Raw genomic sequence first — 113915 nt, 5'->3', positions numbered from 1 at the left:
GCGCAGCCGCAGCCGCAGCCTGCCGCCCTTCTTGCCCGGCTCGTACGCGATGCCGGCCACCGCCTCCAGCGGCACCCGCACCTCGCCCAGCAGCTGCCGCAGTTTCTTCACGCTCCGGTCGCGGCCGGGGACGATCCGCAGGATCTCGCCGTCGAACGTCCAGGTTCCGTCACGTACCATGACCTCCGCCATACGGTGATCGTATGGCGAGCCGGTCGCGTGGCGCGCACGGCCGGGTGCCGAATCGCCGGGGACGGCGCGGGTCGAATCGCCGGGGACGGCGCGACGCGAACGGCCCGGCTTCCGATCGGGCGGCGTGGTCTTCTATTCTTCGAAGTCGACCAGGCCACCTTCGGAGCCGTTCCACAACCGTCTTCCCAGCCGGACGCCGACCGTCTCCGGAGCCGATCACCAGCAGGCGAAGGAACTCCCGTGACCTCTCCGGCCCTCACCATCGACGAACTGACCGCCCGGCGGGACGACGCCCAGCGTGACTACGACGCGCTCGTCCGGCGCGGTCTGTCCCTCGACCTGACACGGGGCAAGCCGTCGGCGCGGCAGCTCGACCTCTCCGAGGGGCTGCTGGACCTGCCCGGCGGTCACACCGCCGCGGACGGCACCGACTGCCGCAACTACGGCGGGCTCCAGGGGCTCCCCGAGCTCAGGGAGATCTTCAGCGGCCCGCTGCAGGTGCCCGCCGCGCAGCTCGTCGCCGCCGGCAACTCCAGCCTCTCGCTGATGCACGACTCGATCGTCCACGCCCTGCTCGGGACGCTGCCCGGCGCCGAGCGCCGCTGGGCCGACGAGCCGCGGATCGCGTTCCTGTGCCCGGTTCCTGGGTACGACCGCCACTTCGCCCTGTGCGAGCGGTTCGGCATCGAGCTGATCCCGGTGCCGATGAACGCCGAGGGGCCGGACATGGACGTCGTGGAGCGTCTCGTGCTCGACGACCCCCAGGTCAAGGGCATCTGGTGCGTGCCCAAGTACAGCAACCCCGGCGGTGTCTCCTACGGTGACGAGACGGTGCGGCGCCTGGCCGCGATGCCCGCCGCCGCCCCGGACTTCCGGATCTTCTGGGACAACGCCTACGCCGTGCACCACCTGACCGACACGCCCGTGGAGATCGCCGACGTCCTGGCGCTGTGCGCGGAGAACGGCAACCCCGACCGCGCCCTCGTCTTCGGGTCCACCTCGAAGATCACCTTCGCCGGTTCCGGCGTCTCCTTCTTCGGGTCGTCCCCGGCCAACGTGGCCTGGCTGCTCGGGAACACCGCCAAGCGCACCATCGGCCCGGACAAGCTCAACCACCTCCGCCACGTGGAGTTCCTGCGCGACGCGAACGGCCTGGCCGAGCACATGCGCCGCCACCGGGAGCTGCTCCGGCCGAAGTTCGACGCGGTCGAGACGATCCTCACGAAGGAGCTGGGCGGCAGCGGCCTGGCGACCTGGTCCAGCCCAGAGGGCGGTTACTTCATCGGCCTCGACGTGCTGGAGGGCTGCGCGCGCGAGGTGGTACGGCGGGCGGGAGAGGCGGGCATCGCCCTCACCCCCGCGGGCGCCACCCACCCGTACGCGACGGATCCCCGTGACAGCACCATCCGCATCGCCCCCACCTACCCCGAGCTCGACGAGCTGGAGCTCGCCATCTCCGGCCTCGCCACCTGCGTGCGCCTCGTCGCCACCGAGAAGCTCCTGAAGAGCGCCCGCTAGACATCCGCCAGGCGCCCGCCGACCCGTCGGGCGGCCGGTCCTCCGCCGGTCCTCCGCCGGTCCTCCGCGCCGGGGGACGTTCCGCGTTTCCACTCCCACGCTCCGTGTCCGGCCGTCAAGGAGGTGTCAGGGTAGGGCGGAGGAGCGTCAGGGTCTCGTCCCGAACCGTTCGATCCGCCCTTCGCCGACCTAGCGTCCCCTGTGTCCGGCCATCCGGCCGGGCCGCGAAAGCAGGAGGAAGCATGGGCGTCTCGCACGCGAGTGGAACCCCGTTGCCGCTACCCGTCCGCCGGGGTCCCGAGATCCCGGCCCCGGCCCCCGCCACCGGCCTCCCCGGGCGAAAGACCACCGATCCCTCCGGTTCCTCCGAACGACGGACCGCCGATCCCTCCGGTCCATCCGGGCGAAGGGTCACCGATCTCCCCGGGCGAAGGGCGACCGCGCCCGGCGAGACCGCCGGCGCCCCGTGGTCGGCGACCACGCGCGTCACGGCCGAGGGAGACGTCACGATCGGCGGGGTGTCCCTCACCGAGATCGCCCACCGGTTCGGCACCCCCAGCTACGTGATCGACGAGACGGACGTGCGGCTGCGCTGCCGTGCCTACCGGGCCGCGCTCCCGGACGCCGAGATCGCGTACGCGGCCAAGGCGTTCCTCTGCCGCGCGATGGCCGACTGGATGCGGACCGAGGGGATGAGCCTCGACGTCTGCTCGGGAGGCGAGCTGGCGGTCGCCAGGTCCGCCGGGTTCCCCGCGAGGCGGATCATCATGCACGGCAACGCGAAGACACCGGCCGAGCTGCGCAGGGCGGTGGACGAGGGCGTCGGCAGGATCGTGGTGGACAACGTCGGCGAGATCAACCGGCTCGCCGCGCTCGTCCCGATCGACCGTCGCCAGAAGGTGCTGGTCCGGGTGACGCCCGACATCGAGGCGGGTGCCCACCCCAAGATCCGTACCGCGGGAGAGGGCCAGAAGTTCGGCCTGTCCATCCTGAGCGGTGCCGCGGGGGACGCCGTGGCGAGGGTACTGAACCAGCCCCGGCTGGAACTGGCCGGGCTCCACTGCCACCTGGGCTCGCAGATCGACGACGTCGAGCCGTACGAGCGGGCGGCCAGGATCCTGGTCGGCGAGATGGCCCGGATCCGCGACACCCACGGCGTGGTCCTGCCCGAGCTCGACCTGGGCGGCGGGCACGGCATCGCCTACCTTCCGGGTACGGAGGGGCTCGTCCCGGAGCGTTTCGCGGACGCGGTCGTCACCGCGATCACGGAGCGGGCCGCCGGGTTCGGCCTGCCGGTGCCCAGGCTCGTCGTGGAACCCGGCCGGGCGATCGCCGGTACCGCGGGGACCACGCTCTACCGTGTCGTCGCGGTCAAGCGCGGGGGCTCGCGGACGTTCGTCGCCGTCGACGGCGGCATGAGCGACAACCCCCGCCCGGCCCTGTACGGGTCGCGCTACACCGTACGGCTCGCCGGGCGCGTCTCCCGCGAGGGGCCGCGCCCGTTCACGGTCGTCGGCCACCACTGCGAGACGGGCGACACGATCGCGGAGGACGTCCCGCTCCCCGCCGACCTGCGCCCGGGTGACCTCGTCGCGCTGGCGGCCACCGGGGCGTACCACCACTCGATGGCCTCGACCTACAACCTCATGGGCCGGCCCCCGGTCGTCGCCGTGCGCGACGGCCGGGCGAGGCTGCTCGTCCGCAGGGAGATGGAGCAGGACCTGATGCGCCGCGACGTGGGCCTGTAGGAGGGTTCCCGCAGGCCGCGAAAGGTGGGGAACGGCGTAAATGAGCGTAGGGAAAGGGTGAAGAAAACATATCGATATCGGCCCGCGGGCGTTTCCCGGTGTTTCATGGAGGGGCGGAGCTGTGCCCCCTGCGGAAAATGGCTGCTCCGCAACGGATGTCAGCCTTGCGAAAGGGGTGGTCGTGGTGTTCGGCACCGAACCCGTGGGATTCTCGCTCGCCGGAGGGTTCGTCGCCGTCGTCGCCGCGACCGCGGCCGCCTCGCTGCTCCTCGCCCCGGCGGAGGTCACCGGCCGCGTGCTGATCATGGCGGTCGTCGTGTACGCCCACGCCGCCCGCGGGGTCCGCGCCGGGGTCGCGCTGGCCACGGCCGTCATGGCGTGGTTCTTCTGCACCGGATTCCTGGTCAACGGTGCCGGGGAGCTCAGCTTCGGCAGGCCGGACCTGCTCCGCCTCGGCCTGCTCGTCGTCGTCGCGCTGGGTGCGAACGCGTGCGCCGCCGCGTACCGGGCCGTCGCCGCCAGGCGGCACCTCGGTGTCCCGCTGCCCGGGGAGGACCCCGCGCAGCTGGTCCTCGTCAGAAACTGACGCGCCCCCGCCCCTCGCCTCCGCCGGCCGCTCCCGGGCGGGACTAGACCACGGAGTGCGTCACCGTGCCCGTGTAGGTGCCCGCGACGGCGAAGTTGGGGACCGACACGATGAGGGTGGGGTTCCAGCTGGTGGAGGTGCCGAGAACCCCCAGCTGCTTGGTGAACGCGGTGCGCGGCGACGAGAGGCTCTGCGCGGCCGCGGCGGTGGCCTGCCCGGGTGTCCGTACGGCGACGCCCACCGAGGCGGTGACCGGGCCCGACCAGTAGGAGACCCGGGCCTTGTCGATGACCACCGCGGGGGTGCCGACCCTGGCGAAGTCGGTCGCCGACACGGTCGCCACCCAGCTGGCCAGGACCGACCTGCTGTCGGCCACCGTGACCGTGCCGAGCTGGGCGCTGATCGTGCCGTTCATCTGCGCGCCGCCGAGGTTCACCGAGGCGGGGACGGTGATGTCCAGGCCCGCCAGCTTCAGCGCGACCAGGTGGGGCGACGCGGTGAGCGGAGCGGTTGGGACGACGAGCCCGAGGGCCAGGACGGCCGAGGCCGTGAACGGCAGGACCGGCGGCATGGTGCTCCTTTTCCGGAGCGGGAGAAGAGACCATGGCGGGCTGGCCGGCGGACGGCTCTCGGATCACCCGACCCCGTGGACGGTCGGGACCGGTCGCGGACCACGCGCATGGGGACGTCCCCCGACTCCCAGATGCGATCGCCGATATTCTATGCCCGCTCTCATTCATCTTCATCGCAAGAACAAAAGGGCGGCGCGTCGGAGGATCGACGGGCCGGCGGCACTCAATTCGGCCGGAAAACGCGCCGGGGTGTCGCGTGACCGGGTGTGCGACGAAGGCGAAAGGACAAATGCCGCGCCTGGCTTGACGCCGGGCACGGCATTGTGTTTTACCCTGTCATGCTCCAGGAATTCTTAGAGCGGTGGCGTTATGTTGGTGAAGCTGTCGCAGTTCGCGGGATAGGCGGGCGGCCCGAGGGGCGCTCCGGGAGCGAAGAAGCCTCCCACGACCGGAATCGGGAGCCCGAGGAGGCACCGTGTCCGGGCGACCTGACCGATCGAACTCTGAACCGTGACGTTGAGGTACGGAAGCGTGCCGTCCACGACCACCGCCGTGCCAACGTCCACCACGTTGGCGGGATAACCGGTGAGCGTTGAGATGACATGCCAGGGCGGTGTCGTCCGTGGGTCGCGGACCTGTGTCGTCCCGTCGTTCTGAACCGATGTGGTGATCGGGTCGAGAAGCAGATAGTCCGTGGATACGGCGGACGGCGGTGCCAGAGGTCCGGCGGGTCCCGCGGGTCCGGTGGCTCCGGTGGCTCCGGTGGCTCCGGCCGGTCCGGGCGCGCCGGGAAGGCCCGCGGCTCCGGTGGCTCCGGTCGGTCCGGCCGGTCCGGTGGCTCCCGGAGGTCCCTCGGGACCTGTCGGACCTGCGGCTCCCTCCGCTCCGGCGGGTCCCGGAGCTCCGGTGGCTCCGGTCGCCCCGGTGGGGCCGATGGGACCGATGGGACCGATCGCTCCGGCGGGTCCGGGGGGTCCGGCGGGTCCTGCCGGGCCGATGGGTCCCGCGGGTCCGGTGGCTCCGGTGGCTCCGGTCGCTCCGACGGCCCCGGTCGCCCCTATCGGGCCTATCGGGCCGATGGGTCCTGTCGCTCCGGTCGCTCCCGCGGCTCCGGTGGCTCCGATGGGTCCAACGGGTCCGATTGGTCCTGCCGGTCCTGCGGGTCCTGCCGGTCCTGCGGGTCCAGTGCCTCCCGCCGGTCCAGCGGGTCCGGCGGGTCCCGCAGGTCCCGGGGCTCCGACGGCTCCGGTTACCCCGATGGGTCCGATCGGTCCGATCGGTCCCGCCGGTCCGGCGGGACCCGCAGGCCCGGCCGGCCCCGCGCTCCCCGTCGCTCCGGTGGCTCCCGTCGGTCCTGCCGGTCCGGCGGGGCCCGCCGGCCCGGTGTTGCCCACCGGGCCCGGTGAGCCCGCCGCGCCCGTGGCGCCCGTCGCTCCCAGCGCGCCCGCCGGGCCCGGTGCGCCCGCCGCGCCGGGTGCGCCGGTGGCGCCCGTTCCTCCTGTCAATCCCCTCGGTCCGGCCGGGCCGGCCGCTCCTGTGGAACCCGCCGGGCCCGGCGCGCCGGGCGGACCCGCCGGGCCGGGAGGACCCGCCGGGCCGGGAGGGCCAGGAGGACCGGGCTCTTGGAAAGCCGCCAGATCGACAGAGCTCGCGGATTCCTGCAGCCCGGTCCCCTGCGGTCCGACCTCCCGAAGTCCTTTCCCGGTGCCACGGTCACCTTTGCCGAGACGGTCACACTTGCAGTGCTTTCCCTGGCACTTGCAATTTTCCCGTACGGTGGTCCCCATCGCGTAGATCCGCGAGCTGTCGAAAATGCCGGTCGCCAGGTGAGCCGGAGCGGGCTTGATGCCGCTGTCCTGCGTGGTGAGGACAGTGCCCGTCGTGTCGATGGCGGCACTGGCCGGAGTCTGGCAGGAAAGCGCCAGGATGGCACCGATTGCTGTTGTTGCGACGGACCAATTTCGAGCATGTTTGCCGAAATCGGTAACTGGAGCCCGTCTTCTACCGCTAGAAGTCATCGCATTCCATGTCTTTTATGATTCCAGGGAATCAGATTTCCTAAACCGCGACAGTGGCGGCAAGCAGGAGTTACCCGATGATCGACACGGCAAAGCACGACCCTCGTTAACAAGGTTTAAACGGATTCGTCAACGGCGAGAATATGTCCGGCTTGTTAAGCTTGATGTATGTATATAGCTGGCCGGAATTTGGCTTATTGGATTGTATGTCAGAATTATGGGTTCCTGATGACGCGGATGACTTCTGAATAGTTTTCGGATCATGCCCCGTGATGGAGCCGGTACGGTTTCCCCACCGGTTCTCCGTCCCGACGGGTGCCTTTGTCGCTCGCGCGGCGCCGAAAGTCGCTCCGGAGCGGTGCCGTCGGCCGGACCTCCGGCCGGACCGCCCGGCAACGAGCCGGAGCGCGAATGTCACCGGTGTCACCGGCCCGCCGGGAAACCGGCTCGTGCGTCATGGACGAGCAGGTGGCGGAGCCCTCGATGGAGGCGATCTCGATCGATCGCGACACCGTCAAGAGTCCCGCCACCTGCGAACGGCGGCGCGGTTCGAAGGCGCCTGCCGGCGTTCGGACGAACCCCCGCCACGTCCGGGTGCCTCATCGACGTGATTCACATGACTCGATCACGTTCTCGGGAGACTCCTGAACGTGCCGTCGGAGCGCGTACCACCTCAAGAAGCGCCGACGCCTAGGCGGGTCCCACGCATGTGGAGGAGACCGTCACCGTCGGTGTGAGGAGCCCGCTGTTGGCGAAGGTCACACTCCATTGGGTGGGGAGCAGCGCCTGGTTGGCCGTCACGTCGACGCCCACGGTGCTGCCGACCCACTGTCCGCTGACGGCGAGCGTGCCCACCGGGCAGATGCCGCCGAGGATGGATACCGCCGTACTGGGCGGAACGGGTGTCGGTAGTCCTGGAACGGCCGCACTCGTGATCAGGGCGGCGGGGCCCGTCGGTCCCACCGGTCCCACAGCCCCGGTCAGGCCGATGGGCCCGATGGGCCCGATCGGCCCGATGAGTCCTGCCGGTCCTGCCGGTCCTGCCGGTCCCGCCGGTCCCGCGGGGCCGGTGGCTCCGGTGGCTCCCGCCGGTCCGGGGGCACCCGGTGCTCCCGCCGCGCCCGTCGCGCCGTCCACTCCGGCCGGTCCCGCGGGTCCCGGAGGACCGGAGGGTCCGGTCGGTCCCGCCGCTCCCTCCGCTCCCGCGGGTCCCGCCGCGCCCGTGGCACCCGTGGCGCCGATGGCTCCGGCGGGACCGGCGGGTCCCGCCGGTCCCGTGGCGCCGTCGGCCCCCGGGGGTCCTGCCGGTCCCGCGGGGCCGGTGGCTCCGGTGGCTCCGGTGGCTCCCGCCGGTCCGGGGGCGCCCGGTGAGCCCGCCGCGCCCGTCGCCCCGGTCGCTCCAGGCGGTCCCGCGGCTCCCGGTTCGCCGGCGGGGCCGGTCGGCCCCGGGGCCCCTTCGACTCCGGCGGGGCCGGGGGCTCCGGTGGCTCCGGTGGGCCCCGTGGGTCCCGACGGTCCTGCGGCGCCGTCGGCGCCCGCCGGTCCCGCGGGCCCGGCCGGTCCTGTGGTTCCCGCGGCCCCCGGGGGTCCTGCCGGTCCCGCGGGGCCGGTGGCTCCGGTGGCTCCGGTGGCTCCCGCCGGTCCGGGGGCGCCCGGTGAGCCCGCCGCGCCCGTCGCCCCGGTCGCTCCAGGCGGTCCCGCGGCTCCCGGTTCGCCGGCGGGGCCGGCCGGTCCCGGGTCTCCCGCCACTCCGGCGGGGCCGGGGGCTCCGGTGGCGCCCGTGGCTCCGGTTGCTCCGGACGGTCCGGTGGCTCCCGCGGGGCCGGTGGCCCCGGTCGCCCCGGTGGCCCCGGTGGCTCCCGTCGCTCCCGCTGGTCCCGGGGGACCCGCGGGACCGGGAGGACCGGGCGGACCGGGAGGACCACCCGCTGGTCCCGGAGGACCGACCGGTCCGCGGGGGCCGGGCAGCCCGATCCCCGGCAGCCCGTCCTCGCCGTCACGGCCGTCGCGGCCGTCGCGGCACCCGCAGCGGTTCCTGCCGCACTTGCACTTCTGCCGCGCGACGGTTCCCATCACATGGATACGCGAATGGCCGGATCTGCCGGTGACCTTGCGGGCCGGAGCGGTCTGCTTGTCGACGGTTCGCGCGTTGAGAAGAAGGGTTGCCGTGGTGTCGGAGGCGGCACTGGCCGGGGTCTGGCAGGAAAGCGCCAGGATGGCGCCGATTGCTGTTGCTGCGACGGACCAATTTCGAGCACGTTTGCCGGAATTAATACTTGGAGCCCGTCTTCTACTGCTAGAAGTCATCGCATTCCATGTCTTTTATGATCCAAAGGGATCCGATTTCCTAAACCGCGACAGTGGCGGCAAGCAGGAGTTACCCGATGATCGACGTGGCAAAGCGCAATTCCCGTTAACAAGGTTTAAACGGATTCGTCAAGACGGGAATATATCCAAATTACTTACTTTCTCTGCTATGTGCGCTTGGTGGATGATTATTCCACCAGTCGGTATATCCGACTCAAGGGCCATTAGCGTACCGTTGGGGATTTTTGTCATGATTTACGGATCGCGACTCACGGAGGTGGACCGCGCGGCCTCATCGCGGATTCCCGACTCCGGTTCCTGACCCCGATTCCCATCCCGATCCGTCTGCCCCGCCGCTTCGGCGCCGTCGAGGCCGGCCGCACGGCGCACGGCGCACGGGCCCGCCGGCTCCCGGCTAGCTGGACTCCCGCACCACGAGCTGGGTCGGGAGGATCACCGGGGGCGCGGGCTCGCCTCTCAGCAGGCCGAGCAGCAGGCGGGCCGAGGCGGCGGCCTGCTCGCCCATGGGGCTGCGGACCGTGGTGAGCGGGGGGTCGGTGTAGAGGGCGGCCTCGATGTCGTCGTACCCCACCACCGCCACGTCGTCGGGCACCCGCCGGCCCGCCCGGCGCAGTGCCCGCATCGCGCCGATCGCCATCAGGTCGTTGGCGGCGAACACCGCGTCCAGAGCGGGGTCGTCCTCAAGCAGCTGCGCCATGGCCTCGGCCCCGGAGATCCGGGTGAAGTCGCCGATGGCCACGATCGAGCGCCGTCCGGTCTCGCTCAGGACCTCGCGGTAGGCGCCGATCCTGTCCTGGGCGGCGGACATGTCCAGCGGGCCGGAGATCATGGCGATCCGGCGCCGCCCCCGTTCCAGCAGGTGCCGCACCGCCTGGGCGGCCCCGCCGGTGTTGTCGTTGTCGACCCAGGGCACGTCCAGCCGGAAGGCGGGCCTGCCGTGGGAGACGAGGGGGACGCCCGTGGCGGCGAGCGCCGCGGGCAGGGGGTCGGCGCCGTGCATCGACACGAGCATGACCGCGTCCACGTGGCGGGCGGCCACGAACTGCCTGGCCCGCACGCGGGCGTCGTCGGAACCGGCGAGCATGAGCACGACCTGCTTGCCCGCCGCCTCGAACTCGCGGCTGGCCGCGCGTACGACGGTGGAGAACATCGGGTCGTCGGAGACGAGCCCGGACGACGGGTCGGAGACGATCACCGCGATGGAGTCGGTGCGCCGGGTCACCAGGCTGCGCGCCGCGGGGTTGGGGGTGTATCCCAGGTCGTTCACCGCCCGCATGACGAGGTCGCGGATGTCGGAGGCGACCGTCGGCTCACCGTTCACCACCCTGGAGACCGTCGACTTGGACACGCCGGCCCGGGTGGCGACCGCCTCCAGGGTGGGTCGTCTCATGTGGTTCTCCCGCAGTTCGTGCCGCCGCCTGACCGGTGGTGCCTGAACGCGCGGTCCCACCCTTTCCCAAGCTTAGTCGGTGATCATGAAGAGAGCGCTCCCTCACAAAGGGTGACCGGAAGGGAGATTTCTGTCAATGCCCGGAACCGGGCCGGATTTTCCCTCGCGGCGGCCGACGGGAGAAATCCGGGAAAGCGCTCCCCGAAGAGGATCTTCTTAGCCCCAGCTCACAGCTCGTTGTAACGATGCAAACGATTATCCGGGAGCGCTCCCCGAGATGTGCGGATGATTGCCGGATCATGTGTAGCCCGTTTCGTCCTGGTTAAACGGACACTTGACAGCTCCTGTCGGACGAGAGCAATCTCTGGTTGAGAGAGCGCTCCCCGACTCGATACCGGTACGCACCCCCCACTCCCGAGGAGACGCGATGCCCTCGTCCCGAAGTCCCGGCCGCCGGATGGCCCTGCTGATAGCCGCGGCCGTCACACTCGTCACGTCCTGTCTCGCGATCATGCCCGCGACGGCCGCCGACGCCCTCATCTCCCAGGGCAAGACGGCGACCGCCTCGTCCTCGGAGAGCACCGCGGCCTTCCCCGCGTCCGCGGCCGTGGACGGCAACGCGGGCACCCGCTGGTCCAGCGCGTTCAGCGACCCGCAGTGGATCCAGGTCGACCTCGGCGCCAGCGCGACCATCACGCAGGTGACGCTGAACTGGGAGGCCGCCTACGGCAGGGCCTTCCAGATCCAGACCTCGCCCAACGGCACCACCTGGACCCCGATCCACTCCACGACCACCGCCACCGGCGGCAACCAGACGCTGGCCGTCAGCGGCACCGGCCGCTACGTGCGCGTCTACGGCACCCAGCGCGCCACCCAGTACGGCTACTCGCTCTGGGAGTTCCAGGTCTACGGGACCATCGGCGGCACCCCGCCCACCCCGACCCCGACTCCCACCCCCTCTCCCGAGGACCCCGGCGCGCTCAAGCTGCTGTCCTACGGCAGGCCCGGCGCCGCCTCCACCTCGCAGAGTGACGGCAACTGCTGGGAGTGCACCCCGGCCAGGGCGTTCGACCGCGACGCGGCCTCCCGCTGGGCGACCAGCTCCACCACCGGCTGGGTCGACCCGGGCTGGATCTCCGTCGACCTCGGCGCCACCGCGCAGATCAAGCAGGTCGTCCTCCAGTGGGACCCGGCCTACGCCAGGGCGTTCCAGATCCAGGTCTCGGACAACAACACCACCTGGACGCCGATCTACTCCACGACCACCGGCACCGGGTTCAAGCAGACGCTGACCGTCAACGGAACCGGCCGCTACGTGCGCATGTACGGCACCCAGCGCGCCACCCCGTACGGCTACTCGCTGTGGGAGTTCCAGGTCTGGGGCACCGGTGGCGCCCCGATCACGCCGCCGGCGCTCCCGCCGGACCCGGCCAACCCGCCGACGACGCTCGTCTGGAGTGACGAGTTCAACGGCGGCGCGGGTACCAGGCCCGACACGGCCAAGTGGACCCAGGACCCGGGCACCGGCCCGAACAACGAGCTTGAGTACTACAAGCCCGAGAACACCGCGATGGACGGCGCCGGCAACCTCGTCATCACGGCGCGCCAGGAGACCACCGCCGGATCGTCCTGCCCCGGGGGCCCCTGCCGGTACACCTCCGGGCGCATCAACACCGGCGGCAAGTTCACCTTCACCTACGGCAAGGTCGAGGCCCGCGTCAAGGTCCCGAAGGGCAACGGCCTGTGGCCGGCGTTCTGGATGATGGGCGCCGACTTCCTCACCGGCAGGCCCTGGCCGTACAACGGGGAGATCGACATCCTTGAGGTGCTCGGCAAGGACGTCAAGACCTCGTACTCGACCGTCCACGCTCCCGCCTACAACGGCGGTGGCGGCATCGGCACCCCGTACACGCTGCCCAACGGCGCGGACTTCTCCGACGACTTCCACGTCTGGGCCGCCACCTGGGACAGCAAGGGCATCGTCTACACCCTGGACGGGCGGACGGTCTTCACCCTGAGCAAGGCGCAGGTCGAGGCGACGCGCGGGCCGTGGGTCTTCGACCACCCGTTCTACATCATCCTCAACCTCGCGGTGGGCGGCGACTGGCCCGGCCCGCCGGACGCCAGCACCGGCTTCCCCAAGCAGATGCTCGTCGACTACGTGCGCGTCTACAAGTGACCCCCTCCCGCAGGTAACGCCCTTCCTGCGAGTAACCCCCTCGGCTCCGGTACGGCCCACCCGGGCCGTGCCGGAGCCTCCCCGGAACCGGAGCCCTCACGGCCGGAGTCCCCCCAAAAAGGAGTCCATCCATGCACCCGGCACTAGCCCCAGCCCGTCTACGAAGCCGGTTACGCCCGCTGACCCTGGTGACCGCCATACTGGCGCTCCTGGGCACATCTCTCGTCGTCCACACCACCCAGGCGAACGCGACGTCGAAGGCCCAGGCGGGGAGCTCGTCCGCCGCGGTCGTACGGGTGGCGGAGTTCCTCGCCGACTGCCCGTTCAGCCACCGGCTGCCCGACGACCCGATCATCTTCCCCGGCATGCCCGGCGCGTCGCACATGCACAGCTTCTTCGGCAGCACCACCACCAACGCCAACACGACCCTCGCGTCCCTGCAGAGCTCCCCCAGCAACTGCAACCCGCGCACCGACCTGTCGTCGTACTGGGTGCCGACCCTCTACAACGGCAACACCCCGGTGGAGCCGACGATCACCACGTTCTACTACCTGGGTGAGGGTGTGCGCGACGACATCGTCGCCCGGACCCAGCCGCTGCCGCTGGGCCTGCGGATCGTCGCGGGCAACGCCAAGGCGACCACCCCCAACGACCCGACCAGCAACGCCCGCTGGTCGTGCCTGCACGCCGGTCACGTCCCGCCGTCCAAGGACTTCGTGACCTGCCCGGCGGGGACCATGATGGAGTCCTACCTGGACTTCCCGCAGTGCTGGAACGGCAGGGACCTGGACTCGGCCGACCACAAGAGTCACATGGCCTACCCGGTCGGCCAGGCCTGCCCGGCCTCGCACCCGGTGCCTGTGCCGAAGCTGCGCCAGGTGCTGCGCTACCCGGTGAACGGGAACCCGGCCAACTTCCGGTTGGCGTCGGGCCGTGGATACACGATGCACGGCGACTTCTTCAACGCCTGGCCGGTGGCCGAGATGGAGCGTCGCGTGCGTGACTGCATCCGCCCGGTCATCAAGTGCGGCGCGGACGGCACCCCGTCCTGACGCCGGAACGCCGGACTCGCATCCCGTCCTGACAACGGTGTGCCGTCCTGACATCTCGTCCTGACAGCGGTGTGCCGACCCGGCATCTCGTTCGACGGCACCGGTGCGGGAGCCGACCTCCGCGCCGATCCCCCGTGCCGTCCCCGGCGGCGGGACCCCGAGCATCGGGTCCCGCCGCCGGCGGGCGTCGCGGGGAGGTTCGAGTACTCGAAAGGGGAGGGCTCGAAAGGGGCGTGGTGAAGGCTCGAAAAGGGCTCGAAGACGCTCGAAGAGGGCCCTGAAAGGCTCTGAAGGGTTCGAAGGGGAGAGCCGGGAGGGTTCGAAGAAGGGGAGGCCAGGACCCCCTACTGAGTTCCGCCCCCGCCCGTCTGCGCCTGCTCGCCCTGCTCGCCCTGCTCGCCCTGCGCGTCCTGCTCGGCGAGCGTGCCGCACTTGTAGCCGGCCTCCCGCTCGGGCTGGAGCTGGATGCTGCCGAGGTTCGTGGTCTCGATCGGGCGCCGGAAGGTGTCCAGCTTGTCGCAGTCGTAGAAGACGTACGTGCCCTCACTCTCGCCGAGGAGCATCATCCACCGGCCCTCGTAGAGGGGCTTGTCGTCCTCGGCGTTCTTGATGACGGCCCACTGGTCCTGGAACCCGACGAAGGGCAGGAGGTCGTTGGCCTGTCCCGTCTCCTGGACCTCGATCGCTCCCGTGATCATCTGCAGGATCAGCAGGAACCCCAGGCCGATGCCCGTGAGGGCGCCGGTGAGCACCTTCATGCCGGCGCGGCCGACGGGCTTGCGGCGCAGCAGCCGGAACGGCACCAGGAACGTCAGCACGCCCAGCCCCACCGCCACGACGACCATGACGGCGATGTCGAGATCGCCGACGAGGTTCAGCAGGCCCCAGTAGGTCGCGCCGCACCACAGCGCGGCGATCAGGGCGGCGATCCAGGGGCGTCGCCGTACGGCCGTCGTGAACCTTCCGACCGTGCCGCGGGTCACCGTGTTGATCAGCCAGCCGAGCCCGACGACGAGACCGAGAAGCGGCACGACGATCAGCAGGAGCAGGATCAGCGTGCCCATCAACCGGCCGAGCAGGACGGACTGGTCGATGCCCGCCTGCTGCGGGCTGATGTTGAACACCCCGTACATCTGCTCCACGCCGAGGTAGAGGACGGCGTAGAGCGCGACACCGATCGGGACGATGACCGAGCCGATGCGCTCGATCATCGCCAGGACGCCGGTGTTCTCCTCCTCCACGGGAGGTTCGGCCCCTGCGCGAGGTTCGTTCCCTGCGCGAGGTTCGGCGGGGGGTGCCGGGGGAACGTACCTCTGTTGCTCTGAAATATCCTGACTTGTCACGAGGGATGATGTTAAGACATAGCGGTTGACACGATGTTGATTGCGGATAAACGCGTACATTCGGGCCCCCAGCTGGGGAGGAGCCCGACGGCCCGCTCCGTTACTGAAGGACCCTTCAGACCGCCCGGCCTCTCTCCGGGGACCGTGTCCCATCGGCCGGAGTGGTCCCACTAACTTCCCCGATGTCCTCCTGATCTGTGAAAAGTAACTATAAGTTTTTGCTGCGCAACCCAAAGTGATGGGGCTAGCCTGCCTACCGGCACAGGCTGACGACGGCGAGAACGGCGGGGACGCGAGGACATGGTGACGGAAGGCGCGGTGGCCGTGGTCACCGGTGCGGCACAGGGCATCGGCGAGGCGGTGGCGCGAGCCCTGGCCGCGACGGGCACGCGCGTCGCCGCGCTCGACGTGAACGCGGAGCGGGTCGAGCGCGTCGCCGCGGGGCTCGGCGCCGCGGTCGCCTATCCCTGCCAGGTCACCGACAGCGCCGCCGTCGACGCCGTGGTCGCCCGGGTCGAGGCCGATCTCGGCCCGGTCGGGCTGCTCGTCAACGTCGCCGGAGTGCTCTGCTCAGGACCGGCCGTCGCCATCAGCGACGACGACTGGGCCCGCACCTTCGCCGTCAACACCGGCGGGGTCTTCCACCTGTCCCGCGCGGTCGCCCGCAGGATGATCCCCCGCAGATCCGGGGCGATCGTCACCGTGGGCTCCAACGCCGCCGGCGTGCCCCGGACCAACATGTCGGCCTACGCCGCCTCCAAGGCCGCCGCCGCGCAGTTCACCAAGTGTCTCGGCCTGGAGCTGGCACCGTACGGCATCCGCTGCAACGTGGTGTCGCCCGGCTCCACCGACACGCCCATGCAGCGCGCCCTGTGGACCGGCGGCCACGACGCCCGCACGGCCATCGAGGGATCGCCGGCCACCTTCCGGGTGGGCATCCCCCTCGGCAGGCTGGCCGATCCCGCCGACATCGCGGACGCCGTCCTCTTCCTGGCCTCCGACCGTGCCAGGCACATCACCATGCAGGACCTGTACGTCGACGGGGGCGCCACGCTCCGGTCGTAGTACCGCCCCCTCTCCCATTCCTGGATCCCTCTCGACAGGAGACCTCTTCACCATGTCGTCGAACGACGTCCTCACCATGTCTCGAATGCCCGACCTTCTGGGAGATTACGAGCCCGGCACCTTCTTCTTCACCTCGCCGACCCGCACCCTGCTCGCCAGGGGGGTGGTCCAGGAGGTCCCCGATTCCGTGACGACGAGCCTGCAGGGGCGCGTCGCCTCGACCCTGCGCGACGCGCGGGACTCCGGTCACCCCAACCCCGTCGTGGTGGGCGCGATCCCCTTCCGCGACGACCGTCCCGCGCGCCTGCTGGTGCCCGCCGCCGTCTGCTGGACGAGCCCGCCGGCCGGTCCCACCACCGCCCCCGAGCGGATCACCGGGACGTTCACCGGATCCGGCCCGGTCTCCGATCCCGGCGACTACGTGCGCGGCGTGAAGAAGGCGCTGGCCAAGCTGACCGCCGGAGAGCTCCAGAAGATCGTGCTGGCCCGCACCCTGGACATCACCCTGGGCACCCCCGTCGACGTCGGCCGCGTCCTGCGCAACCTCATCCGGCGCGACCCGCAGGCCTACGGCTACGCGGTCGACCTGCCGTCGAGCGGCGACACGGCCCGTACCCTCCTGGGAGCCAGCCCCGAGCTGCTCGTCTCCCGCTCGGGCCGCCGGATCACGACGAACCCGCTCGCGGGGTCCGCGCCCCGCCACCCGGACCCCGTCGTCGACCGCGAACGGGCCCGCGCCCTGCTCGCCTCGGACAAGGACCTCCGCGAGCACGCCCTGGTGATCGAGAGCATCGTGGAGGCGCTGCGCCCGTACTGCAGCAGGCTGTCGGTCCCCGCCGGGCCCTCGCCGCTGTCCACCGCCTCCATGTGGCACCTGTCGACCCGGATCACCGGCGTGCTGGACGACCCGGCGGTCACGTCGCTGGAACTGGCCACGGTGCTGCACCCCACCCCCGCCGTCTGCGGTACGCCCGCGGGCGCCGCGCGCGAGGCCATCGAGGAGATCGAGTCGTTCGACCGAGGCCTGTACGCGGGCCTGGTCGGGTGGGGCGACGCGACGGGCGACGGCGAGTGGGTCGTGACCATCCGCTGCGCCGAGGTCGCCGACCAGACCCTGAGGCTGTTCGCGGGCGCGGGGATCGTCGCGGGGTCGGTGCCGGAGACCGAGCTCGCCGAGACCACCGCCAAGTTCCAGACCATGCTCCGCGCCGTCGGCCTGCACCAGGACCGCTGACCCGCCGTCGCGGGGGACGACGCGCCGGTACGGAAGAGGACGTGTGATCGCGGGCGGTGACCCGCGATCGCGGGGGACGACCCGCGGCCGTAGGCGGCGACCCGCGCCAGCGAGGGCCGGCCCGCCACCGTGAGGAAGCCTCGCCGCCGCGGGAAAGATCCGTCACCGCAGGAAGACATCGGAAAGCCGCAGCAGAACCAACCCGAAATCGCGGGAAAGCCGCAGCAAGACCGCACGAAAGCCGTAGGAAAGGAGACAGTGCCCGTGGCCCTTCCCCAGATCGCCCCCTACCCGTTGCCTGGGGAGGACGATCTTCCCGAGAACCGGGTGAGCTGGCGCCCCGACCCCCGCCGCGTCATCCTGCTGGTCCACGACATGCAGAACTACTTCCTCGCCCCCTTCGCCGCCGGTGTCCCGCCGCTGACCGGGCTCATCGCCAACATCGGTCTCCTGCGCGACGCCTGCGCCGCGATCGGCATCCCCGTCGCCTACTCGGTGCAGCCCGGAGGCCAGAGCGAACGCGAGCGCGGCCTGCTCCAGGACTTCTGGGGTCCGGGGGTCCCCGGCCACCGGGAGAGCGAGATCGTCGCGAGCCTGCTTCCCGCGGAGGGCGACATCCTGCTCACCAAGTGGCGCTACAGCGCCTTCCGCAGGACCGACCTGCGCGCCCGGATGGAGGCCATGGGCCGCGACCAGATCATCGTCTGCGGTGTCTACGCGCACATCGGCTGTCTCATGACCGTCTGCGACGCCTTCATGCAGGACCTCCAGCCGTTCCTCGTCGCCGACGCCGTCGCCGACTTCTCCCTGGAACACCACACCATGGCCCTCACGTACGCCGCGCAGCGCTGCGCGGTCACGGTCGTCACCCAGGGGCTGCTGCGCGGCTGGGAGTCCGCGTCGCCGCCCGCCGAGGTGGCCGGGGGCGTGTAGCGGGGCCCGGTTCGCGGGGCTGCCGCAAATACTGTCGGGGGGTATCCTTCAACAGGGGAGGCCGAGCGGAGGGGGAGAGATGCACGGATACACCGCCAGCAAGCAGGACCATCTGCGGCGACTGCGCCGGATCGAGGGGCAGGTACGAGGGCTGCAACGGATGGTCGAAGAGGACAAATACTGCATCGACATCCTCACCCAGGTGTCGGCGGCCAACCGGGCCCTGCAGTCCTTCGCGCTGTCCCTGCTGGAAGAGCACCTGGCGCACTGCGTGGCCGAGGCCACGGCCAAGGGCGGAGCCGAGGCCGAGGAGAAGGTCAAGGAGGCGTCCGACGCCATCGCCAGGCTCGTCCGTTCCTGAACGCCTCGCGGCGGCCGTCGCCGTCACCGGTCCTGAACGTGTCGCGGTGGGCGTCGTCCGGGCCGTCCGTTTCCGAACGCGTCGCGGTGGGCGTCGCCGTCACTGTTTCCGAACGCGTCGCGACGGGCGTCGGCGTCACCGGGCCCGTCGCGGACGGTTCACGCGTCGACCTTCTCCTCCAGGTTGCGCTGGAAGTGGGCGCAGCCGGTGAAGTCCTCGTGGTCGCAGGCCAGGGCACATTCGATCATGTGGAGCGACGACCGCGCCTGGGCGACGTGTCGCGTCAGGTCCGCGTGCCTGCGGCGCAGGGCGTCGCGTCGCGCCTCCGGATCGCCGGTGGCGATCATTTCCCGGATGTCGGCGAGGGAGAACCCGGCCTCCTTGGCGCGCAGGATCACCGTGACACGACAGAGATCGTCGCGGTCGTAGCGGCGCCGGTCGGCCCTGACCCGGGTGGGGGCCAGCAGCCCCATGGCCTCCCAGTGCCGCAGGACGTGGGTGGGCAGGCCGAACCGCCGGGCGATCTCGCCGATGCTCATCATCGCGTCATCGTCGCTTGACTTCATGTCGGCATTAAGTCGCATCCTCGATCACATGTCCAACGACACCACCACAGACCGGCAGGACCGAGCCGAGCGGGAAACCCGACAGGACCGAACAGACCGGGAAGACCGGGAAGAACCAACGGATTCAACGGATCCGACAGAGCGGGGAGAGCGGGGAGAGCCGGAAAGGGACACCGTCACCGAGCTGGTCCGGCTGCTCGACGCGCTCGACGCCCTCCCCGACTCCGTCCGGCTGCGCGCCCGCTCCTACGACCTGCTCCACCTCACACCGGGGGCACCCGTGGCCGACGTCGGCTGCGGGACCGGCCTGGCCGTCGCCGAGCTGGCCGGGCGCGGCGCGCGGGCGACCGGTGTCGACCTCGGCGAGCGGATGATCGCCGAGGGGCGCCGACGCCGGCCCGGCGCGGATCTCCGCGTCGGCGACGCCCGCGAGCTGCCGTTCCGGGACGGCGAGCTGGCCGGTTACCGCGCCGAGAAGCTCTACCACGAGTTCGACGATCCGGCCGGGGCGCTCGGTGAGGCGCGGCGGGTGCTCGCCCCGGACGGGCGGGTCGTCCTGATCGGGCAGGACTGGGACACCTTCGTCATCGACTCCGACACCCCGGCCCTCACCCGGGCCATCGTGCACGCCCGCGCCGATCTCGTCGCCGCGCCCCGCGCCGCCCGCGCCTATCGCGCCCTCCTGCTGGACGCCGGGTTCGACGACGTAACCGTGGAGGTCCACACCGGTGTCCTCACCGGCCCGCTGATACTGCCGATGCTCACGGGGACCGCCGGTGCCGCCCGTGACGCCGGTGCCGTCACCGAGGACGACGCGGGCAGGTGGATCGCGGAACAGGCCGGACGCGCGCGTACCGGAAGGCTCTTCGTGGCCGTGCCGCTGTTCGTCGCGGCCGCGCGCCGCCCCTGACGACCGGTGAGTACGGCGGGTGCGGCGGGTGCGGCGAACCGGTCCGCGTCCAGGTTCAGCCCCGGGGCCCACCCGACGCCGCGTGACCCGCCGCGTCGGCACAGGCATGACCGCGAACGTTCAGACGGTCCGCCGCCGGCCGATCCCGCAAGGTCACCTCACGCCGTTAAAAAGCACTGAGCAGGCAGTTATGAGGCTGGGGAACCGGGTGATACCGGTATGGAGCTATCCCGCAGGATCCGTCTCGTGCGCGTCCCGGTGGTCGGGATCGACGGCGAGCACGACGTGGAGCAGGTCCTCGATGGCGTGGGCGAGACGCTGGTCGGACAGCTCGTACCGGGTCTGGCGCCCCTCGGGCACCGCGACCACCAGGCCGCAGCCGCGCAGGCACGACAGATGGTTGGACACGTTCTGGCGCGTCAGTCCGAGCTCGTCGGCGAGCCGGGCCGGGTAGGTGGGTCCCTGGAGGAGGGCGATGAGCATCCGGCAGCGGTTGGGGTCGGCCAGCGCCCTTCCGAGACGGGCCATCGCGTCAAGGCGTGTCGCGGCGGTGAGCATGGTTATCACAATACATCGCTTGCTGTATATACAGTGACTGCTGTATAAACACTGAGGACTGTACCGACGGGGATGGAGCACCATGGGGCACGGACACGGGCACGGGCACACGACGCCGACGGCGGCCGCGGCACACCGCGGGCGCCTGGTCGTCGTGCTCCTGCTGACCATCGGGGTGCTCGTCGTCGAGGTCATCGGCGCGGCGCTGTCGGGCAGCCTGGCGCTGCTCGCCGACGCCGGGCACATGGCCACCGACGCCGCGGGCATCGCGCTGGCGCTGTTCGCCGTCTGGATGGCCGGCAAACCGGCCAGTGCCCGGCGGACCTTCGGCTACCAGCGGGCGGAGATCCTCGCCGCCGCGATCAACGCGGTCGTCCTCCTCGCCCTGAGCCTCTACATCCTGTACGAGGCCGTCCGGCGTTTCGCCGACCCCGCGCCGGTCGGCGGGACGGTGATGCTCGTGGCGGCCGCGGTCGGCCTGGCCGCCAACGCGGTCGGGCTGTGGCTGCTGCGCCCCGGCCAGACGGAGAGCCTCAACCTGAGGGGTGCCTACCTGGAGGTCCTCGGCGACCTGCTGGCCTCGGTCGCGGTGATCGTCGCCGCGGTCGTCATCGCGCTCACCGGCTGGACGACGGTGGACCCGATCGTCTCCGTCATCATCGCCCTGCTGATCGTGCCGCGCAGCTGGAGCCTGCTGCGCGAGGCCGTGGACATCCTGCTCGAAGCGGTTCCCCGGGGCGTCGACCTGGAGGAGGTCCGCAGGCACCTGCTGGAGACACCGGGTGTCATCGACGTCCACGACCTGCACGCCTGGACCATCACCTCGGGCCTTCCCGTCCTGTCCGCCCACGTCGTGATGGCGGACGGCGTCCTGGTCGACGGCTCCTTCGGCCCGGTGCTGGACCGGCTGCACGAGTGCCTGGCCGGTCACTTCGACGTCGAGCACTCCACCCTGCAGCTGGAGCCCGCCGGTCACGCGGACCACGAGGGCGCCCGGCATCCCTGACGGGCGCCCGGCCGTGGGCGCCATGGCAGCTCAGGGGGTCTGGAAACCGGCCTTCGCCAGCACGTCCTTGCCCTGCCGGGAGAGCACGAGGTCGACGAACTGCTTGGCCGCCTCCGGCGCGGGCGCGCCGGACAGGACCGCGATCGGGTAGTCGTTGATCGCCTTCTCGGCCTCGGGGAAGTCGATGCCCTGCACCTTGCCGCCGGAGGCGATGACGTCCGTCTTGTAGACCAGGGCGGCGTCGACCTCACCGAGCTCGACCTTGGTCAGGGTGGCCTTGACGTCCTGTTCCAGGGTGACGGGGGTGACCTTGAGCCCGGCCGCGTCCAGGGCCTTGATCGCGGCGGCGCCGCAGGGCACCTGCTCGGCGCACAGGGCGACCTTGACCTTCGAGTCGGTCAGGTCCTTGAGGTCGTCGACCTTGGCCGGGTTGTCGGCCGGGACGGCGATCTGCAGGCTGTTGCGCACGAACGTGACCGGCGAGGCGGCCAGGGAGGCGTCGGTGACGGTCTTCATCGTGGCCGGGCTCGCGGCGGCGAACACGTCGGCGGGGGCGCCCGCGACGATCTGCTGGGCCAGGGTGGCGCTGGAGCCGAAGCTGAAACGCACCGTCGTGCCCGGGTGCGCGGCCTCGAAGGTCTTGCCCAGCTCGGTGAACGTACCGGTCAGCGACGCGGCGGCGAGCACCGTCAGCGTCGTGGCGCCGCCCCCGGTCGTGGCCTCGCTCCCGGAGGCGGCAGGGGTGGCGGCGGCGCCGGGGGCCGGATCGGCGGTGCCGCAGCCGGACAGGGCGGCGGCCAGTGTGAGGGCGAGGGGGACCGTGAAGGCCCACCGGGAAAGACGCCTGAACAACGAGGGCTCCTTACTGACTCACCGTGCTGATCCGAAACGTCGTCGGGAACAGTCACCATACCTCGCACATTCCCCCACCAAGAAGAGACTTCCTGAGCAAACACGCCATGTATCGCCATATCACCATGGCATCTGCGACATCCCGACGCCTCCCGTCGGAACGGTGGCCCGGCCCGCCTCGGGAGCAGGGACGGTTCCGGGCGTCAGAAGCGGCGCGAACCGGCGTGACCCGGGAGCAGGGACGGTTCCGGCCATCGGGGCCGGCGCGGACCGGCGCGGACCGGCGCGGACCGGGAGCGTGGGTGGTCCCGGCGTCGGCGGCGGTGTGGACGGGGCGCGCGAGATGGGGGCATGCTGTGGCGTGCTTTTGCGCCAGTTGGAGTATCTGGTCGCGCTGGCCCGCGAGCGGCACTTCGCCCGGGCCGCCGCCGCCTGCCACGTCTCCCAGCCGTCCCTGTCAGCGGCGATCCGGAAACTGGAGCGCGAGCTGGACGTCCCCATCGTGCGCCGGGGCCGCCGGTTCGCCGGGCTCACCCCCGAGGGGGAGCACGTGCTGCTGTGGGCGCACCGGATCCTCGCCGAACGCGACGCGCTGCTCGACGATCTCTCGACGATGCGGGGCGACCTGTCGGGCACGCTGCGGATGGGAGCCATCCCCACCGCGCTGACCGTCGCGCCGCTGCTGACCACGCCGTTCTGCGAACGCCACCCCCACGTCCGGGTGTCGCTGGAATCGCTGTCGTCGCACGAGATCACCCGGCGGCTGGCCGAGTTCGATCTCGACATCGCCATGACGTACCTGGACGGCGACCCCCTGGGAAACGTGCGGACGACGCCGCTGTACGAGGAGCGCTACCTGCTGCTCACCCCGGACGACGGCGAGCTGGCCGGGCGTGCCGTGGTGCGCTGGGCCGAGGTGGCCACGCTCGCGCTGTGCCTGCTGGCGCCGCAGATGCGGAACCGGCGCATCCTGGACGAGATCTTCGCCGAGGCCGGCGCGGTCGTCGTACCGGCGATCGAGACCGACACCGTCTCCGCGCTGTACGCCCACGTCGCCACCCACCGCTGGTCCAGCGTGATCGCGCACGCCTGGCTGCACATGTTCGGCGTACCGGACGGGATGCGGGTGGTCCGGCTGGAGAGCCCGTCGCGGGCACCCCGGGTCGGCCTGGTCGTCGCCGACCGTACCCCCGCGCCCGTGCTGGCCGGCGCCCTCCTGGACGCCGCCCGCGGCGTCGACATGCGCGCCGTGCTCGACCGGCTGCTGCACGGTTACCTGTCGAATCCCCCCGGGCAAAGAAACAGCACATAGACAACGTCTATGTGTTCATAGGAATTTTCATTTTGACGTTTTACGGCAATGACGAGGAAGGTGAAAAGCAGCCGCACGAAATCCGCAGGAAAAAAGATGAGGAGCGAATGTCATGGCGAAGGTGCTGTGCGTCCTGTACGACGACCCGGAGAACGGCTACCCGACCTCCTACGCCCGCGACGACCTTCCGAGCATCGCGCACTACCCCGGAGGCCAGTCCCTGCCCACGCCGCAGGGGATCGACTTCACCCCCGGGCACCTGCTCGGCAGCGTCTCCGGCGAGCTGGGCCTGCGGGCCTTCCTGGAGAGCCGCGGTCACACCCTGGTCGTCACCTCCGACAAGGACGGGGAGAACTCCGCGTTCGACCGCGAGCTTCCCGACGCCGACGTGGTCATCTCCCAGCCGTTCTGGCCCGCGTACCTCACCCCCGAGCGGCTCGCCAGGGCGGCCAACCTGAAGCTGGCCATCACCGCGGGCATCGGCTCCGACCACGTCGACCTGGACGCGGCCATCGAGCACGACGTCACCGTGGCCGAGGTCACCTTCTGCAACAGCATCAGCGTCGCCGAGCACGTCGCGATGATGATCCTGTCCCTGGTCCGCAACTACCTGCCCTCCCACCAGCGGGTTCTCGACGGGGGCTGGAACATCGCCGACTGCGTGGCCCGCTCCTACGACCTGGAGGGCATGCACGTCGGGACCGTCGCCGCCGGGCGCATCGGCCTGGCCGTGCTGCGCCGCCTCAAGCCCTTCGACGTGCGCCTGCACTACACCGACCGCCACCGGCTGCCGCGGGAGGTCGAGGAGGAGCTCGGCCTCGTCTTCCACCCCACCACCGCCGACATGGTCCCCAACTGCGACGTGGTGACCGTCAACGCGCCCCTGCACCCCGAGACCGAGGGGCTGTTCGACGACGAGCTGATCGCCACCATGAGGCGCGGCGCGTACCTGATCAACACCGCCCGTGCCAAGATCTGCGACCGCGACGCCGTCGTGCGCGCCCTGGATAGCGGGCAGCTCGCCGGGTACGCCGGTGACGTGTGGTTCCCCCAGCCCGCGGGCCCCGACCACCCCTGGCGGACCATGCCGCACCACGGCATGACCCCGCACATCTCCGGCTCCTCCCTCTCCGCCCAGGCCCGCTACGCCGCGGGAACCCGCGAGATCCTGGAATCCTGGCTGGACGGCACCCCGATACGGCCGGAATACCTCATCGTCCAGGGCGGAAAGCTCGCCGGAACCGGCGCCCATTCCTACTCCGTCACCAAGGACCGTAAGTAGGTTTCCGCCACCGAGGACCGTGAGTGAACGACGCCCTGGCCGCGCCCGTCGGTGGGGGGAGGCGGGGCGGGCCGGCCGGGACCACGCGAAGGGAGGCCTGCGCGACGGCGGCTCGCCGGTGGATGATGTCATGTGGCACTGCCGCGTCCACCGAACGCCGGAACGAATGGATCTGACATGGATCTGCTGCCCTTCGACACGGCACACGCCTCCACGGTCGCGGGCTGGCCCGCCTCGCCGCGGGAGGTCGAGATGTGGTGCGGACGGCACGAGTTCCCCCTGCCCGCGCGGGTCGTCGCCGACTGGCAGCTGGGAGAGGACGTGCGCTCCCACATGCTCTTCGCGGACGGTGACCCGCTCGGCTACGGGGAGCTGTGGGTGGACCCCGAGGAGGGGGAGATCGAGCTCGCCCGGATCATCGTGGCCCCCGGTGCCCGAGGCGCGGGGATCGGGCGCCACCTGGTGCGAGGACTGGCCGCGCTGGCCAGGGACACGGGTTACGCGGACGTCTTCATGCGCGTGCACCCGGACAACGACCGGGCCCTGCGGTGCTACCGGGGAGCCGGTTTCCTGACGGTCGACGCTCACCTGGCGGCGGAGTGGAACGTCCCCCAGCCGGTCGACTACGTCTGGCTGCGGCACGCCGACCCCGGCGATCCTGGCCACTCGCCCCGGGCGAGCTGACCTCCACCGATCCCCTGCCCCGACCCTCAGTCGACGGCTCCGGCGCGAGGTCACGCACGGTAAGCCTCCCGAGCCGGAACGACATCACCCATAAACCGGCCGGATCGATTTCACCGGAGCGGTCAAGTCCTCAATAGGAATGGCTCTCGGGCCCGATAAGCAACCCTTATGACGTATCCGTTGTCCCGATGGTATTGCCACGCATAGCGTTAAACATAAGCCGTGGCCGGACCGAGCGGAGGAGGAAACGTGAAATTCGGAATATATCCTGCCTATATTGGCGGCCGAGATGTCACCGGTGACAACGCCCAGTTCGTTCACACACTCACCGCCCGAGCCCTCATGGAGGACACCTTCCCCAGCCTGCGGCTCAAGCGCGACCTCGATCTGGGAATCGCCGACCCGAACACGGCGGGGGAAAGCGTCGTGGGGGCGTGCGTCGTCGCCGACGAGAGCATGACGGCCATGGCCCTCGAATCGGCCGCCCGCGCCGCCCCCGAATGGCGCCGGGTCCCGCTCACCGAGCGGATCGAGATCGGACGCCGCATCGCGGAACGGATGCTTGAGCACCTAGACACCCTCGTCGAGATCCTCGTCGCCGAGGGCACGCCGCACTCCGCGGCCAGAGGCATGATCGGCGGGCTCCCGTTCACCAGCTGGAGCCGGGAGACGCTCGAATGGTGCGCCGAGCAGATGGAGTTCCGCCGGTGGGACGGCGACCGTGAGATGATCCTGCGCCGCGTTCCCGACGGCGTCGTCTGCATCAACCCGCCCCAGAACGCCGCGGCGGTCAACGCGCTGAACGGCCTCACCGCTCTCCTGGCCGGCAACACCGTGGTGGTGCGGGCACCCCGAGGGGTCGCGCTCAGCTGCATGTACGCGATGCGGGAGATCGCGGCGCCGGTGCTCGAAGAGGCGGGAGCGCCGCCGGGAACGCTCAACGTCCTTTGCGGGCCGCCCATGCTCGACGCCTGGATGGCCAGCGAGCACGTCGACGACGTCCTCTACTTCGGGGGCAGCGAGAAGGGGCTCGAATTCGAGACCGACTGCATCGCCGCCGGCAAGAAGCCGATCCTGGAGCTCGCGGGCAACGACTGCTGCGTGGTGTGGCACGACGCCGACCTGGACGCCACGGTGGAGACCCTCACCGAGTTCTTCATGAACTCCGGCCAGATCTGCAACGTGCCCAACCAGGTGATCGTCCATCCGGAGATCGCGGACGAGCTCATCGAGCGACTGGTCACGGCCACCAGGAGGATCCGGCCCGGGTATCCGGACGAGACCGACGTGGTGCTCACCCCGGTCCTCGGGGTCGACTGGTTCTTCGGCTGCCTGGGGGAGGCGCTCGCCAAGGGCGCGAAACTCGTCCACGGCGGCCGTCGTCTCGAAGTCGACGGCTCACCGTCCGGCACCGGGTTCTTCGTCGAGCCGAGCATCGTCAGGGTCGACGGCCTCCGGGACGCGAGGTCGCTGTCGGTGGTCCGCGACGAGACGTTCTTCCCGCTGCTGCCGATCATCGTCCCCGAGGCCGGCGTTCCGGACGACGCCCTGCTGGAGGAGGTGCTGACCTTCGTGAACGGCAACGCGTACGGCCTGCGCAACTCCTTCTGGTCGACCGGGGACTCGACGATCGAGCGGGTCCTGGAGGGGGTCACCAACGGCGGCAACCTGAAGATCAACGATTCGCACACCGCCTTCCTCCCCTTCCTGCCCAACCAGGGCGGCCCCGGCCTCACCGGCGGCGCCTTCGGCGAGGCGAGCCATCCCATGCTGCGCACCACCCATCTGCAGGGCGTGAGCGTCATCCGCCCGGCGGCCTGACGCGACACGGACCGACACGGACCGACGCGAACCGACGCGAACCGACGGCGCACCAACGGCGGACTGAGAAGGAGCACCCGTCATGACATCTCGTACCCTGAAGGCCACGGTGCCGGCGACGGCCGCCGAGGTGATCGAGCGGCTCGGCGACGAGCCGGCATTCCCCGCGTACGCCCGTGACATCGTCTCCGTCTCCGACACCGGCGACGGGCTCCGCCAGTGGGTGCTGGCCTTTCGCGGCGGCACGGCGAGGTGGACGCAGCGCAGCTGGGGGGCCGGAGGCGGCCCGCAGCCGCACCGCATCGAATTCGAACAGGTCAGCGGGGACTTCCAGCACCTCAAGGGGGCGTGGACGAGCACGGACCTCCCCGACGGCTGCGAGGTCGTGTTCGACGTGAACTACAGCACGAGCGTCCCCCACCTCGCGGGCGCGATCGACTCCGCCGTCGGACGGGTGCTGGTCCGCAGCGCCCACCAGATCATGTTCGCCGTCGGAGGCTCGGTGCACGTCACATCCGGAGACCGGCACCTCCGGGACCTGCCGGAGGGCTTCATCCCGGAGGGAATCACGGGCGACGCGCCTCAATGACGTCCGGATCCGCGGAATTTGAGATGGTTGTGGAATCAGTTGTGTTCCAAATGTGAGGCCGAGGGCGGCTCCATGCCGGCCATGTGCCGGTTGAACCTCACTGTCATCCATACCGACTTGCCGGATCGAGAAACCGCGTCATACGAACCACCGACACAATCTAAGAAGACGATGGGCGTGTCCGAGTGCGCGCGGTGATCGCAGGTCGTATGCTGCTGGCTCAGCGCCTGTGGGTAGGCGTGAGGTGGACAGTTCGCCCGGACGCAAACTGATGACCCCAAAGGTGCGATGCCTAGCCCACTTGTGAATCATTGCAGGGCTCCATGCGGATGCGTCTCGTGCGGCCGTAGTCCGGGATACGTGCCGCAGGGTGAGGAACGCCATGCCGCACGTCAACGACAAGCACGCTTTCAATGATACGGTCAAACTTCTTGGAGGGCCTTGTCCCCTCCACTACTCCGCTCGTGTCAGTGGACGGCGAGTTATTGACACGCCACAGGTCGGCCAGAAACATTTTCAAGGCATCCTGGCTCACTGCCTTTTTAGCGAGCGGCGCACAACGCCGTGGGATGTCATGGCTGGGCGATCGTTCCATGATCTGCGCTCGTACTTCAACTCGATTTCACCCCAGCTTGATAGTCTCATGATCGAGACGAACACCGCGATGCGAGTCGCCAGTTACCTGCTGCCGTACACCCGGAGTTACTCTCGGAGCCTTCACGAGTGTTCCGGGATACCAGGCCTACGCGTCGATGGTTATGGAAAAGGCATGATCCGGCTCAGGCATCTTCCTACGAATGGCATTCTCGAATTGCGTGACTCTCGTTCTTACACCAAACAGCTGGCCGTAAGTGTTTTTCAACGCGAGGTCGCGTGGAACCGTGAGCTTGATGTCTGTTCGAGCCTTCGAGTCCCTGCTTGGGAAAAGGACAGCTTGGACATCGCGGAAGAGGCCTCTCTCAGGGCATGGCCGTCAGTGTCGGAGGTGTCATTGCTTAGTGCGATCCTGGCGCGAGCCGGGGTTCTATGGGGCTATTCCTGGGATAACGGCCTACTCGCTGCCGCCTACCGTCCGAGTGCGGCTTATTGCCTTAGTTGGTATGAAGGACCCACTACGAATAAGCTTGGTCAGTTGCTATCAGAGTCGGCCATTCGGGTCGACGGGATGACATTCAAGCCATCCGAATGTGTTACGGGTCGAGGTCTTCTCCTGCTCGGAGAGGTCGAGCTGGAGCTATCCGGATCGAAGCCTCCTATCTTTGAGTAACCGATCACTCCAGCAGATCGAGTAGCCGTCCCGCTTGGCGCTCCAAAGTGCCCTTTGGGTTACGCGCAGAGAAGGGGCCGTCGGGGCCGAGCATGCACATCCAGGAGAAGGCGAATAGGCGTCGGAAGGCCAGCACTCGCGCCGCTTCGGCAGCGGTGAGATCGATGTGTGCCAGCAGTCCGGCGCCGTTGAAGATGCCGTCGACCTGTGAGATGTGCTCAATGAGCTCCGCGAGTTCGAAGGCACGATCGCTACGTCCAGAGTCCTCCCAGTCGATCAGCCGGATACGCTTGCCGTCCCATAAGTAATTGGCCAGGTTGCTGTCGGAGAGCCCGAAGACGGGGGTCGTTCCCACTATCAACCGATCCAGTTGAGAATCAACAAGCCATTTCGAACCTGCGGTGAAGGCTTCGGCCACCACCGGATCGCTGCCTAGATCGGGAGCTGCTGCTCGGAGTCTCCGGGCCTTGGCGATGGCCGCGGACGGGTTCCACGCAGAGGGCACCAAGTCAGCCAGCACCTGCGTGGGAATCGCTTGGTGCAGGGTTTTGATCGCCTTGGCCATCGCTTCGATCTGCTCCGGCGTGACATCCAGTCCACGCAGCGGAACGCCATCCAGGCGCGACATCACCACCACGGGTGGCTCCGCGTCCAAGTGGGCCGCCAGCGGTAAAGGAGCCAGGTCAGGGGCGTACTCCGCGAGCAAGGTCAGCGCCCGCCACTCCTGCTCGGGCTCACCACGGCCCCATGACTCAAAGGTTTTGATCACCCGGTCAGGATGCATTTCGATGCCGTGAGTGCTTGACTGACCTGTCACCCGTTTCTCCTGCCGTCCTGGCTCCTCCTGAACCCGAGCACAGGATCCTGGCCCAGATGGTTCCCGAGGCTACCTCTATACGGGAGCCACATAAGCAAGATCAATGGTTCACACAGGGCGAACGGAAAAAGACAATCCGCGGGTGGCATAGATGGGCCAACGAGTCCTTTCGTGGAGCTTGCCCGGATGCGCCATTAACACCGGTGTCGGCCGACTCTCCTCATCGCCTTAGTTGGAACTCCTCAAATCAGCGGCGGACGTCCTAGGCGTGTCATTCGCCAGACCGTGCTCCACCGCATCGGGCGGCGATTTCCACACGATGTGGTGCACCCTTCGATGAACCCGCTGCCCCACGCTTGGAGTCCCGCCAAAGGAGGCCTGCGGACGACGGTGATCACAGTCCAGGTGGCGAGGTAGACCGGTACCAGCGCTGCGGGCAGGTGGCGTCTGGCCAGCCAGACGCGGTTGCGGGCGACCATGCGGAAGTACACGGCATGGCGCGTCGGAGAGGTCCGGGGGTGCTGCAGCACCAATTCCGGGCGGTATTCGATGCGCCAGCCCGCGTCCAGCGCCCGCCACGCCACGTCGGTTTCCTCGTGCGCGTAGAAGAACGACTCCGGCCAGATACCGACATCGTCCACTACGGCCATGCGGATGGCGTTGCCGCCGCCGAGGAACGTGGTGACCTCCGAGGCACGCAACGGTTGACCGGTACGCAGTCGGGGAACGTGGCGGCGCTGCGTGTGACCGGTCTCATCCGCGATGCGGAAACTAACGATTCCCAAGTCAGAGCTGCGAGCGAACAGACAGCGAATCGTGTCGGCGGTGTCGGAACGCGGCAGGAGCCCGTCGTCATCCAGATACATGACGACATCGATGTCCTCGTGATCGCGGAGAGCGGCGAGCGCGGCGTTGCGCCCGCCGGAGATCCCTCGGTTCTCGGGCAATTCCAGTCCTTCGACTCCTGCGGGCAGTCGCCCCAGCCGGGTGCCGTTGCCGACGACCACGACGCGCATCGCCGGCCCGGATTGCGCTTCGACGGAGTCCAGGAGCGCGGTGAGTTCGGCCGGTCGGTCGCCCATCGTGAGGATGACCACCCCGATCCTCACATCCGTAGGCGAGGTGAGAGCCCTGCGGTCCTCGTACGGCATGCGTACCTCTCTCATCAGCGGGGCGGGAGGACGGGCACATCGCCGCTGGCCGCCTGAAAGCCTGGAAGGCCATGCCAGCGTGATCGTACAGTTCCTTCTGGGTGGGCCGTTGCTTTGTGGCCATGTGCAGATCGCCTGTCGTTAATGTAGATCTGAATTCATGACCGGTTTCCGTGGTGCTCATCCACGCCTGCCGTGCGCGGCCTCCTCGTACAACCGCTGGTAGCGGTCGGCCACGGCGGCCCAGCTGTAGGAGCGGTGTACGTGCCGCGTCGCGTTGGCCGCCCGCCGGGCTCGCTCCATGGAATTGGCCAAAGCCGCGGAAAGGGTCTCGACCAGATCGGTGACGTTGTCGGGTTTCACGAGCCAACCGTCGGCACGGCTGCCGCGACCGGTGATGATGCCCGCCGGGCCTCCCGTGTTCGTCGCGATCGGCGGCGTGCCGCAGGCTGCGGCCTCGATGTAGACCATGCCGAAGCTCTCGTTGACGGCGGGGGCGACCATGAGGTCGGCGCAGTTGAGACCGTCGGGAAGCTCGTCATGGTCGCGCCAGCCGATGAAGTAGACATGATCGTCGATTCCGAGACGTCGAGCAGCGGTCAGCGGATGCTCGCCTTCCGCTTCGCCCGGGTAACCGCCCCACAACAGCAGGACAGGCGCCGGGTCTGCGGTCTTCAGGATCGCGGTAAACGCTTCAAGCAGGACGTTGAGCCGTTTGACCTGCTGGAACCGGCCGATCCACAGCAGCACGGGACGTAGCGCCCCACTCGCGTCGACCATCCTGCCAAGATCGCTCGCGGTGTAGCGGATGCTGCCGGGTTTCTGACCGGGCGCCCATCCCCGTGGGTCGTCAACCAGCCAGCGGCGTAGCCGCGCCAGGCGCTGGTCGTCATCGAGGTGCTTCGGCACGAAACGCGTGGTGTCCACACCGTTGGGCACCACCGTGATGTCATCCTCCGGAATGTCCAGCAGGCGATCCACCTCGACGCGGTCACTTTCAGAGACCACGACGATCCGCCCGGCACGGCGGGCGTACTGGCGCATCTGCCCGCTCCACAGATCGGCGTACTGCCACAACTTCCAGTCCTTCGTGTGGACGTACGCGAGCTCTTCCCCGGCGAGATCCGCGTCATGCAGGAGTCGTTCCAGAACCATCCGCTTCCGTCCGGGGTCATCGTCATAACAGGCATCGCCTAGGGCGCTGAGTGGTACACCGAGGCGTTCGGCGAACCGGGTGACCTGCTGGGCTTGATCGAGGAGCTTGAGATCGGTGCCATGGAAAGTCGTGATGACCGGGATCCCTGGATAAGCGCGATGGACTGCGACCTGCAGGTGGCTCAGGTGGTGCAGATGAACGACAGCGGGATGGGTGCTGCGGTGAGCGGTCAGGTGCTCATCCCAGGCGCTGATCAGGTGCTGGGTCGTCGCGGGTGCCACGGCGGTGAACATGCGGTCGGGTGCGCTGGGCCCACGATCCTCGTAGGAAGGGTGGAAGGGAGCGGGTTGCTCGTCCATGCCGCTCCCGCCGCGCGTGTAAGCGGCTGCCGCGGCGTTGTAGTCCATCGCGGCCACATTCAGGCCGACGTAGAAGGTGGGTGCGTGGCTGAAGTCGCCACTCGTGCCCAGTGATCCGCACAGGATGCGAGACGTGAGACCACGGCCGGTGAACTCACGACCGAGGTAGCGGATTACCTGGGCCGATCCGCCACGCGGGAAGAACTGGACGACAGTGTCCACGGTGAGCATGAGATGTCCTGACGATCAAGATGGAGAGACGGTCACTTCACTGGCGGATGAAGTCGTGATCAATGAGGGACACGCCGGTGCCGGTACGGGCCGCGGTGAGGATCGCTTCGGTGGCCGCGACGGCGGCAGCGCCCTGGCGCAGTGTGACGATGTCGTTCGGCAGGCCGAGCAGCGCGTCACGGAAGGCTTCGTGCTGGGTGCGGAACGGCTCCGCACCCGGGACCTCGTAGGTCGTGATTTTTCTCATGGGCACTGCGGTGCCCGGAGTATCGCCGTTGTCGTAGTGAGTGATCGTGCGGGTCAGGGCGTCGGCCATCACGCATCCCTTGGCCGTGTGCGCGATGACGATCCGTTCCTTGTACGGCGAGATGCGGCTCACCTGGAGGTCAGCGATCTCGCCACCGCTGAGGCGCAGGACCGCTGCGGCGAGATCTTCGTGCGGGCCGCCGCTTACGCTGCTGACCTGGGCGGTGACGGAGGTGATGTGGCGGCCGGTGAGCCAGGTCGCCAAATCGACGTCATGGATGGCGATGTCGGTGACCACGCCGACATCACGGATCCGGTCCGGGAAGGGACCGTGGCGGCGGGTCGCCACCTGGTAGACGGCACCGAAGTCCCCGTCGCGCAGGCGGACGCCGAGTTCCCTCACGGCTGGATTGCGCCGCTCGGTGTGTCCGACCGCGCCGATCAAACCGGCCTGTTCGAAGGCTTCCACCAGCCGCAAAGCGGCAGGGAGGGAGGAGGCGAGGGGCTTTTCGATGAGGGCGTGCACTCCTGCGGCGGCGAGCGTGACGCCGATGCGCTCGTGCTCGGTGGTCGGTGTCGCGACGACGCAGTAGTCCAGCTCGATGTCCAGCAGTTCATCGACGTCGCCGACTGTCCGAACACCGTTGAACTTGGAACGCCGCTCCGGATCGGTGTCAGCGACCGCGACCAGGGAGACGCCGTCCAGCGAGCTCAGAACCCGGGTGTGGACGCTCCCCGCCCATCCCAGCCCGATGACCGCCGCTCTGAGTGATGTCGTCATTGCTCTACCAGCCAAGTGGGTGAAGGTGGACGTCTTCGGTGCAGGCCAGGACGTGAGGGCAGGTGATCTCAGATGCGCGGGACGGCGCCGGTGTTCCAGCTCGCGACCCGGTCGCCTTCGGTGCGGAGCCAGTCGGGGATGGCCGCAGGTACGGCGCGCAGCCAGTCCACGTAACGGGCGATACCTGCCTCCACACTGATCTGCGGTTCCCAGCCCAGAACCTGGCTCATCCGGTTGATGTCCGCGCACCCGCCGAGCGGATCCTGGGCGGGCCGGGGAGCGTCGCACAACTGCGCGTCGGGAAAATGGGTCTGGATCAGCTCGGCGACCCGCCGTACAGAGGTGGTACGGCCGGTTCCGAGGTTGACGATCTGGCCGCCCGCCTCTTCACCGACCAGGGCCAGGCAGATGCCGGCCGCGGCATCTTCGACGTGGACGAAGTCTCGGACCTGACGGCCGCCGTTGTTCAGAGGCAGCGGATCGCCGATCGCGGCGTACATCGCGAACTGGGCGATCACCCACGAGTAGGCGCCTGGCTTGGGGACTTGGTGCTCGCCGTAGACGCTGAAGGGCCGCACCACGGTGAAGTCGACGCCTGCGGCGTTCAGCAGAAACCGGGTCTGCCACTCTCCCCAGGCTTTCGCCGCCGCGTACACGTTGAGAGGACTGATCGGCTGGTCCTCGGTGAAGGTCTGGACGGCGTCACTCCCAGCGGCTCCGTGCCCGTAGACCTGCGCCGAGGAGATGAACAGGAAGCGGCGCACGTTACCGGCGTCGGCCACGGCTCGCAGCACCGTCTCGACTCCCGCGACGTTGGAGTGGAAAGCGGTCTCGGGGTCGCGGGTGCAACCGGCGACGGTCGAGTGTGCGGCCGCGTGGATGACGTAGTCGCTGTCGCGAACCAGGTCCCTGACGAGGTCCTCATCGCAGATGTCGCCGATCCGCAGACCGGACTCGTGTTCGTCGGCCTTGAGCAGGGTCGGCATCGTCTCGTAGCTGCTGAGGTTGTCCAGGGCCGTGACGTGCGCTCCGGCGGCTTCCAGCATCCGCCCGATCACAGCACCGATCAGTCCCGCACCGCCTGTGATCAGTACGTGCCGGCCGGAGAGGGCGGTGAGCCGGTTGTTCATGTGATCTCCTCGCATCGGTTTTCCGGGAAGCTCGGTCTTCCGGGAAGGAATGAGGGCCGGAACGCGCCGCCGTAGACCTGGCGGCACCGACCGGCAGGGCAGCGGTCAGGAACAGATGAAGGATCCGGTGAACTTGGTGAGCGCGAAGTGGCCGTCACGGTCGATGACGGCCTGGACCCGCGCTCGTGCCCGCACTCGCAGTTCGGCGAAGAAGTCCTCACCGAGGTCACCTGGGTCGGAGGCGGCGCAGCAGTAGTTGTGGGCGGAGTAGAAGGCCATAAAGGCCTCCGCATCGGCGAAGCGCAGCTGGTCCTGCCAGGTGCGGAGCTCGACCTGTGTGAAATGCGGGTTCAGATACTCGCCTCCGTTGACGAGGGAGATCCGGACTTTCGGCGTCGCCTTGAACAGCCGTGCCGGGGCGTTCATCTCCCGCAGGACGGCGAAGTGCGTCTGGTACATCTCCACCATCGAGTCGGGACGGTCGGTCGTGAGCACGAATCTCCCGCCGGGACGCAGCACGCGCCGTACCTCGGCCAGGCACCGGTCTATATCGGGGACGTAGTGCATCATGTACGTCGCGATCACCCGGTCGAAGGAGTCGTCGCTGAACGCGGAGAGGTCGTCCGCGCTGCCTTCGACCCACTCACATGGGGTAGCGACACCGGCCAGCCGTGCCTCAGCGGCTTGGAGCACCCCGGGCGCGATGTCCAGTCCGACGATGCGGCCGTCGGCGAGGTGAGGGCGGAGGTGCTCCAGGACGAAACCGTTGCCGCATCCCACGTCGAGCAGTGTTTCGGTGCCGACGAGCTCCAGTTGCTCGGCCAGGTGGTCGATCAGCGAACGGGGACTGGTGCGGTAACGGTTGTGCGCGAGCTGCTTGCCGTCGAGCATCCGCGTGTCGGCGAAGAACACGTCACGGGCATCCCGGGCAGACAGTTCGAAGAACTCCTCAGGGATGATCTCAGCGGCGAGCCTGTCCACCTCGGGTGTACGAAAGTCCATGACGATCCTTTCAGGTGCGCGAGGGAGACGACGGAGGCGATGGAACGGGGCCGGTTGACCATTTGGTACCGACGTACTTGTGCGGCAGCAGTTCCGCGAGTGGAGCGCACGTGCCGACGCCCTTGATGGAGACCACCACCGACAGGCCGGGTTCATGGTCGAGCAGGAGCTCGCGACACAGCCCACACGGCGGGACGATGCGGGCCGGGCCGTCTTCGCTGGGTTTGGGGAAGCGCACCGCGGCGACCGCGACCAGCGGTGCCCGGGTGGCCATCCGTGCGACACCCAGCGCGACCGCCTCGGCGCAGATCGCAGCGCGGCCGACCATGGCGTCCAGGTGCAGGCCCAGATGAACGGTCCCGTCCGTGTCCAGCAACGCGGCGCCGATCTGGTGACGGGCGAGGACATACCGTTCGGCGATCAGCTCGTGGGCCGCGGCCACCAGACGTCGGCCGACCTCGTCCTGGCAGGCGCCGCTCGGGTCGCCCCTCTCTACGGCGGTCATACGACAACGCCTGCGGGAGCGAGGAAGTCGCGGTGAATCTGCGATTCCTGCGGTCCGCGCGTTCCCTGATACTTGCCCGTGTAGAGGGTGATGTCGCCCTGGGGGATCCAGAACGTCACCTGGCCGATCAGCAGACCCGGGTAGATGCGGACGGGTTGCACCGCATGGAGTTGCAACGTCCACTGATTGATGGAGCCGATGTCGATCAGGTCGGCGGTCACGTGCACGAACAGGCCGAGACGTGCGACTCCGGAGCGAGCCCGGATGATCGGCACGTAGTGGTCGCTGCCCATGATTTCGACCGTGCTGCCGAGATAGATCCGATCCGGTTCCAAGATCAGCCCTACCTCGGGGATGGCCAGTTCCTTCACCGGATTGGGACGGCGTACGTCGAGCACCTCATCGGTGTAGACCTTCAGGGTGGTGCCGAGGCGGAAGTTGTAGCTGTTGGGATTGACCTGCTCGGCGTGGAAGGGCTCGATGGTGATGCGGCCCGCCTCGTGCTGGCGAGTGATCTCCGATCCCGTCAAGATCATCGCTTGGCTCCTCTGCGAGCGGGTCGGCGCCCTGCGGTCAGCAGGTCAGGGTAGGGGGTAACGGCTTCGGAGAAGCGTCCGAAGTGGCCGTCGTAGGGAAGCCGGTCACCGGAGGGAACCCAGAAGGACACCTGACCGACGATCATCCCCGCGTAGACGCGGACGGCCTGGCACACGACGATCTCCAACGTCCACCGGTGAATCGCGCCCAGATTGCCCAGGTCGGCGGAGACCTGCAGGTAGACGCCGAGCCGCCCGAGAGAGGAGCGGCCGATCAGGGACGGCACGTAGTGGTCGCTGCCGATCCGCTCGACGGTGGTACCCAGATACACCCGACCTGGCCGCAGTACGGCTCCCTCGTCGGGAATGGTGATCTCCCTCACCGGATGCTCGCCCAGCGCGTCGATCACTGGACCACGATGTGTTCGCAGTACCGGACCCAGACGGTAGTTGTAGCTGTTGGGGTTGACCTGCTCGGAGTCGAAGGGCTCCAGGGCGATGCGTCCCGCCTTGTGCTGACGAATGATCTCCGGTCCGGTGAGGATCACGCCATGACCTCGTGCACAAGCTCAGCCGCTCGACCTTGCAACTGCTCCAGGCCACCGTCATTGATCACCCGGTGGTGGGGAACGCAGTCCGGCGGAAGCTCGGTGACATGGTCGTCCGCGCCCGACGACAGATCCTCGCGAGTCTGCTTGCGGGGCTGACGCACGCTCTCCGGCGCCCACACCTCCACCAGGAGGAAGCCCAGTTCGGCCAGCACCTCGACGTCAGGAGCCCGCATGTCGTCGCACACCACCACGCCGCCGGGATACTTCTCGGCGGCCTGGACGACCCGACGGGCGAAGGGGTCGGTCAGTGCGGCAGGGTTGATCCGGCGCAGATGGGCGGCTAGGTCGTTGAGCAACAACCCGTCCTGCTGGCCGAGGTCCAGCAGGGGGCGTCCCGCGAACACGTGAATGACGGCTTGGAGTGTGTACAGCGGAGCGGCGAGCTTCAAGGGCACAACCGGCACGCCGACGGCTGTGAACTCCTGGCCGAGAAAGACCCCGAACGTGGACTTACCGGCTCCGGGCTTTCCATAGAGCGCAAGCTTGATCATGATGTTGACCTCCTCGCGGGGGCGGGGCTGATCGGGAACGAATTCGCATGACCGGCGGCCGGCCGGTCCCTGAAGGCTCAGGGCAGGTTTCTCGGGAGGTCCTCACGGCGGATACATCTGGCTCGTCGGGACGATGAACCAGACGGCCTTACCTTCCGATCCGCTTCTGGTGGCGTAGGTGGTGTTGCGCCAACCGCAACGGCCTCCGGACAACTCGAAAACGATGCCCAGGCCACGACCGTGTTCCGATTCGACTCCGGTGGCACGTATGGCCGGGCTGATGGTGCCGCTGTCGACCATCTCGACGCGAAGCTCCCCCTCAAGGGATCGCAGGAGCAGCTCGAAAGGTGGATCGCCGTACATGACGGCGTTTCCCACCAGTTCGCTCACCATGAGTACCGCGTCGTCCACTCGGTCCCGAGGGACATACAGTCCTGTGAGGACCTCTAGGATCAAATCCCTGGCCTGGGCAGCGGCTTGCGCGTCCTCGCGTAAGGGCCATGCGGCGACGATGGCCGATCGAGGCTGGAGCAGAGTCACCACGACGCCTCCCTCTGCTGCTCTGTTGTTGGACGGTCTCAACGATGTCGCGAACCGATTACCGTCGGTAGCGAGAGAGGTCCGCGTGCAGGTGCGGTGGATTCACACTGAGGGTGCGGCGGATCCACACCTCTGATAGACCACTGCCGCGCGAGCACCTGACTTACGGTCGGGATATGCCTGGTCACGATGTGAATTGCGCCAGGAGGATCCGGGCACGAAGTCCAGGCGGATCCTCTGATGCGCTCGCTGAGGAAATCCGCTCCTGCTGTGGTCATTCCCCTCTCAAGGCGTACCGGCTGGCCAGAGGGTGGACCATCGAGAAAGCCGTCGCGTCCTTCCACGAGATGTGCGTCCGCGAAGGCCTCGGGGCTCGCGGCCTGACCGCTCGATCATGGATCGAGTGGGAGAGGGAACACCTGCCCAGCGCCGACCACCAGGACCTTCTCTGCCGCCTGTTGCTGACCGGGCCGGTGCAACTGGGATTCGCACGCTCGTACGAGCCAGCAGACGGCCCCACTCCGCCACCGTTTCACAAGGAGGCCCTTGTCGCCGGCGCGGCTCGTGAGTCACTCGCGCATGCCGCCGCTGCTCAGCTCACCGACGTGAGCACGGTGACTTTGGAACATGCCGACGATGAGATCCGTCGGCTGGCGGCCGAGTACGTCTACGCCGACCCCATGCCGCTCTTCCACCGGATGCTTCAGCTGCGCGGTGAGATCTTCGCGCTGCTGGACGGACGCGTCCGACCGGCTCAGGCTGTCCAGCTGACACTGATGGCCGGGCAGGTATGCGGATTGCTCGCCAACGCGAGCCTTGACCTGGGTAATCAGGCCGCGGCGACCGCACAGGCCAGGGCGGCGTGGACCTACGCCTCGATCATCGACCACCACGCACTGCGTGCCTGGGTACGCGGCCTTCAGGCCATGATCGCTTATTGGACGGGGTCCTCTGATATGGCGGTCGATCTCGCGCGCGACGGGAAGCGGTACGCACCTGGGACCACGGCGTTCGCGCGCCTCGCCGGTATAGAGGCGCTCGCGTCGGCGGCGATGGGAGTGAGGACCGACGCCTTGCGCGCGCTCGGCGGCGCCTGGGATCGTCCGGCCTCTCATGACGACCTCCACGACGACGTCGGCGGTGAGTTCGGATTCGACCTGGCCAAGTACTCCTATCTCGCCGCCGGCACGCACATCCACCTGCGGTGTCCCGAAAACGCGATCGTTCTTGCCGAACAGGCCATCTCGCTTTATCAGTCAGGCCCGCCGCATCTGCGGGCCTATGGAAACGAAGCGATCGCCTACTCCGATCTCGCTGTGGGACACCTTCTCAACGGTGACCTGGAGGCGACCGCCGCTGTGATCACCAGAGTCCTGTCGCTCCCCGAACACCAGCGCATCGACGGTCTGGCCCAGCGTCTCAACGGTGTACGCCTCAAGGTGGCCGGCGAGTCACGGTTTCACGGCTGCCCACAGGCGCGAGCGCTCGTCGAGCGCCTTGAGGAGTTCTCCTTCCCGTCGTCTCCACGGGAGCTCTGCCGGTGAGTGCCGTCCTGTCGAAGAGCTCCACCTTGCTCCAGCTGTGCCGCGCGGCAGGCATCGATGGCCGAGACGCCCGGCTGATCCGTGTGTGCGTCAACGTGGTCTTCCATCTCCCACGTGCCAACGCCGTGGCGCGGATCGCCTCGGCGGAGACCACCCCACGCGCGCGTGGGGTGGTCCGTCTAGCGCACTGGCTCGAAGCCATCGGGTTTCCCGCCGTACGCATTCACCGTGACGTTCCCGACGCGATCCTCATGGACGGCCAGGTCGCCACCTTCTGGGAACATCTTCCCCAGAAGGTCGGCTCCCCTCCTGTCGTACGGCTCGCGCCACTGCTGCGACGGCTACACGCACAGACACCACCCTCTCCGCTGCCGTCCTGGGATCCCGTGACGGAAGCTCGAAGCAACCTGCAGCTGGCTCGCGGAGTTGTTCATGATCGTGATCGTGGTCTTCTGCTGGACTGGTGCGGCCGACTGGAGGCGGAGCTGCCCACACTCCGGCACAGCCTGCCGCATGGGCTGATACATGGTGATGCGTGGGCAGGAAATCTGCTCTGGCGTGGGGAAGGAGTGGTTCTGTGTGACCTCGATCAGATGTGCTACGGGCCTCGGGCGTGGGATCTGGTACCCACCGCAGTGAACGCGTTGCGCTTCGGCCACCCGCCCGCGGACGAGCTTCTGGCGGCGTACGGCTTCGACGTGACCGCCTCGGCGGTGTTTCCTCTACTGAGGCAGATTCGCGAACTGACCATGCTGACCGGAGTGCTGCCGGCCCTGCCTGACCGCCCCTCCATCGCCGAAGAGTTCAGACGAAGAGTCGCCAGTCTCAGGGTAAACGGTCCAGATCGGTGGACACCCTATGGATAGCTGCGAGCTCACCTGCTGTGACGTAGCGTTGTAGCCGACGACGTTTGGGAGGCCCTCACGATGGCCAAGCCTGGACATGACGCCGATTGCGCCCAGCGCATCCGCATACGCCGGCTCGCCCAGGAGGCGGATCCTCCGCCGATCGGCGTGTTGCACGCGATCGCGGCGGAGATAGGCGGGTGCTGCGAGCACCATCCTCTGAAGTGCCTCCGGCTCGCTCTGGGCTGGAGCAGCGCGGACAAAGCCGTCCAGGCTATGCACCGCATGTGCCAGACCCACGGTCTCGGTGCTCGCGGACTGACCAAGAGGTCCTGGCTGGACTGGGAGAACGGACATCGTCCCGGTGCGGACTATCTCGACCTGCTGTGTCGCCTCTTCCAGACCGGCCCGGTGGAACTCGGGTTCGCCACCGACTACTCCCCAGGCGTGAAGACCCCGGTCCCCGCACCCGAACGGGAGATGATCATGAGTGCCGCCAACGAGTCCAGCGACCACGCCGCCGAAGCCGAGGCGGCCGTCGTCGGCCCCAACGCCCTGGAGCAGTTGAGCGACGACATCACCCGCCTCGCCCGCGCCTACGTACACGCGGCGCCTCTTCCTCTTTTCGGCGAACTGACGCGCATCCGCAACCGTACATATCGCCTTATCGAACGCACTCGTCACCCTGGCCAGCAGCGTGACCTCTATCTGGTCGCCGGACAGGTCTGCGGGCTGTTAGGGAGCGCGAGCTTCGATCTCGGCTACCCGCACGCGGCGGCGGAGCAGGCCAGGGCGGCCCGTGTCTACGGTGAGGTCATCGGACACGACGAGCTGACCGCGTGGGCCGACGGTCTGCTGGCCTGCGTGGAGTTCTGGGCGGATCGTCCGGCACAGGCACTGCGGCTGGTGGAACGGGGCCTCGCTCTCGCCCCCACCGGCACCGCCCGGGTCCGCCTGCTCAGCATCGCGGCGCGAGCGTCCGCCCTGCTCGGTGACGTGGAGGGGGTTCGCGAAGCGGTTCGCGGTGCCCAGGAGGCCCGCGGCCCTCAGGGGGAACTGCATGACGGCGTGGGTGGCGAGTTCGGCTTCGACGAGGCGCGACAGGCCTTCTGCGCTGGATCTGCTTATCTGAGGGCCGGGTTGGCGCCGGATGCGGAAACCGAATGTGCCCGCGCGCTTGCCCTGTACCGTCGCGCGCCTGCCGAAGAGCGGTGGTACGCCGCCGAAGCGAGCGCCGCCGTCGATCTCGCGGCGGCCCGTATGCTCTCCGATGACGTCAGCGGAGCAACGGACGCGCTGTCCCCCGTGTTCGCGCTTCCAGCGGACAAGCGGGTCGATGGTCTGGTGAAGCGGCTCCGTCAGGTCCGAACGTCACTCATCACGGTCCCGTCTCGCGAAACAACCACCTTGGTGGGAAAGATCGAGGAATTCACCGCCGAGACCGTCACACGAGCGCCCATCTCTTTTTAGCGGCGATCCCAGACCTCAAGGAGTTCTCGTTCCTTCTGCTGAGACAACCCGTGGTGAGCTTGACGGTCATAGGCGGCAGGATCTCCGCTCTTGGAGAGCCAACCGTAGGTGTCTCGCACCGTGTCCTCGATCGGGCGGCAGGCCAGCCCGGCGTGTGCCGCCCTTGTCGTGTCCACGGACCAAGTACCCGGAGGAGTCCGCCACAGCGGAATCTCGGTCCACTGCCTGACCTGGTGATCGATCAGGAAGTCGTCGTCGACCCAGGTCAACTCGGCACCTGCCCCGGTCTCGGCGACGCACGATTCGAGCATTCGCCCGAAGGTGGCCTGCCCCTGAGGCGCCACCACGTTGAAGGTCCCTATCGTCTTCCTCTCCAGGCACTTGAGGGTGAACGCGGCCAAGTCCCGGATGTCGACGGGCTGGATCGGCTTCGTGGCATCCCCCGGTGCGAGCACCCGTCCACCGCGCTCGATTCGCCGTAGCCACCAGGTCAGGCGGCCGACGTTCTCCTGTGGCCCGAGGATCACCCCGGGGCGAAGGACGGTGACCCGGCCGTCGAAGGCGTCCGCCACCGCGCGCTCACAACCGGCCTTGTAAGCCCCGTATTGCGCGGCCGTCCACGTCGCCTCGTCTTCGGCCGTGCCTGACGTATCCGGCGCGCATTCGTAGACAGGACTTTCCTCACTGACGGGCTCAGCCGGCCAGGCCGGATAGACCGAGACAGTGGAGAAGAAGACATAGGCGTCCGCCCGATCCGACAGGAGGCGGACGGCATCCCCGACGACTTTGGGCACGTACCCGCTGGTGTCGACAACCCAGTCCCACTCGCGACCGGTGACCAGCTCGCGGAGATGAGTCACGTTCTCCCGGTCTCCTCGGACAACCTCCGCGCCGGGCACGTCCTGGCCCGTCCGGCCGCGGTTGAACGTCGTCACCTGATGGCCGAGGGCAAGGGCGTGCTCCACGAACACCCTGCCCACAAAGCGTGTCCCACCCAGCACCAAGACCTTCATGGGAACGATCATCGCTCGGGGAGGACGGTGTGGTCGACCGTTCCGGAGGAACCATGTCTGCCGAGATTTCCGCAACGCCATCAAAGTAGCGAAAGGCGTGGATCCGAGGGGGCGGCTTGAGGAGGTCTTCCAACTCGTTAGGCACAGCATTACAGCCGCGACCGAAACCTTCTACCGTGAGCAAATTCGCCCAGCCCTGCAGGGAAGAGCCGTGGCAATGGATCGGATCGCTAAGTACGACTAGCCCATAACGGAATAGCTTGCCTTAATTAGTGGGCGTAATATTTCGTGACTGAGATTGCCTCCTGGATCTACGGTGCAAGCTTGCTTTGGTGCGAGCATGGTTTCTCATGTCGGGGCATTCTTTAGGGCAGTTTCAATTGCTGTCGAATTGCTGTAACCACTTCGATTATGTGGCTTTGGGCTGGATCCTGGAGATGAGCTTCTGAGCGTAGCGCTTCTTCTAGCCATCCAGCCCCCTTTCTGCTCTCAACGTATGGCGCTAGCCGCTCAAGCTCTCCTTCGCGGACGGGAACGATCCCGACTGAATTAAGTTTCTCAAGGAGTTTGGCGGCGGCTACGCTGGCTTGCCCCCTAAAAGCCCTCATTCCGTAGTCCTTGAGATCTTGCCATGGGCTGCGCTCGGTGCGCATAGCAGTTTTAATAAGCTTATCTACATCTTTATCAAACCGGCGCTTGGGGTCGGAAGACAGCACGGGGCGAATAAGTTCTAGAATTTCCCCACATGTCACGCTGGCTCTAGCTTGCCTAAAAGGCTCAGTGGCGATCCGATAGTCGGGCAAGCATGCGTCCCAATCGCCGTTTACGCATTCTACGAGCCTCTTGATTTTTCCTTCATCGTTAAGTACATCTAAGTCGGGAACTATGACGAGAGGAACCGAGACGCTCTGTAGGGCCGCAATCATTCTTGGAAGGCCATCCTTTCCGCCAGCCGGAACAAAAAGAACATCACTCGGTGAAAACGATAGGCTAGCTCTTTCGTCAAGCCCGTCTAGGGACGCTCTGTAGAATCGGCAGTCACGATCCCCCTCTGTCAGAACCACCACCCTATGGAATAGGCCATCCAGGACGTTGGTGTATCGGAGCACTGGGTCATCCCATAGCTCTCGTACTTTGTCAGAGTCAAGCTGATGTGCCAGCGTCCGAGACCCCTGGCGGTCGAGGTGTACAACTGAAATAGGGGCTTCGGATTCGAGTAGACCCACCAGAAAGTTACGATCATGGGTTGCTAAAATGATTTGTACATTCCGCTTTTGTGCCAGCTCTCCCAGGATCCTTCCAAGGACATTGGCTTGTGGTGGATGAAGGAAAGCCTCTGGCTCATCGACGATCATAATGGGGTATTGGCCGGTTATGATCGGCATAAGGAGCCCTGTAAGACTCTTCATGCCATCGCCTTGTGTATGTAGAGGCGGCAGTGCAATCAGCGCACTGCGGTACTCACCCGTTACAGCATCAATGGTGGGAGCCTGGACGCTGGTCTCCCCGATTCTCAATTGAACTTTGCCACTCAATCTGTCGAGAGTGAGACTCTCGCGAAATATTCGCTTGTGCAAAGCGCGCTTTTCTTCCAAGAGAAGATGGTCATCTTGCAGCTTGTGTAGGGGGTGGGTAGCTGCTTTTTCTACGTCTTCCCGCTGAGGTGTTGGCTGTATCCATTGAATTCGCTGATGAGCATCGCCTTTATGTACAAGCAAGGGGGCAATGTGTAGCAGGCTTCCTGGAATGTTGTTACTGCCAAGCCAATTATTCTCGACAGCGCTTCGATTGACTATGCTGCCATCATTGGCAATAAATCCGACAGCCCCATGGTGCTCGTCAGACCATGGCGTATGATCTTTAAGCCATGATGCGAAGTCTTGTGGCGTTCCTGATTTGAACAAGCTCGCTTGTGAAATTATATAGTTGGGTTTAGGAAGCTCACCTCTCCGATGTAGCAGATTCGCTATCTCTTCAAGAAAGGTGGTTTTCCCAACGTTGTTTCCGCCTACGACGACCGTAACGCCAGCCCGAGGTAACTTTATGTTCGTATGGTCAGTGGTGGTAAGGTAATCGACCGAAACCTTGAAAGCGGCTGGATCGCCACCGCTGATTAAATCTTCTGGAACTGAAGCCATATGGGAACATCAACCTTTCGTTATTCTGTTCGATTCATATAGCTCGTTGCTGTCGATTGGATACAAAGAGTTATCTGCGGGCTCATGGTACGCCAACCGAGCGCCAACGAACTGTGCGGCGGATTTGGCCATACAGGGGGGCGCAATAAGGAATCTCCCCTCCCGTCACCCTATGGCTCGGTTGTTCGCCTAGAGGGGCTTATGGGGAGCTAGGGGTTGATGCACCTGCATGAGGCTTGGATTAGTCAGTCACTCAGCTAACGCAGAAGGCCAGCTCCGATCTCTCGGAACTGGCCTTCTGCCTCGGGACTTCACTTCGACGTCGGGGTGACAGGATTTGAACCTGCGGCCTCTTCGTCCCGAACGAAGCGCGCTACCAAGCTGCGCCACACCCCGGTCACACGCCCGGTCTTGCTCGTGCTTGGAAAAGTCTAGCGGACTTCGTGGGTGCTTGCGTCGCCGCGGCGGCGGGGCATCAGGGTCAGGAGGCTGGCCTCGGGGTAGCAGGCGAAGCGGACCGGAGCGTAGGGGCTGGTGCCGAGGCCGGCGGAGACGTGGAGGTAGGCGGAGTCGTGGCGGCTCATGCCCTTGACGCGGGCCCTGTCGATGCCGCAGTTGGTGACCAGGGCGCCGTAGAAGGGGACGCAGAGCTGGCCGCCGTGGGTGTGCCCGGCGAGCAGCAGCTGGTAGCCGTCGGCGGCGAAGCGGGTCAGGTTGCGGGGCTCCGGCGAGTGCATCACGCCCAGGCGCAGGTCGGCCGCCGCCGGGGCGGGACCGGCGATCAGGTCGTAACGATCGAGGTTGATGTGGGAGTCGTGGATGCCGCCCACGGCCACGTCGAGATCGCCGACCTTGAGGCGGGCGGTGGTGTTGTTCATGTCCAGCCAGCCCTCGGCGGCCATGGCGGCGCCCAGCTCCTCCCAGGGGAGGGTGGGGATCTTCTGGCCGTAGTCGGCCTTGGACGTGCGCCAGAGGTAACGTGCCGGATTCTTCGGCCGCGGCTCGTACATGTCGTTGGAGCCGTAGACGAACAGGCCGGGGCGGGACAGCAGGGGCTCCAGGGCGTGCATGAGGGGCGCGATCGCGTCGGGGTGCGAGATGGAGTCGCCGGTGTTGACCACCAGGTCGGGGTTGAGGGCCCCCAGCGAGCGCACCCAGTCGATCAGCCTCCGCCTGCCGGGGGTGAGGTGCAGGTCGGACAGGTGGAGGATGCGTACGGGCCGCTGCCCGGGCTCCAGCACGGGCACGTCGAAGCGGCGCAGCCGGAACGCGTTGCGCTCGACGACCGAGGCGTACGCGAGGCCGGCCAGGCCGACGCCGAACAGGGACAGGGGCACCGCGGCTGCTTTCCTCACCTTCTCATCATGCCCGAGATCGGGCCTTCGAACGGAAACTCGGGATACAGCCGGGCTGGTGAGGCGGCAAGATGGACGGCATGAGCGCATTGAAGGACAAGCTGAAGGCCGATCTCACGGCCTCCATGAAGAGCAGGGACGAGATCCGCACCCGCACGATCCGCATGGCCCTCGCGGCCGTGAACGTCGAGGAGGTCTCGGGTAGGACCGCACGCCAGCTCAGTGACGACGAGGTCGTCAAGGTGCTGGCCAAGGAGGCCAAGAAGCGCCGGGAGGCGGCCGAGGCGTTCAGCGGTGCCGGCCGGGTGGAGCAGGCTCAGGCGGAGGTCGACGAGCAGGCCGTGCTGGAGGCCTACCTGCCCGCGCAGCTGTCCGACGAGGAGCTCGCCGGGCTCGTGGATGAGGCCGTCGCCGAGAGCGGCGCCACCGGGCCGCAGGCGATGGGCCAGGTCATGAAGCTCGTGAACCCGAAGGTCGCCGGACGCGCCGAGGGCGGCCGCGTCGCGCAGGCCGTACGGGCCCGCCTGGCGTCCTCCTGAGGCGAGAGCCCTCTTCGCCGGACCTTCGAAGGTCCGGCGAAGAGGGCTCCGGTGTCCCGGGGGGACCCGGTGTTCCGGGTGTTCCCGGGGCTCCGGTGGCGTTACGGGACGGGCGGGGCGATCGGGGCCTCGCCGTTCGGGCCGATCGGGAAGCCGTTGTTGACCTCCCGGTTGTCGCCGCCGTCCGGCGGGCCGAACGGGCCGTCGCCGTTGTCGCCGCGGTCGTCACCCCGGCCGTCTCCGGGGCCGTCGCCGTTGTCGCGCTTCGGCGGGGGCTTGGGCGCGCACCGGCCGGCGGAGCAGCCGCCGAAGCGGTCCATGTTCACCGGGGTGAAGGGGGTCGCCTCGACGCCCTTGAGCGCACCGAGCATGGAGTCCTTCCAGATCCGCCCGGAGATCGAGGCACCGTACACGTAGCTGTAGTAGCGCCCGCCGATGGTCACGCCGGTCAGGTCGTACTTGAAGGCGCCGCGCGGGTCGCCGAGGCTCACCGCGGAGGCGAGGTCGGGGGTGAACCCGGCGAACCAGGCGGCGGTGTAGGCGTCGGTGGTGCCGGTCTTGCCCGCCGCCGGACGGCCGATGCCGCCGACCTCGGTCATCGTGCCCTTGGTGAAGACCCCGGACATGATGTGGGTGGCCGCGTCGGCGACCTCCTCGTCCAGGACCTGCTTGCACTTCGGCTTGTAGGAGGTCTTCTTGCCGTCGCGGTCGGTGCTCTCGGTGATCACCATCGGGCTGCAGTAGGTGCCGCGGGCCGCGATCGTCGCGTAGGCGGCGGAGACCGTCACCGGGTCCATCTCGTTGATGCCGAGCGTGAAGGTCTCGAACTCCTTCAGGCCCCTGCCGTCGGCGCGCTTGATGCCCAGGTTCTTGGCCATCTTGACCGTCTCGCAGAGGCCGACCTCCTGCTCCAGGCGCATGAAGAAGGTGTTCACCGACCCCAGGGTGCCGGTGGTCAGGGTCTTGAAGCCGCCGCCGCCCTCGCTGGAGTTCTTGACCTCGTGGTCGGGCTCGCCGACCGCCTTGCCCTTGCAGTTGCGGAACGCGCTGTGGCTGGGGGACCGGTAGCCGGAGCCGGTGCCGAAACCGTCGTTCAGCTTCATGCCCTGGTCCAGGGCGGTCAGCAGGGTGAAGGGCTTGAACGTGGACCCCGCCTGGAAGCCCGCTCCGCCGCCGTGCTCCCGGTCGCCGACGAGGTTGTAGCTGATCTCGTTCTTCTTCTTGTTCCTGCCGAAGTTGCGGCTGGCGGCCATCGCCTTCACGGCGCCGGTGCCGGGGACGACCATCGCCTGCGCGGCGACCGGCTTGTCGCTGGTCTTGACGTAACCCTTGATCGCCTTCTCCGCGGCCTTCTGGGCCTTCGGGGTGAGCGTCGTCTTGATGACCAGGCCGCCCCGCTGCAGCAGCCTCTCGCGCTGCTTGCGGGTCTTGCCGAAGTCCTCGTTCGTCGCGATCTCCTGCCGCACGTAGAGGCAGAAGTACGGGTAGGCGCTCTCCTCGCAGCCGCCGGGGGCCTCGATGTTCTTGAAGCCGAGCTTCTTCTTCCTGGCCTCCTCGGCCTCCTGCGGCGTGATCTTGCCGAGCTCGGCCATCCGGCCCAGCACGATGTTGCGCCGGGTCAGGAGCCGGTCGCGGGAGGCCTTGCCGGCGCTGGGGTCGGTCACGCTCGGGTTCTGTACGGCCCCGGCGAGGGTGGCCGCCTCCCACACGTTCAGCTTCGAGGCGGGCTTGTTGAAGAAGCGCCGGGACGCGGCCTGGATGCCGTAGGCGCCCGCGCCGTAGTAGGAGATGTTCAGATAGCGCTCAAGGATCTCCGACTTGGTGTACTTCTCCTCGATGGCCAGCGCGTAGCGCAGCTCGTTGAGCTTCCTGGGGAGCGTGGGCGCGATCGCGGCGTCCTGCTCCTCCTTGGTCTCCGCGGCGTTGACGAGCACGAGCTTGACGTACTGCTGCGTGATGGAGGAGCCGCCCTGGACGACCCCGCCGCCCGAGACGTTCTTCACGGCCGCGCGGAAGGTGCCCTCAAGGTCGATCGCCCCGTGCTCGTAGAACCGGTAGTCCTCGATCGCCACGATCGCCGTCTTCATGACGTCGGCGACCTCGTCCAGCCTCACCGACTCGCGGTTCTCGAAGTAGAACTGGGCGAACTGCTTGCCGTCGGCGTCGAGCAGGGTGGTCTTCTCGGCGAGAGGGGGCTCCTTGAGCTCCTCGGGGAGAAGCCGCAGCTCGTCGGCCGCCGCGTTCACCGTCATTCCCGCGCCGCCCACGACCGGAAGTGCCACCGCGGCGGCGAGCACACCCGTGACAGCGGCCGCGCTGATCAGCTTCAGCACATTACCGATTGCGCCGATCACAGACACCTGGTCTTTGCCTTGAGCTTGCACGAGACCCAGGGTACGTCGGACGGATGCCGCAAACGGTAACGGAACGCCATCTTAGCCTGGCTTTGTCCCGTTATCTCAGGCAGGTGACTAGTCATTCCCGGCCAGATGGCCGTGGATGACCATGTGAGAATTTGGTCCCGCCGGGGTCTGTCGGCCCGAACGTCTGGTTGCGTACGTTCTCTTTCTGCAGCAATTGAATACCGAGGCCCGACGCCCGCGCCCGTCGGCCCAAGTCACGACTGACCACCTAAAGGGGAGTGGGGTCGAATGTGGATCACGGATTGGACCTCCCGTGCGGCCTGTAAGGGTGCGGATCCTGACGCTTTGTTCGTTCAGGGTGCTGCCCAGAACCGAGCGAAGCTGATCTGCCGAGGATGCCCGGTCCGGACCGAGTGCCTCGCCGATGCGCTGGACAACCGCATCGAGTTCGGGGTTTGGGGCGGGATGACCGAGCGCGAACGCCGAGCGCTGTTGCGTCGGCGACCGGATGTCGACTCCTGGCGGGACCTGCTGGAGTTGGCCAAAGAGGAATACGAGCGGACTAATGAGCTGATCGCCGGCTGAGTTCGCGCCCATCCCGTACGGCTGGCGCCGAGCGCCAGCCGTACACGCATGTCACGGACCGGAGAGCGCGCGTCGCCACGCGTGTTCTCCGGGTTCGTTCGAGGACACTCCGTCCGGTGCGTGGGACCAGACGGCCACGCCGTCACTTCGTACGGCTAGCGGGTGGCCAGGAGGTCGCCCACCTCGCGCAGCCCCTCCAGGTCGTGCACGTCCTGCGCCATGGCGGGGACCCGTGCCACCGGCACCGTGGGGTGAGCGGAGATGAAGTGCTCCTCCTCGCGTCGCTCGCGGGCGGCCAGCTGCATCCGGCCGGCGTGCAACCGCAGCACGGCGGAGGTGAGCTCGTGCTCGCCGCGTGACTCCAGGTCCTCTGCGGCGGCGGTGCTCCGCGCCCCTGACAGCATGGACGCGGGCGAGCGGTGCACCCGGTTGACCACGAGGCCCGCCAGGGGCATGCGCTCCTCGGCCAGCCTCTCCACGAAGTAGGACGCCTCGCGCATCGCGTCGCGCTCGGGCGAGGCCACGACGACGAACGCCGTCCCCGGAGCCTGCAGGAGCCGGTAGGTCTGGTCCGCCCGCGCCCTGAAGCCGCCGAAGACGGCGTCCAGCGCGGACACGAACGTCTGCAGGTCCTTGAGCACCTGCGCGCCCAGCAGCTTGGTCAGCGCCCCGGCGACGATGCCGAAACCCGCGTTGAACAGCTTGAACGCGCTGCGTCCCCCGGCCTTGGCGGGAAGCATGAGCACCCGGATCAGCTTGCCGTCGAGGAAGCGGCCGAGCCGCTCGGGGGCGTCGAGGAAGTCGAGCGCGGAGCGGGACGGCGGGGTGTCGACGATGATCAGATCCCACTCGTCCGACCGCCTGAGCTGGCCCAGCTTCTCCATCGCCATGTACTCCTGCGTGCCGGAGAAGCTGGACGACAGGGACTGGTAGAAGGGGTTCGTCAGGATCTGGCGGGCTCGCTCGGGGTCGGCGTGCGCCTCGATGATCTCGTCGAAGGTCCGCTTCATGTCGAGCATCATGGCGTGCAGCCGGCCCTCGCCCTCGACGCCCATGACGGGCCTGGGGGTGTTGTCGAGCTCGGTGAGCCCCATCGACTGCGCCAGCCGCCGCGCGGGGTCGACGGTGAGCACCACGGCGGAACGGCCGCGCTCGGCCGCGCGCAGCCCCAGTGCCGCGGCGGTGGTGGTCTTCCCGACGCCGCCGGAGCCGCAGCAGACGACGATCCGGGTGTTCGGATCGTCGATGATCGCGTCGAGGTCGAGGAACGGGGGTTTCTTCACGCTGCTCCCTGGGTGCGGATCGATTCCGCCAGCTCGTACAGCCCCGACAGATCCACCCCGTCGGCCAGCAGCGGCAGGTCGTAGCGGGGGCGGGCGGCCTTGTCCAGCGACCGCCTCTCGTACCGTTCCAGGTCGGTGCGGCGGGCGTGCTCGGCGATCTCCTCGGTCAGGGCCTCGGCCACCGCGACCGCGCCGGGGCCGCCGTCGGTGAGCCCCGCGGCCTTGAGACCGAGCACCAGCTCGGCCGGGTCGAACCTGTCCTCGGCGGCGGCCTCCAGGACGGAGGCGGGCAGCAGCGACTCGCGGATCATGTTGACGAAGATCCCACCGGGCGGGAGCCCCGCGGCGCGGAGCTCGCGCAGTCCGTCCAGGGTCTCCTGGACCGGCATCTCCTCCAGGAGCGTGACGAAGTGCACGGCGGTCTCGGGTGAGGAGACGACGCCGTTCACCAGGTCGGCGTGGTTCTTGATCGGGCCGACCCTGGCCAGCCCTGCGACCTCGTTGGTGACGTTGAGGAAGCGCGCGATCCTGCCGGTCGGCGGCGCGTCCAGCACGACCGCGTCGTAGACCCTCTTGCCGTCCTTGCCCTTGCGCCGGACGGCCTCGCTCGTCTTGCCGGTGACCAGGACGTCACGGAAGCCGGGGGCGATGGTGGTGGCGAAGTCGACAATGCCGATCTTGCTGAGCGCCCTGCCCGCCCTGCGCATGCCGTAGAACATCTCAAGATATTCGAGCATGGCCTCCTCGGCGTCGACGGCGAGCGCGTAGACGTCCCCGCCGCCGGGCGCGACGGCGATCTTGCGCTCCTCGTACGGCAGCGGCGGCAGGTCGAAGACGCGGGAGATCCCCTGGCGGCCCTCGGTCTCGACCAGCAGGACCTTTCTGCCACCCGCCGCGAGGGCGAGCGCGAGTGCGGCGGCCACCGTGGTCTTGCCGGTGCCGCCCTTGCCGGTGACGACGTGAAGGCGTACGCCGTCCCAATCGGTGTCGCGAGCTCTCACCCTTCGAAGGCTACCCAACGGCTACTTGACAACTCCTCGGCGCCTTCCCCGGAGAGCGCGCACCGATACGGCCCCTTGGTGGGCCGCGCCCCTTTATTGGCATCCGTCCGCAGGGCGGATGAGATGCCTCCTCCGGGCGGTTTCACTGCCGATCGCCCTGTTCAGCACGGTCGCGTGGGCCGTACGTGCCGGGAGCGGGCAGGGAGGGGATCCGGCGCACGGCCCGGAAGACCGTGGGCGTTCGTTTCGCTAAACGATCCGGCTCGGAAAGTAAATATGCAGATTCTCACAGCGGGCCGTCCTGATCATCCGCCTGATCGCTGGCTCATCTCCCGGAGGCGGCGCCGGTTCTCCCGGAGGTGGCGCCGGTCGGAGGGCCGGGGACGCACGCCGGTACACCTCCTCGCTCCGGCTTTCCCGGCCGCCTCCGGATCGGTCTGGGTGTTTGCCGAGGGTCGCTCCGGGGGCGGGACCGGTGTCCGGCGGTTCGGGGTGGGCCGCTCCCCGGTAGTGGTCTCGCTAATGTGTCCCGCATGACGAAATGGGAGTACTCGACGGTGCCGCTGCTGGTCCACGCGACGAAGCAGATTCTTGACAACTGGGGCCAGGACGGCTGGGAGCTCGTCCAGGTCGTGCCGGGTCCCAACCCCGAGCAGCTGGTCGCCTACCTGAAGCGGCCGCGGCAGTGACGGCCGAGGAGAGACTGGCCGAGCTGGGCCTGACCCTGCCCGAGGTGGTGCCGCCGCTGGCGGCGTACGTCCCCGCGGTGCGTTCCGGCGATCATGTCTACACCTCGGGGCAGCTCCCGATCGTGGACGGCAAGCTGGTGACCGCCGGCAAGGTCGGCGCGGAGGTGGACGTCGAGGACGCCTACGAGCTCGCGAGGGTGTGCGCGCTCAACGCCCTCGCCGCCATCGCGTCGGCGGCCGGAGGGCTGTCGAACATCGTCCGCATCGTCAAGGTCGTCGGCTTCGTGGCCAGCGCCCCGGCCTTCACCGGCCAGCCGCAGGTCGTCAACGGCGCCAGCGACCTGCTCGCCGCCGTGCTCGGTGACGCGGGCAAACATGCCCGCAGCGCGGTCGGTGTCGCCGTCCTCCCGCTGGACGCGCCGGTCGAGGTCGAGGTGATCGCCGAGGTCCGCTGAGGCCGCCGGGACCTCGGGGACTTGGAGCCTCGGGGTTTTGGAACCGCGGGACCTCGGGGTCTTGGGAGCCCGGGGTTTCGGGAACTCGGGGCCTCGGGAACTTCGGAGCCTTAGAGCTCGGGGCCTCGGGAGCTTGGGGTTTCTGGAGCTCGGTGGAGCGGTGGGCCCTGACGGACCCGAGGGGCACCGGAGGTGAAGCCCTGACGGGCTCGCGGCCATCGGAGGTGGGGCCTTGGCGAGCCCCGCTGTCACCGGAGGCGGAAGGTCCCTGGTGGCCGTTGAGGCCCGCCGACGGTGACCGAGGTCCTGGGCAGGTGGCCCGGGACCCCGGGGCCGTACGGGTGCCGTGAGGGCTCGCCAGGGGCCGTACGGAGGCGTTGTGCCCCACGTCACGCTTCGCGGCGCCGGGACGGCCCCGTGATTGTCCGGGACGGTGCCGTGCCACATGATGGACCTGAAACCGAGCAGTGTTCTGGTGGAGGGTCTCAATGGGCGGTATCCCGCTTCCCGGTGAGCTGGGCGAGCGAGCGCGCGACATCCTGGCCGGGCGGGTCGCCCCGGTCCCGGCCCGGGACGCCGCCACCGTGGTCGTCCTCCGTGAGGAGGCCGGCGGGCTGGAGGTCTACCTGCTGCGGCGCAAGGCGAGCATGGCCTTCGCCGCGGGGGCCTATGTCTTTCCCGGCGGGTCGGTCGACCCGCGCGACACCGACCAGGTGATCGACTGGGCGGGTCCTCCGCCCGCCGCCTGGGGCGAGATCTTCCGCGCGGACGAGCAGACCGCCCGGGGCCTGGTGTGCGCCGCCGTACGGGAGACGTTCGAGGAGTCGGGGGTGTTGCTGGCCGGTCCGTCCGCGGAGTCCGTGGTGTCCGACACCACCGGTGACGACTGGGAGGCCGACCGGCTCGCCCTGATCGGCAAGACCCTGTCCTTCGCCGGCTTCCTCGGCCGGCGCGGCCTGGTCCTCCGCTCCGACCTGCTCCGTCCCTGGGCGCACTGGATCACCCCCGAGGTCGAGACCAGGCGCTTCGACACCCGGTTCTTCGTCGCGGCGCTCCCGGCCGGCCAGCTCACCCGCGACGTCGGCGGCGAGGCCGACCAGGTCGTCTGGATCAGGCCCGCCGACGCGCTCGACCAGGGCGGGACGGGCCAGATCTTCCTGATGCCCCCGACGCACCGCACGCTCACCGAGCTGAGCGCCTACGGGAAGGTGCCCGAGGCGCTCGCGGCCGAGCGTGAGATCGTGACCTTCATGCCGAAGATCGCGGAGGTGGACGGGGAGATGCGCATCGTGCTCGACGACGACTACCGGTTCGGCGCGCGGTGAGCGGGCTGCGGATCCCCCTGGAGGGACCTGACGGGGCCGGTACGGACCACGCGCTCAACCTTCTCGCCCCGAACCCCTCCGAGATGACCCTGGACGGCACCAACACGTGGGTGATCGGCCTCAGGGCGGCCGGTGGGCCCGCCGGGGCCGGGTCCGGCGAGTCCGGGTCGCTCGGGGAGGCCGGGGAGGCCGGGGAGTTCGGGGAGGACGTGCTGGTCGTCGACCCGGGGCCGGACGACGACGAGCACCTCGCGCGGGTCGCCAAGCGGCTGGAGGGCCGCCGGGTCGTCGCGATCCTGCTCACCCACGGTCACCACGACCACAGCGGCGGCGCCGCGAAGTTCGCCGGACTGGTCGGCGCGCCCGTCAGGGCCCTGGATCCCGCGCACCGGCTGGGCGAGGAGGGGCTCGGCGACGGCGACGTGATCACGGCCGGGGAACTGGAGCTGCACGTCGTGGGCACGCCCGGCCATTCGTTCGACTCGCTCTGCTTCTGGCTGCCGCGGGACCGGGCGATCCTCACCGGCGACACGGTGCTCGGCCGCGGTACCACCGTGATCGCCCCGGACGGCGACCTGGCCGACTATCTGCGCTCTCTCGACCTGCTGCGGGCGAGGGCCGAGCGGGTCGGGGCCGAGGCGCTGCTGCCCGGCCACGGCCCGGTGCTGCCCGACCCGATCGGCGCCCTCGACGGCTACATCGCGCACCGGCGGCGGAGGCTCGACCAGATCCGGGAGGCCCGGCGGCGGGGGGCGGCGACACCCAGGGAGATCGTCGAGATCGTCTACGCGGACGTGGACAGGTCGCTCTGGCCCGCCGCCGAGATGTCGGTCCGCGCGCAGCTCGCCTATCTCGACGGTTAGACCCGGCTCCGGGGGCCCGCTCTCTCGGCGGGGCCGCCCTCGGAACCGGAGGGACCGCCCCCGGAACTGAGGGACCGCCCCCGGAACTGGAAGGACCGCTCTCGGAACGGTCCTTTTCCGGGTGATTCGTCCCCCTGAGGTTCCGGGCCGTCCCGGGCTAGCGCGAGCGGTTGTGCAGCCGCTCCAGGTCCATGATGACCACGGCCTTGGCCTCGATGCGCAGCCAGCCCCGCTGGGCGAAGTCGGCCAGCGCCTTGTTCACCGTCTCCCGCGAGGCGCCGACCAGCTGGGCCAGCTCCTCCTGGGTGAGGTCGTGGTGGACCCGTACGCCGTCGTCGATCCGCTGGCCGAAGCGCTCGGCCAGGTCGAGCAGGGCCTTCGCCACCCGGCCGGGCACGTCGGTGAAGACCAGGTCGGCCAGCACGTCGTTCGTCCGGCGGAGGCGCTGGGCCAGGGCCCGCAGCAGGTGGAGGGCGACCTCGGGCCGGCCGGTCAGCCAGGGCCGCAGGTCGTCGTGCCCGAGCCCGGCCAGGAGGACGTCGGTCAGCGCGGTGGCGGACGCCGTACGGGGACGGGGGTCGAACAGGGACAGTTCGCCGAACATCTCGCTCGGGCCGAGCACGCTGAGCAGGTTCTCCCGGCCGTCTGGCGAGGTCCGGGAGAGTTTGATCTTGCCTTCGAGCACCACGTAGAGGCGGTCTCCGGTCTCGTTCTCGCTGAAGAGGGTCTGTCCCTTGGACAGTTCCACCTCGGAGATGCTCGTGCGCAGCGCGGCGGCGCTCTCACGGTCGAGCGCGGCGAACAGAGGGGCCTTGCCCAGCACGTCGTCGGAGTTCACAGTGCCTCCTGTTTCACGGCTCACGCAGTCATTGTGACCCATCCCACCGTGCCGCTCTTCAGGGGGCCTTGAGCGTAGGCTGTCGGAGTGCCTCGCAACGTCAGCCCCGGTGGTGAATCCCAGCTTGCCCTGGTTCGTCGAGCTCGTCGAATGGACCGGATTCTGGTGGAAACCTATCCTGACGCCCACTGTGAGCTCGACTTCCGCGATCCCCTCGAACTACTGGTCGCGACGATCCTGTCCGCCCAATGCACAGACAAAAGGGTTAATACGGTCACTCCTACCCTTTTTGCAAAATATCCCACAGCGGAAGACTATGCCGGTGCCGACCGGGCCGAGATGGAGGGGATCATCCGGCCCACCGGTTTCTTCCGCGCCAAGACCAACAGCATCATCGGCATGGCCCAGGCCCTGTGCGAGCGCCACGGCGGCGAGGTGCCGGGGAAGCTCAAGGACCTGGTCGCGCTGCCCGGAGTCGGCCGCAAGACGGCCAACGTCGTGCTCGGGAACGCCTTCGGGGTGCCCGGCATCACCGTCGACACCCACTTCCAGCGGCTCACCCACCGTTTCGGCTGGACCTCGGAGACCGATCCGGTGAAGATCGAGCACGTCGTCGCCGGGCTCATCCCGAAGCGCGACTGGACGATGATGTCCCACCGCCTGATCTGGCACGGCCGCCGCGTCTGCCACGCCCGCAAGCCGGCCTGCGGCGTCTGCCCGCTCGCCGCGCTCTGCCCCTCGTACGGCATCGGCCCCGTCGATCCGGCCCAGGCCGCCAAGCTGGTGCGTCCCGGCCCCTTCTCGTGATTTTTCCCTGATCGTCGCAGGGTGGCCGTCCGGCCGGCGTCTCCGCGTCCCGCGAATCCATCGGCACCGGGAAGCGCGGGGCGGGACACCGTGTTGCAGAGAACCGGAGGTGTGCCCGTGGAAGAGGTCCCTGGGTGGTTGGAAACGCTGGCGGAGCGGGTCACGGGCATGCCGGTGTCACCGATTTTCCGCCCCCCGGTGTCCGGGGGGCGGAAGGCCGCGGTGCTCCTGCTCTTCGGCGAGGGACCGCTCGGCCCCGACGTGCTGCTCATCCAGCGGAGCTCGCGCGGGCGCACGCACCCGGGACAGCCCGCGTTCCCCGGTGGCGGGGTCGACCCCGAGGACGACGGCCCGATCGCCGCGGCGCTGCGCGAGGCGGGTGAGGAGACCGGTCTCGACCCGGCGGGCGTCCGGGTGCTCGGGACCATGCCCGAGCTGTACCTGAGCCACAGCGACAACCGGGTGACCCCGGTGCTGGGCTGGTGGCACACGCCCTGCGTGGTGCACGCGGCCTCGCCCGACGAGGTGGAGTCGGTGGAGCGGGTCCCGGTCCGCGAGCTCGTCGACCCGGCCAACCGGATCAGGCTGCGCCACCCGGGCGGTCACACCGGACCGGCGTTCCGGGTACGCGGGCTGCTGGTGTGGGGGTTCACCGCGGGGGTGCTCGACGGGGTGCTGGGCGGTTCGGGTTTCGAGCTTCCCTGGGACCGGTCACGGGTCGAGGACATCCCGCCCGACGTCCTCAACCTCGCGTCCCGCTGAGACGTCCTCGGTCCTGCGTCCTCGTTCTCACGTCTTCGGTCCTGCGGTTTCCGGTCCGGCATTTTCGATTCCGCGTCTTCGTTCTCGCGTCCCGTTCAGGCGTCCTCGACCTTGCGGCCCGTCGACAGGGCGAGGCCGAGGCGGGCCCAGTCGGCCACGTCGTCGTCGGGGTCGAGGGTGAGCCGCCGCAGCGCGGCCAGGCCGGTCGGGTCGGGCGGGCTGCCCATGATGTTCGGCAGCGCGTAGGCGGCCCCGTACCTGATCCGGGGGTCGTCGTGCTCGGCGAGGGCGATCACCGACGGCAGCGCGCGGCGGTCCCTGAGGTGGCCGAAGGCGATCAGCACCGAGTAGAGCACCAGGCAGTCGTCCTCCTGGACCGACAGGGTGCGGAGCACCGGCAGCGTCCGGTCGACGAATCCGAGCCGCCCCAGGATGTCGACCCCGAGCATCCGTTCGGCGGTGGTCCTCCCCGAGCACAGCCTCCGTGCCGCGGTGAAGGTCTCCAGATCGCCGCGTTCCTGCAGCTGGGTGATCGCGCGCCAGCGGGCCGCGCCCTCCTGATCCCGTTCTCGCAGTGCGGTCTCGATGAGAGACTCCACGGCCGCCGCCCCTCCGATCATCGCCATCCGGCCACGATAACCGCAGAGACCTCACAGAAGGTGTGCACGCGCGGGGCGGCGGCTGGATACCGTAAGGGAGTGAGCGGTGATCTCCTCGATCTCATCCTGATCGCCCTGATGGTGGCCTTCGCGGTGTCGGGATACCGCCAGGGGTTCATCATCGGTGCCCTGAGCTTTGTCGGTTTTGTCGGTGGCGGATTGCTGGGCATGTTCATCGCTCCGCCCATCGCCGGAGCCGTGGTCGACGGCGAGACCGAGCGCGCCCTGCTCGCGATCGTCATCGTCTTCCTCTCCGCCACGGTCGGGCAGTTCGCGTCGTCCACGATCGGCGCGGTGGTCCGCAGCCATGTCACCTGGGAGCCCGCCAAGGTCGTCGACGCGGTCGGCGGCACCTTCGCGAGTGCCTTCTCCGTGCTGATCATCGCGTGGCTGATCGGCTCGCTGCTCGCGTCGTCGCAGTTCACCCTGATCAGCGAGCAGGTCAACAAGTCCCTGCTGCTGAGCACGGTCGACCAGACGCTGCCCAGCGCGGCCAAGGACCTGCAGAAACCGTTCAAGAACTTCATCGACACCTCCGGCTTCCCGAAGGTGTTCGACGCCATCGGGGGCGGCCAGCTCGTCGACGTCTCGCCGCCCGACCAGAGCGTGGCTAAGGGCAACAGGCAGCTCACCCGGGCGCGCCGGGGCATCGTCAAGGTCCAGGGCGTGGCCACGAGCTGCCGCAAGCACATCGAGGGCACCGGGTTCGTCTACGCCCAGAACAAGATTATGACGAACGCGCACGTGGTCGCCGGGGTCAACCAGGGGCTCCAGGTCACCGACTACCTCAACAAGACCCACCCGGCGAAGGTCGTGCTCTACAACCCCGACCGCGACATCGCCATCCTGCACGTCGCCGGGCTCAACATGCCGATCCTGCGTTTCGACGGCACCGCGGAGAAGGGCGACGACGCGATCGTCGCCGGATTCCCGCACGGTCACGGCTACACCATGAACGTGGCCCGCATCCGGGTGCAGCAGAAGGCCAAGGGGTTCAACATCTACGAGCGCAAGACCGTCGTCCGCGACGTGTACGCCATCCGCGGCCTGGTCCGCCAGGGCAACTCCGGCGGCCCGCTGCTCACCCCCGAGGGCAAGGTCTACGGCGTCGTCTTCGCCGCCGCCCTCGACCAGCAGGAGACCGGCTACGTGCTCACCGCCGCCGAGGTCGCGCCGGACGCCGAGGACGGTTCCAGGCTCTTCAACCAGGTCGACACCCAGGAGTGCGACCAGAACTAGCGCGTCGCCCTTTTCGTCCGCGGTGCTCCGTACCTTGCCTTGTACGCCTTCGTGGTGTCCGGTCCGGTCGCCCGGCGCTCCCGTCCCGCGAACCGCGCGAGCGACGCCCGAACATCGTGCGAGCGACGTCCGGGCGCGGTCCGGGCGACGTCCGCGTACGTCGTCGGGACTTCGCCGTCGCGTCCGGACGGCGGGGGCAAGGATCAGAGGATCAGAGAAGGGCCTCGATCCTGGCGATCGCCGCCCCGGCCTCCAGGTCGTCGAGCTCGTGGGCGGTCCTGGCGATCTGTTCGTACGGCATGCCGTAGCCGCCGATCCGGTCGGCGCCCCGCGCGAAGAGCGTCGCGGCCCCGCGGCGGTTGCCCCGTTGCAGGTGGGTGAGGCCGACACAGATCTGCGCCAGCCCCTGCCACAGCTCGCGTTCCTCCTCGGGGGAGTTCTTCCAGCGGCCCTCCAGCACCTCGTGGGCGTGGAACGGCCGTCCCTCGCCGAGCAGGCGGCGCGCTTCGGAGAGGGCCTCCTCGGCGCTCGGCGCGTAGTCGTCCGGGATGCGTTCCACGCCCTCGGCGCCGGGCGGCAGCGGGCGCCCGAACGCGTCGCGGGGCCGCTGGTTGCGCGGCCTCCCGTCGGGATCCCGGTCGCGCCCGTTCACCGGTCGGGCTCCGGGTCGGACAGCCAGGCGACGAGCTCGGCGTCGAACTCCTCGGGGCGCTCCTCGTGCGGGAAGTGCCCGACGCCCTCGATCAGCCGCCATCGGTAGGGGGCGGCGACGTAGCGGCCGGAGCCCTGGGCGGTGTGCGGCAGGATGTGCCCGTCGAGCGTGCCGTGCAGCTGCAGGGTCGGCACGTTGATCTGGGTACGCATCGTCCTCGCGTAGCGCCATCCGTCCGGACGGAGCTGGGAGCGGCCGAACCAGCGGTGGTACTCCAGCGCGCAGTGCGAGACGTTGCGGATGCGGAACGCGTCGCGGTAGGTCCTCGACACGTCCTCCTCGGGCCAGCCGGGACCCGACCACTGGTCGAGCAGCCGCCCCACCCTGGCGCCGGAGTTGGCGGTCAGGCGCCGCTCGGGAAGCAGCGGCGCCTGGAAGCCCAGCGCGTAGCGGGCCGCCCTGAACTGGCCGAAGGGCTCGGTGAACAGCGTGGTGCGGAGACGCCGGGGGTGCGGCGCCGAGACCGGGACCAGCCGCAGGACCGCCTTGGGATCCGTCACGGCCATCGTCCAGGCGAGCAGCCCGCCCCAGTCGTGGCCTACGACGATCGCGCCGGTCTCGCCCAGCGCCCGGATCAGCCCGGCCGCGTCGGCGGCCAGGGTGTGCAGGTCGTAGCCGCGCGGGGGCTTGTCACTGGCTCCGTAGCCCCGCAGGTCGACGGCGACGGCGCGGTAGCCCGCCGCCGGAAGCGAGACGAGCTGGTTGCGCCAGCTCCACCAGAACTGCGGGAATCCGTGGAGCAGCAGCACGAGGGGGCCCGTACCGGCCTCCACGACGTGGAAGCGGGTGCCGCCGGCGTGGACGGAGCGGTGGGTCCACGGCCCCTCGACCATGACCAGGGACTCGTCGGGTCCGCTCACTGGCCGGGTCTCGCCGGGTCGCGACGGCCGTCCGCCTGACCGGTGGTGACCGGAGCCGTACCGGGAACGGTCTCCGGCTCGCCGCTCCTGATGGTCTTGAGCGAGCGTAGTGTCCGCTTCATCCCGGTCAGGCCCTTGAACCGCCGCATGCCGATGAAGACCAGCAGCCCGGCTGTGAGCAGGTAGAGGACGGTGACGATCAGGAAGGCGGCCCAGGGCCACAGGCCCGCGCCGATCAGGGCGTAGGCGATCGTGAACGAGGCGAGGATCAGGCACAGGTGGGCCATGAACGCCGCCGCGCCGAAGAGTCCCACCGCCGTGCCGATCCGTTTGGCGTCGAACCTGAACTCGGCCTTGGCCAGTTCGATCTCGGCGCGGACCAGGGTGGATATGTGGTCGCTGGCGGCGGCGACCAGCGTGCCCAGTGACTCCTCCTGTGGTTCCGCGGGCGGGATATGTGTCATGGACGATCTCCTATCGAGGGCCTTTGTCGAACATCATGCTGCGCGCTGAGGCGGTCGCGCACGCACACCCGCAGCGGAATCGTCGCCGGAACCGGCGTCACGAGCACGCCGGTGGTCATCGCGTACGTGTCATCAAATACCTGCGTCGTCAAGACTTCAGACTTTAGTCCCGGGGAGGAGGGGAGGCGGGGGACTGCACCGGTTTGGTGAGGTCTCGGCTGTCCGGTGGTGAGAACCTGCACCACGGGCCCACCACCGGGCGGGTGGGATGTGGAGCCCGCGCGGGACCGCCGGATCCTTGGCCGGGACTGTCGAGTCTTCGGGTGGGGCTGTCGGGCTCTTGGTCGGGGTTGTCGGGGTCTTGACCAGGGCTGTCGGCTCCCTGGCCGGGACGGTGAGCGCCGGGGCGACTCCAGGCCCGTGCGGGCGGGAGTCTCCCGTTTCCTGCGGCCTTCGGCCCCGAAGAAGATGTCAACGGGCCGAGGGCTACCCAGGCGGCGGCCCGGTGAACGTCATCGGGTGAACATCACCGGACCGGTGGGACCGGATCGCGAGAGGACGGGGAGAAGGGCCCCGTTCCCCTTAGGGGAAGCCGGCTCATCGGAGACACAGGCTCATCGAAGACACAGGCTCGTCTGAGACGTCGGCGAAGGTGTCGGCGGAGACTTCGATCGAAGACGTTCACGGAGAGGTCGCCGGAAAGCCGCGGAAGGCCGCCCGCCGGAGGTACCGCCTCCGGGGGGACCGGTCGAAGGCCCTCCGTGACCTCACGCGAGCCCACGAACCTCACGGACCTTACGAGCCCGTGGAATTTCACGGGGCCCGTGAGGAGTCCGTGGAGTTCGTGGAGTCCCTGGGGAACTCGCGGCGAGGTTTTCGTGGAGGGCCTTCAACCGGGCCTCAGGGGGATCAAGAGGTCCGGTCTCTTCGGATGGGCCGTGTCTGCGGTGTCCGCCGTGTCCGCCGTGTTTCTCCGGTGTCTCCGGTTTCTCCGGCGTTTCCGGCCCACCCGGGTGTCCCGGCTCGCTCAGTCCTCGCTCTTGGCGCTGGGCAGCTTCTCCGAGATGAGGTTCATCACCGTGCTGTCGGCCAGGGTGGTGACGTCGCCGACGCTGCGGTTCTCCGCCACGTCGCGCAGGAGACGCCGCATGATCTTGCCGGAGCGGGTCTTGGGCAGCTCGGGGACCACCAGGATCTGGCGCGGCTTCGCGATCGGGCCCAGCGCCTTGGACACGTGGGCGCGCAACTCGGCCGCGATGTCCGCGCCCTCCTCGGCGTTGCCGCGCAGGATCACGAACGACACGATGGCCTGCCCGGTCACCGGGTCGGTCGCGCCGACCACGGCCGCCTCGGCGACCTTCGGGTGGGAGACCAGCGCCGACTCGACCTCGGTGGTGGAGATGTTGTGCCCGGAGACGAGCATTACGTCGTCCACCCGGCCGAGCAGCCAGATGTCACCGTCCTGGTCCCTCTTGGCGCCGTCGCCCGCGAAGTACATGCCCTCGAAGCGGGACCAGTAGGTGTCGATGTAGCGCTGGTCGTCGCCCCAGATCGTGCGGAGCATCGACGGCCACGGGTCGCGGATCGCGAGGTAGCCGCCACCGCCGTTGCCCACGCTCCGGCCCTGGTCGTCGACCACGTCGGCGGTGATGCCCGGCAGCGGGCGCATGGCCGCGCCGGGCTTGCCCTCGGTGACGCCGGGCAGCGGGCTGATCATGACGGCACCCGTCTCGGTCTGCCACCAGGTGTCGACGACCGGGGTACGGTTGCCGCCGATGTGCTCGCGGTACCAGACGTACGCCTCGGGATTGATCGGCTCACCGACGCTGCCCAGGATCCGCAGGGACGACAGGTCGTACTTGGCGGGGATGTCGTCACCCCACTTCATGAACGTACGGATGGCCGTCGGGGCCGTGTAGAGCAGCGTGACCCCGTACTTCTGCACGATCTCCCAGAACCGGCCGCGGTGCGGGGTGTCGGGGGTGCCCTCGTAGATGACGCTGGTCGCGCCGTTGGCCAGCGGGCCGTACACGATGTAGGAGTGGCCGGTCACCCAGCCGATGTCGGCGGTGCACCAGTAGACGTCGGTGTCGGGCTTGAGGTCGAACACCGCGTTGTGGGTGTACGCCGCCTGGGTGAGGTAGCCGCCGGTGGTGTGCAGGATGCCCTTGGGCCTGCCGGTCGTCCCGCTGGTGTAGAGGATGTAGAGCGGGTCCTCGGCGCCGTTCGGCAGCGCCTCGTGGACGTCGGACTGCCGGTCCACGATGTCGTGCCACCAGACGTCCTTGCCGGTCTGCTCGACGTCCTGGCCGGTCCGCCTCACGACGAGGACGTGCTCGATGCCGGGGCACTCCGCGACCGCCTCGTCCACGGTCGGCTTGAGCGCGCTGGGCGCGCCGCGACGGTAGCCGCCGTCGGCGGTGACCACGAGCTTGGCGTCCGCGTCCTTGATCCGGCCGCTGAGCGCGCTCGCGGAGAAACCGCCGAAGACCACCGAGTGGATCGCTCCGATGCGGGCGCAGGCCAGCATCGTGATCGGCAGCTCGGGGATCATCGGCATGTAGATCGCGACCCGGTCGCCCTTGCCGACCCCCAGCTCCTGGAGCGCGTTGGCGGCCTTGGAGACCTCGCGCAGCAGGTCGGAGTAGGTGAGCGTACGGGTGTCGCCCTCCGGCTCGCCCTCCCAGTGGTAGGCGACCTTGTCACCGCGGCCCGCCTCGACGTGGCGGTCGACGCAGTTGTAGGCGATGTTGAGTTCGCCGCCGACGAACCACTTGGCGAAGGGCGGGTTCCACTCAAGGGTGGTGTCCCAGCGCTTCGACCAGGCCAGGCGGTCGGCCTGCCGCTCCCAGAAGGCGAGGCGGTCCCGCTCGGCCTCGACGTAGGCGTCGGCGGTCACGTTCGCGGCCGCGGCCAGGTCGGCAGGAGGTGCGAACCGCCGGGTCTCGCTCAGCAGGTTCGACAGCGTCTCCTGGGTCTCACGCGACTCGGAACCAGGGGTCTCCGGGGCCACTACGCACTCCTCACGTACTGCTATCGACTGGTCGTGTCCCACTTCACCAGGCCACCCGTGTCCGCCACAAGAGGTCTAGACAGGTCTGTACCAATCGGTGATGGGGCATCATATGCATTCAAAACGCCGTAATTCTGGGGATAATCACCTTCGAACCGTTGCGTTTTCGACACCGTAGGAATGTAGACGGCGTTATTCAACGCGCAGTGGCGGCGCGGTGCGCCGGGCGGTGTCATGTGCTCGGTGAACGGTTCGCCCGCCGTTCACCGCCGTTCCCCGGGGGTGACTTCCGGGAGGGCCGCCGGAAGCCGGATCTCCGTGGTCGATCTTCCGGCCGGTTCCCCGATGTCCCGGAGAGAAGCCTTCCCGGACGCCTCCAGCCTGGTCGGGGCCTCGCCGAGCGGTCCCGATAGGGTCAGGCAGCGTGAACGACCCATTGGCTGTCATCGCGGGAATGCCCGGAGTGTCCGAGGCGGTCGCCGACGCGCGCAAGGCCGTCGACCGGCTCTACGGGCACCGCGTGCTGCGGCGCAAGAGCCCGGAGGTGTCGGCCAGATCCGCGCTGCGCGGGGCCCGCGCGTCCGCCGCCCTGGAGGGCGTGGACGTGCCCCTTGAGGTCATCCCCGAGGTCACCGACCCCACGGTGCAGGGCGCGCTGCGCGTCTCGGCCGAACTGGGACGGCTCGGCACCACCTGGCGCGCGGCGCCCCGCCAGGTGCTGGCCAGGCTGCACACGCTCGCCGCCTCGGGGCTCGTCGGAGACGGCGAGGGTCTTGCCGGTGGAGGTCCCACTGGAAGTGGTCTTACCGGCGTAGGTCTCGCCAATGACGGTCTCACCAGTGGCGGTGGCGGTGCGGGGGGCCTCGGCCGCCCGAGGGCCACCGCGACGGCCCCCGACCCGCTCGGCCTGGGGGCCGCCCCCGGGCCGCGGGAGGCGGTGGCGCGGGTGGACGGGCTGGTCCAGTTGGTGACGGCCTCCTCGAAGGCCCCCGCGCTGGTGCTCGCCGCCGTCGTACACGCGGAACTGGCCGTGCTGCGCCCGTTCGGGACGGCGGACGGGGTGGTCGCGCGGGCGGCGGAACGGTTGACGCTGGTGGAGTTCGGCCTGGACCCGAAGTCGCTGGTGGCCGTCGAGGTGGGCCACCTCGAACTCGGCCCGGCCTACGCGGAGGGACTGCGGTCGTATCTGAGCGGCACCCCCGACGGTGTCGCCGCGTGGGTGCGGCACTGCGCGTCGGCGGTCGTGCTGGGTGTGCGCGAGGCCACCGCGATCTGCGAGGCCATGCAGCGCGGCTGACCTCGGGCGGGTCGCCGCTCGTCCTGGTGGAGGAGGGTGTGGCGAATGAGATCTTGGCGAGCGAGGACTTGGCGGGTGACGGCGAGAACACCTGCGCTCATTTCCGCCGCCGCGCGCCTGACCAGCTTGCGCGCTTGACCGGCTGCGTGCCAGCCCAGTTGCGTGCCTGCTCAGTTACGTGCCAGCCCGTTTGCCCGCTCGGCGCTCGCGTTCTTGAAGCCCTGGCGTGGACAGGTGTCCGTACGCCTGCACGCCTGTATGCCCGCTTGTCGCGACCCCGGCCCGCCCGCGTATCCGCGTGCTCGGGCCCTGGGCGGCGGACGGCTTTACTCGGCTTGACTCGGCCCCTGGAGCTCGGCCGGCTCCGTTCGTGCCTCTGAGTGACGGCTGACGGCATGTCTGATCACGGAAAGCTACCGATTACGGACATCCAGAGAGGCCACCCTCACAAACCGACGGCGCCCCTGGTGCGGGGCGCCGTCGCCGACACGTTCCTACCGGGTTACCAAGCGTGCACCTGATAATCGCTGGAGCGGGACAAGCCCACTCCAGCGCGCCTCCCGCGGCTGACGGCGCGTGGGTACTCGGCGGCCGTGCCCGGACAAGTGGTCCGTGAAACCTTTGTACGTCCGATCCGCGCTGATGGGAACCCCTAGAAGCAAGACCTTTACGGATCGAGGGACATTACTGGACGAACCCTCTCTTATGCCGTTTTATGCACCGAGAGCCGTGGCCGGTACGACGTCCGGCGGCCGGTTCGGCGTCCCGGCGATGATCACTGAGTGTCACCGTCGCCGGCCTGCTTGCGGGGCACATCTCGGTGGGGTCGTATCCAGAGACTGGACCGTTACATTAAAAAAAGTAGTGGAAATCAAGGATTACTCCTCGACGAAACTTGAGTTGATCGGGCAGCATGAGGTGCTATCTCCCCAAACCGGAGTGACTGCGCATGGGTTGCATCGCAATCCTCTTGTCATGCTCTGGCAGCTGTTGAAAGCTTTCTTCTGAAACGGGACCGGCTCTACCCCCCCAGAGCCGGACCGGTTGGCGACCCCCGCTCTCCCCCCCCCGGCGGGGGTCGCCCCTTTTTCCGGCCGCCCTCCACCCGGACGGCACGCCTTCCCTGTCTCGTGCCCCGCCGTGTTCGCGCCCCATCCCGTTCACGGCACGGCGACCCCCTCGGTGCCCCTCCGCCTTCCGGGTACGGCCTTCCCGTACCGATGCACCACCCCGGCCAAGGACCGCACGCGCCGCACCCCCGTCGGCCGGGTACGGTCACCTCCCGTACCGGCGCACCCCTATGTACCGGCTCACGCACAGGTATGTACGAGCTCGCGCACGAGCAACAGCCGCTGGTTTTCCACAGGGCGGGCCGCGGGCGGCCGGTTGTCCACAGTACGGCGTTCGGTGTCCCGAGGAGGGGAGGCCGTCACGGAGAGTGGGGCTCCCGCACTTCAGGGAGGCATCCGTGGACCGCCCACTGGTCATCACCGAAGACCACGATCTGCTCGACGACCTGCTCCGCGTCGCCGCCGCGGCCGGAGCCGAGCTCGATGTCGCCCACGTGCCCGCGCACGCCCGGCCCTACTGGAACCGTGCCCCGCTGGTCGTCGTCGGTGGCGACGTGGCCGACGCCCTGGCCGCGACCGGTCCACCACCTCGTTCCCGTGTCTTCCTGGCCACCCACACCTCCGAGGATCCCGACACATGGCGCAAGTGCGTCGCGGTCGGCGCCCAGGGCGTGCTGGAGTTGCCCGCCGCGGAGCGGCAGCTGGCCGACGAGTTCGCCGACGCCGTCGAGCCGTCCGCGAGATCCGGATCCGTGGTGTGTGTCACGGGCGGCCGGGGAGGAGCGGGAGCCAGCGTCCTGGCGGGTTCGCTGGCACTGGCCGCGTCCCGGCAGCGCGTCCGCACCCTCCTCGTCGACGCCGACCCGCTCGGCGGAGGCCTGGATCTCCTGCTCGGGCAGGAGGAGTCCGACGGAGCGCGCTGGTCCGAGCTGGTCGCCCGCGAGGGCAGGGTCAGCTACACCGCGCTCCAGGCGGCCCTGCCGACCTTCGCCGGGCTGACACTGCTCTCCTTCGACCGGGGCGAGGTCGACCCGATCCCGGCCGAGGCGATGCGCTCGGTCCTCGAAGCGGGCCGCAGGGGCTTCGACCTGGTGGTCGTCGACCTGCCGCGCCACCTCGACCAGGCCGCGGTGGAGGCGCTCGGACGAGCCGCCACGACCCTCCTGGTCGTCACCGCCGACGTGCGCGGCGTGCTCGCCGCCGCCCAGGTGCTCACCGGGCTGCGCGGGCACACGGGTGAGGTACGGGCCGTCGTGCGCAGCGGGGTCCTGAACGACGACGTGGTGGCGACCTCGCTCGGCATCCCGCACGGCGGCAGCCTCCCCGACCAGCCCCGCCTCGCCGCCGCGCTCGATCGGGGAGACGTTCCGCCACTCGGCCGCCGCACCTCACTCGGCCGGTTCTGCGCCGCGTTCCTGCACGAGCTGTTCGGGCCGGACGCGTGAAGCGGGCCGAGAGCGCCGTGACGGTCTCGCCGGAGCTGGTGGAGGCGGTCCGCGTACGGCTGGCCAGGACAGGCGTCGAGCCCAGCGCCGCGCACGTCACGGTCGCCCTGCGGGCCGAGCGGGCGATGCTCGGCGACGCCGAGATCCTGGCGGTGGCCAGGGTCCTGTGCGCGGATCTCATCGGGGCGGGTCCGCTGGAGCCGTTGCTGGCCGAGGCCGAGGTCACCGACGTTCTGGTGAACGGCCCGCGCGAGGTGTGGGTCGACGACGGCAGCGGGCTGCGCCTGACCTCGGTCGTCTTCCCGGGCGAAGACGCGCTCCGGCGGCTCGCGCAGCGTCTCGCCTCCGCGGCGGGCAGGCGCCTCGACGACGCGTGCCCGTATGTCGACGCCCGCCTCGCCGGAGGCGTCCGGCTCCACGCCGTCCTTCCGCCCGTGGCGCCCAACGGCACCTGCCTCTCCCTGCGGCTCCCGCCTCGGCGCACCTTCACCCTTCCCGACCTGGTCGAAGCGGGCGCGATCAGGGCCGACAGCGTCGCCGTCCTGACCGCGGTCATCGAGTCGAGGCTCGCCTTCCTGGTCACGGGCGGCACGGGTACGGGCAAGACGACCATGCTCTCCGCCCTGCTCTCCCTGGCCGACCCCGGGGAGAGGCTGCTGCTGGTCGAGGACTCCGCGGAGCTGAGACCCCTTCATCCCCACGTCGTCCGCCTGGAGTCGCGCCCGGCCAACCTTGAGGGCGCCGGTGGTGTCCGCCTGCGCGACCTAGTCCGCCAGGCCCTGCGGATGCGTCCCGACCGGCTTGTCGTCGGAGAGGTGCGCGGGGCCGAGGTCGTTGACCTCCTCAATGCTCTGAACACCGGGCACGAGGGGGGTTGTGGCACCCTGCACGCCAACACCGCGACCGACGTGCCGCCCCGCCTGGAAGCGCTGGGATGCGCGGCGGGCCTCAGCAGGGAGGCGGTTCACAGCCAGATCGCCGCCGCCCTGGACGTCGTCGTCCACCTGGTCCGCGACCACGCCGACGGCCGCCGCCGGGTCGCCGAGATCTGCATGATGGTCCGCCGCCCCTCCGGGCTGGTCGAGGCCGAACCGGCTCTCACCTTCACCTCGGACGGCCAGGTGATCCCCGGCCCCGGCCTGCCCGCCCTCGCGGCCCGGGCACCCGGCGTCCACGCCTCGTCGACCTCCCGGCGCGAGCCCTGCGTCTCACCTCACCTATCGAGGTCCTACGAGTCACCTCATCCATCCGGGTCCTACGAGCCATCTGCTCTGTCGGGGTCCTACGAGCCACCCGTGGCATCCCGAGCCGAGGCTCCTTCGCAGGTCGATCCCTCCAGGGGCACCTCTTACGGAGGCGCCGCCGGTTCACCGTCTCCCAATGTCCCGTTCGCGGATGCTCAAGATCCTTTGCGTCGTCCCGCACGCCCGTATCCCGCACATTCACGAGAGCCTTCTCATGGCGTCGCGGATCCAAGGCCGCCGATGTCCGTGCCCGATCACCACCGAGAGTCCCGGCCGGCTGCCCCCGGCCGCCCGAACCTCGACGAGCCGATGTCGTGGCCGCTGTCACGCTCGGTGTCACAGCCGGTGTCACAGCAGGTGTCGGAGTCGGCGGCACGGCCAGTGTCACGGCTGGTGCCACGGCCGGCGTCATGATGGCGACCGCCCTGGTTCTCGCCGCTCTGGCGGCCTGGTTGTGGGCGGGAGCGGATCCCGGCACCGCCCGCCTGCGCCGGATGAGACGTCGGAGCCTGGTCGCCTCGGGTTCTCTCCGTGAGAGGTTCGCCGCCCGGTCCCGGCCTTCGAAGCGTGCGGACGCCTGGCGGGCCGCGTCGATCGAGCTGTGCCAGGGCCTCTCCGCGGAGCTCGCGGCGGGCCGTACGGCGGGTGAGGCGCTGGCACGGGCCGTGGGGGCGGCGGGGTTTCCCGATCCCGTCGCCCTGCGTCCGCTGATCGCGGCCGCGAGAGACGGAGGTGACGTCCCCGCCGCTCTGCTGGCGGTGGCACCCGAACACGGAGGTGAGGCGTTCCGGGGGCTGGCCGCCTGCTGGAAGGTGAGCGTGACCGCCGGGGCGGGCCTGGCCGTTCTCGTCGATCGTGTCGCCGACTCCCTGCGAGAGGCCCAGGTTCACCGTCACAACGTCGCCGCCCAGCTCGCCGGTCCCCGGGCCACGGCCCGGCTGCTCGCGGGTCTTCCTGTCATAGGTCTGCTGATGGCGGCCGGTCTCGGCATGCGCCCGCTGCACTTCCTGTTCGGCGGCCTGGCGGGCGTCGGCTGCCTGGTCGTCGGCCTCGCGCTCGACGCCTGCGGGTTGTGGTGGACCCACCGTCTGGTCACCCGTGCCCAGCAGGCCTGATGACCGCGCGGCCAGGTCCGCGCGGTCGGACCTGAGTGGTTGGGGCCAAGTGGTCGGGGTCTGAGTGTCAGGTTCGCGCGGCCAGGCCCGAGGGAGTGGGTCTGAGGGCCAGGTTCGAGGGGCCAGGTCCGAGGAGTCAGGCCTGAGTGGTCGCGTCCGAGGGGTCGGGGCCGAGGGGTCGGATTCGTGCGGCAGGTCTGAGCGGACAGATCCAAGAGGACAGATCCAAGGGGACAGGGCTGAGAAGGACAGGGCTGAGAAGGACAGCTTCGAGAGGATGAGAGACAGTGATCATTTTGCTGGCCGTGGTGCTCGCCGGGATCGCCGCTCGGCTGTGGAGCATCCGGAGAGAACCCGCCGACCGGCTCCGCCGCGTGCGGCGCTCACTTCATCCGGCCGGGTTCCCGGAGATGTCGCAGGAGGTCGAAACATCCGCGTTCTCCCTGTCCGCGGACGCGGTCCGTGATCCCTCCGCGCACATGATTCGCGGCGCGCCACCGCGCATGGTTCGCGACACGTCCGAGAGCGCGACCCGCGGCACAGCCGGGAGGAAGTTCCGCGGCGCGTCAGAAAGGAATGCCCGCGGCGCGTTCGGAGGGAAGGCCCGTGGTGCGTCGGAGGGGAGCGCCCGCAGCGGGTTCGGGGGGAAGTTCCGTGGTGCGTCGGAGGGGAAGGCTCATGGCGCGTTCGAGGGGAAGGCCTGTGAGCTGAGGGGGAGGCGGCGGCCGGGCCGGAGTGAGATCGCGGTCGCCCTCGCTCCCGGGCTGGCGGCGTTCCTGGCCGTGGGCGGCCTGCCGGGGGCGGTCGCGGGCGTCGCCGGTTTCGGGATCGCGCTGGTGGTCCTGTGGAGGCGGGAGCCCCCCGAGCTGCGCGGGGAACGCCGAAGGGTGACGGCGGATCTGCCGCTGGCGGCCGATCTCATGGTCGCCTGCCTGCGTGCCGGCCAGCCGATCACCGGAGCCATCGATGTGACGGTGGAGGCGGTCGGCGGGCCGTTGGGCGAGAGGCTGGCCTGGGTGAGCGGCCAGCTGAGGCTGGGAGCCGCGCCGGAGAGCGCCTGGCAGGCCCTCGAATCCGAGCGCTCGCTCGCCCCTCTGGCGCGGGCCATGAGCCGGGCCGCGCTGAGCGGCGCACCGGTGGCCGATGTCCTCATCAGGCTGTCCGACGACTCCCGCCGTGCCGCTCGCGCCGCGTCGTCGGCAGCCGCCCAGCGGGTGGGGGTCCAGGTCGTCGCTCCCCTGGGGCTGTGTTTCCTGCCCGCCTTCGTCTTTTTGGGAATCATCCCCATCGTGGCCGGTCTCGCCGGCGAGGTGCTGCTGCCCTGAGTTATCCACAGGGTTTTCCCTGGCAGGGCAGGGTTATCCACAGGAAAACGGTGATTCCTGTGGATAGGGCGCCGGAAATATCCACACCTGACTTCTGAAACGGCTCCCCTCGTTCGAAGGGAGCCGTTTCATGCTTTCCGGCGACATTCTCTGCTTCCTGGCTGTGGACAAACCGAGGTTTTCCCCAGAACGCGGTTCGGGCCAACGGGGCCATGGGCGTGTGGAGAACCCTGGCAGGACCGATGCCGGACGGCGGGTCCGGTGGAGATCTCCAGGAGGAGCAGATGGCCCGAATCAGTGTTGTCCGCGTGCGGCCCGGTGCTGTCCACGGGCGGCGCGACTGGTCGCGGTGGGCTGCCCGGTGGGCGCGTGCCCGGTGGGCACTGCTGACCACCGGCGCGCACCGTGACCGAGGCATGTCCACCGCCGAGTACGCGGTCGGAACGATCGCCGCCTGTGCTTTCGCCGCCCTTCTCTTCAAGGTGGTGACGAGTTCCGAGGTCCAGCAGATGATCACGGCTTTGATCAACCGAGCGCTCACCGTGGCCGGATGACCTTCCCGGCGTCGGTGATCTCCCTTCGCCGGTCGAGGGGTTCGGTGACCGCGGAGACGGCTGCCGTGCTACCTGCCCTCATGGTCGTGCTGGGAGCGGGGCTGTGGGCCGTGGCGGCGGTCGAGGCGCGACTGGAGTGTGTGGACGCCGCGCGGGCCGGGGCTCGGGCCGCCTCGCGCGGAGAGTCGCTTGAGCGGGTCCGAGGTGGCGTTCTGTCGGCGGCTCCGGCGGGCGCCGTGGTCGCGGTGACCCGGAGTGCGGAGACGGTGCGGGTTGAGGTGTCCGTGAACGTCAGGCCTCGCTGGGGCGCCTCGCTCCCGAGCGTGACCGTTCACGCGACCGCCGTGTCCATCACCGAGCCGGGACTGGAGCGGTAGGTCGCGGTAGGTCGCGGGCGCGTGGAGAACGCGCGGCGAAGTCGGCGACGCTGCGGAGAGGCGACGTGACTGTGACAAGGCGAGAGGTCGGCATAGGCACAAGTGGAGAGAACGCGCGGCGAGAGGCAGTGACGAGGAGGAGAGGGGACATGTCCGCGGCACGGCGAGAGGTCGGAGTCAGCGCGAGGGGAGAGGTGGGCGTGCGTGGAGTCAGCGCGAGGGGAGAGGCGGGCGTGCGTGGAGTCAGCGCGAGGGAAGCGGCGGGCGTGCGTGGAGAGAGCGCGAGGGAAGCGGCGGGCGCGGGTGGAGAGAGCGCGCAGCGAGGGTCGGCGACGATCTGGACGGTCGGGCTCATGGCGCTGGTCTTCGCGGTCGCGGCGGCGGTCGTGTTCGCGGGCATGGCCAGGGTCGCGCGTCACCGGGCACAGGGCGCCGCCGACCTGAGCGCGCTCGCCGCCGCCCGGCTGGCCTTCGCGGATCCCGGCCGAAGCTGCGCGAGGGCCTCCTCGCTCGCCACGGACAACGAGGCCAGGGTCACTCGCTGTTCTCTCGGCGACGGCGGCATCGCGGACATCGAGGTGACCATGGAGGTGTCGCTGCCCCTGAGGGGACCGGTGGCGATCACCGCCAGGGCACGTGCGGGTCCCGTGCACATCACTGATCCCGGCCCTTGACCACGGTCTGCCGAAAGACGGGCTATCTGCCGAAAGACGGGTCATATGAAATCTGTCACGCCTGTGGCTTTCCCCTACGGGCTCTTCCAGCTGTCACGTTCGCGGTTCGTCCTGGGAGAGCAGGACGGCGAGAAGCCGAAGGGCTCCGGCCTTGTCGAGGGGTTCGTTGCCGTTGCCGCACTTGGGAGACTGGATGCACGAGGGGCAGCCGCGTTCGCACTCGCAGGAGGCGATGGCCTCGCGGGTGGCCGTGAGCCAGTCGTGCGCGCGGGCGTAACCACGTTCGGCGAAACCGGCGCCGCCCTCGTGGCCGTCGTAGACGAAGACGGTGAGCAGCCCGGTGTCGGGATGGAGCTCCGTGGAGACACCCCCGATGTCCCAGCGGTCGCAGGTCGCGAAGAGCGGCAGCAGGCCGATGGAGGCGTGTTCGGCGGCGTGCGCGGCGCCGCCGAGGTCCACGCCCTCCTCGGCCAGGGGGACGATCGCCGAGATGGGCAGCGTCCACCAGACGGCGCGGGTCCGCAGCGTGCGCGGGGGCAGGTCGAGGGGTTCGTCCCCCATGAGCTCGCCGCTCTGGGCCCGGCGCTTGAGATAGGCCACCACCTGGCTCGTCACCTCGACCGCGCCGAAATGGAGCTCTCCCTGCCCGAGAGGGTGCGAGCGAAGGGATTCGATGACCGAGATGTCGGTGACGTCCCTGGCGAAGGTCGTGTAGTCGGGAGTCCCGGCCTCGACCAGCGCGACCCCCGCCTCCAGGTCGAGTTCGGCCACCAGGAACGTCTCTCCCTGGTGCACGTAGACGGCGCCGGTGTGCACGGCCGAGTGGGCCGAGGGCTCGTCCACGGTGCCGAGCAGCCGCCCGGTGGACATCTCGACGACCTGGACGGGCGCGGCGCCCGCGCCCCGGATGTCGGCGAGGTCGGTGGCGCGTCTCCGGCTGGTCCAGAACCAGCCCGCGGCGCGTTCCCTGAGCAGGCCGTCTACGACCAGGCCCGCGAGCACCTCCTTGGTGGTCGGGCCGAAGATGTCCAGCTCGTCATGGGTCAGCGGGATCTCGGCCGCCGCCGCGCACAGGTGGGGCCCCAGCACGTACGGGTTGCCGGGGTCGAGCACGATCGTCTCCACGGGGCGGCCGAACAGGGCTTCCGGGTGGTGGACGAGATAGGTGTCCAGGGGGTCGTCCCTCGCGATCAGCACCGCCAGCGCGTCCTGTCCGTCCCGCCCGGCCCTCCCCGCCTGCTGCCAGAGGGAGGCGCGGGTTCCCGGCCACCCCGCGATGAGCACGGCGTCCAGCCCGGAGACGTCGACGCCGAGTTCCAGCGCGTTGGTCGTCGCCAGGCCGAGCAGTTCGCCGGAGCGCAGCGCCTTCTCCAAACCCCTGCGATCTTCGGCCAGGTATCCCGCCCGGTAGGCGGCCACCTTGCCGGGCAGGTCCGCGGACGCCTCCCCGTCGATGACGAGGTCCTGGAGCTTGGCCCGCGTGGTGAGGGCCACGGTCTCGGCGGCCCGGCGGGAGCGTACGAAGGCCAGGGTCCGCACGTCGGCGGCGACGAGGTCGGCCAGGAGGTCCGCGCTCTCGGCGGTCGCCGGGCGGCGGACAGGGGCCCCGCCCTCGCCACGCAGATCGGTCAGGGGTGGTTCCCACAGCGCGAAGGTGGTCGCGCCCCGGGGAGAGGCGTCGGTGGTCACCTCGGCCATCTGGAGGCCTGTCAGGCGCCTCGCGAAGATCCCGGGCTCGCTGGCCGTCGCCGAGGAGAGCAGAAACGTCGGGCTGGAGCCGTAGCGGGCGCAGATCCGGCGCAGGCGGCGCAGGATCTGCGCGACATGGGAGCCGAACACGCCCCGATAGCCGTGGCACTCGTCCACGACGACCATCCTGAGCCGTCGCCAGAAGAGCGCCCACTGGGCGTGCCGGGGCAGCAGCCCGCGATGGAGCATGTCCGGGTTGGTGAGGACGTAGTTGGCGTGCTTGCGCACCCAGACCCTCTCCTCGAAGGAGGTGTCGCCGTCGTAGGTGGCGGCCCGGAGCCCGGGAGGATCGAGCTCGCGCAGCGCGCGGAGCTGGTCGGCGGCCAGCGCCTTGCTGGGCGACAGATAGAGGACCGTGCCGCCGTCGAGCGTCGAGGAGAGCGCCGGGACCAGGTAGGAAAGGGATTTGCCCGACGCGGTCCCTGTGGAAATGATCACGTTTTGGCCACGGTGGACCAGGTCCGCGGCCTCGGCCTGATGCGGCCACAGGCCGGAAATACCGTGGTTCGCCCAGCGCGTAACCAGCCGCTGGTCGACCCAGTCCGGCCATCGGGTCTCACCGGCCTGACGTGCGGGAACGCGCTCAACATGGGTGACACGCCCATGACGTGCGGGAACGTCGAGGAGGCGGCTGAGGGCGGTGCCCACTCTGAGGGGCGAGGATGAGGGCGGGGTCACTGGTTTCCAGTCTCACATCTGTGGGCAGAGTCGCCGGGAATCGTGATTTCGTATAGACACTGAGCGTACGCATGGTTGAATGCCGCGCGTCGGGGCTTGTCGTCCGGGGGCCACCCGGTCCCAGGAAGGCACGCCCGAATCGGTACTTTCGCAGGCAAGGCGCTGGAGGATCTGTGGATCTGAAGTTGGACCACCATTCCGAGGACCGTCTCACCATCGTTGAGGTCGAGGGTGAGATCGATGTCTACACCGCGCCCAGATTGCGTGAGCTCCTGATCGACCTGGTCAACAAGGGGAATTTCCACCTGCTCGTCAACATGGAGAAGGTCGACTTCCTTGACTCCACGGGCCTTGGTGTCCTGGTCGGCGGGCTCAAGCGAGTTAGGGCGCACGATGGCTCACTGGAGCTTGTCTGCACCCAGGAGCGCATCCTGAAGATTTTCCGGATCACCGGACTGACAAAGGTCTTCGGGATCTACGCCTCGGTCGACGAGGCCAAGGAAGCTCACGGTCGAGACAAGTAGTCGTGGCTACCGTCGAGCTGACGTTCAGCGCTCTCCCCGCGCATGTGCGGACGGCACGCCTGGTCGCCACGGCTATCGCCAGGCGCACCGGTGTGCAGGAGTCGTTGCTGGACGAGGTAAGGCTCGCTGTCGGTGAGGCGTGCTCGCGGGCCGTGGAGGCACATCGCCTCCACTGTCCGGGGGAGCCGATCCGGATCGAGCTACGTGATGACTTGGGGCGTTTCGAGGTGACGGTCACCGACTCCGCCCCCAGTGACAGCGACGAGCTGGAGCATGATCGAGCCCTTCTGGGGTTCGACGATCCGTTCGGGCAGCTTCCCGATGACCTGATGGCCGGTTTCGGCATCGCGGTCATCGCGGGGCTGGCCGACGACGTTCAGGTCTACCCGAGCCAGAAGGGCATGTGTATTCGCATGAGCTGGCCGGCGGCGACGAACGGGATGTCTCCGGTCTGACAGAGAAGACTTCGGCGGCCGGGTGTGTCCATGTGGATACGCCCGGTTGTTCGTCGAGAGGGGTACGCGGATTGTTCGTCGAGAGGGGTACGCGGACCCAAGGCCGGAAGGGACGTGCGGTCCCGAAGGCTGGAAGAGCGTGTGGTGGTTCCGAAGGGTGTGGTCCGGGGTGAGGATTCGCCCGTGACGTTCGGGCGAACACGTCCGGCCTGTTCGCAAGATCGGGTGACCCCGAAAAGTGCGATCCGGGCAGAGGGCCCGCTGTGACGTCCACGCGTACGCCGCCCGGATTGTCCGTGGGGAAAGAACCTGGATTGTCCGTGGGGAAAGAAGTGGTGACGCTCGCCGGTGACGTCCACTCGCACACGTCCGGCCGTTCAGGGGGCCGACCGCCCGGAAGGTCCAGCCGTCCGGAGGGTCCCGCGAGAAGGCGGGGGCCGGTAGCGGGAGCCCGGTGGCAGGTCCGCTGGAGGATCTTCCCCGGCGGCCACGCGGGGCCACGCGGCCACGTGAACGCACCTGGCCGCCCAATGCCGATGATCTCAATTTCGGTCCAAACTTAATTTGGCTGTTTCTTGCCTGAAACTGGGTCGAAACAGGGGCGGGCGGGACAGGTGTGACAGGTGAAATGACCTCATAAGCAGGTCGGTCGTCAGGAGACACTGTTCGAGTCGCCAATTGGGCGTGGGCAGAGGCTTCATATCCGCGTCGTCGCTGCGTAGACTCCCGGAACCGGCCAAGGTTTATCCTTCGGAGCGGCCCGCACGCGAGCCGCCCTCCGTGGGGGTCTGCAACTGGAAGCGGCACTGCCAACCATCCCGGATGTGCGCCGCTTCAGCCGCCTAATCTCATCGCAGCGCACTCCGGGCAGGACGTGTTCCCGTCTTGCCAAGGAGAGTCGGATGTCTGTGCTCCATCTCGCCGCTGCAGAGCCAGCGGTATCCCTGAGTGGTCACCACTTCACCATCATCATCGTGGTCGCCGTCGTCGCCCTGCTCGCACTCGCCGTCGCCGGCACCCTGGTGCGTGAGGTGCTGGCCGCCGACCAAGGCACCGAACGTATGCAGAACATCGCGCGAGCCGTCCAGGAAGGAGCTTCCGCGTACCTTACGCGGCAGTTCCGGACGCTCGCGTTGTTCGTCATCCTGATTCCGTTCCTGCTGTATCTCCTTCCCGCCGAGACGACCAGCGTGAGGATCGGCAGATCGGCTTTCTTCGTCGTCGGCGCGCTGTTCTCCGCGCTGACCGGATTCATCGGCATGTGGCTGGCGGTGCGCGGCAACGTCCGCGTCGCCGCCGCGGCCCGCGCGTCCGGTGAGAAGGTCGCCATGCGGATCGCCTTCCGCACCGGCGGCGTGGCCGGAATGATCACCGTTGGCCTCGGCCTCCTCGGTGCGGCCGTGGTGGTGATCACCTACGGGGGCGACGCCCCGGCCGTGCTGGAGGGCTTCGGCTTCGGCGCCGCGCTGCTCGCCATGTTCATGCGAGTCGGCGGAGGCATCTTCACCAAGGCCGCCGACGTCGGCGCCGACCTGGTCGGCAAGGTCGAGCAGGGCATTCCCGAGGACGATCCGCGCAACGCCGCCACCATCGCCGACAACGTCGGCGACAACGTGGGCGACTGCGCGGGCATGGCCGCCGACCTGTTCGAGTCCTACGCGGTCATGCTCGTCGCCAGCCTGATCCTGGGCAAGGTGGCCTTCGGCGTCGAGGGACTGGTGTTCCCGCTGATCGTGCCCATGATCGGTGTGATCACGGCGATCATCGGCATCTTCGTCACCGCCCCGCGCGCCGGCGACCGCAACGCGATGGCCGCGATCAACCGGGGCTTCTTCATCTCGGCGGCCATCTCGGCGATCCTCGTCGCCGTCGCGGCCTACCTCTACCTGCCGGCCACCTTCTCCGGGCTGACCGGTGTGAGCCCGGAGATCGCCGCGGTCACCTCGGACCCGCGCCTGATCGCGGTCGGGGCGGTGCTCATCGGCCTGGTGCTGGCGAGCGCCATCCAGATCCTCACCGGCTACTTCACCGAGACGAACCGCCGTCCGGTGCGGGACATCGGCGAGAGCTCCCGTACGGGTCCCGCCACGGTCATCCTGTCCGGCATCAGCGTCGGCCTGGAGTCGGCGGTCTACTCCGCGCTGATCATCGGTGCCGCCGTCTACGGGGCCTTCCTGCTGGGCTTCGGCAACGTCACCATCGCCCTGTTCGCGGTGGCGCTGGCGGGCACCGGCCTGCTGACCACGGTCGGCGTGATCGTGTCGATGGACACCTTCGGCCCGGTCTCCGACAACGCCCAGGGCATCGCCGAGATGTCCGGCGACGTCGAGGGCGAGGGCGCCCAGGTCCTCACCTCGCTGGACGCCGTCGGCAACACCACCAAGGCGATCACCAAGGGCATCGCGATCGCCACGGCCGTGCTCGCCGCGACCGCGCTGTTCGGCGCGTTCCGTACGGCGGTCGAGACCCAGTTGGCGAGCGCGACGACGGAGGTGAAGCAGGCGCTGGGCTCGTTCAGCTCGTTCAGCCTGAGCGTCGACTCCCCGAACGTGCTGGTCGGTCTGATCATCGGCGCCGCGGTGGTGTTCATGTTCTCCGGTCTGGCGATCATGGCGGTCGGCCGCGCGGCCGGGCGGGTGGTCTTCGAGGTGCGCGAGCAGTTCCGTACCAAGCCGGGGATCATGGCGGGGACGGAGCTGCCCGACTACGGCAGGGTCGTCGACATCTGCACCCGCGACTCGCTGCGGGAGCTGGCGACGCCCGGCCTGCTGGCCGTGCTCACCCCGATCGCCGTCGGTTTCGCCCTCGGGTACGCCCCGCTCGGCGCGTTCCTGGCCGGTGCCATCGCGTGCGGCACGCTCATGGCGGTGTTCCTGGCCAACTCCGGTGGCGCCTGGGACAACGCGAAGAAGCTGGTCGAGGACGGTCACCACGGCGGCAAGGGCTCGCCGGCCCACGAGGCCACCATTATCGGTGACACCGTCGGCGACCCGTTCAAGGACACCGCCGGACCGGCGATCAACCCGCTCCTCAAGGTGATGAACCTCGTGGCGCTGCTGATCGCCCCGGCCGTGGTGACCTACGCCGACAGCCCGGTGCTGCGCATCGGCATCACGGTGCTGGCGGTGGGCATCGTCGTCGCCGCGGTCGTCATCTCCAAGCGTCGTTCGGCGAGCATCGCCCCGACGGAGGAGAGCAACTCCGACCGCGAGGCGGAGCCGGTCTCCAGCTGAGCAATGTTTGACGAAGGGGTGCACGGGCCGCGTGCACCCCTTCGGCGTGTGCGGGGCACCCCAGTGGGAAACTGGCCGGTATGGAACAGCAGCCCTCCGGAGGCAAGACACTCGTCCTCATCCTGCTGGCGATGGTCGCGGTGTTCGCGGTGATCGTGGGCCTGGCCATGTGGGCGTCGCGATGACGGCGCGCACGCTCGTCGTCCTGCGCCACGCCAAGGCGGTCCACACCTCCGGCCTCGCCGACCGCGAGCGGCCCCTCACCGAGGTCGGCGAGCGCGACGCCCTCAAGGTCGGCGCGGCCCTCGCCGGTATGGACCTCACTCCCGACCTGGTGCTCTGCTCGCCGTCGGTACGGACCCGGCGGACCGCGGACCTGGCGCTCCCCGGCGCGGAGATCCTGATCGAACCGGCCATATACGAGGCCTACCCCGACGAGCTGCTCACGCTGATCCGGCGGAGCGACCCGGAGGTCGGCACGCTGGTCCTGGTCGGGCACAACCCCGGGGTCCAGGAGCTGGTCACGCAGCTCACCTCCGCCGACGGCGACGCCGGGTTCCCGCCCGGCGCGTTCGCCGTCATCGAGGTCGACGGCGAGTGGTCCGGGCTTGACGCCGGGCGCGGTATCGCCCGCTGGAGCCCCAAGAAGCACTGAGACGAGCCCTCGGAGGCACCGTGAAACAAGCCCCCGGCGAGCCCACGAAAACACTGAGACGAGCCCCCCCGGCGAGATCCCCGGACGTACCGGGGATCCAGCGCGGTTCCGAGAAGGCGCGGTTCCGAGAAGGCGTGGTTTCGGGAGGGCGCGGTTTCGGGAGGGCGCGGTTTCGGGAGGGGCGGCGCGAGAGGCGTGATCGGGGGTGGCATGCGAGGGCTCACCGGTGCGCTGCGCGCCGACTTCCGGCTCTCCGGTCGTCCGGCCTGGGGCTACGGCCTGCTGTGCGCGGTGGTCATCTGCCTCCCCCTGATGCTCGGTGTCCTCCTCGGTCACCTCCAGATGGGCGCCTCGGTGGCCCTGGGCGGCTATCTCACGCTCTTCGGCGATGCCCCGGGCCGGCCGTACGGTGATCGCGTTCGCGGGCTGCTCGTCACCACGACCGCGGTCACGCTCGGTGTCGGCCTCGGAGCGCTCATCCAGGCCGGTCCCCCGCCGGTCGCCGTCGTGGTGGTCGGCCTGGTCGCGGCGGCGGGCGTCTACTGGCCGGCGCTGGGCACCCCCGCGGTGCTCTCCGTGACCCTGGCGTACTTCGCGCTCCCCGGCATGGGCGTGCCGCTCCACATGGGGGTCACGGCCGCGGGCGGCCTGCTGGCCGTGCTGGTGGTGGTGGCGGTCTGGCCGGTACGGCGTCTCCGGCCGCTCCGCAGGGCGGTGGAGGAGGCCGGTACGGCGCTGGCCGACCTCCTGGCGGCCGGGGGAAGGGCGCCGCTCGCGGACGAGAGCTGGGAGCCGCTGCGCCAGCGGGCCGTCACCGCGCTGAAGGACCTGGACAGGGCACTGTCCCTCCACCGGATCTCCGTGGAGGACGACCGGTCGCCGGAGCGGCTCCCGGCCACGCTGACCCGCGTCTTCCAGCAGACGATCGCGCTGCGCGTCCTGCGCGCGGCGGCCGTGGAGGCGGGCATCGGGACGGAGTGGGTCCGGGAGCTGGACGAGGCGGTCGGGGCGCTGGCCCGCGCGCTGCGGGAGGCGGCGCTGCTCGGCGGTTCGTCGGAGATCCCGGAGGCGCTGGCCGCCATCGGGCGGTTCGCCGACCGGGTGGACGAGATCCGCGCGACCGCCCGCGCGGGCGGCGCGCCGCTGCCCGCGGCCGTGCTGGTGGGGCAGGTCCGCCAGGGGGTGGACCGGATCGCGATGGCGGTGCGCTCGGTGGCGCGGCAGGCCACAGAGGGCGTCGAGGTGGGCCCCCGCCTGCCGAGGTTCGTACGGCCCCGCAGGCCGGCGGTCTCGGAGGGGCACCACCCGGTCCGGGTGGGACTGGCGGTGATCACGGCCATGACGCTGATGGCGCTGGTCCACGAGCACTACGCGAAGTGGTTCGTGGTGACCGTGGCGGTCAGCCTCCGGCCCGCATACCGCGACACGGTGGAGCGGGTGCTGCTGAGGGTGCTGGGCACGGCCGTGGGCGCGGTGGCCGCCGCGGTGGTGCTGGCGGTCGCGCCAGGTCACCTGTACCTGACGCTTTTCATCTCCGTCTGCGCGGCGCTGGGCTTCGCGCTGCGCGGGTCCGGCTACGGATACTGGGCGATCTTCTCCACGCCGCTCTCGCTGATGCTGTCCGACTTCTCCCTGCCGCTCGACTGGGGCGCGGCGGCGGCCAGGGTGGGGCTCACGGTCGCGGGCGGCGCGGTGGCGCTGGTCTTCGCCCGGCTGCTGTGGCCCAGGGGGCACCGGGCCCGGCTGACCACCAGGATCGCGGAGATGCTCGACAGCCACGCCGTCCTGGTGCGGTCGCTGATCGACCGGGACCCCGCCCAGATGGACGCCCGGAGCTTCGCCGCGGCCGACGCCGCGGGGCGGCTCGCCGACTCCCTGGACCTGCTGGACAAGGAACCGGGCGGCAGCGCGCCGCGGCGGCTCAGGGAGTCGCTGACGGCGGCCGGGCGGCTGCGGGACAACGCGCTCGCGCTGCTGGCGGTGCCGCCGCCCGAGGAGGGGGCGGGGCCCACGGTGACGGTCCTCGACCTCGTCGCCGACCGGCTGGAGAAGGTCGCCGAGGCGGTCAGGACGGAGGAGGCCGGGGTGCCGCCCGACGATCTCGACGCCGTGCTCGACGAGCTCGGCGCGTACGTGGACGCGCTGGCCGCCCGCCGCCTGGACGAGCTGGCCGAACTCGCCGAGCTGGCCGAGCCGGCCGAGCCGGCCGATCCGGCCGATCCGGCCGATCCGCGGGAGGACGTGGCCGACAGGATGACCGGCCTGCGCCGGCGCGTCAGGCACGCCGCCGCCGCACAGCCCGCCCTGCGTGGCCTCGGCGCCGAAGCCATCCGGCTGGCCGCCCTCACCACGCCGAGAAGCCGGTAGCCCGACAAGCCGGTAGCCCAACGCCGAGAAGCCGGTAGCCACCACTTCCGAGGCGCGGGGCTCACAGGCCACAGGCCCGGGACGGTCAGCGTTCGGCGGTGGTGACACCGTCCTCGGCGTCGGCGTCCTCCACCTCGGCGCGGGGGATGCCGAGCAGGTAGAGGATCGAGTCGAGGTAGGGGACGTTGACCGCGGTGTCGGCGGCGCGGCGGACCACCGGCTTGGCGTTGAACGCGATGCCCAGCCCGGCCGCCGCGATCATGTCCAGGTCGTTGGCGCCGTCGCCGATGGCCACGGTCTGGCTGATCGGGATCCCCGCCTCGCGGGCGAAGCGCTCCAGCGCCCGCGCCTTGCCCGGCCGGTCGACGATCTCGCCGACCACCCGCCCGGTCAGCACGCCGTCGACGACCTCCAGGGTGTTGGCCGCGGAGTAGTCGATCCCGAGATCGTCCACGAGGGCGTCGGTGAGCTGCGTGAACCCGCCGCTGACGATCGCGAACCGGTAGTCGAGCCGCTTGAGCGTCCGGACCAGCGTCCGGGCGCCGGGGGTCAGCACGAGCTCCTTGCGTACCTTCTCGAAGACCTCCGCCGAGAGGCCCTTGAGCAGCGCGACCCGGCGGCGCAGCGACTCGGCGAAGTCGAGCTCGCCGCGCATCGCCTCCTCGGTGACCCTGGCGACCTCCTCCAGGCAGCCGGCGTGCGCCGCCAGCAGCTCGATCACCTCGGCCTGGATGAGCGTCGAGTCGACGTCCATCACGATCAGCCGCTTGGCCCTGCGGTGCAGGCCGGTCCGCTGGACGGCCACGTCGACCTGCTGGGCGTGCGCCTCGACGGCGAGCTCGGCCCTGAGGGTGTCGGGGTCGGCGCCGGAGAGGGAGAGCTCGATGCAGGTCACCGGGTAACTGGACAGGCGCTCGATCCGGTCGATGTTGGCACCGGCCGCGGCGATCCGCCCCGCGATGCCCGCCATCGCGGCGGGCTGCAGCGGCGAGCCGAGGACGGTGACGTTGAGCCGCCCCCTGCGCCGCTTCTCCTTCGGGTCGGAGCCGGTGGACAGCTCCACCTGCAGCCCGAGATCCTCCGCGGTCCGCTCGACGGCGGTCCAGAGGGCGCCGAGGGTGCCGCCGGTGCCGGTCGGCGTGTCACCCGCGTACGAGACGAGGACGCCGAGGGTGAGCCGGCCGCGGATGACGACCTGCTCCACGTCGGCGACGATGACGGGGAAGCCGGCCAGGACCGAGAAGAGGCGTGAGGTCACGCCCGGTCGGTCGGGGCCGTTCAACGTGATCAGAAGCGTGCGCTGGTTCATCGGTTCCTACGGTACTTGGCTCGGGATCGGACCGTGAATGCGGTTCATCATCCGGACGCCTGGAGTTCGCGGGGCACTCCGGTCCCGCGTCACCTGCGGCTGTCTTCATGAACTCATGACGACCCTTCCCATGGAGCCGCGCCTCGCCCGCTACAGCGTCGGGCTGGCCGCCACCGCCGTCGAGATGCGCGAGGCCCAGCGCCTGCGCCACCGGGTCTTCGCCGAGGAGATGGGCGCCAGGCTGGACAGTCCCATCACCGGCCTGGACGTCGATCCGCTCGACGCCTACTGCGATCACCTCCTGGTGAGGTGCGACGACACGGACGAGGTCGTCGGCACCTACCGGCTGCTCGCTCCCCGCCGGGCCGACCGCCTCTACTCCGACTCCGAGTTCGACCTCGGCGCGCTGGCGGGCATCCGGGGGGACATGGTGGAGGCCGGCAGGGCCTGCGTGCACCCGGGCCACCGGGGTGGCGCGGTGCTCGGGCTGATGTGGGCGGGAATCGCCCGCTACATGGAGGCCGGGGGGTACGGCTGGCTGGCCGGGTGCTGCTCGGTGCCGGTGGCCGACGCCGCCGGGATCATGGAGCGGGTGCCGCTCTCCCCGCCGGGCTACCGCGTCACGCCGCGCCGCCCCTGGCGGGCGGACCCGGTCTCCGCCGTGCCCTCGCAGCGGGAGGACGCCTCCGCGGCCGCCACGGGGCCGGGCGGGGCGCTGCCGCCGCTGCTGCGCGGCTACATGCGGCTGGGCGCCTGGGTCTGCGGCCCGCCCGCCCACGACCCCGGCTTCGGCACGGCCGACTTCTTCGTCCTGCTCTCGATGACCGAGGCCGACCCCCGCTATCTGCGCCACTTCCTGGGAGCCACCTCGTGAACCCGTGGATGCCGGTGGCGCCGTGCGGGCCCGCCAGCTGTCTCCTCCCGCCGGGATCGAGGGCCGCCTGGCCGCGCAGGGCGCTGCGGCTGGCGGCGATCGCGCTGGCCCTCCTGGCGGGGACGGTGTTCGCGCTCGCGGGCCGCGGGCTCGGCACGACGGGCAGGCTCCGGCTGACGAGCGCCTGGTCCCGGCTGATGCTGCGGGCCGTCGGCGTACGGGTCGAGGTGCGGCAGGGCTTCGCGTTCATGGCCGGCTCCGTCTCGGGGCTCCGCCCGGTCGGCGACGGGCCCGCCGGGGCCGCTCCGCTGGTCGTGGCCAACCACGTGTCGTGGCTGGATCCGCTCGTCATGGCGGCGGTCCTGCCGTGCCGCCTGCTCGCGAAGCGGGAGGTGCGGGTGTGGCCGGTGATCGGCCTGCTGGCGGCGGGCGCGGGGGCGCTGTTCATCGACAGGGACCGGCTCTTCGCGCTGCCCGAGGCCGTCGGCGGTGTGGCCACCGCGCTCGCCGACGGCCACCCGGTGGCGGCCTTCCCGGAGGGGACGACCTGGTGCGGGCGCGGGATGGGCTCCTTCAGGCCCGCCGTGTTCCAGGCGGCCCTGGACGCCGGGGCCCCGGTCAGGCCGGTGGCGATCAGGTATCTGGAGGGGGAGGACCTCCCGGCCACCGGGCCCGCCTTCGTCGGCGACGACCCCCTCTGGGCCTCGCTCCGCCGCGTGGTGGCCGTCCGGAGACTGACGGTGGAGGTGACGATGCTGCCCGCGGTGTGGGGACGTGACCGCAGGGAGCTGGCCTGGGCCGCCGAGTCGTCCGTCGCCTCTGTGGTGGTCTCCGGGGCCGCGCACGGTCTCCCCGTGGCCGCCTGACGTCCCGGATCCCTTCGAACCTGACGTTCCGGGTCCCTCCGGAAGGACCGTACGCCGCTTCGTGCGAGGCCTGGGGGTCGTTCCGGGATCGGGAGGAACGGGAGTTCAGGCCGAGTTCGTGCGGTGCTTGAGTGCCGTCCCGGGGATCGGGAGGAACAGGGGCTCAGGCCGAGCCCAGATAGGTGATGACGGCCGCCACCCGGCGGTGGGTGTCGGGGCTGTTCTCCAGGGCCAGCTTCATGAAGATCGAGTTGACGTGCTTCTCGATGGCCGAGACCGACAGGTGCAGGGCGCGGGCGATGCCTCCGTTGGACAGGCCGTGCGCCATCTCCCTGAGCACGTCCAGCTCCCTGGGCGTCAGTTCCGCGGGCGGGGGACCGCCGCGTACCCCGCGCTTGGCGAGCAGGCCCTCCACCACCTTGGGGTCGATCACCGAGCCGCCCACGGCCACCGACCTGATCGCGCCGAGCAGCTCGTCGATGTCACCGACCCGGTCCTTGAGCAGGTACGCACGGCCCTCGGTGCCGTCCCTGAACAGGTCCAGGGCGAACATCGCGTCGGAGAACTGGGAGAGCACCACGACCCCGATGTCCCGTGAGGCGGCGCGGATGCGGTGCGCCGCGTCGATGCCCTCCATCCCCGGGCGGACGAGATCGGCCGAGCCCGGCATCCGGATGTCGGTGACCACCACGTCGGGGCGCAGCCGCCCGGCGGCGTCGAGCAGCTCGTCCGCGGTGCCCACGGCGGCGACCACCTCGATCTCACCGGAGGTCTCCAGGAGCCTGCGGGTGCCCTCGCGCACCAGGTAGTGGTCCTCGGCCAGGACGACTCTCAGTTCGGCTCTCGGTTCAGTCATGCATCCCGCCACGCATCTCAGCCATGGGTCGCGCACCGCCCGGGACTCGTCATGGGGAGATACTGCCCGGTGCGCGGGTGCCGTGCATATGAGGTTGCCCGCACCCCGTGGTCCCGCGACGCGGTTCCGGACGCGGTTCCATGACATGCCTCCGCGACATGATTCCGGGGCGTGGCTCCGGAGCATGGTTCCGGGGCGTGGAAAGTGGAAAAGAGCGGGCCCCCGCCCGCTCGTCCGGCGCGTGCCGCACCGCGCCGCCGGCCAGGGCGTTCCCCGGCGTCGTGATCTCCATCGCCTTCGGTGATCACTTCGGGTCGAAGGCGTTTCCGGTAATGCTCCCCCGGCCGGAGGCGGTGCGTGAAAAGTGTGGCTAGCGGAGAACCCGGGTCTTCACCCGCACGTACTTGACGTCGGTGCCGACGTCGATGCCGTAGATGTCGAGGGTGCCCAGCCCGCCCGCGGGGACGTCGATCGAGACCGAGCCGAAATCGGCGGTCGCGGTGCCCCTGGCGCTGTTCCTCAGCCAGACCCTGACCTTGAGGGTGGCCGTCCTGCCGGGGTTCAGGGTGTCGAGCAGGCAGCCCACCTCGCGCCCCGAGACCTCGCAGTACGAGCCGGAGGGCTTGCCGATGACGCGGACCTTGGAGACCTGTGAGGGAAGGTGACCGCCGACGTAGGCGATGTCGGTGTACCACTTGCCGACGTTCTTGATCCTGAGCGTGTAGACGTACGAGTCGCCCGCCCGGGCCCTGCGCGGGTAGGAGACGGTCGTCTTCAGCGGCGCGAGCGGCTTGTCCGCGATTCCCTGCGGCGCGGTGGTCAGGGGAGCCGTGGCGTTCGCGGTTCCGGGGGTGAGCAGCATGCCTCCCGCCAGGGCGATGGCGGCGAAGGCGGTCAGGTGCCGGCGCATTTCTTTACTCCAGTCGGAATTCGGTGATTCCCATCGATTACCGCGCCCAGCATGCGGGGCCCGACTTGGAAAACCCTTGTGACTGACTGGCCGGCTAACCGGTGATCAGATGGACGTCGCCGAATTCGTGCCAGAGATAGCCCTCTCCCAGCGCCTCCGCGTACGACCGCGAGAGCAGGTCGCGGCCGGCGATCGCCGAGAGCATCAGCAGGTGGCTGGAGCGCGGCTCGTGCAGCCCGGTGAGCAGGCCGCTCACCGCCCGCACCCCGACCTCGGGGGTGACGATGTGCGAGGTCCAGCCGTTCGCGGCCCGGACCCGGCCGGTGGCCAGCGCGGCCGTCTCCAGCGCCCGGACCACGGTCGTGCCGACCGCGATCACCCGGCCGCCGGACTCGCGTGCGAGCTCCACCTGCCGCGCGGTGGCCTCGGGCACCTCGAACCGCTCCGGGTACGGCGGCTCGTCCTTCTCGGGGGACGCCACCCCCGTGTGCAGGGTGATCGGCGCGATCCCGACCCCGCGCGACACGAGGGAGGTCACCAGCCCGGTGGTGAACGGCCGTCCCGCGCTGGGCATCTCCGCGCTGCCGGGCCGGACCCCGAACACGGTCTGGTAGTCGGCCAGCGGCCAGTCCCTGTCCACGTACGAGTAGCGGATCGGCACGCCGTACCGGCGGAGGTAGCCGGTGACCTCGCGGTCCAGGCTCGCCCGCCACAGGCGCGGCGTCTCACGCCCCAGCAGCCGCAGCGTCGCCCCGCCCGGCAGCGGCAGCCACTCCCCGTCCGCGCCGCCCCGGTAGGGCTCGCCGGCCGGCTCCACGTTCTCGGAGCCTCCGGGAGCGCCGGGGACTCCGGGAGCACGGCGCCGCCGGAGTTCGACCAGCCACGTCCCGTCCTCCCGCTCGGTGGAGAAGTGCACCGCGAGCCGGTCGAGCCGGACGGCGGCGGGGAGCGTGCCGGAGTTGTTGACCACCAGCAGGTCGCCGGGGCCGAGCAGGCCGGGGAGCTCGGCGAACGCGTGGTGGCCGACCTCCCCGGTGCCCCGGTCCGAGACCAGCAGGCGCACCCCGTCACGGGTCAGCCCCCGGGCCTCCGGCGGCTCGTGCGCCTCCAGCTCGCGCGGGAGCACGAAGTCCGCGGCCATGGCGTCCGCCACGGGCAGGCTCGCGACCCCGCCCCAGCCCTTCGTACGGCCCTCTCGCCCGCTCATTCGTGCCTCACCCGGCCGCTGTCCGGGCGGTCGGCGATCAGCCGCCGCAGGGTGGGGACGACGGTCTCCGGGCCCGGGGCCTCCGCCGCCTCCCCCGCGCCGACCGCGTCGGCGAGCATGGTGGTGGACATCTCGCCCGGATCGACCCACCAGACCGCGACGTCCGGCTCCTCGACGGCCAGCACGTGGGAGATCTGCTCCAGGGCCGCCTTGGTCGCGCCGTACCCGCCCCAGCCCTCGTACGCCTCCACCGCCGCGTCGGAGGAGATGTTCACGATCGCGCCGCGCCGCTCCCTGAGCCCGCGCAGGTTCGCCTGGATCAGCGCCAGCGGGGCCAGGACGTTGGTACGGAACAGCTCCTCAAGCGTGTCGGCCGGGTATCCGGCCAGCGGCGGCAGCGGGACCGCGCCCAGCCCCGACGCGTTGTTGACCAGCAGGTCCAGGCCGCCGTGTTCCCGTACGGCCAGCGTCAGCCGGTCCCGGTGGGCGGGGTCGGCGACGTCTCCGGCCAGGGCGAGGGCGCCGAGTTCGGTGGCGGCGGCTCGCAGCGCGTCCTCGCCCCGCGCGGTGAGGATGAGCCGCCAGCCGTCGGCGGCGAGGGAGCGGGCCAGTGCCAGGCCGAGGCCGCGGGAGGCGCCGGTGATGAGTGCGGTCTTCGTCATGCCTCGACGCTAGAAGTGGCGCGCCCGCCGCACATCGGCCGCCGGACCAGGGCCGGGGTGGGCTGATGGGCCTAGGACCGATGGCGTACGCGGCGGGTGCCCGACGCCGCCTAGAGTCGGTTCGTGAGCCCAGGAAGCCAGGAGAGCGAGGCCGGCAAGGACGGCGAGGACGGCGAGGACGGCGAGGACAGGGACGCCGTGCTCCACGCGGTGAGCTCGGCCGTCCTCGCGGTGACCAGGCACCTGTCGGTCCGGGAGGTGCTCCAGGTCATCGTGCGGTCGGCGCGGCGGCTGCTGGACGCCCGCTACGCCGCGCTGGGCGTGCCCGACGACCAGGGGGCGTTCGCCGAGTTCGTCGCCGAGGGCATCTCCGACGAGCAGTGGGACGCGATCGGGCCGATGCCCCGCCAGCACGGCATGCTCGGCGCGATGCTGCGCGAGGGCGCGCCGGTCCGGCTGCCCGACATCCGCAAGGACTCCAGGTTCGAGTACTGGCCGCGCGCCCATCCGGTGCTCAAGGACTTCCTCGGGGTGCCGATCCTCGACGGGGACGAGGTGCTCGGCATCATCTTCCTGTCCAACAAGCGGGCCCCCGGCGGCTTCACCGAGGCCGACCAGCGGCTGCTCACCATGTTCGCCGCGCACGCCGCGATCGCCCTCACCAACGCCCGCCTGTACGAGCGGAGCCGGGAGCTCACGCTGGCCGAGGAGCGCACCCGGATGGCGAGGGAGCTGCACGACGCGGTGACCCAGAAGCTGTTCTCGCTGCGCCTCACCGCGCAGGCCGCGGCGTCGCTGGTCGTCGGCGATCCCGTACGGGCGCTGCGGGAGCTCGACCGGGTGGAGCGGCTGGCGGGAGAGGCGCTGGCCGAGCTGCGCGCGGTGATCGTGGAGCTCCGCCCGGCCGAACTCGACCGGCACGGCCTGGCCGAGACGCTCCGCAAGCACGTCCGCCTGCTCGACCGGCTGCACCCGGCCGCGTTCTCGTTCGAGGAGTCACCGGTGTGCGAGCTCGAACCGGCGGCCGAGGTGGCCGTCCTCCGGGTGGCCCAGGAGGCGCTGCACAACGCCTCCAGGCACGCGGCGGCGCGCGTCGTCGAGGTCCGGCTGGGCTGCGAGGGCGGGCGCGTGTTCCTTGAGGTGAGTGACGACGGGGCCGGGTTCGACATGACCGCAGCGGCGGGCCGGGGGCTGGGCATCGCCTCGATGGGCGACAGGGCGGAGTCCGTCGGCGGGATCGTACGGGTGAGATCGGAGCCCGGACGGGGCACGCTCGTCCGGATGGAGGTGCCCGGATGATCCGTGGTACGGGGAGGGGGATCGCGTGACCCGTGAGCCGGAGGGGTGGCCGTGCGACCTGCCATCGATGGTCCGGACGAAGGTGATCTGGACGAAGGTGATCTGGACGAAGGCGGTCTGGACGAAGGCGGTCCGGACGGAGGCGATCCGGTGATCCGCGTCCTGATCGCCGACGACCACCCGGTCGTCCGGCAGGGCCTTCGCACCTTCCTGGACCTGCAGGAGGACCTGGACGTGGTCGGCGAGGCCGCCGACGGGGCCGAGGCGGTCGCCCTGGTCGGCTCCCTCGCCCCCGACGTGCTGCTGCTCGACCTGAGGATGCCGGTCCTCGACGGGCTCGGCGCGCTGCTCCTGCTGGGGGAACGAGGGCTGTCGCCGAGGGTGCTCGTGCTGACCTCGGTCAGCGACAGGGGCGACGTGGCCCCGGCGATGCGGGCGGGCGCGGCGGGTTTCCTCTACAAGGACGTCGAACCGGCCGCGCTCGTGCGGGCGATCCGGGCGGTGCACGGCGGCCAGGTGCTGCTCGCCCCTGAGGCCGCCGAGGCGATGCTGTCGGGTCCCGGGCCCGTTCCGGCCGCGGGGGAGGGCGGTCGTGAGGGCAGGCACGTGGCGCCGCTGACCGACCGGGAGCGCGAGGTGCTCGCGCTGATCGCGTCGGGCCGCTCCAACCGGGAGATCGCCAGGCAGCTCGCGGTGGCGGAGAAGACGGTGAAGACCCACGTCTCCAACGTGCTGATGAAGCTGGGCGTGCAGGACAGGACCCAGGCCGCACTCTACGCGGTACGGAACGGCCTGGCCTGAGCGCCCGGCCTCCCGGTGCGGGGAAGGTTCGGCTGGAGGGGCGAGGGCCTGCCCGGTGACCGTACCCTGGCCGTCTCGGCGGGCGGGGGCCGCGCGGTCAGGCTCCGGAAGCCGGCCTCCGCCCGGTGATCCACCCCCGGACCGTCACGACCGTCAGACCAGCTCGGTGATGGCGTGGTGGGCGACCACCCGGGCCCGGCGCACCGCGCGGTCGAGCTCGCGCAGGGCCTCGCCGCGTACGGCGATCTGGCCCGAGGTGAGCCCGCGGTCGTCGGCGACCCGGAGCACCGCGGCGAGGCGGGCGGCCAGGGCGGCGACCCGGTGCGCCCTGGCGGGGTAGCCGGGGGCCAGGCCGTCGTCCACGATCTCCAGCCGCCGGTGACCCTGGGCCGGGCCCTCCACGCCGAGCAGGGCGTCGGTGGCCACGCGCATGGCGCGGGTCAGCTCGTGCTCGGCCTCGGCGAGTGAGGGCAGGTCGGGGGCCGCGGTACGGGCCTCCAGCACGGTCCAGCGAACCCCGGCGTACGATGACCCGCGGCGGTCGTTTACCGGGATCAGCCCGAGGCACCTGCTGGGAAGCACGGCTGTCGCCGCCTGCCCGGCCTCGATGGCGGCGGAGTTGAAGGGGGGCGGTCCGGTGAGCCCGAGCGGGTCGCCCGCGATGGGGAGGGCGAGGCGCAGCGACTTCACGCCCTCGATCCGCAGGTCGGCGAGGAACGCCCGGAGGGGGAGGTCGCCGGTCTCACCGGCGACGAGTTGGGGGCCTGCCTGCCGCTCCACGCGGTCGGCGGCCTCGTCGAGGCCTACCTGTCCGGCGAGCCAGGCATTGCCCCAGCAGACCAGGGTGGCCGAGATCGGTGAATCAGGGTGCACCGATCCACGATATGCGCTTGTCCTGCAATAGGTTTTGTTCCAGCGATTCACAAGGAGGCATAAGGGATGGGCGGTCAAGTGCTTCGGCTACAGGACGTCACCGTCCGCAGGGACGGAGCGGCCCTGCTGCGGGAGATCGACTGGACCGTTCACGAGGACGAGCGGTGGGTCGTCATCGGTCCCAACGGCGCGGGAAAGACGACGTTGCTGCAGGTGGTCGGGGCGATGCTGTTCCCCACCGAGGGCATCGTCGAGATCCTGGGCGAGCGGCTCGGCCAGAGTGACGTCTTCGAACTCCGGCCCCGCATCGGCCTCGCGAGCGCCGCGCTGGCGGAGAAGGTCCCGCCGGAGGAGAAGGTCATCGACCTGGTGCTCACGGCCTCGTACGCCATCCTCGGCCGCTGGACGGAGGAGTACGACTCCCACGACGTCACGCGCGCCGTCGAGCTGATCGACCAGCTCGGCTGCGCCCACCTGATCCGGCGCCGGTTCAACACGCTGTCCGAGGGGGAGCGCAAGCGGGTCCAGATCGCCCGCGCGCTCATGCCCAACCCGGAGCTGCTGCTGCTGGACGAGCCCGCCGCGGGCCTGGACCTGGGCGGGCGCGAGGACCTGGTCCGCCGCCTGTCGACGTTCGCGCACGACCCGGCGGCGCCGACCATGGTGCTGGTCACCCACCACGTGGAGGAGGTGCCCAGCGGGTTCACCCACGCGCTGCTGCTGCGGCACGGTTCGGTGGTGGCCCAGGGCCCGATCGACCAGGTGATGACCGCGGAGAACCTGTCGCGTACCTTCAGCGTCCCGCTCACCCTGGACCGGGGGCGCGACGGCCGCTGGTACGCACGGGCACACCAGCTCTGAGGGGTGTCGCCTCCAAGGCGCACCGGCTCCGAGGCGCATCGGCTTTGAAGGGGCGCGGGCTCAAGGCGTCCCGGCTCGTGCCGGCTCTGGGCGCACACCGGCTCCGAGGCGGTTTCGAGATCGTTTCGGTCGTTCAAAGGCCGGTGAGGGGAAAAGCAAATATCCTGCCGGGTCAAGAGTTCCACGTGACTCGACCACCCGGGATGGCTCATGGAATGGCTCGTCGCCGCACTCGTCGTCGTGGCCGTGGCGGGGTTCGCCGCCTACCGGACGGTTCGCGTCGTGCCGCAGGCCACGGCGGGCGTCGTGGAGCGGTTCGGGCGCTATCACCGGACGCTCGCTCCCGGGCCGAACCTCGTGGTGCCGTTCATCGACCGGATCAAGGACACGGTCGACCTTCGCGAGCAGGTCGTCGCCTTCCCGCCGCAGGCGGTCGTCACCTCCGACGACCTCGTCGTCTCCGTCGACACGACCGTCTCCTTCCGGGTGGTCGACGCCCGCGCGGCGACCTACGAGATCGCCAACTTCCTGATCGCCGTCGAGCAGCTCGCCGGGACCACGCTGCGTGACGTGGTGGGCGGGATGAGCGTGGACCGTGTGGTGGCCTCCCGCGAGGAGATCGGAGCCGAGCTGCGCGAGGCGCTCGACGCCGCCACGGGCGCGTGGGGCCTCCGCGTCGGCCGGGTCGAGCTCACGGCGGTCGACCCGCCCGTCTCCGTCCAGGAGGCACTGGAGAGGCAGGCCCGCGCCGACCGCGACAGGCGGGCCGAGGTGCTCGCGGCCGAGGGACGGAAACAGGCGGCCGTCCTCGCCGCCGAGGGCGAGCGGCAGGCCGCCGTGCTGAGGGCGCGTGGCGAGGCGGAGGCCACGGTGCTCAGGGCGCGGGCCGACGCCGAGGCCAGGACGACGCGGGCCAAAGGGGAGGCCGACGCGATCGACATGCTCTTCCGCGCCGTCCACGAGGGCAGGCCGGACTCGGAGCTCCTCGTCCGCGAGTACCTGCGGGCACTCCGCGAGATCGCCAAGGGGGACGACGGCACGCCGGGGAACGCCTCGCCGGACCTGAAGCGGGTCCTCGAAGGCCTGGCGGACCTCCTCCCGGCCAAGGAGGAGGTCCCGGCTGGGGAGAGACCCCTGGACGCGGGGAGGCCCCTGGACGTGGAGAGGTCCTCGGGTGTGGAGAGGTTCCCGGACGTGGAGAGGTCCCCGGGTAAGGACAGGTTCCCGGACGCGGAGCAGTCTCCGGGCGAGGACAGGTTCCCGGACGCGGAGCAGTCTCCGGGCGAGGACAGGTTCCCGGACGCGGAGCAGTCTCCGGGCGAGGGCAGGTTCCCGGACGTGGAGAGATTCCCGGGCGAGGGCAGGTCTCCGGGCGAGGATGAGATCTCGGGCATGGGCGGGTTTTCGGTCCAGGACGAGTTCCCAGGCACGGAAACGCCCCCGGTCCAGGGCAGGCCCCCGGTGCGGGACGAGTCCCCGTTCAGGGACGGGTCCTCGGCCCTGAGCAGGCCTGACAAGACGGAGGGATTCCCGGTCAGAGGAAGATCAGCGGTCAGGGACGCCCCTGTTGAGGACATCCCTTAAGGACGTCCCTTAAGGACACCCCGGCCACCGGATGACCGTCGATCTCCTTTTACCATCCGGTGAGTGCCGTGCACCCGTCATGGGCGCGAGCCTTACCAGTGAGGGGAAGTGCATGACACCGTGGGAGGCGGTCGCGATCTTCGTGGCCGGCATCGGGGCCGGGGGCATCAACGCCGTCGTCGGGTCCGGGTCTCTGATCACGTTCCCGACGATGGTCGCGCTGGGCATGCCGCCGGTCGTCGCCAACGTCTCCAACACCGTCGGCCTGGTCCCCGGGTCGCTGACCGGCGCGCTCGGCTACCGGGAGGAGCTGAGGGGGCAGCGCCAGAGGCTGGTCAGGCTGGCGGTCCCGGCGGTGATCGGCGCGGTGGCCGGCGGGGTGCTCCTGCTCTACCTTCCCGCGGAGACGTTCGACATCGTCGTGCCCGTCCTGATCGGCGTGGCGTGCGTGCTGGTGGTGATCCAGCCCAGGCTCAACGGGTGGCTGAGCGCCCGGCGGGAGCACGCCCGCCCGCACGGCGGCCCCTGGCTCTGGGGAGGCATCCTCGCGTCCGGCGTCTACGGCGGCTACTTCGGCGCGGCCCAGGGTGTGCTGCTCATCGGGTTGATGGGAACCTTCCTCGACGACCGCCTGCAGCGGATCAACGCGGCCAAGAACGTGCTCGCGCTGCTGGTCAACGGGGCCGCCGCGCTGCTGTTCATCGTGATCGCGGAGGTCGACTGGCTCGCGGTCCTGATGGTGGCGCTGGGCGCCGCGATCGGCGGGTTCCTCGGTGCGAAGATCGGCAGGAGGCTGCCCGCCCCGGTGCTGCGCTGGTTCATCGTCTGCATCGGAGTCGTGGCGATAGTCAAACTGGTGTACGGGTGAACCTGCCCCCTACCGGGTACCTATATAGGTATGAAAGGTGACAAAGTCGAGGTTGTCATCGACGCAGGAGACAGTTCCCGTACCTACGAGGTCAGCGCCACCAGAGCGGGCCGCCGCGTTGAGGTGGCCAACGCCCGAGGCGGCGTCGTCGAGGTGAGCGAGGTCACCCGGAGCGGAACGGCCGTGCGCACCGCCCGCTTCATGTCCAGCCGTATTCTCGCCCTGGTCGAACACCCCGCCGACGGCAAGCCGGCCTAGAACAGGTCGGCACAGACCAGTACAGACCGGCCCGGCGGCGGGCCGGTTCTCGTCACGCCCGGGTGGGACGTACCCGATCAACAGACCACTCGTCACGCCCGGGAAAGACGTACCCGATCACGGACACACCGTCACGCCCGGACGGGACGCGCCTGTCAGCGGGCGGACCGTCGTGCCTGGGCGGGGCGCGAAGTCCGCGTCGCGCCCAGGTCACCGGACGGCGCCTCCGCGTGGAAATCTCCATGGAGTCCGGTCACATCCGCGCGGGACGGACGCCTTCCGTCTGAGGGTTCCCGTGGCGTCCGGTCACATCTGCGCGGGGCGGACCTGGAGCACGCCGTCGCGGCGGACCCGGGTCTCGAAGGACGGCTGGGGGGCGGTGGCCGGGCCGTGCACGACGGCTCCGTCGGAGAGCCTGAAGGTGCTCCCGTGCCACGGGCAGACGACGCAGGCGGTCCCCTCCTCCGAGATCAGGCGCCCCTGGTGGAGCGGGCCCGCCAGGTGGGCACACTGGTCGGCGAGGACCGTGACCCCGGTGCCGACGCGCAGCACGAACAGGTCGATGTAGCCGAGCCGCCGCGTCACCGGGCGCCCGTCGGGCAGGTCGCCGAGCTCGCACAGGTCGTGCCAGCCCAGCGGGACCAGATGGGCGACGGACTCGGCGTGGTTGGCCCCGGCCGCCTGCCGGTAGGCCAGGTGGCCGCCGAGGTAGCCGCCCAGGCTCACGGCGCCCAGCCCGGCGAACGACAGCACCCGCCCGGTCCGGTCGCGCCCGGCCATCCGGAACACCAGCGAACCGGCGTAGAGCCCGAAGGCGGTCAGGTTGGCGATCGCGTGCACGAACCCCACCCGCTGCTGCTCGCGGTGGAGCGCGGACCAGTCGGTGACACCCGCCGCCACCGCGGGCATCGCGGTGGCGAGCCCCCCGGCGACCAGCGCCCGCGACGCCCGGGGGTCGTGGCGGGTCACGTCCAGCACCGCCGTCGCGGCCCAGAGCCCCAGGCTGAGGTTGGCGAGCGGTGGATGGAGCGGCTTGCCGGTCGGCACCCCGTGCAGCAGGTCGCGGAGCGGTCCGGGGCCGATCCGCCGGCGTACGGCCTTGGCGAGTATGCGGATCGGCCTGTCGGCCCTGGGTGAGCGCTCGATCCGATCGGTGAACTCGACCCCGGGCACCAGACGTCTGAAGGTCCGGCGCCCTGTTTTTACGGTTTCCTTCACCATCGCCCCTTTCTCAACCCATAGGGACCTACCCGAGAACGACGTTATGCACGCGCCAAATGCCCCCGGCTGACGGAGAGAGCGATGATCTCGGTGGCGTAGGCGCCCAGTGTCGCCGATCCCTCCTCGATGATCTTCACTTTTTCCAGCACCTGCTCGGCCGTCACCTTGTACAGCGACCAGGTGCCGCCCTCGTTGTGATGGTTCGCCATGATGGGCGCGATCCGGTCGAGGGCCTTGGCGAACCTGGCCTCCGGTGTCCTGCGTTCCTCGAACTCGTCCCAGAGCTCGCGCAGCCGGGTGGCCTGGTCGCAGGGGAGCAGTCCGAAGATCCGGTCGGCGGCCTTGCGCTCGATGCCCAGCTGGGCCTCGACGGCCGAGGCGTCGTAGATGAACGTGTCTCCCGCGTCGATCTCGACGATGTCGTGGACGAGCAGCATCGCGACGACCCTGTCGAGGTCGGTGCCCGGTGGTGCGTGCTCGGCCAAGACCATCGCCAGCATGCCCACGTACCAGGAGTGCTCCGCGTCGTTCTCCCGCCGCGACCCGTCCATGAGGGTGTTGCGGCGGACGATGCGTCTGAGCTTGTCGATCTCCATGGCGAAGGTGAGCTGAGCGTGCAGACGGTCCTGTGCTGGAGGGGTGGTCACGCGCGCAAGCCTAATGCGCGTCGATCCCGCTTTTCCGAGCGATCATGGGATCACGCCCGTGCGAGGGTGACCGGAACCCCGTTGAACACGGCGTTTCCCGAGGGCGCGTCCACGACGGAATCGTCCGTGAGCGTGTTCGCGTTCACCCCGGCGTGCTTGGCGGCCACCGGTTGCGAGGTGCCCGCGTGCCCCCATCCGTGGGGCAGGCTCACCACCCCCGGCATGATCGTGTCGGTCGGTTCCAGCGGCACGACCAGCTCGCCCGCGGCCGAGCGCACCACGGCGCGCTCGCCCAGCCCGAGCCTGCTCACGTCGTCCGGGTTGATCTGCAGGGTGCACCGGTTGGTCCCGCCGACCAGCGGTTCCACGTTGTGCAGCCAGCTGTTGTTGGAGCGCAGGTGGCGCCGCCCGATCAGCACGATCTCCGCGGGCGGTACGGCGAGCCGCCCGCGCAGCCGCGCGGCGTCCTCGACCAGCCGGGGCGGGGCCAGCTCCACCCGTCCCGAGGCCGTACGGACGATCTCCGCCAGCCGGGGCTCCAGCGGGCCCAGGTCGATACCGTGCGGGTTCGCCAGCAGGGTGGCCAGGGAGAGCCCGTACGAGCCCAGCCTGAGCATGGCGTCCAGCCGCCGCTCGGCCCCGCTGCCGCCGTCCAGGGAGGCGCGCAGCTCGGCCGGATCGACACCCTCCACCGGGGAGCCCGGCGTCTCGACGGCCCTGCGGAGCATCCGGTCGAGGATCAGCTCGTCGAGCGCGGCCGGGTCGGCGTCCGCGCCCTGTCCCGAGGCGATCATCGTCAGCCGCGCCATGATCTCGGCCTCCGAGGGGCGCCCCGGCTCCAGGGGCAGGACCGGCGGGGAGAACCTCGCGTAGTTGCGGACCGCGAAGGCCAGCAGCGACAGGTCGTAGTGCGGCGACTGCGTCACGCGCGGCGGCGGCAGGATGACGTTCGCGTGCCGGGTGGTCTCGTTCAGGTACGGGTCCACGCAGACCATGAACTCCAGCTCCCGGAAGGCCCGGTCCAGCCGGGGCCCGCCCGGCGCCGACAGCACCGGGTTTCCGGCCACCGTGACCAGCCCCCTGACCTGTCCCTCGCCCGGCGTCTCGATCTCGTCGGCGAGGGTGGCCACCGGGATCTCGCCGTTCGCCTCCGGCAGCCCCCGGACGCGGCTGTGCCAGCGTCCCGTGACGTACGGCTTGCTCCGGCGGCCGTTCTCCACGGCGGGCTTCGCGAACATGACCCCGCCGGGGCGGTCGAAGTTGCCGGTCAGGACGTTGACGACGTCGACCAGCCACTGCGCGACGGTGCCGAACTCCGCGGTGCAGGTGCCGATGCGGGCGTAGACGGCGGCCGTCGGGGCCGCGGCCAGCTCGCGCGCCAGCCGTACGATCTCCCCGGCGGGCACCCCGCACATCGGGGCCACGGCCTCGGGGGCGAAGTCCTCCGCCAGCCGCCTGACCTCGTCCAGGCCGTTGACCCCGACCCCGCCGATGTCGGCACCGGCCGAGGTGAGGTCCTTGGCGAGGTTCTCGGCGAGGAGGGTGTGGACGATGCCGAACAGCAGGTAGGCGTCCGTACCCGGGCGGACGAACAGGTGCTCGTCGGCGAGGGCCGCGGTGCGGGTGCGGCGCGGGTCGACGACCACGAGCCTGCCGCCGCGCCCGCGCAGCGCCTTGAGGCGGCCGGGGAAGTCGGGGGCGGTGCAGAGCGAGCCGTTGGACTCCAGCGGGTTGGCGCCGAGCATCAGCAGGTAGTCGGTGCGGTCCAGGTCGGGCACCGCGATGGCCAGCGGGTCACCGAGCATCAGGCCGCAGGAGACGTGCTTGGGCATCTGGTCGGCGGTGCTCGCGGAGAAGACGTTGCGGGTGCCGAGGGCGCGGATCAGTGCCCCGCCGTACAGGGCTCCGGCCATGGAGTGGGCGTTCGGGTTGCCGAGGTAGACGGCGAGCGACTGGCGGCCGTGAGCGTCGATCACGCCCGCGAGGCCCTCCGCGACCGTGCGGAACGCCTCGTCCCAGGACGCCTCGCGCCACTCGCCGCCCGTCCGGATCATCGGGACGCACAGCCGGTCCGGGTCCTCGTCGAGGTGGCCCAGGGTCGCGCCCTTGGGGCAGATGAACCCCTTGGAGAAGGGGTCGTCCCGGTCGCCTTTGACCGAGGTGACGTGCCCGGTGTCGTCGAGGGTGAGCCGGAGGCCGCAGACGGCCTCGCAGAGGGGGCAGGTCCGGTGCGCTGTTCTCATCGGCACTCCTGAGTTCGGCGAGTGGACTCATCATGGCCGCCGCCCGGTCCGCGGGGAAGCCCCTCGTGGCCGCCGTCCGGCTCGTAGGGAGGCCCCCCGTGGCCGCCACCCGCTTCGTGGAGAAGCCCCTCGTGGCCGCCGCCCGCTTCGTGGAGAGGCCCCGGAGTGCGAACTCCGGGGCCTCTCGCCGCGCGATCCTCCTGACTCACGCGGCCTGTCGTCGCCGACCGGGGAACTCGTCCGGTTCAGGGAACCCGTCCGGTCCGGCGAACCCGTTCGATCCCGGGAACCCGTCCGGCTTGGGCAACTCGTCCGGCCCGGGGCGGGGGACGGCGGTGAAGCGGGTGCCGGGCTTCTCCTCGGCGGCCCGCCCGGCCTGCGGGCTCACCCAGTTCGCCCGCCCGTAGAACCGGTCGAGCCCCACCGCGGGACCGGTGGCCTCACCCCCGCGGACGATCTCGACGGTGAGCAGGTTCGCCCACCTGTCGTGCCGGAGGATCACGGCGTCGCGGGCGTAGCACGCCGCCGCGATCTCGGCGGAGAAGGCGTCGAAGTCCTCGGCGCAGGTTCCGACTCCGCCAGAAGCCGGAGGTGACGAGGACACCGGCGGTGCCGGCCAGAACGAGGAACGGCCACCAGTCGCCCTCCCGGAGCGAGAGGACCACGGTGGCCGTGAGGGACAGGGCGCCGCAGAGCAGGACGGTCTCCGTCCGCCAGCGCCACAACCGGACGAGCAGGCCCGCCCGGCTCGGAGGCCGGCCGTCGTGGCGGCCGTGGCGGCCGTGGCGGCCGTGGCGGGGGTCACGCCGCGACGTCACCGCCCACCCCCTCGTCGCGGACGGGCGCCAGGGCGAGCGCGGGAGCGGCGGTCCGCTCGGCCTTGAGAAGGTCGAACCGGGGCTCGCGGTAGTGCCTGGCCCCGAAACCGGTCCTGGTCACGGTCCAGCCGAGCCGGTACGCCCATTCGTCCTGGTCCATATAGAGCTCTCGATCGGTCACATAGATCAGATCGAGGATGAAGGTCTTGATTCCGTGGGTTCTGTTGGTACGGTGGAAGGACATAGGAGACTCCCTTCGTGGCTTTGACGCGGAGTTCTTGTGCCAACCGGGTCGGTGGCCGCCGGCCCGGTGTTTTTTGGGCCCGATGAGGGCACTTTTCTTAATGCGTGCGACGCTGGGCCGTCGCCGGCCGATTTTCGTGCTCCCCCTGCTGGCCTCCCCGCGTCAGCTCCGTTTCGTCGAAGACGGCGCCGTTGCCGGACAACCGCGCGCCCCTCCCGTACCGCGTGGCTCACGAAGGCTCTCGAAGACGCTCCCCCGGATGATCACCGGTGGCTCCCCCGATCTTTCGAGAAGCTTCCTGTTCTGATAGTCGCTCAGCATAGATTTGGCTGCAAGACTTGCCGTAAGGAAAAAGGCAATAAACTTCCACAGATGCACTGTAAGTGACTGTGTAATTTGCACTATCATTCGTCGGGTTCCTGTTGAGGCCGTGACGCACGCCCGCCCGTCATGGTGAGGAGGTCGTGATGCCGCAACGTGGCAGTCCAGCGCTCCGCCGGCGTCGGCTGGGTCTGGAGTTACGCAGGCTCCGCGAAGGACTTCACCTGACCGGCGACGATGTGTCCGAGCGCCTGCGGTGGTCGACCGCGAAGGTCAGCCGGATCGAGACCGCCAAGACGCTGGCCAGTGAGGTCGACGTCGAGGTGCTCGCCGACCTCTACGGGGTCGACGAGTCCCTGCGGGAGGTTCTGGTCACGCTGCGGCGCGACGCCGCTCGGAAGGGGTGGTGGGAGAGATATCGCGGTTCCGTGCCCGATGACTACATCACGCTCATCGGGATGGAGGCGGAGGCCACCGTGGCGCGAAACTGGGAACCCCAGATCGTGCCCGGACTTCTCCAGACAGAGGGTTACGTCCTGGGCGTTCACGACGCGAACCAGGAGTCCAGCCTGCTTCCGCCGAGCTGGATCCAGGACCGGGTCGAGATACGGCTGGCGCGGCAGCGCACGCTGCTGCACGAGGCCGATCCGCTGACCCACGTGAGCGTGTTGCACGAATCCGTGCTGAAGAACCAGTACGGCGACGACCCTCGCGTCATGCGGGACCAGCTCGTGCACCTGATCGAGGTCTCGGAGCTGGAGCACGTGGATATGAGAGTTCTTCCCCAGGACGTTCCGCCGCCGGTGTCCACCGGGGCGTTCCTGCACCTGACCTTTCCCGACTTCCAGGACGTCGTCTACGAGGAGCTTCTCCCCGGGGGACGGTTCGTCGAGGACGTGGAAAAGGTCTACCTGTACGAGCGCGCCTTCGGATATCTGATGGAACGAGCCCTCGACGAGACGGCATCACAGGAGATCATCAAAAAGACAATCAAGTACTGGGACAGGTAGTGGCGGTTTTCCACTGCCCGTTCCGTTATTTCTGGGAAGAATGATGAGCGCGAATAATCACAACGATGTGATCTGGAAGAAGAGCGCCCTGAGCGCCGCCAGCGGCAATTGTGTCGAGGTGGCGAAGCTGGGCGAGGGGTTAATGGGAGTGCGTGACAGCAAGGACCGCTCCGGCCCCGTCCTCACCTTCGCTCCCGGCGCGTGGGACTCCTTCATCGGGGGGGTGAAGAGCGGGGAGTTCGACATCTAGCGGGAAGCGGCCCTGGCACTCACCCGAGAGAACAAGAGCCGCCCCACTGTGGTTAACGCGTTTTCATCGCTTCCGCCCCACCGGATGGATTGGGCCCACCGGTTGAGCAGGGAAGAATCATCCCACACCGGGAGAGCGTTCAGGATACGGTGCTCTATCCAGACATCCTTAATACCTTGCAACTTCTTCGTCACGCCTTCATCCTTAAGGTGCCTTATGGTCCCCCGTAGGAGAAGGGGTGGGTTGTGTCTGATATTGACCTGTCCAGGGTGATATGGCGGAAAAGTCGGCAGAGCGGAACCAACGGTAACTGCGTCGAGGTGGCTCACCTGGCCGGGCGGGGGTTCGCGGTCAGGGACAGCAAGGACAGGGGCGGTCCGGTGCTGGTCTTCGGCGGTCCGGGCTGGATCGCGTTCGTCGCGGCGGTGAAGGGCGGGGCCCTCGACCTCTGAGCGGCCGTCCTTCCAGGGCCCGGGGGCTTGCCCAACGGCGGGAAGGCCCCCTTTCGTGTCGCCGGGGACAGCCGAGGACAGCCGCGGCAGCCGGGGACGGGCGGCGACGGGCGGAGGACAGCAGGGACAGCGGGGACAGGCGGAGACGGGCACGGAACAGCCGTGAGAAAGCCGTACGGCCCGCACCTCGGATGAGGCGCGGGCCGTACGAGAGAAGAACAGTGACTACTCGGTGGCGATGCCGAGGCCGTGGGCGACGCTCTGGCCGAGGTCCTTGTGGACGTTCGTCCAGTATTCGACGACGCGCTCCTTCGTCTCGGCGGTGACCTCCGGGGCTGAGGCGTGGCCGACGACGTTGCTCACCAGGTGGGAGCGGTCGGTGTCGGACAGCACGTTCTCCCACAGCGCGCGGGGCTGGACGAAGTCGTCGTCCTCGCGGTGCAGGGTGTAGGCGGAGCGGATGATCTCACCGGTCACCTGGTAGTGCTCGCCCTCGTACAGCAGCGGGTCGGCCGCGGGGCCGCCGACGCTGTTGGGGGCGTAGACCGGGTCGCCCGGGTTGTTGAAGCGCATGTGGCCGTCCTTGTTGTAGCTGTGGACGGGAGACTTCGGCGCGTTGATCGGCAGCTGCTGGTAGTTGACGCCGATGCGGTAGCGGTGGGCGTCCGGGTAGGAGAACAGCCGGCCCTGGAGCATCTTGTCCGGCGACGGGCCGATGCCCGGCACCAGGTTGGCCGGCTCGAAGCTCGACTGCTCGACCTCGGCGAAGTAGTTGGCCGGGTTGCGGTTCAGCGTGAACCTGCCGATCGTGATCTCCGGGTAGTCGGAGTGCGGCCACACCTTGGTCAGGTCGAACGGGTTGAACCGGTAGTCGGCGGCGGCCTCGAACGGCATGATCTGGACGTTCACCGTCCAGGACGGGTGGTCGCCGTTCGCGATCGCGGTGTGCAGGTCGCGGATGTGGAAGTCGGCGTCCTGCGCGATGACCGCGCCCGCCTCGGCGTCGGTGAAGTTCTTGATCCCCTGGTCGGTCCTGAAGTGGTACTTGACCCAGAACTTCTCGCCCGCGGCGTTGTACCAGAGGAAGGTGTGCGAGCCGAAGCCGTGCATGTGGCGCCAGGACGCCGGGGTGCCCCGGTCGGTCATCAGGAACGTCACCTGGTGGGCGCTCTCCGGGGAGAGCGTCCAGAAGTCCCACTGCATGTCGTGGTCGCGCAGGTTGGTGTCGGCGCGGCGCTTCTGGCTGTGGATGAAGTCGGAGAACTTCTGCGGGTCGCGGATGAAGAAGATGGGCGTGTTGTTGCCGACGAGGTCGTAGTTGCCCTCCTCGGTGTAGAACTTCAGCGCGAAGCCGCGCGGGTCGCGCTGGGTGTCGGGGCTGCCGAGCTCACCGGCGACCGAGGAGAAGCGGATGAAGAGCGGGGTCTCCCTGCCCTTCTGGAACAGGCCCGCCTTGGTGAACTGGCTGACGTCCTCGGTGATCTGGAGAACGCCGTGCGCGCCGCCGCCCTTGGCGTGGACCACCCGCTCGGGCACGCGCTCCCGGTTGAAGTGGGCCATCTTCTGGATCAGGTAGTGGTCCTGCAGCAGCAGGGGCCCGTTCGGGCCCACCGACTGGGAGTGTTCGTCGCTCGGCGCGGCGATTCCCGCGTCGGTGGTGGTGATGGGCCTGGTGCTCATAGAGGTTCCTCCGGGGGTTCTCTTCGTCGAGTGTCTTCGGAACGACAGCCGGGGCACACGCCCCAGAAGATCACGTCCGCCTCGTCGACCAGGTATCCGGCGTCGGAGACCGGGTCGAGGCAGGGGGCGTGGCCGGTGGCGCAGTCCACGTCGGTGACCTTCCCGCACCGGCGGCAGACGAGGTGATGGTGGTTGTCATCGATCCGCGTCTCGTACCGGGCGGGACTGCCCGCGGGTTCTATCCGCCGTAGGAGCCCGGCCCTGTGCAACGCGCGCAGGGAGTCGTAGACGGCCTGCAGGGAGACCTGGCCGACACGGCCGCGCACACCGTGATGGACGGCGTCCACGTCGAGGTGGTCGCCCTCCCGTACGGTCCGCATGATCGCCAGCCGGGCCGCGGTCACCCGCAGTCCCGCCCGCCGAAGCCGGTCCTCGTCCTCCATGACCACACCGTACGACCCAAAGCTGAACTATTCAAATTTGCGACTTACTCAAGTTTCGGGAGTCCCGAGGAAACAAAACCGGTAGGGCGAGTTGTGACACAGGCGGTGGGGGAGATGGCATCCTCGAATACCGATGGACACGTACACAGCTCGCCGCCTCGCCCTGGCCGCCGCGATCACCGCCTCAGCCGTGCTCCTCGCGGCCTGCTCCGCGGCCGAGTCGGCCGCCCCCGAATCGTCCCCCGACGTCGTGGAGAAGCCCACCGAACCGGCCGAGGCCACCCCCACGCCCGAGCGCAGACCGTACACCATCTCCTTCGGCGGGGACGTGCACTTCGAAGGCGTGTTGCGCACCCGGCTGAACGCCGACCCGAAGACCGCGCTCGGCCCGATCGCCAAGGTGCTCAAGCGCTCTGACCTGGCGATGGTCAACCTGGAGACCGCGATCACCACCGGCGGCACCCCCGCCCCCGGCAAGCAGTACACCTTCCGTGCCCCGGCGGCGGCGCTCACCGCGCTGAAGGCGTCCGGGGTGGACGTCGCCTCGCTGGCGAACAACCACGGCATGGACTACATGCAGAGCGGGCTGAAGGACTCCCTCGCCGCCATCAAACGGTCCAAGTTCCCCGTCGTGGGCGTGGGCAGGAACGAGGCCGAGGCGTACAAGCCGTGGCGGACGACCGTGAACGGCAACCGCGTCGCCATCATCGGCGCGACCCAGGTGCTGGACGCGGAGTTCGTCCAGGCGTGGACGGCCACCGAGGACCAGGGCGGCCTCGCCTCGGCCAAGGACGAGGCGCGGCTGATCCAGGAGGTGCGCAGGGCGCGCAAGAACTCCGACACCGTGATCGTCCACCTGCACTGGGGCACCGAGCTGCAGAAGTGTCCCAACGAGGCGCAGCGCGGCCTGGCGCCCAAGCTGGTCGCGGCCGGTGCGGACGTCGTCGTCGGCGGCCACGCGCACATCCTGCTCGGCGCCGGATACCTGAAGAACGGTTACGTCAGCTACGGCCTGGGCAACTTCGTCTTCTACAACTGGGGCCCGGACACCGGCAGGACCGGCGTGCTCACCCTGACGATCAACGGCCGCAAGGTGCTCAAGGACCAGTGGACCCCGGCCACCATCCAGGGCGGGGTGCCGATCCCGCTCACCGGGACCGGGCGGCAGCAGGCCGTCACGGGCTGGAAGGCGCTGCGCGACTGCACCGGCCTGACCGCCAGGCCCGGCGGCCAGTCCTCATAGCCCGGAGAGGTCGCGAGAGGTCGCGAGAGACGTTCCGGGCACCTTGCGCGACAGGAGGCCGCGATGCGGTGGGAATTCGGCGACGTCCGGCTCGTGCCGTCCGGGCAGGGGTCGTGATGCGGTGGGTGGAGTCCGGTGACGTCCGGCTGGCACTGTTCGAGCAGGGGGACCCCGCGGCCCCGACCGTCCTGCTCGTGCACGGCTACCCCGACACCCACCGGGTCTGGGACGAGGTCGCCGCGCTGCTGGAGGACCGCTTCCACGTGGTCCGCCACGACGTCCGCGGCGCCGGGCTCTCCGGCGCCCCGCGCGCCACCGAGGGGTACGGCTACGACCACCTGGCCGCCGACCTGACCGCGGTCCTCGACGCGGTGGGCAAGCCAGGGGTGCACCTCGTCGGGCACGACTGGGGATCCATCCAGGGCTGGCAGCTGATCGGCAGGCCGGGCATCGAGGAGCGGATCCTCTCCTTCACCTCCGTCGGCGGCCCGCACCTGGACCAGGCCGCGCGCTTCGTACGGCACGGCAGGCCGCGCGAGGTCGCCGGGCAGCTCCTGCGGTCCTGGTACATCGGCGCCTTCCAGCTCCCGGTCGTCCCCGAGCTCGTGCTGCGCGCCGTGCTGCCGCGCGTGCTGAACCGGTCGGTGGGGGCACCCGGACGCCCGGGGCACCCGGCGGAGACGCTCGTCAGGGACGGCCTGAACGGTCTCGGCCTCTACCGGGCCAACATGCTGAACGGCCGTGGCGCGTCACCCGCCGCGCCCGTGCCACGGGTTCCCGTCCAGCTCGTCGAGGCCACCGGGGATCCGTTCGTCTCCCCCGCGCTGCTCGCCTCGGCGCACCGCTGGGCGCCCGGGTTGTGGCACCGTCGCGTCCCCGCGGGCCACTGGGTGCAGCGCAGCCACCCCGAGGTGCTCGCCCGCATGATCGCCGAGTTCGCCGAGCACGTCGAGGGGGCGCCGCCCTCCAGGGAGCTGCGCAGGGACCGGCCCGGCGAGCGCGGGCCGTACGACGGCCGGTTGGTGGTGGTCACCGGCGCGGGCGGCGGGATCGGGCGGGCCACCGCCCGCGCCTTCGCCGCGCACGGCGCCGAGGTGATCTGCGCGGACATCGACCTCGACGCCGCGCGCCGCACGGCTGAGGGCATCGCCGAAGGCAGGGGCAGGGGCACGGCGCACGCCCACCGGGTGGACGTCGCGGACGCGGCGGGGATGGAGGAGTTCGCCCGGCTGGTCAGGGACCGCTACGGCGTGCCCGACATCGTGGTGAACAACGCGGGGATCGCGGTGGCGGGCCCGTTCCTCGACCACTCGGCCGACGACTGGCGGCGGACCCTGGACGTGAACCTGTGGGGTGTCATCCACGGCTGCCGCCTGTTCGCCGCCCAGATGGCCGAGCGCGGCCAGGGCGGTCACATCGTGAACGTGGCCTCGCTCGCCGCCTTCCTGCCCAGCAGGCTGCTGCCCGCGTACTCGACGTCGAAGGCGGCGGTGAAGATGCTCGGCGACTGCCTGCGCGCCGAACTCGCCGGGCAGGGGATCGGGGTCTCCACGATCTGCCCGGGGTTCGTCTCCACCGCGATCGCGCGGAACGCCACCTACGTCGGCGAGTTCGCCGAGGTCGCCGGGGAGCCGGCGGGGAGGGCGCTGGCCGCGCGCGGATACCCGCCCGAGCGGGTGGCCGCGCACATCCTGCGCGCCGTCCACCGCGACCTTCCCGTCGTCGCGGTGACCGCGGAGGGCAGGATCGGCTACGCGCTCTCACGGATCTCCCCGGCCCTCACCCGCCGCCTGGCCGGGCTCGTCAGGCTCACCGGGGGTGGAGAAATCTCGCGATTGACGAATAAGCACTGACCCCGGTCTGTCAGAAGGGCAAGATGGGGTGGTGTCCACCATCTCCTGCGAGGAGCCGGGTGAGGCTCCACTGCGGCGTCAACCCACCCAACGACGAAGCGCGCGACGTGTCGAGCGGATGCTCGACGCGTGTGCCGACCTGCTGGACGAGATCGGCTACGACGCGCTCTCCACCACGAGGATCGCCGAGCGCGCGGGGGTCGCGATCGGTTCGGTCTACCAGTTCTTCCCCGACAAACGAGCCCTCACCCAGGCGGTGACCCGGCGCCACGTGGAGGGGTTCGTCTCCCGGATCGGCCGGCGCTTCCTGCTGGAGGACTACGCGGGCTGGTGGGACGCGGTCGACGCGATCATCGACGAGTACGTGGAGATGCACAGGACCGTGCCGGGTTTCCGGTCCCTGCACTTCGGTGACGTCGTCGACCTCAACCTGCTCGACCCCGGGTCCGAGAACAACACGGTGATCGCCGGACGGCTGCGCGGCCTCCTCCTGCAGGAATACGGGCTGGCCGACAGCGAGGAGTTCGATCTGGCCATCCTCGTCGCGGTGGAGGCCGGTGACGCCGTGCTCAAGCTCGCCTTCCGCCGCGATCCGAACGGCGCCCCGGAGATCGTGGCCGAGGCCAAGCGCCTGATCCGCGGCTACCTGAACCGTCAGTTCGCCCGGGTCTCGGCCTGAGAGGTGTCCGGCGCGCCCGGGGAGAGTGAGGTCTCGCGAGGGCCTGGGCCGTCAGTTCGCCCGCGTGCCGGTTCGTGGGGGTCCGGGAGGGAGATCCTCGCCGGGGGACGCGCCGGGGCCCTCCGTAGCGCGCTCGGCACTCTCGGCGCTCTCGGCGCCGGTCGCGTCCGGCACGGTGGACGAGTGCTCCTCCCGCGCCTCCCCTTCCCGGTGCGGCCTGCCCCGGCGTTCGAGCTGGGGCCACCGCTCCACGGGGGCGGCCTCACCGGTCGTCCCGGCCCCGGGGCGCCCCTGCGCCGTCAGCCTCTGCGCTTCAGGCTCCCGTACGTCCTGCCACGGTGTTCCCGGTACTCCCGTGTCCGGCCGCCGCGTGTCCGGTCCTCGCGTGTGCCGTTCCCGGGTGCCCTGTCTCGGGGAGACGCGTCCGTCGGCGTGCCTCTCGACGTGTCTCCGCGCGCGCAGCCGCGCCTCGTGCGGCCGTTCCCCGCCCGCCACCGGCACGGGCACGACCGCGGCGGGTCCGGACGGCCGCGATCCCGGTTCGTCGCGGGACCTCACGGAGGGGTCGCACGGCTCGCGGCCGGACGAGATGATCGGCTGGAGACGCCGTTCCCGGGAGGCTCGTTCCACCTTCCTGATCCGGGCGGCGAGCCTCTCGGCACGGATCCGGCTCTCCAGGGTGAGCAACTCCCGGTGGGCCTGCCCGATCGCCTCCATCTTGACCGAGAGGTATCCGGCGGAGCCCGGAACGATCACCGAGAAGGCCAGGAGAAGCATCACCATGAACGATGTCTGCTTCGACATGCCCATCGCGGCTCCTCCCCGTGACACGCTCCTCTAGCAGGACTCGTCGCTCATATGCCCGTTTTACTGAGGAAAAACGCGTAGCGTAACCGTAGGTTTGCCCAAGGTAAGGTGGCCAATACCTGCCGTTGGCCGTACGCGATCGAGCGTCGCTCGGTACTCTCGCGATGTGGCGCATGTGACACGTGAGCAACTTGATCGATTGCTTGAGCAGGCACTTCTGGCCGACGATCACGAAGACCTGGCCCGGCGACTAGAAGCCCTGGTCGAGGCGTACGCGTCCGGCGACATATCACGGGCGGCGATCCTCGTGCTCGCCGCCGAGGAGTGGAGACAGGCCGGGCAGCCCGCCCGGGCCTTCGACTGCTTCCAGCGGGCGGTGGACGACGGCGGCGAGGTGAGCGTCGACCCCCGGGCCGGGATCGCCGACACCCTCTTCGAGCTCGAACGGCCGGACGAGGCGAGGGAGGTGATCGCGGCGATCCGCGCCGCCGGTGACGTCACCGCGGCCACCGCCCTCACGGTCGCCGAGACCCTCGTCGCCTACGGTGATCTCGGGGAGGCCCACCAGTGGGCCACCGAGGGGGCGCACCGGGCGGTGGAGGGCAGCGGCGAGCACATCGCCCTGCTCAGGACCCGCTACCGGATCCGCGTCGACCTCGGGCTTCCCGAGGACGAGCTCGACGCCCTCCTGGACGCCTCGCACTGACGGCCGGACGAGCCCGGCGCTCTTCCGGACGCTCGCCTGGAGAGCTTGACGTTCTTCTGGACACCTCGCACCGACGGCCGGACGAGCTCGGCGCTCTTCCGGGCGCTCGCGCGGACGGCTGGAGGGCTTGACGCTCTTCCGGACGTTTGCGCCGACGGCCGGACGCCCCTCGCGCCGACGGCGTTCTCGCCTGCCCGCGCACGCGGAAGGGGAGGGCCGTGCCCCGTGAGGCACGGCCCTCCCCTGCGATGGTTCCACGGTGGATCCCGCCGGTCCGCGGACCGGCGGCCGATCCACCGTTTCCTGCGCTTCCTACCTCATGCCGAGGTTCACTCCGTACGGAGATTCACTCCACGTCGAGGTCGGGCAGCGTCCCCTCCAGTGCGGGAAGGGGAACCGCCGAGGTGCCCTCGGCGCCGGTGCCGCCCGTGGTGCCCTCCGTCGCGGTGCCGACGGTGGCGGCGTCGGGCAGTGCGGGGGTCTCCGGGCGCACGGCGGCCGGCGCCTCCTCGGTGGGCAGGTTCGCGGTGGGCATGTCGGCCGCGGGCAGGTCGGCGGCGGGCATGTCCGCAGCGGGCATGTCGGCGGTGGGCATGTCGGCCGGCGGCAGGTTCTCGGTGGTGGCGTCCGCCGGGGCGGGAACGGGCAGCGGGGGCGCGGGCTCCTCGGCCGGTGCGGCCGGTGCGGCCGGTGCGACCGGTGCGACCGGTGCGACCGGTGCGACCGGTGCGACCGGCGCCTCCGGTGCGACCGGTCCCTCCGGCGTGACCGCCGTCTCGGCGAGCTCGCCGGGCGCCGGGGGCGCCGGGGCCCGCAGCCAGCTGATGCCGTCGCCGGGAGCGCCAGGCGTGCCCGGCATGCCGGGCAGGTCCGGAGCCTCGGCCATGACGCTCACCCACGAGTTCGTCCACTCCTGCGCGGGAAGGCTCGACAGCCCGAAGGGCAGCGCGTGGAAGCCGGCGCCCGCGGCGACGCCCCCGGCGTCGGCGAAGCTGACCACGGCGGCGGGCTGGGCGAGCTGGGGCAGGTCGGTGACGCGGGCGAGCCGGTTCGCGGTCACGGACGTCTCGCCGACGTTCGCGGCCACCGGCGCCTGGGCACCGTCCACGACCGCCGGCGTCGCGGCCACCGGCGCCTGGGCATCGTCCACGACCGCCGGCGTCTCCGCACCGCTCACCGTCGCCGGCGCCTCCGTCATCGGGGCCTCCGCGGCGCCCGCCGTCGCCGGCGTCTCCGTGCCGGCCACCGGTGCCTGGGCGCTGTCAACGACGGCGCTGTCAACGACGGCGCTGTCAACGACGGCACCGTCCACGACCGGCGCCGCCTCCGTACCGGCGGCAGCTCCCATGTCGCCCGCCGTCGCCGGAGTCTCGGCGGTGACGGCCGGCGGTGCCACGGTGCCGCCCGTGGCCGGCGGCGTCACGGCGCTGTTCGCGGCCCGCGCCTCCTCGGGTGTGGCGACGGTCCCGGCGACGCCGGTCTCCTCGCACGTGGGGTCCACCGGTCCGGGAGCTCCCAGCACCGTCGCCGTGCCCTGCTCAGGGCAGGGCGCGACCTCCGCCGA

103 protein-coding genes, 1 tRNA gene and 1 pseudogene (2 of these 105 running past the window's edge) are annotated in these 113915 nt (G+C 69.8%); 57 read left to right on the top strand and 48 right to left on the bottom strand.

Going from position 1 to position 113915, the window contains the following annotated elements:
* Positions 1-192 carry the 5' portion of a DUF4429 domain-containing protein gene (locus ACSC1Q_RS11995; RefSeq protein WP_436758738.1) on the bottom strand. Its footprint begins 705 nt before the window's first position, so the window shows 192 of its 897 coding nt (coding positions 1-192); the start codon lies at positions 190-192; its stop codon lies off the left edge, out of view.
* 240 nt (positions 193-432) lie between these two features.
* Between ACSC1Q_RS11995 and ACSC1Q_RS11990 the strand changes: the two genes are divergently transcribed.
* The 3 genes from ACSC1Q_RS11990 (at position 433) to ACSC1Q_RS11980 (ending at position 4044) form a co-directional block, all read left to right on the top strand.
* A complete protein-coding gene (locus ACSC1Q_RS11990) occupies positions 433-1710 on the top strand; it encodes an aspartate aminotransferase type Ic (protein ID WP_436758737.1) in 1278 nt (425 codons plus the stop codon).
* Between the two features lie 518 nt (positions 1711-2228).
* Complete coding sequence (gene lysA / locus ACSC1Q_RS11985) at positions 2229-3458, top strand: diaminopimelate decarboxylase (RefSeq protein ID WP_436758736.1); 1230 nt, start codon at positions 2229-2231, stop codon at positions 3456-3458.
* A 181-nt stretch (positions 3459-3639) separates the two neighbouring features.
* Positions 3640-4044 (top strand): hypothetical protein, encoded by a 405-nt coding sequence (locus ACSC1Q_RS11980; RefSeq protein ID WP_436758735.1) that lies wholly within the window; start codon positions 3640-3642, stop codon positions 4042-4044.
* Between the two features lie 43 nt (positions 4045-4087).
* On the opposite strand, the gene ACSC1Q_RS11975 is transcribed toward ACSC1Q_RS11980, so the two are convergent.
* Positions 4088-4615 (bottom strand): hypothetical protein, encoded by a 528-nt coding sequence (locus tag ACSC1Q_RS11975; RefSeq protein WP_436758734.1) that lies wholly within the window; start codon positions 4613-4615, stop codon positions 4088-4090.
* Positions 4616-7324: 2709 nt separating this feature from the next.
* Positions 7325-7489, bottom strand: coding sequence for a hypothetical protein (locus tag ACSC1Q_RS11970; RefSeq protein WP_436758733.1), 165 nt, complete (start codon positions 7487-7489; stop codon positions 7325-7327).
* Positions 7490-8738: 1249 nt separating this feature from the next.
* Here ACSC1Q_RS11970 and ACSC1Q_RS11965 point away from each other — a divergent pair.
* The gene (locus ACSC1Q_RS11965) at positions 8739-9263 is read left to right on the top strand and encodes a hypothetical protein (RefSeq protein WP_436758732.1); all 525 of its coding nucleotides are present in this window, start codon (positions 8739-8741) and stop codon (positions 9261-9263) included.
* Between the two features lie 93 nt (positions 9264-9356).
* Here the strand turns inward: ACSC1Q_RS11965 and ACSC1Q_RS11960 are convergent, their stop codons facing one another.
* Entirely contained in the window at positions 9357-10352 is a 996-nt protein-coding gene (locus tag ACSC1Q_RS11960; RefSeq protein WP_436758731.1) for a LacI family DNA-binding transcriptional regulator, read from the bottom strand.
* 427 nt (positions 10353-10779) lie between these two features.
* On the opposite strand from ACSC1Q_RS11960, the gene ACSC1Q_RS11955 reads away from it, so the two are divergent.
* Both ACSC1Q_RS11955 and ACSC1Q_RS11950 read left to right on the top strand, forming a co-directional pair.
* The gene (locus ACSC1Q_RS11955) at positions 10780-12531 is read left to right on the top strand and encodes a discoidin domain-containing protein (RefSeq protein WP_436758730.1); all 1752 of its coding nucleotides are present in this window, start codon (positions 10780-10782) and stop codon (positions 12529-12531) included.
* 188 nt (positions 12532-12719) lie between these two features.
* Positions 12720-13583, top strand: coding sequence for a DUF1996 domain-containing protein (locus ACSC1Q_RS11950; RefSeq protein ID WP_436758729.1), 864 nt, complete (start codon positions 12720-12722; stop codon positions 13581-13583).
* Between the two features lie 344 nt (positions 13584-13927).
* On the opposite strand, the gene ACSC1Q_RS11945 is transcribed toward ACSC1Q_RS11950, so the two are convergent.
* Complete coding sequence (locus ACSC1Q_RS11945; RefSeq protein WP_436758728.1) at positions 13928-14824, bottom strand: hypothetical protein; 897 nt, start codon at positions 14822-14824, stop codon at positions 13928-13930.
* A 402-nt stretch (positions 14825-15226) separates the two neighbouring features.
* Here ACSC1Q_RS11945 and ACSC1Q_RS11940 point away from each other — a divergent pair, with 402 nt between their 5' ends.
* From ACSC1Q_RS11940 to ACSC1Q_RS11925, 4 genes are all read left to right on the top strand, one after another.
* On the top strand, positions 15227-15991 hold the full coding sequence (locus ACSC1Q_RS11940) for a 2,3-dihydro-2,3-dihydroxybenzoate dehydrogenase (protein ID WP_436758727.1): 765 nt from the start codon (positions 15227-15229) through the stop codon (positions 15989-15991).
* Between the two features lie 85 nt (positions 15992-16076).
* Complete coding sequence (dhbC, locus tag ACSC1Q_RS11935; protein ID WP_436758726.1) at positions 16077-17225, top strand: isochorismate synthase DhbC; 1149 nt, start codon at positions 16077-16079, stop codon at positions 17223-17225.
* Positions 17226-17489: 264 nt separating this feature from the next.
* On the top strand, positions 17490-18158 hold the full coding sequence (locus ACSC1Q_RS11930) for an isochorismatase family protein (protein ID WP_436758725.1): 669 nt from the start codon (positions 17490-17492) through the stop codon (positions 18156-18158).
* 79 nt (positions 18159-18237) lie between these two features.
* The gene (locus ACSC1Q_RS11925) at positions 18238-18519 is read left to right on the top strand and encodes a metal-sensitive transcriptional regulator (RefSeq protein WP_436758724.1); all 282 of its coding nucleotides are present in this window, start codon (positions 18238-18240) and stop codon (positions 18517-18519) included.
* Between the two features lie 158 nt (positions 18520-18677).
* Here the strand turns inward: ACSC1Q_RS11925 and ACSC1Q_RS11920 are convergent, their stop codons facing one another.
* Positions 18678-19085 carry a MerR family transcriptional regulator gene (locus tag ACSC1Q_RS11920; RefSeq protein WP_436758723.1) on the bottom strand — a complete coding sequence of 136 codons (408 nt, stop codon included), beginning with the start codon at positions 19083-19085 and terminating at the stop codon, positions 18678-18680.
* A 28-nt stretch (positions 19086-19113) separates the two neighbouring features.
* Between ACSC1Q_RS11920 and ACSC1Q_RS11915 the strand changes: the two genes are divergently transcribed.
* Positions 19114-19995 (top strand): methyltransferase domain-containing protein, encoded by an 882-nt coding sequence (locus ACSC1Q_RS11915; RefSeq protein WP_436758722.1) that lies wholly within the window; start codon positions 19114-19116, stop codon positions 19993-19995.
* A gap of 225 nt (positions 19996-20220) precedes the next feature.
* Here the strand turns inward: ACSC1Q_RS11915 and cmtR are convergent, their stop codons facing one another.
* A complete protein-coding gene (cmtR, locus tag ACSC1Q_RS11910) occupies positions 20221-20553 on the bottom strand; it encodes a Cd(II)/Pb(II)-sensing metalloregulatory transcriptional regulator CmtR (protein ID WP_436758721.1) in 333 nt (110 codons plus the stop codon).
* An 82-nt stretch (positions 20554-20635) separates the two neighbouring features.
* Between cmtR and ACSC1Q_RS11905 the strand changes: the two genes are divergently transcribed.
* The gene (locus tag ACSC1Q_RS11905) at positions 20636-21559 is read left to right on the top strand and encodes a cation diffusion facilitator family transporter (protein WP_436758720.1); all 924 of its coding nucleotides are present in this window, start codon (positions 20636-20638) and stop codon (positions 21557-21559) included.
* 30 nt (positions 21560-21589) lie between these two features.
* Here ACSC1Q_RS11905 and modA read toward each other — a convergent pair whose 3' ends face one another.
* Positions 21590-22411 (bottom strand): molybdate ABC transporter substrate-binding protein, encoded by an 822-nt coding sequence (gene modA / locus ACSC1Q_RS11900; RefSeq protein WP_436758719.1) that lies wholly within the window; start codon positions 22409-22411, stop codon positions 21590-21592.
* Between the two features lie 361 nt (positions 22412-22772).
* Here modA and ACSC1Q_RS11895 point away from each other — a divergent pair, with 361 nt between their 5' ends.
* The 5 genes from ACSC1Q_RS11895 to ACSC1Q_RS11875 all read left to right on the top strand — a co-directional run bounded on the left by ACSC1Q_RS11895 (position 22773) and on the right by ACSC1Q_RS11875 (position 28099).
* On the top strand, positions 22773-23723 hold the full coding sequence (locus ACSC1Q_RS11895; protein WP_436758718.1) for a LysR family transcriptional regulator: 951 nt from the start codon (positions 22773-22775) through the stop codon (positions 23721-23723).
* A 112-nt stretch (positions 23724-23835) separates the two neighbouring features.
* Entirely contained in the window at positions 23836-25005 is a 1170-nt protein-coding gene (locus ACSC1Q_RS11890) for an NAD-dependent formate dehydrogenase (protein ID WP_436758717.1), read from the top strand.
* Between the two features lie 177 nt (positions 25006-25182).
* Positions 25183-25689, top strand: a complete 507-nt coding sequence (locus ACSC1Q_RS11885; RefSeq protein ID WP_436758716.1) for a GNAT family N-acetyltransferase — start codon at positions 25183-25185, stop codon at positions 25687-25689.
* Between the two features lie 342 nt (positions 25690-26031).
* Positions 26032-27510, top strand: a complete 1479-nt coding sequence (locus ACSC1Q_RS11880) for an aldehyde dehydrogenase family protein (RefSeq protein ID WP_436758715.1) — start codon at positions 26032-26034, stop codon at positions 27508-27510.
* Positions 27511-27592: 82 nt separating this feature from the next.
* The gene (locus tag ACSC1Q_RS11875; protein ID WP_436758714.1) at positions 27593-28099 is read left to right on the top strand and encodes a type II toxin-antitoxin system RatA family toxin; all 507 of its coding nucleotides are present in this window, start codon (positions 27593-27595) and stop codon (positions 28097-28099) included.
* 1271 nt (positions 28100-29370) lie between these two features.
* On the opposite strand, the gene ACSC1Q_RS11870 is transcribed toward ACSC1Q_RS11875, so the two are convergent.
* The 11 genes from ACSC1Q_RS11870 to ACSC1Q_RS11820 form a co-directional block, all read right to left on the bottom strand.
* On the bottom strand, positions 29371-30183 hold the full coding sequence (locus ACSC1Q_RS11870) for a phosphotransferase (RefSeq protein WP_436758713.1): 813 nt from the start codon (positions 30181-30183) through the stop codon (positions 29371-29373).
* Between the two features lie 242 nt (positions 30184-30425).
* Positions 30426-31280, bottom strand: a complete 855-nt coding sequence (locus tag ACSC1Q_RS11865) for a glycosyltransferase family 2 protein (protein WP_436758712.1) — start codon at positions 31278-31280, stop codon at positions 30426-30428.
* Positions 31281-31514: 234 nt separating this feature from the next.
* Complete coding sequence (locus ACSC1Q_RS11860) at positions 31515-33080, bottom strand: glycosyltransferase (protein WP_436758711.1); 1566 nt, start codon at positions 33078-33080, stop codon at positions 31515-31517.
* Positions 33081-33117: 37 nt separating this feature from the next.
* Entirely contained in the window at positions 33118-34107 is a 990-nt protein-coding gene (locus ACSC1Q_RS11855) for a Gfo/Idh/MocA family protein (protein WP_436758710.1), read from the bottom strand.
* A gap of 68 nt (positions 34108-34175) precedes the next feature.
* Complete coding sequence (locus tag ACSC1Q_RS11850) at positions 34176-35237, bottom strand: NAD-dependent epimerase/dehydratase family protein (protein WP_436758709.1); 1062 nt, start codon at positions 35235-35237, stop codon at positions 34176-34178.
* Between the two features lie 105 nt (positions 35238-35342).
* Positions 35343-36239: a class I SAM-dependent methyltransferase gene (locus ACSC1Q_RS11845; protein ID WP_436758708.1), complete on the bottom strand. Its 897-nt coding sequence runs from the start codon at positions 36237-36239 to the stop codon at positions 35343-35345.
* 10 nt (positions 36240-36249) lie between these two features.
* Complete coding sequence (locus ACSC1Q_RS11840; protein WP_436758707.1) at positions 36250-36744, bottom strand: cytidine/deoxycytidylate deaminase family protein; 495 nt, start codon at positions 36742-36744, stop codon at positions 36250-36252.
* A complete protein-coding gene (locus ACSC1Q_RS11835) occupies positions 36741-37280 on the bottom strand; it encodes a dCTP deaminase (protein WP_436758706.1) in 540 nt (179 codons plus the stop codon). Before ACSC1Q_RS11835 ends, ACSC1Q_RS11840 begins: the two co-directional genes overlap by 4 nt.
* Positions 37277-37828, bottom strand: coding sequence for a dCTP deaminase (locus ACSC1Q_RS11830; RefSeq protein WP_436758705.1), 552 nt, complete (start codon positions 37826-37828; stop codon positions 37277-37279). The genes ACSC1Q_RS11835 and ACSC1Q_RS11830 overlap by 4 nt, the downstream gene beginning before the upstream one ends.
* The gene (locus tag ACSC1Q_RS11825) at positions 37825-38382 is read right to left on the bottom strand and encodes a hypothetical protein (RefSeq protein ID WP_436758704.1); all 558 of its coding nucleotides are present in this window, start codon (positions 38380-38382) and stop codon (positions 37825-37827) included. Before ACSC1Q_RS11825 ends, ACSC1Q_RS11830 begins: the two co-directional genes overlap by 4 nt.
* A gap of 102 nt (positions 38383-38484) precedes the next feature.
* Positions 38485-38925 carry an ATP-binding protein gene (locus tag ACSC1Q_RS11820; RefSeq protein WP_436758703.1) on the bottom strand — a complete coding sequence of 147 codons (441 nt, stop codon included), beginning with the start codon at positions 38923-38925 and terminating at the stop codon, positions 38485-38487.
* 173 nt (positions 38926-39098) lie between these two features.
* Between ACSC1Q_RS11820 and ACSC1Q_RS11815 the strand changes: the two genes are divergently transcribed.
* Genes ACSC1Q_RS11815 through ACSC1Q_RS11805 form a run of 3 tightly spaced genes read left to right on the top strand, consistent with a single transcriptional unit; the run spans position 39099 to position 42781 of the window.
* Positions 39099-40466, top strand: coding sequence for an NsdA family TPR-like regulatory protein (locus ACSC1Q_RS11815; protein ID WP_436758702.1), 1368 nt, complete (start codon positions 39099-39101; stop codon positions 40464-40466).
* A complete protein-coding gene (locus tag ACSC1Q_RS11810; RefSeq protein ID WP_436758701.1) occupies positions 40463-41332 on the top strand; it encodes a phosphotransferase enzyme family protein in 870 nt (289 codons plus the stop codon). Before ACSC1Q_RS11815 ends, ACSC1Q_RS11810 begins: the two co-directional genes overlap by 4 nt.
* A 60-nt stretch (positions 41333-41392) precedes the next feature.
* Positions 41393-42781 (top strand): NsdA family TPR-like regulatory protein, encoded by a 1389-nt coding sequence (locus tag ACSC1Q_RS11805; protein WP_436758700.1) that lies wholly within the window; start codon positions 41393-41395, stop codon positions 42779-42781.
* Here the strand turns inward: ACSC1Q_RS11805 and ACSC1Q_RS11800 are convergent.
* The 4 genes from ACSC1Q_RS11800 to ACSC1Q_RS11785 all read right to left on the bottom strand — a co-directional run bounded on the left by ACSC1Q_RS11800 (position 42778) and on the right by ACSC1Q_RS11785 (position 47287).
* The gene (locus ACSC1Q_RS11800) at positions 42778-43794 is read right to left on the bottom strand and encodes an NAD-dependent epimerase/dehydratase family protein (RefSeq protein ID WP_436758699.1); all 1017 of its coding nucleotides are present in this window, start codon (positions 43792-43794) and stop codon (positions 42778-42780) included. The two genes, ACSC1Q_RS11805 and ACSC1Q_RS11800, sit on opposite strands and share 4 nt — an antisense overlap.
* 365 nt (positions 43795-44159) lie before the next feature.
* Positions 44160-45932 carry an ATP-dependent nuclease gene (locus tag ACSC1Q_RS11795; protein ID WP_436758698.1) on the bottom strand — a complete coding sequence of 591 codons (1773 nt, stop codon included), beginning with the start codon at positions 45930-45932 and terminating at the stop codon, positions 44160-44162.
* A 322-nt stretch (positions 45933-46254) separates the two neighbouring features.
* Positions 46255-46328, bottom strand: a tRNA-Pro gene (locus tag ACSC1Q_RS11790).
* A 35-nt stretch (positions 46329-46363) separates the two neighbouring features.
* The gene (locus ACSC1Q_RS11785; RefSeq protein ID WP_436758697.1) at positions 46364-47287 is read right to left on the bottom strand and encodes a metallophosphoesterase; all 924 of its coding nucleotides are present in this window, start codon (positions 47285-47287) and stop codon (positions 46364-46366) included.
* An 80-nt stretch (positions 47288-47367) separates the two neighbouring features.
* On the opposite strand from ACSC1Q_RS11785, the gene ACSC1Q_RS11780 reads away from it, so the two are divergent.
* Positions 47368-47826, top strand: coding sequence for a GatB/YqeY domain-containing protein (locus tag ACSC1Q_RS11780; protein WP_436758696.1), 459 nt, complete (start codon positions 47368-47370; stop codon positions 47824-47826).
* Positions 47827-47927: 101 nt separating this feature from the next.
* Here the strand turns inward: ACSC1Q_RS11780 and ACSC1Q_RS11775 are convergent, their stop codons facing one another.
* Complete coding sequence (locus tag ACSC1Q_RS11775; RefSeq protein ID WP_436758695.1) at positions 47928-50159, bottom strand: transglycosylase domain-containing protein; 2232 nt, start codon at positions 50157-50159, stop codon at positions 47928-47930.
* A 318-nt stretch (positions 50160-50477) separates the two neighbouring features.
* Between ACSC1Q_RS11775 and ACSC1Q_RS11770 the strand changes: the two genes are divergently transcribed.
* On the top strand, positions 50478-50774 hold the full coding sequence (locus tag ACSC1Q_RS11770) for a WhiB family transcriptional regulator (RefSeq protein WP_012887233.1): 297 nt from the start codon (positions 50478-50480) through the stop codon (positions 50772-50774).
* 155 nt (positions 50775-50929) lie between these two features.
* Here ACSC1Q_RS11770 and bagB read toward each other — a convergent pair whose 3' ends face one another.
* Positions 50930-52057 (bottom strand): ATPase BagB, encoded by a 1128-nt coding sequence (gene bagB, locus ACSC1Q_RS11765; RefSeq protein WP_436758694.1) that lies wholly within the window; start codon positions 52055-52057, stop codon positions 50930-50932.
* Positions 52054-53058, bottom strand: a complete 1005-nt coding sequence (gene bagA / locus ACSC1Q_RS11760; RefSeq protein ID WP_436758693.1) for an ATPase BagA — start codon at positions 53056-53058, stop codon at positions 52054-52056. The genes bagB and bagA overlap by 4 nt, the downstream gene beginning before the upstream one ends.
* A gap of 533 nt (positions 53059-53591) precedes the next feature.
* Between bagA and sp36 the strand changes: the two genes are divergently transcribed.
* The 4 genes from sp36 (at position 53592) to ACSC1Q_RS11740 (ending at position 56390) form a co-directional block, all read left to right on the top strand.
* Complete coding sequence (sp36, locus tag ACSC1Q_RS11755; RefSeq protein ID WP_344742745.1) at positions 53592-53747, top strand: Sp36 family protein; 156 nt, start codon at positions 53592-53594, stop codon at positions 53745-53747.
* Positions 53744-54202 (top strand): RidA family protein, encoded by a 459-nt coding sequence (locus ACSC1Q_RS11750; RefSeq protein WP_436758692.1) that lies wholly within the window; start codon positions 53744-53746, stop codon positions 54200-54202. Before sp36 ends, ACSC1Q_RS11750 begins: the two co-directional genes overlap by 4 nt.
* Positions 54203-54690: 488 nt before the next feature.
* Complete coding sequence (locus tag ACSC1Q_RS11745; protein WP_436758691.1) at positions 54691-55527, top strand: NUDIX hydrolase; 837 nt, start codon at positions 54691-54693, stop codon at positions 55525-55527.
* A complete protein-coding gene (locus ACSC1Q_RS11740) occupies positions 55524-56390 on the top strand; it encodes an MBL fold metallo-hydrolase (RefSeq protein ID WP_436758690.1) in 867 nt (288 codons plus the stop codon). Before ACSC1Q_RS11745 ends, ACSC1Q_RS11740 begins: the two co-directional genes overlap by 4 nt.
* 157 nt (positions 56391-56547) lie before the next feature.
* On the opposite strand, the gene ACSC1Q_RS11735 is transcribed toward ACSC1Q_RS11740, so the two are convergent.
* The gene (locus ACSC1Q_RS11735; protein ID WP_329426616.1) at positions 56548-57270 is read right to left on the bottom strand and encodes a Crp/Fnr family transcriptional regulator; all 723 of its coding nucleotides are present in this window, start codon (positions 57268-57270) and stop codon (positions 56548-56550) included.
* 45 nt (positions 57271-57315) lie between these two features.
* Here ACSC1Q_RS11735 and nth point away from each other — a divergent pair, with 45 nt between their 5' ends.
* Both nth and ACSC1Q_RS11725 read left to right on the top strand, forming a co-directional pair.
* On the top strand, positions 57316-58035 hold the full coding sequence (nth, locus tag ACSC1Q_RS11730) for an endonuclease III (RefSeq protein WP_436758689.1): 720 nt from the start codon (positions 57316-57318) through the stop codon (positions 58033-58035).
* Between the two features lie 117 nt (positions 58036-58152).
* Positions 58153-58797 carry an NUDIX hydrolase gene (locus tag ACSC1Q_RS11725; RefSeq protein WP_436758688.1) on the top strand — a complete coding sequence of 215 codons (645 nt, stop codon included), beginning with the start codon at positions 58153-58155 and terminating at the stop codon, positions 58795-58797.
* A 95-nt stretch (positions 58798-58892) separates the two neighbouring features.
* On the opposite strand, the gene ACSC1Q_RS11720 is transcribed toward ACSC1Q_RS11725, so the two are convergent.
* The gene (locus ACSC1Q_RS11720) at positions 58893-59423 is read right to left on the bottom strand and encodes a HEAT repeat domain-containing protein (RefSeq protein WP_436758687.1); all 531 of its coding nucleotides are present in this window, start codon (positions 59421-59423) and stop codon (positions 58893-58895) included.
* Positions 59424-59495: 72 nt separating this feature from the next.
* On the opposite strand from ACSC1Q_RS11720, the gene ACSC1Q_RS11715 reads away from it, so the two are divergent.
* A complete protein-coding gene (locus ACSC1Q_RS11715) occupies positions 59496-60695 on the top strand; it encodes a MarP family serine protease (protein ID WP_436758686.1) in 1200 nt (399 codons plus the stop codon).
* A gap of 211 nt (positions 60696-60906) precedes the next feature.
* Here ACSC1Q_RS11715 and ACSC1Q_RS11710 read toward each other — a convergent pair whose 3' ends face one another.
* From ACSC1Q_RS11710 to acs, 4 genes are all read right to left on the bottom strand, one after another.
* Positions 60907-61347: a DUF309 domain-containing protein gene (locus tag ACSC1Q_RS11710; RefSeq protein WP_436758685.1), complete on the bottom strand. Its 441-nt coding sequence runs from the start codon at positions 61345-61347 to the stop codon at positions 60907-60909.
* Complete coding sequence (locus ACSC1Q_RS11705) at positions 61344-62267, bottom strand: alpha/beta fold hydrolase (protein ID WP_436758684.1); 924 nt, start codon at positions 62265-62267, stop codon at positions 61344-61346. The genes ACSC1Q_RS11710 and ACSC1Q_RS11705 overlap by 4 nt, the downstream gene beginning before the upstream one ends.
* Positions 62264-62731, bottom strand: coding sequence for a phage holin family protein (locus ACSC1Q_RS11700; protein ID WP_436758683.1), 468 nt, complete (start codon positions 62729-62731; stop codon positions 62264-62266). Before ACSC1Q_RS11700 ends, ACSC1Q_RS11705 begins: the two co-directional genes overlap by 4 nt.
* Positions 62732-63758: 1027 nt before the next feature.
* Positions 63759-65744, bottom strand: coding sequence for an acetate--CoA ligase (gene acs, locus ACSC1Q_RS11695; protein WP_436758682.1), 1986 nt, complete (start codon positions 65742-65744; stop codon positions 63759-63761).
* A 424-nt stretch (positions 65745-66168) separates the two neighbouring features.
* Here acs and ACSC1Q_RS11690 point away from each other — a divergent pair, with 424 nt between their 5' ends.
* From ACSC1Q_RS11690 to ACSC1Q_RS11655, 8 genes and pseudogenes are all read left to right on the top strand, one after another.
* Positions 66169-67041, top strand: coding sequence for a Fic family protein (locus ACSC1Q_RS11690; protein ID WP_436758681.1), 873 nt, complete (start codon positions 66169-66171; stop codon positions 67039-67041).
* Positions 67042-68509: 1468 nt separating this feature from the next.
* On the top strand, positions 68510-69556 hold the full coding sequence (gene ssd / locus ACSC1Q_RS11685; protein WP_436758680.1) for a septum site-determining protein Ssd: 1047 nt from the start codon (positions 68510-68512) through the stop codon (positions 69554-69556).
* Positions 69553-70716, top strand: a pseudogene (locus tag ACSC1Q_RS11680) (TadA family conjugal transfer-associated ATPase); the annotation flags it as partial. The gene ssd and the pseudogene ACSC1Q_RS11680, both read left to right, overlap by 4 nt.
* Positions 70717-71210: 494 nt before the next feature.
* Positions 71211-71915: a type II secretion system F family protein gene (locus ACSC1Q_RS11675; RefSeq protein WP_436758679.1), complete on the top strand. Its 705-nt coding sequence runs from the start codon at positions 71211-71213 to the stop codon at positions 71913-71915.
* A 287-nt stretch (positions 71916-72202) separates the two neighbouring features.
* Positions 72203-73240, top strand: coding sequence for a type II secretion system F family protein (locus ACSC1Q_RS11670; protein ID WP_436758678.1), 1038 nt, complete (start codon positions 72203-72205; stop codon positions 73238-73240).
* Between the two features lie 284 nt (positions 73241-73524).
* Complete coding sequence (locus ACSC1Q_RS11665; RefSeq protein ID WP_436758677.1) at positions 73525-73794, top strand: DUF4244 domain-containing protein; 270 nt, start codon at positions 73525-73527, stop codon at positions 73792-73794.
* Positions 73791-74171 carry a TadE family type IV pilus minor pilin gene (locus tag ACSC1Q_RS11660; RefSeq protein ID WP_436758676.1) on the top strand — a complete coding sequence of 127 codons (381 nt, stop codon included), beginning with the start codon at positions 73791-73793 and terminating at the stop codon, positions 74169-74171. Before ACSC1Q_RS11665 ends, ACSC1Q_RS11660 begins: the two co-directional genes overlap by 4 nt.
* A gap of 266 nt (positions 74172-74437) precedes the next feature.
* On the top strand, positions 74438-74845 hold the full coding sequence (locus ACSC1Q_RS11655) for an Rv3654c family TadE-like protein (protein WP_436758675.1): 408 nt from the start codon (positions 74438-74440) through the stop codon (positions 74843-74845).
* 93 nt (positions 74846-74938) lie between these two features.
* Here the strand turns inward: ACSC1Q_RS11655 and ACSC1Q_RS11650 are convergent, their stop codons facing one another.
* Positions 74939-77242, bottom strand: a complete 2304-nt coding sequence (locus ACSC1Q_RS11650; protein WP_436758674.1) for a DEAD/DEAH box helicase — start codon at positions 77240-77242, stop codon at positions 74939-74941.
* Between the two features lie 203 nt (positions 77243-77445).
* Here ACSC1Q_RS11650 and ACSC1Q_RS11645 point away from each other — a divergent pair, with 203 nt between their 5' ends.
* From ACSC1Q_RS11645 to ACSC1Q_RS11625, 5 genes are all read left to right on the top strand, one after another.
* The gene (locus ACSC1Q_RS11645) at positions 77446-77796 is read left to right on the top strand and encodes an STAS domain-containing protein (protein WP_030916965.1); all 351 of its coding nucleotides are present in this window, start codon (positions 77446-77448) and stop codon (positions 77794-77796) included.
* Positions 77797-77798: 2 nt separating this feature from the next.
* Positions 77799-78251 (top strand): ATP-binding protein, encoded by a 453-nt coding sequence (locus tag ACSC1Q_RS11640; RefSeq protein WP_329088933.1) that lies wholly within the window; start codon positions 77799-77801, stop codon positions 78249-78251.
* A 902-nt stretch (positions 78252-79153) separates the two neighbouring features.
* Positions 79154-81484 carry a sodium-translocating pyrophosphatase gene (locus tag ACSC1Q_RS11635; protein WP_436758673.1) on the top strand — a complete coding sequence of 777 codons (2331 nt, stop codon included), beginning with the start codon at positions 79154-79156 and terminating at the stop codon, positions 81482-81484.
* Positions 81485-81665: 181 nt separating this feature from the next.
* A complete protein-coding gene (locus ACSC1Q_RS11630) occupies positions 81666-82139 on the top strand; it encodes a SixA phosphatase family protein (RefSeq protein WP_436758672.1) in 474 nt (157 codons plus the stop codon).
* Positions 82140-82349: 210 nt separating this feature from the next.
* A complete protein-coding gene (locus ACSC1Q_RS11625; protein ID WP_436758671.1) occupies positions 82350-84506 on the top strand; it encodes an FUSC family protein in 2157 nt (718 codons plus the stop codon).
* Positions 84507-84591: 85 nt separating this feature from the next.
* Here the strand turns inward: ACSC1Q_RS11625 and serB are convergent, their stop codons facing one another.
* Positions 84592-85815, bottom strand: a complete 1224-nt coding sequence (serB, locus tag ACSC1Q_RS11620; protein WP_436758670.1) for a phosphoserine phosphatase SerB — start codon at positions 85813-85815, stop codon at positions 84592-84594.
* A gap of 115 nt (positions 85816-85930) precedes the next feature.
* On the opposite strand from serB, the gene ACSC1Q_RS11615 reads away from it, so the two are divergent.
* Both ACSC1Q_RS11615 and ACSC1Q_RS11610 read left to right on the top strand, forming a co-directional pair.
* Positions 85931-86689, top strand: coding sequence for a GNAT family N-acetyltransferase (locus tag ACSC1Q_RS11615; RefSeq protein ID WP_436758669.1), 759 nt, complete (start codon positions 85931-85933; stop codon positions 86687-86689).
* Positions 86686-87555 carry a lysophospholipid acyltransferase family protein gene (locus ACSC1Q_RS11610; protein ID WP_436758668.1) on the top strand — a complete coding sequence of 290 codons (870 nt, stop codon included), beginning with the start codon at positions 86686-86688 and terminating at the stop codon, positions 87553-87555. Before ACSC1Q_RS11615 ends, ACSC1Q_RS11610 begins: the two co-directional genes overlap by 4 nt.
* Before the next feature lie 163 nt (positions 87556-87718).
* Here ACSC1Q_RS11610 and ACSC1Q_RS11605 read toward each other — a convergent pair whose 3' ends face one another.
* From ACSC1Q_RS11605 to ACSC1Q_RS11590, 4 genes are all read right to left on the bottom strand, one after another.
* Positions 87719-88411 carry a response regulator transcription factor gene (locus ACSC1Q_RS11605; RefSeq protein WP_436758667.1) on the bottom strand — a complete coding sequence of 231 codons (693 nt, stop codon included), beginning with the start codon at positions 88409-88411 and terminating at the stop codon, positions 87719-87721.
* Between the two features lie 370 nt (positions 88412-88781).
* Positions 88782-89321, bottom strand: coding sequence for a hypothetical protein (locus ACSC1Q_RS11600; protein WP_436758666.1), 540 nt, complete (start codon positions 89319-89321; stop codon positions 88782-88784).
* A gap of 94 nt (positions 89322-89415) precedes the next feature.
* A complete protein-coding gene (locus tag ACSC1Q_RS11595) occupies positions 89416-90528 on the bottom strand; it encodes an S-adenosylmethionine:tRNA ribosyltransferase-isomerase (RefSeq protein ID WP_436758665.1) in 1113 nt (370 codons plus the stop codon).
* Positions 90525-91190, bottom strand: coding sequence for an SDR family NAD(P)-dependent oxidoreductase (locus ACSC1Q_RS11590; protein WP_436758664.1), 666 nt, complete (start codon positions 91188-91190; stop codon positions 90525-90527). Before ACSC1Q_RS11590 ends, ACSC1Q_RS11595 begins: the two co-directional genes overlap by 4 nt.
* Before the next feature lie 123 nt (positions 91191-91313).
* On the opposite strand from ACSC1Q_RS11590, the gene ACSC1Q_RS11585 reads away from it, so the two are divergent.
* Both ACSC1Q_RS11585 and ACSC1Q_RS11580 read left to right on the top strand, forming a co-directional pair.
* On the top strand, positions 91314-92489 hold the full coding sequence (locus ACSC1Q_RS11585; RefSeq protein WP_436758663.1) for a GAF domain-containing sensor histidine kinase: 1176 nt from the start codon (positions 91314-91316) through the stop codon (positions 92487-92489).
* A 150-nt stretch (positions 92490-92639) separates the two neighbouring features.
* On the top strand, positions 92640-93290 hold the full coding sequence (locus ACSC1Q_RS11580) for a response regulator (RefSeq protein WP_436758662.1): 651 nt from the start codon (positions 92640-92642) through the stop codon (positions 93288-93290).
* 153 nt (positions 93291-93443) lie between these two features.
* Here the strand turns inward: ACSC1Q_RS11580 and ACSC1Q_RS11575 are convergent, their stop codons facing one another.
* Positions 93444-94163 (bottom strand): Rv1486c family protein, encoded by a 720-nt coding sequence (locus ACSC1Q_RS11575; protein WP_436758661.1) that lies wholly within the window; start codon positions 94161-94163, stop codon positions 93444-93446.
* Positions 94164-94229: 66 nt separating this feature from the next.
* On the opposite strand from ACSC1Q_RS11575, the gene ACSC1Q_RS11570 reads away from it, so the two are divergent.
* The 4 genes from ACSC1Q_RS11570 (at position 94230) to ACSC1Q_RS11555 (ending at position 97734) form a co-directional block, all read left to right on the top strand.
* Positions 94230-95024 (top strand): ABC transporter ATP-binding protein, encoded by a 795-nt coding sequence (locus tag ACSC1Q_RS11570; protein ID WP_436758660.1) that lies wholly within the window; start codon positions 94230-94232, stop codon positions 95022-95024.
* A gap of 210 nt (positions 95025-95234) precedes the next feature.
* Positions 95235-96608: an SPFH domain-containing protein gene (locus ACSC1Q_RS11565; protein WP_436758659.1), complete on the top strand. Its 1374-nt coding sequence runs from the start codon at positions 95235-95237 to the stop codon at positions 96606-96608.
* 112 nt (positions 96609-96720) lie between these two features.
* On the top strand, positions 96721-97476 hold the full coding sequence (locus ACSC1Q_RS11560; RefSeq protein ID WP_436758658.1) for a sulfite exporter TauE/SafE family protein: 756 nt from the start codon (positions 96721-96723) through the stop codon (positions 97474-97476).
* A 30-nt stretch (positions 97477-97506) separates the two neighbouring features.
* Positions 97507-97734, top strand: coding sequence for a DUF8836 family protein (locus tag ACSC1Q_RS11555; RefSeq protein ID WP_329088968.1), 228 nt, complete (start codon positions 97507-97509; stop codon positions 97732-97734).
* Positions 97735-98040: 306 nt separating this feature from the next.
* On the opposite strand, the gene ACSC1Q_RS11550 is transcribed toward ACSC1Q_RS11555, so the two are convergent.
* The 5 genes from ACSC1Q_RS11550 to ACSC1Q_RS11530 all read right to left on the bottom strand — a co-directional run bounded on the left by ACSC1Q_RS11550 (position 98041) and on the right by ACSC1Q_RS11530 (position 102907).
* Positions 98041-98907, bottom strand: a complete 867-nt coding sequence (locus ACSC1Q_RS11550; protein ID WP_436758657.1) for a Rieske (2Fe-2S) protein — start codon at positions 98905-98907, stop codon at positions 98041-98043.
* Positions 98908-98996: 89 nt separating this feature from the next.
* Positions 98997-99551 carry an HD domain-containing protein gene (locus ACSC1Q_RS11545; RefSeq protein WP_386261421.1) on the bottom strand — a complete coding sequence of 185 codons (555 nt, stop codon included), beginning with the start codon at positions 99549-99551 and terminating at the stop codon, positions 98997-98999.
* A 101-nt stretch (positions 99552-99652) separates the two neighbouring features.
* Positions 99653-101845: a molybdopterin-dependent oxidoreductase gene (locus tag ACSC1Q_RS11540; protein WP_436758656.1), complete on the bottom strand. Its 2193-nt coding sequence runs from the start codon at positions 101843-101845 to the stop codon at positions 99653-99655.
* 205 nt (positions 101846-102050) lie between these two features.
* On the bottom strand, positions 102051-102449 hold the full coding sequence (locus ACSC1Q_RS11535; RefSeq protein WP_436758655.1) for a hypothetical protein: 399 nt from the start codon (positions 102447-102449) through the stop codon (positions 102051-102053).
* Between the two features lie 197 nt (positions 102450-102646).
* Complete coding sequence (locus tag ACSC1Q_RS11530) at positions 102647-102907, bottom strand: hypothetical protein (protein ID WP_436758654.1); 261 nt, start codon at positions 102905-102907, stop codon at positions 102647-102649.
* 467 nt (positions 102908-103374) lie between these two features.
* On the opposite strand from ACSC1Q_RS11530, the gene ACSC1Q_RS11525 reads away from it, so the two are divergent.
* The 3 genes from ACSC1Q_RS11525 to ACSC1Q_RS11515 all read left to right on the top strand — a co-directional run bounded on the left by ACSC1Q_RS11525 (position 103375) and on the right by ACSC1Q_RS11515 (position 104940).
* Complete coding sequence (locus ACSC1Q_RS11525) at positions 103375-104238, top strand: helix-turn-helix domain-containing protein (protein WP_436758653.1); 864 nt, start codon at positions 103375-103377, stop codon at positions 104236-104238.
* 43 nt (positions 104239-104281) lie between these two features.
* Positions 104282-104488 (top strand): DUF397 domain-containing protein, encoded by a 207-nt coding sequence (locus ACSC1Q_RS11520; protein WP_436758652.1) that lies wholly within the window; start codon positions 104282-104284, stop codon positions 104486-104488.
* Positions 104489-104733: 245 nt separating this feature from the next.
* A complete protein-coding gene (locus ACSC1Q_RS11515) occupies positions 104734-104940 on the top strand; it encodes a DUF397 domain-containing protein (protein ID WP_436758651.1) in 207 nt (68 codons plus the stop codon).
* A 225-nt stretch (positions 104941-105165) separates the two neighbouring features.
* Here ACSC1Q_RS11515 and ACSC1Q_RS11510 read toward each other — a convergent pair whose 3' ends face one another.
* Positions 105166-106620: a catalase gene (locus tag ACSC1Q_RS11510; RefSeq protein ID WP_436758650.1), complete on the bottom strand. Its 1455-nt coding sequence runs from the start codon at positions 106618-106620 to the stop codon at positions 105166-105168.
* On the bottom strand, positions 106617-107063 hold the full coding sequence (locus ACSC1Q_RS11505) for a Fur family transcriptional regulator (RefSeq protein WP_436758649.1): 447 nt from the start codon (positions 107061-107063) through the stop codon (positions 106617-106619). Before ACSC1Q_RS11505 ends, ACSC1Q_RS11510 begins: the two co-directional genes overlap by 4 nt.
* Positions 107064-107196: 133 nt before the next feature.
* Here ACSC1Q_RS11505 and ACSC1Q_RS11500 point away from each other — a divergent pair, with 133 nt between their 5' ends.
* The 3 genes from ACSC1Q_RS11500 (at position 107197) to ACSC1Q_RS11490 (ending at position 110838) form a co-directional block, all read left to right on the top strand.
* Positions 107197-108306 (top strand): CapA family protein, encoded by a 1110-nt coding sequence (locus ACSC1Q_RS11500; RefSeq protein ID WP_436758648.1) that lies wholly within the window; start codon positions 107197-107199, stop codon positions 108304-108306.
* A gap of 116 nt (positions 108307-108422) precedes the next feature.
* Entirely contained in the window at positions 108423-110159 is a 1737-nt protein-coding gene (locus ACSC1Q_RS11495) for an SDR family oxidoreductase (RefSeq protein WP_436758647.1), read from the top strand.
* 31 nt (positions 110160-110190) lie between these two features.
* The gene (locus ACSC1Q_RS11490; protein ID WP_386154687.1) at positions 110191-110838 is read left to right on the top strand and encodes a TetR/AcrR family transcriptional regulator; all 648 of its coding nucleotides are present in this window, start codon (positions 110191-110193) and stop codon (positions 110836-110838) included.
* Between the two features lie 51 nt (positions 110839-110889).
* Here ACSC1Q_RS11490 and ACSC1Q_RS11485 read toward each other — a convergent pair whose 3' ends face one another.
* Positions 110890-111642 carry a hypothetical protein gene (locus tag ACSC1Q_RS11485; RefSeq protein ID WP_436758646.1) on the bottom strand — a complete coding sequence of 251 codons (753 nt, stop codon included), beginning with the start codon at positions 111640-111642 and terminating at the stop codon, positions 110890-110892.
* A gap of 178 nt (positions 111643-111820) precedes the next feature.
* On the opposite strand from ACSC1Q_RS11485, the gene ACSC1Q_RS11480 reads away from it, so the two are divergent.
* On the top strand, positions 111821-112351 hold the full coding sequence (locus ACSC1Q_RS11480; RefSeq protein WP_436758645.1) for a hypothetical protein: 531 nt from the start codon (positions 111821-111823) through the stop codon (positions 112349-112351).
* 346 nt (positions 112352-112697) lie between these two features.
* On the opposite strand, the gene ACSC1Q_RS11475 is transcribed toward ACSC1Q_RS11480, so the two are convergent.
* On the bottom strand, positions 112698-113915 hold the 3' portion of the coding sequence (locus ACSC1Q_RS11475; protein ID WP_436758644.1) for a hypothetical protein. The gene runs 48 nt beyond the window's last position; the window shows 1218 of its 1266 coding nt (coding positions 49-1266); the start codon falls outside the window, past its right edge; its stop codon occupies positions 112698-112700.

Origin of the sequence: Streptosporangium heterodermiicola (genome assembly GCF_051390675.1) — a bacterium.
Lineage (GTDB): Bacteria > Actinomycetota > Actinomycetes > Streptosporangiales > Streptosporangiaceae > Streptosporangium.
Note: the sequence above shows the minus strand (reverse complement) of the source record. Positions and strands in the feature narration are given on the sequence as shown.

Bases quoted from the DNA above. Each gene is read 5' to 3' on its own strand.
- ACSC1Q_RS11600 (WP_436758666.1), bottom strand. From the start codon at position 89,321: ATGCGCCGGCACCTGACCGCCTTCGCCGCCATCGCCCTGGCGGGAGGC.
- ACSC1Q_RS11955 (WP_436758730.1), top strand. From the start codon at position 10,780: ATGCCCTCGTCCCGAAGTCCCGGCCGCCGGATGGCCCTGCTGATAGCC.
- ACSC1Q_RS11780 (WP_436758696.1), top strand. From the start codon at position 47,368: ATGAGCGCATTGAAGGACAAGCTGAAGGCCGATCTCACGGCCTCCATG.
- ACSC1Q_RS11495 (WP_436758647.1), top strand. From the start codon at position 108,423: ATGCGGTGGGTGGAGTCCGGTGACGTCCGGCTGGCACTGTTCGAGCAG.
- ACSC1Q_RS11560 (WP_436758658.1), top strand. From the start codon at position 96,721: ATGACACCGTGGGAGGCGGTCGCGATCTTCGTGGCCGGCATCGGGGCC.
- ACSC1Q_RS11510 (WP_436758650.1), bottom strand. From the start codon at position 106,620: ATGAGCACCAGGCCCATCACCACCACCGACGCGGGAATCGCCGCGCCG.
- ACSC1Q_RS11960 (WP_436758731.1), bottom strand. From the start codon at position 10,352: ATGAGACGACCCACCCTGGAGGCGGTCGCCACCCGGGCCGGCGTGTCC.
- ACSC1Q_RS11825 (WP_436758704.1), bottom strand. From the start codon at position 38,382: ATGATCAAGCTTGCGCTCTATGGAAAGCCCGGAGCCGGTAAGTCCACG.
- ACSC1Q_RS11795 (WP_436758698.1), bottom strand. From the start codon at position 45,932: ATGGCTTCAGTTCCAGAAGATTTAATCAGCGGTGGCGATCCAGCCGCT.
- ACSC1Q_RS11665 (WP_436758677.1), top strand. From the start codon at position 73,525: ATGGCCCGAATCAGTGTTGTCCGCGTGCGGCCCGGTGCTGTCCACGGG.
- dhbC (WP_436758726.1), top strand. From the start codon at position 16,077: ATGCCCGACCTTCTGGGAGATTACGAGCCCGGCACCTTCTTCTTCACC.
- ACSC1Q_RS11855 (WP_436758710.1), bottom strand. From the start codon at position 34,107: ATGACGACATCACTCAGAGCGGCGGTCATCGGGCTGGGATGGGCGGGG.
- ACSC1Q_RS11745 (WP_436758691.1), top strand. From the start codon at position 54,691: ATGGGCGGTATCCCGCTTCCCGGTGAGCTGGGCGAGCGAGCGCGCGAC.
- ACSC1Q_RS11845 (WP_436758708.1), bottom strand. From the start codon at position 36,239: ATGGACTTTCGTACACCCGAGGTGGACAGGCTCGCCGCTGAGATCATC.
- ACSC1Q_RS11860 (WP_436758711.1), bottom strand. From the start codon at position 33,080: ATGCTCACCGTGGACACTGTCGTCCAGTTCTTCCCGCGTGGCGGATCG.
- ACSC1Q_RS11635 (WP_436758673.1), top strand. From the start codon at position 79,154: ATGTCTGTGCTCCATCTCGCCGCTGCAGAGCCAGCGGTATCCCTGAGT.
- ACSC1Q_RS11675 (WP_436758679.1), top strand. From the start codon at position 71,211: ATGATGGCGACCGCCCTGGTTCTCGCCGCTCTGGCGGCCTGGTTGTGG.
- ACSC1Q_RS11630 (WP_436758672.1), top strand. From the start codon at position 81,666: ATGACGGCGCGCACGCTCGTCGTCCTGCGCCACGCCAAGGCGGTCCAC.
- ACSC1Q_RS11815 (WP_436758702.1), top strand. From the start codon at position 39,099: ATGCCTGGTCACGATGTGAATTGCGCCAGGAGGATCCGGGCACGAAGT.
- ACSC1Q_RS11905 (WP_436758720.1), top strand. From the start codon at position 20,636: ATGGGGCACGGACACGGGCACGGGCACACGACGCCGACGGCGGCCGCG.
- ACSC1Q_RS11800 (WP_436758699.1), bottom strand. From the start codon at position 43,794: ATGAAGGTCTTGGTGCTGGGTGGGACACGCTTTGTGGGCAGGGTGTTC.
- ACSC1Q_RS11890 (WP_436758717.1), top strand. From the start codon at position 23,836: ATGGCGAAGGTGCTGTGCGTCCTGTACGACGACCCGGAGAACGGCTAC.
- ACSC1Q_RS11505 (WP_436758649.1), bottom strand. From the start codon at position 107,063: ATGGAGGACGAGGACCGGCTTCGGCGGGCGGGACTGCGGGTGACCGCG.
- ACSC1Q_RS11915 (WP_436758722.1), top strand. From the start codon at position 19,114: ATGTCCAACGACACCACCACAGACCGGCAGGACCGAGCCGAGCGGGAA.
- ACSC1Q_RS11850 (WP_436758709.1), bottom strand. From the start codon at position 35,237: ATGAACAACCGGCTCACCGCCCTCTCCGGCCGGCACGTACTGATCACA.
- ACSC1Q_RS11840 (WP_436758707.1), bottom strand. From the start codon at position 36,744: ATGACCGCCGTAGAGAGGGGCGACCCGAGCGGCGCCTGCCAGGACGAG.
- ACSC1Q_RS11805 (WP_436758700.1), top strand. From the start codon at position 41,393: ATGGCCAAGCCTGGACATGACGCCGATTGCGCCCAGCGCATCCGCATA.
- ACSC1Q_RS11590 (WP_436758664.1), bottom strand. From the start codon at position 91,190: ATGACGAAGACCGCACTCATCACCGGCGCCTCCCGCGGCCTCGGCCTG.
- ACSC1Q_RS11920 (WP_436758723.1), bottom strand. From the start codon at position 19,085: ATGAAGTCAAGCGACGATGACGCGATGATGAGCATCGGCGAGATCGCC.
- ACSC1Q_RS11885 (WP_436758716.1), top strand. From the start codon at position 25,183: ATGGATCTGCTGCCCTTCGACACGGCACACGCCTCCACGGTCGCGGGC.
- ACSC1Q_RS11500 (WP_436758648.1), top strand. From the start codon at position 107,197: ATGGACACGTACACAGCTCGCCGCCTCGCCCTGGCCGCCGCGATCACC.
- ACSC1Q_RS11835 (WP_436758706.1), bottom strand. From the start codon at position 37,280: ATGATCTTGACGGGATCGGAGATCACTCGCCAGCACGAGGCGGGCCGC.
- serB (WP_436758670.1), bottom strand. From the start codon at position 85,815: ATGAACCAGCGCACGCTTCTGATCACGTTGAACGGCCCCGACCGACCG.
- ACSC1Q_RS11975 (WP_436758734.1), bottom strand. From the start codon at position 4,615: ATGCCGCCGGTCCTGCCGTTCACGGCCTCGGCCGTCCTGGCCCTCGGG.
- ACSC1Q_RS11530 (WP_436758654.1), bottom strand. From the start codon at position 102,907: ATGTCCTTCCACCGTACCAACAGAACCCACGGAATCAAGACCTTCATC.
- ACSC1Q_RS11735 (WP_329426616.1), bottom strand. From the start codon at position 57,270: ATGGGTCACAATGACTGCGTGAGCCGTGAAACAGGAGGCACTGTGAAC.
- ACSC1Q_RS11925 (WP_436758724.1), top strand. From the start codon at position 18,238: ATGCACGGATACACCGCCAGCAAGCAGGACCATCTGCGGCGACTGCGC.
- sp36 (WP_344742745.1), top strand. From the start codon at position 53,592: ATGACGAAATGGGAGTACTCGACGGTGCCGCTGCTGGTCCACGCGACG.
- ACSC1Q_RS11720 (WP_436758687.1), bottom strand. From the start codon at position 59,423: ATGGCGATGATCGGAGGGGCGGCGGCCGTGGAGTCTCTCATCGAGACC.
- ACSC1Q_RS11660 (WP_436758676.1), top strand. From the start codon at position 73,791: ATGACCTTCCCGGCGTCGGTGATCTCCCTTCGCCGGTCGAGGGGTTCG.
- ACSC1Q_RS11615 (WP_436758669.1), top strand. From the start codon at position 85,931: ATGACGACCCTTCCCATGGAGCCGCGCCTCGCCCGCTACAGCGTCGGG.
- ACSC1Q_RS11605 (WP_436758667.1), bottom strand. From the start codon at position 88,411: ATGACTGAACCGAGAGCCGAACTGAGAGTCGTCCTGGCCGAGGACCAC.
- ACSC1Q_RS11880 (WP_436758715.1), top strand. From the start codon at position 26,032: ATGGAGGACACCTTCCCCAGCCTGCGGCTCAAGCGCGACCTCGATCTG.
- ACSC1Q_RS11485 (WP_436758646.1), bottom strand. From the start codon at position 111,642: ATGTCGAAGCAGACATCGTTCATGGTGATGCTTCTCCTGGCCTTCTCG.
- ACSC1Q_RS11625 (WP_436758671.1), top strand. From the start codon at position 82,350: ATGCGAGGGCTCACCGGTGCGCTGCGCGCCGACTTCCGGCTCTCCGGT.
- ACSC1Q_RS11565 (WP_436758659.1), top strand. From the start codon at position 95,235: ATGGAATGGCTCGTCGCCGCACTCGTCGTCGTGGCCGTGGCGGGGTTC.
- ACSC1Q_RS11540 (WP_436758656.1), bottom strand. From the start codon at position 101,845: ATGAGAACAGCGCACCGGACCTGCCCCCTCTGCGAGGCCGTCTGCGGC.
- ACSC1Q_RS11525 (WP_436758653.1), top strand. From the start codon at position 103,375: ATGCCGCAACGTGGCAGTCCAGCGCTCCGCCGGCGTCGGCTGGGTCTG.
- cmtR (WP_436758721.1), bottom strand. From the start codon at position 20,553: ATGCTCACCGCCGCGACACGCCTTGACGCGATGGCCCGTCTCGGAAGG.
- ACSC1Q_RS11700 (WP_436758683.1), bottom strand. From the start codon at position 62,731: ATGACACATATCCCGCCCGCGGAACCACAGGAGGAGTCACTGGGCACG.
- ACSC1Q_RS11770 (WP_012887233.1), top strand. From the start codon at position 50,478: ATGTGGATCACGGATTGGACCTCCCGTGCGGCCTGTAAGGGTGCGGAT.
- ACSC1Q_RS11555 (WP_329088968.1), top strand. From the start codon at position 97,507: ATGAAAGGTGACAAAGTCGAGGTTGTCATCGACGCAGGAGACAGTTCC.
- ACSC1Q_RS11545 (WP_386261421.1), bottom strand. From the start codon at position 99,551: ATGGAGATCGACAAGCTCAGACGCATCGTCCGCCGCAACACCCTCATG.
- ACSC1Q_RS11875 (WP_436758714.1), top strand. From the start codon at position 27,593: ATGACATCTCGTACCCTGAAGGCCACGGTGCCGGCGACGGCCGCCGAG.
- ACSC1Q_RS11940 (WP_436758727.1), top strand. From the start codon at position 15,227: ATGGTGACGGAAGGCGCGGTGGCCGTGGTCACCGGTGCGGCACAGGGC.
- ACSC1Q_RS11570 (WP_436758660.1), top strand. From the start codon at position 94,230: ATGGGCGGTCAAGTGCTTCGGCTACAGGACGTCACCGTCCGCAGGGAC.
- ACSC1Q_RS11520 (WP_436758652.1), top strand. From the start codon at position 104,282: ATGAGCGCGAATAATCACAACGATGTGATCTGGAAGAAGAGCGCCCTG.
- ACSC1Q_RS11595 (WP_436758665.1), bottom strand. From the start codon at position 90,528: ATGAGCGGGCGAGAGGGCCGTACGAAGGGCTGGGGCGGGGTCGCGAGC.